A 115,343-nucleotide genomic window follows, 5' to 3' on the forward strand; every position below is an offset into this window, starting at 1 on the left:
AGTTTCCTTTTTGATTACTGTAAAAGTATTGTACACAACTTTTACAGTTAATTAAATGGGGCTGTTGGATGCTCAATTTCCTAGCGCTAACGCGAGGTGACCCGATTCACGGTAAGGCAGCGTGAGACGGTTACCCGGCTTTATTGCTACATTTGTTATAGCTGCTCACGTCGTATTTATTGGCCTGCAGCCGATCTGATGCCTGAAAATGGCACTTTTTCGGCGTTTTGAACGCCTTCTTCAGACCTGACAAGCGCCACAAGTGGCAAATGTTAACTTCCATATTAACAATGTTAAGTTGGGTATTAACATTTGGCGGGCGACCTGCTGCGGGCTCACACAGCCGCTCAGCCGTCAAGGAGCCCGGCCTGCGGCCCAAAACGCGCTTTCTCTATCTCCAGCATCCTGAGCTTGGTCGACACGCCGCCGCCCGCAGAGAACCCGCCAGACCCGTTCGCCGCAGCCAGCACCCGGTGGCAGGGCACGATGGGCGCAAACGGGTTGTGTCCCAGCGCCTGGCCTACCGCGCGTGAGGCGCCGGGCTCACCCAGCCTGGCCGCCACTTCGCCATAGGTCAGCGTGCGGCCTGGCGGAATTGCCCTGGTAACCTCGTACACCTTGCGGTTGAAGGGCGGCAGACCCGTCATGTCCAGCGCCACATCGGCCATGTCATCGTGTTTTCCTTCGAGCAAGGCGACCACGCGGGTCATGATGGACTGCACCGCAGGCGGCGGCTCCTGCTCGGCCACGCCCTGAAACCGGCTCTGCATGCGTGTGCGGGTGGCCTGCTGGCTGTCTTCAGGCAAAAAGACGCCCGCCAGAGCGGCATCGCCCGCATTCCATGCGATGCCGCAAAAACCGATGGCGGTTTCAAACAGCGCAAAACCGGCGGCTGGCATGGCTACTTCAGGCTTAATCGGCTCGCAACGCAGCTCGAAGCTGCTGGCCGATTTCGGGTTTGTCGGCAAACGGGTCCGTCGGATTGCGCGCCAGCAGCACGTCTTCCATGCGGGTCTGCACCGACTTGATGGCCTTGGGGTGGCTGTAGATGTAGAACTGGTTGCTGGCCACCGCGTCAAACACCAGCTGGGCAACGTTGGCAGCGCTGACCTTGCCTGAATCAACCGCCTTGCCCGCCATGGCCTGCTGGATCTTCTGGCTTTTGGTGGCTTTCTCCGCACCAAGTTCGGCCGGCCGGTTGCGATGGCTCATGCCTATGCCTGTGGCGACGAAGAAGGGGCACAGCACCGAAGCGCCGACCTGGTCGGTGACCAGAGACAGGTCCTGGTACAAGGTCTCGCTCAGGGAGACGACTGCGTGTTTGCTGACGTTGTACACACCCATGTTGGGCGGGTTCAGCAGGCCGGCCATGCTGGCGGTGTTGACGATATGGCCTTTCCACGACGGGTCTTTTTTCGCAGCTTCAAGCATCATGGGCGTGAAGATGCGCACGCCGTGCACCACACCCATGACGTTGACGCCCATTACCCATTCCCAGTCCTTCAGCGAGTTCTCCCAGATCAGGCCACCGGAGCCGACGCCCGCGTTGTTGAACACCAGGTGCGGCGCACCAAAGCGCTTGAACACGGCCTGGCCCATGGCTTCCATCTGGTCTGCGCTCGATACGTCGAGTTTGAAGGCCAGCGCCTGTGCGCCAGCAGCTTCCATCTCCTGCCTGGCCGCGTCGAGGGCGTCCTGCTGCACATCGACCAGCACAAGGTTCATGCCCAGTTTGGCGCCTATGCGCGCGCACTCCAGCCCGAAACCTGAACCTGCGCCGGTCAGCACTGCCGTCTTGCCTTTGAAATCCGTGATCATCAAGTCTCCTGTTATCAGTTCTATCTGCTCAAGCTGCGCGCAACTGGTAGCCGATGCGCGGCAGATGCACGTGGACCAATCCCGCTCGGTCATCCTCTCGGCGCAGCGTGAAGTGCATGCGCGTGGCGGCAATCAGCTCGCCGCTTGTCGGCTCGGGGCCGAAGCTTTCGCCGGTCACCGTGACCTGGCTGCCCAGCGGAATGCCGTGGTCGTCCTGGAACACGTCATCATGCAAAGGGAGCGGGGTCGCGGCCGCGGCTGCGGCAATCGCGTCAGCGGCCGTGGTTTTTTCGAAACTGCCGTGGCCAATGGCCGACATGCGGTCCATCCACTCCAGCACCGCAGGCGTACTGTCGAAAATGCCGGCAAGAACCGAGGTGCGATGGCGCGTAAACCACAGCGGGTGGTACATGGCGAAGTCGGCAATTGAAGGCGCTTCACCGAGCAAGAAAGGCCAGTCGTCCAGCATGTCGGAGATGCGGCGCAGGTAGGACTTGTAGGCCGCCGTGGCATCGGCAGGCCTGATCCTCGCGCCGGTGTTCATGGCCTTGCGGTCTTCGCTGAACGCTTTGCCAGCTTCGGGCGGCAGCTTGCCGAACAACTGCTCAAACCCTTTGGGCTGCGTGTTGAACGCCATGGAGGTCCAGAACAGCGTGGTGTCAGCCCAACTGGCAAGCGTGCGGCCCATGCCCTTGCTGGGCTCGGGGTACAGGCTGGGGTCGGGCTGCAGGTGTTCCAGCACATCGGCGATGAGGGCGGTGTCGCAATAAATGTCGGCGCCAATCTGCAGGACAGGTGTCTTGCGGTAACCGCCGGTCAGCGCTACAAGATCGGGCTTGGGGCTGACCGAAGGGATCATGACCGACTTCCATGCCAGCTTTTTATAGCCGAGCATGAGACGCGCCTTTTCTGCAAAGGGTGACAGGGGGTAGTGGTGAAGATAGATGTCGCTCATGGGTGTCTCCTTGTATGTGTCGTCAATTCAATGCGGCATGGCTCTTGTGATGATGGCGTCAAAATCAGTGCCGGCCCCCAGTGTGCCGAAGCTCTGCCCCCAGTTGCCTGCAATGCGGGAGTCGCAGAAGGCTGCGAATACAGCGGAAGGGGCAGTCTGGAACAACAGCGCGGCCTGCACGGCAATAGCCACATCCTGCGCCAGCCGGCGTGCCTCCAGTTCGCTGGCCATCTCTTCCACGCGAACAGGCAAGGCCGCGGCCAGCCTGTCGAGTGCCGGGTGCGCACCTTTTGCAGGCGCCAGTTCATGCGCCAGTGCGGCAACTGCATCTGCCTTGCGCAAGGCGCGCAGCAGGTCCAGCGCCATGATGTTGCCCGCGCCCTCCCAGATGGAGTTGAGCGGCATCTCGCGGTAGATGCGGGCCATGACGCCTTCGCCGCCCTCTTCCACATAGCCGTTGCCGCCAAGGCATTCCATGGCCTCCTGCGCAAAATGGCTGCCGCGCTTGCAGATCCAGAACTTGGCCACAGGGGTCAGCAGTCGCGCCATCGCGGCTTCATGCGGATCACCCGTCTTGTCAAAAGCGCGCGCCAGGCGCAGGGCGAGCGCGGTGGCGGCTTCCGACTCGAGCGCCAGGTCGGCCAGCACATTGCGCATCAGCGGCTGGTCTATCAGCAGCTTGCCGAAAGCCTTGCGCTGCGAGGTGTGGTTAAGTGCCAGGCTCAGGGCCTGCCGCATCAGCCCGCTGGTGCCGAGTGCACAATCCAGCCGCGTCATGGTGCCCATTTCAAGAATTTGCGGAATGCCGCGGCCCTCTTCGCCGACCAGCCAGGCCTGGGCGTTTTCAAACTCGACTTCAGAGCTTGCATTGGCCTTGTTGCCGAGTTTGTCCTTCAGGCGCTGGATACGTATGGCATTAAGTTCCCCGTCGGGCAGTACGCGGGGCAAAAACAGGCAGCTCAGGCCGCTTTTGGTTTTCGCCAGGATGAGGAAGGCATCGCACATGGGCGCAGAGAAAAACCATTTGTGGCCAGTCACGATGTAGCGCTCGCCCCAGTTGTCGCGGCCGGCGGCTTCTGCATGGGTGGTGTTGGCGCGCACGTCAGAGCCACCCTGCTTTTCCGTCATACCCATGCCCATGGTCAGGCCGGCCTTGTCGCGCCAAAGCTTCAGCGCCGGATCGTAGGCGCGGCCCGTCAGCCCGGGTCCCCAGTCGGCATAGATCGCGGTATTGCTGCGCAGTGCGGGTGTGACCGCATAGGTCATGGAGATCGGGCAGAGGATGGATGGCTCAAGCTCGGTGAAAAGCATGAAGCCCGCTGCGCGTTGCACATGCGCGGATTCAGCGCCACCAGCCCATGGACTGCCGTGCAGGCCGGTGGCAACGGCGAGCTTCATCAGGGCGTGATAGCTCGGGTGAAATTCCACCGCATCGGTGCGCCGCCCGAAACGGTCGTGCGTATGCAGCACCGGCGCATTCGTATTTGCCAGCCGTGCATGCGTCTGCATGTCCGCAGTGCCCAATGTGGCGCCCAGCGCCACCAGCGCAGCCGTGTCGAGCGTCGGCGCATTGAATTTCAGCGCATCGCGCAGCGGCCGGTTGGTCTCGAAAAGGTTGTAGCCTGCCAGGGGCGCGGGCTGGTTGAAGACTTCATGGTTGGTGTCCATATCGGCCTCCGCGTTCGGCACTTAAATCAGTTTGACCAGCTGCTTGCCGAAGTTTTTTCCCTTGAGCAGGCCCAGGAAGGCTTCTGGTGCAGCTTCAAGGCCCTGGGCAACCGACTCGCGTGGCCTCAGCTTGCCGGTGCCGACCAGCGTGCCGAGTTCTTTCAGTGCCTCAGGCCAGACCTCCATGTGTTCACTCACGATAAAGCCCTGTATCTTCAGGCGGCAGGTGAGTATGAGCGCCGGGTTGGCCAGCGACAAGGGCTTGCCGTCGTAGCCGGCGATCATGCCGCACACAGCAATGCGGCCAAAGTCGTTCATGCATGGCAACACGGCATCGAGCACCATGCCGCCCACGTTCTCGAAGTACCCGTCAATGCCCTTGGGGCAGGCTTCTTTCAGCGCAGCCGACAGTGAAGCGGCATCCTTGTACAGCTTGTAGTCTATGCAGGCGTCAAAACCGAGTTCTTCGACCGCGTATTTGCATTTGTCAGGGCCGCCGGCAATGCCCACCGCCCTTGCACCGCGCGCCTTGGCGAGTGCACCCACGGCACTGCCCACTGCGCCGGTTGCCGCACTGACCACGACGGTCTGCCCGGCCTGCGGTTCAATAATTTTGATGAGCCCATACCAGGCCGTGACACCGGGCATGCCTACCGCGCCGAGGTAGTGCGACAGCGGCACATGGGTGGTGTCCACCTTGCGCAGCGCGCCGGGCTGTGCGGCATTGAAGATGCCGTATTGCTGCCAGCCACCCATGCCGACGACCTTGTCGCCGACTGCGAATTTTGGCGATTTGCTCTCAATCACTTCACCCACCGTGCCGCCGCCCATCACCTGCCCGAGCGCCTGCGGCACAGCGTAGCTCTTGCTGTCATTCATGCGGCCGCGCATATAGGGGTCCAGGCTCAGGTAATGGTGCTTGACCAGCACCTGGCCGTCCTGCAGTTCTGGCGTGTCGCTGCTGGTCAGCCTGAAGTTGGACGCAGTGGCTTCGCCTTTGGGGCGGTTGTCGAGAAGGATTTGCAGGTTCTTTGGCATTGGGTCGCTGTCCGGTATGTGATTAGTCGGTTGAAATAATGCCCAGGCCGTCGTCGCCCGATCCGTCTTTCGCGGGGTTCATGTCATTGACGGTTTTGGAGCCGACTGGCAGGCGCTTGACGTACTTGAAGGTGCCGGTCGAATGCGCGCAGACATTGCCTGCCGCGTCATAAATCGTCGCTTCAACAAAAGCCATGGTGGCCGTGCGGTGCATGATCCGGCCCTTGCCGGTCAGTGCGGCGCCGCCCGGTGCCGGGCGCATGAAGCTGGTTTTCATCTCTATGGTCACGGCGCCCATGTCCTTCTGCACGCTGCGTGCAGCCAGGGCCATGGTGACATCGAGCAGCGTCATACAGGCGCCGCCATGTGTCACGCCGAATGTATTCAGGTGTTCCGGCTTTGGGGTGAAGGTGATCACCGATTCGCCACCGTCAAACAGCTCAAGCTCAAAGCCGAGGTGCGTGACAAAAGGAATGTCGACGCCAAAGCCGACCGCGCCTTTCTTGTTGAAGCTGCTCACTTGATCACCCGCCTGTTACTACGGAGACTCCACCATCAACCGCCATCCACTGGCCCGTAATGTGTTTGCCGGCATCGGATGCAAACAGCACGCACAGGCCCTTGAGGTCTTCGTCGTCGCCCAGGCGGCCTAGCGGCGCGTGTGAGGCAAGTTTTTCCTCGCCCAGCGCTTTGAGCGTACCCACCGTCATCTTGCTCGGGAAGAAGCCCGGACAGATGGCGTTGACGGTGATGTTGTACTTGCCCCATTCGCAGCCCAGCGCACGGGTGAAGTTGATGACTGCGCCCTTGGAGGTGTTGTAGGCAATGGTGGTCATGCCGCTGGGGTTGCCGCCCAGGCCGGCAATCGATGCCAGGTTGATGATGCGGCCAGACTTGCGCGCAATCATGCTGTGCTTGGCAATGTGCTGCGACAGGATGAAATAGCCGCGAATGTTGAGGTTCATGACCTTGTCCCAGGCTTCGACGGGGTGGTCTTCGGCCAGGGCGCCCCAGGCCGCGCCAGCGTTGTTCACAAGAATGTCGACATGGCCAAGGCGCTTGATGGCTTCATCGGCCAGTGCGCGAATCTCGTCTTCTTTCGAGCAGTCGGCGGCAATCCAGTCGACTTCAATGCCAGCGGCCTTGAGTTCTGCGGCCGCCTCCTTCAGGTCTTCGGCCTTGCGTGAGCTGAGGATGACTTTTGCGCCGGCTTCGCCAAGCGCCTGCGCCATCTGCAGGCCCAGGCCACGCGAGCCGCCGGTGACCAGTGCGGTCCTTCCCTTGAGGTCAAACAGTTGCTGGATGGTACGGTTCATTTATTTCTATCTCCTGTTGTCTGGATGGATTGAGGTATGCCTGTCGGCAATCGGGTCAGTGCCCGGGGTCAAAAGCTAGTAAAACACAACATGACGGTCAATTGCAGCTGCTGTGTCCTGAGGGTGACTCAGGGCTGGTACCGCAACCCGAAAATATCGAAACATGAAAGCGCGTCTTCACGCCCAGGGGGCGTTGCAACCTTTGTGAAGGCGCACAGCCTTCGCTGCAGCTTGCGCCTTGCCCTGAGCGCGAATCCATCACTTTCATTTTGTCTCGCTACTTCCGGGTTGCGGTACTGGGTTTATTTTTGAGCGCACGTAAATCAGCACAAAGCCAACTGCGGCCACAATGCCGCCCGCCACGACCATGGACCAGCCCACCGGGTCGCTGGAACGTTGCACAAAAATGCCCAGAATCAGGGTGAGCAGACCACCATAGATCAGTATCCATATGAGCGACTGAAGGCGTGCAATCGCCTTGTTGGACACCGGCTCTGCTGACGGCTTGAAAAATCCCATTAAAAGGCCTCCTCCGGCAGTTCGGCACAGGTCTGGTCGCGCGTTTCAACAACCTTGAGCCAGGCGCCGATTTTCGGCAATTCATAACGATAGAAGTACTGCGCGGCCCCAAGTCGGCCCACAGTGGCAGGCGTTGATTTTGCGCCATCTGCGGCCAGCACGGCCAGCGAGACATCCAGCCAGATCCAGGCCAGCACCGTGTGGCCGAAAGCCTGCATATAAGGCACGGCATTGGCCAGCGCATCTGATGGCTGGCCGGTAGCCCAGGCCGCCTTGGTCGCGCTGCCCACATGCTGCAGCGCCTTGCCGAGGTCATTGGCGTATTGCGCCAGTTCCGGCATCTGTATCGCCCGCTCGATGGCGGCGTTAATGCGGCCTGCCAGCAGCGCAAGGCCCCTGCCCCCTTCCATCAGCACCTTGCGGCCCAGCAGGTCCATGCCCTGTATGCCGTGCGTGCCCTCGTGGATCATGTTCAGGCGGTTATCGCGCCAGTACTGCTCGACCGGAAAGTCGCGTGTGTAGCCGTAACCACCGTGTACCTGTATGGCCAGCGAGTTGGCCTCCAGGCACCATTCGCTGGGCCAGCTCTTGGCAATCGGCGTCAGCACTTCCAGCAGCATGCGCGCGTCGTCAGCTGCGTCGGGTGTGCCGGTGTGCTGTTCATCAACCAGCCGGGCGCAGTAAAGCTCAAGTGCCAGCGCGCCTTCGCAATAGGCTTTCTGGGCCAGCAACATGCGTTTGACGTCGGCGTGTTCGATGATGCGCACCTGCGGCTTTGCAGCGTCTTTTCCGCCAATGCCCACAGGCCTACCCTGAGGGCGATTTTTGGCGTAATCCAGGCTGGCTTCATAACCCGCCATGCCCAGCATGGTGGCCGCCATGCCGACACCTATGCGCGCCTCGTTCATCATGTGGAACATGCAGCGCAGACCCTCATGCGGCTTGCCCACCAGATAGCCAATGGCGCCGGCCTCGCCGTTCACCGGATATTTGCCCTCGCCAAAATTGAGAAGCGTGTTGGTGGTGCCGCGCCAGCCCAGTTTGTGGTTAAGGCCCGCCAGCGCCACATCGTTGCGCACGCCTGTGAGTTCGGCTTTTTCATTGACCAGCTTTTTTGGCACGATGAACAGCGAAATGCCACGCGTACCGGGGATCAGCTTGCCGTCAGGACCAGGAATCTTGGCCAGCACCAGGTGGATGATGTTGTCGGTCAACTCATGCTCGCCCGACGAGATCCACATCTTGTTGCCTTTGATGCGGTAGCGTGGGCCCAGCGGGTCGGATTCAAAATCTGTGCCGTCAGGCGTGGCTTTGGTCACTACATCGCTCAGCGATGAACCCGCCTGCGGCTCTGACAGGCACATGGTGCCCGAGAAGCGGCCTGAAAACTCGTGCTTCGCAAACACTTCCTGCTGTAGCGCCGTGCCGTGTTTCATCAGCAGGTTGGCGTTGCCGGTGGTCAGCATGCCCGAACCTATGCTGACCGACGCCATCGCAAAAAATGCATTGGCGGCTGCCTCGACCGTGTACGGCAGCTGCATGCCACCGATCTCGTAGTCCTGCGCGGCACTCAGCATGCCTGATGCTGCGTAGGCTTTCTGGGCATCGTGCGTGGCCTGCGGCAGTATGACTTTTTCGCCGTCGAAATGCGGTTCCTGGGTATCCACGGTGCGGTTGAACGGTGCGTATTTCTCGCGTGCAATGCGTTCGCAGGTGTCGAACACCGCATCAAAGGTTTCGCGCGAATGGTCTGCAAAACGCTCGCGCTGGTTTAGCGATTCGGCGTTTAGCCACTGGTAAAGAAGGAAGTCGGTTGTGCTGCGCAGTGTCATGGCATTGAGGGAATGAAATAAGAAAAGGCCGGCTGCGGAGTTGGTCGCAGGCTCGGCCTTTTGTTGGCAGGCTATTTAAGACTCGGACAGTTACAGCACTTCAAACACGCCCGCAGCGCCCATACCACCACCGATACACATGGTGACGCAGACACGTTTGGCGCCGCGGCGCTTGCCTTCGATCAGGGCGTGGCCGGTCAGGCGCTGGCCCGTGACACCATAAGGGTGGCCGACTGCAATCGCGCCGCCGTTGACGTTCAGCTTGTCCATGGGGATGCCCAGCTTGTCGGCGCAGTACAGCACCTGCACGGCAAACGCTTCGTTCAGTTCCCACAGGTCTATGTCGTCAATCTTCAGGCCCAGTTTGGCCAGTACCTTGGGAATGGCGAAGACGGGGCCGATGCCCATCTCGTCGGGCTCACAGCCTGCGACTGCAAAACCGAGGAAGCGGCCCAGCGGCTTCAGCCCCTTTATTCCCGCAACTTTCTCGTCCATGATGACCACGGCGCCGCCGCCGTCAGAGAACTGGCTGGCATTGCCGGCCGCAATCACACCGCCCGGAATGGCCGGCTTGATGCCGCTGATGCCTTCCTTGGTGGTGCCGGCGCGAATGCCCTCGTCCTGGCTCACGGTGACCTGTTTGGTCGTGAGGCCCATCACCTTGTCGACCACACCCGCCGTCACGGTGATGGGCGCAATTTCGGCCTCGTACAGGCCTGCGGCCAGCGCGGCGGTGGCCTTTTGCTGGCTCAGAGCGCCGTACTCGTCCATGCGGTCGCGCGAGATGCTGTAACGCTTGGCCACCTGCTCTGCGGTCTGCAGCATGTTCCAGTAGATTTCGGGCTTGTTTTTGGCCAGCCAGTCGTCACGCATCATGTGGGTGTTCATCTCCTGCTGCACGCAGGAAATGCTTTCAACACCACCGGCAACATAGATGTCGGCCTCACCAGCAATGATGCGCTGGGCGGCGGTGGCAATGGTCTGCAGACCCGACGAGCAGAAACGGTTGATGGTCATGCCCGATACAGTCACCGGGCAACCGGCGCGCAGTGCGATCTGGCGTGCGATGTTGGCACCAGTCGCGCCTTCTGGTGTCGCACATCCCATGATGACGTCATCAACTTCCGCGGCTTCAATGCCTGCGCGCTTGATGGCGTGCTCGACTGCGTGGCCGCCCAGGGTGGCGCCGTGCGTCATGTTGAAGGAACCCTTCCAGCTCTTGGCGAGCGGGGTGCGGGCGGTGGAAACGATTACAGCTGAAGTCATTGATTTCTCCGGAATATGTTCTGAGGGATCAGTTGAAAGTCCTGCTTTCAGCTGCGAGCTTGGCCAGCAGCGGTGCCGGCTTCCAGAATTGGGCGTCGTCCAGCGGGTTTTGCGCAAAGCGGTTCATGGCCTGCACCACGTTGAACAGGCCGACTTCGTCTGCGTAGTTCATGGGGCCACCGCGATAGATAGGGAAGCCGTAGCCCATAAGGTAAACCATGTCGATATCGCTGGCCTTGGAGGCAATGCCCTCTTCCAGGATGTGCGCGGCTTCGTTGACCAATGAATACACCAGGCGCTGCACGATCTCCTCGTCAGACACCTTGCGGGGTGTGATGCCCAGGCTCTTGCGGTGGTCTTCGATCATCTTCACGACTTCGGCGTTGGGGATCGCATCGCGTTTGCCGGCCACATAGTCGTACCAGCCCGCGCCGGTCTTCTGGCCGAAGCGGCCCTTCTCGCACAGCAGGTCAGCGGTCTTGCTGTACTTCATGTCAGGTTTTTCGGTGTAACGGCGCTTGCGGATGGCCCAGCCGATGTCGTTGCCAGCCAGGTCACCCATGCGGAACGGGCCCATGGCAAAACCGAACTTCTCGATGGCCTTGTCGACCTGCTCTGGTGTGCAGCCTTCGTCGAGCAAAAAGCCGCCCTGGCGGCCGTACTGCTCGATCATGCGGTTGCCGATAAAGCCGTCGCAGACGCCCGACACGACTGCTGTCTTTTTGATTTTTTTGCCGATGGCCATGACGGTAGCGAGCACGTCCTTGGCGGTCTTCTCGCCGCGAATGACTTCGAGCAGCTTCATCACGTTGGCAGGGCTGAAGAAATGCATGCCGACTACGTCCTGCGGGCGTTTGGTGAACGCTGCAATCTGGTTGACGTCCAGTGTCGATGTGTTGGAGGCCAGGATGGCGCCGGGTTTCATGACGCGGTCGAGTTCCTTGAATACTTTCTCCTTGACGCCCATCTCTTCAAACACGGCTTCGATCACCATGTCTGCATCTTTCAGGTCGTCGTAGCTCAGAGTGGTGCTCAGCAGCGCCATGCGCTCGTCGTACTTTTCCTGCTTGAGCTTGCCCTTCTTCACCTGGGCTTCGTAGTTCTTGCGGATGGTGGCGGTGCCGCGATCCAGCGCTTCCTGCTTCATCTCCAGCATCTTCACGGGGATGCCCGCATTCAGGAAGTTCATGGCGATGCCGCCACCCATGGTGCCAGCGCCGATAACGGCGATGGCCTTGATGTCGCGCTTTGGCGTATCTGAAGGTACATCAGGGATCTTTGACGCAGCGCGCTCGGCCATGAAGATGTGGCGCAGTGCGCGACCTTCAGGGCTCCAGATCAGGTTGATGAACAGCTCGCGCTCGAAAGCCATGCCCTCTTCGAACTTGCGTTTGGTGGCGGCCTCAACCGCTTCAATGCACTTGAGCGGCGCGGGAAAGCCCTTGGACATGCCCTTGACCATGTTGCGGGTGAACTGGAAGTAGGCGTCGCCATTGCGGTGTTTGCACGGCAGGTTGCGCACCAGCGGCAAAGGCCGTGTGTCGGAAATGGACTGTGCAAAAGCCAGGGCTTCCTGTGCCAATGACTCCGGCGATGCAGCCATCTTGTCGAACAGCTTCTGGCCAGGGATTTGCGCAAGCAATTCGCTCTTGACGGGCTCACCACTGACGATCATGTTCAGTGCTGCTTCTACACCGAGCGCGCGTGGCAGGCGCTGCGTGCCGCCTGCGCCCGGCACGAGGCCCAGCTTGACTTCAGGCAAGGCCACGCTGCAGCCAGGTGCTGCGATGCGGTAGTGGCAGCCCAGGGCCAGTTCAAGACCACCGCCCATGCAAACTGAATGAATCGCAGCCACTACGGGCTTGGCCGAGTTTTCAATGGTACGAATGACGCTCAGCAGGTTGGGTTCGGCCAGCGCCTTTGGGCTGCCGAATTCCTTGATGTCTGCGCCGCCCGAGAAAGCCTTGCCGGCGCCGGTGATGACGATGGCCTTGACAGCCGCATCCGCATTGGCTTTTTGCAGGTTGTCAGTGATGCTCAAGCGCGTTGCCTGGCCCAGACCGTTCACGGGCGGGTTGTTCAGGGTGATGACGGCCACGGGGCCGTGAACTTCGTAGAGAGTTGTCATGTGCGCTTGTTTCCTTGGGTGAAGATTTCAGGGATCGCTGTAGCAGGCCGTGACCCGCACGCCGGTCGTGCAATTGCAGAACTCCTGATGAGTTCTCACGAGAATAGAACGACCGTTCTTTTCCCATTGTAGGGCGGCATCATGACACCGCAAGCGTCAAGTTACCCGATTTGTCCCAGTCGTGACAAGCCGCGGGGGTTTTTACACCTCGAGCCACTCTTTGCGCGTGTAGGCATCTGCGCGCAGGCTGTCAGGCGTGCCCTGGAAGACGATGCTGCCGTGGCCCATGACAAGTGCGCGGTCTGAAATCGCCATGGCAATGGTGAGCTTCTGTTCAATCAGCAGGACCGATATGCCCTTGGCCTTCAGGGTCTGAAGGTACTGGCCGACCAGTTCCACGATTTTGGGCGCCAGACCCTCAGTCGGCTCGTCAATGATGATGAGGTCAGGGTCGCCAATCAGGGTGCGGCAAAGGGTCAGCATCTGTTGCTCACCACCTGAAAGCACACCAGCCTCAGTGTGCTGGCGTTCGCGCAGGCGCGGAAACATCTGGTACATGTCTTCGAAGGACCAGCGTGAGCCTTTGCCAGAGCCTTTTTGCCCCAGCAGCAGGTTCTGGTGCACTGTCAGTTTGGGGAAAATGTCGCGGTTCTCGGGCACATAGCCAATGCCCAGGTGGGCAATCTGGTAGGCCTTTTTGCCGACAATCTCGCCGTTCTTCCAGATGATGGAGCCCTGGCAATCGACGAGGCCCATGATGGCCTTGGCAGTCGTCGAACGGCCGGAGCCGTTGCGGCCCAGCAAGGCCACGATTTCACCGGGCTGCACATCAAAGGAGACGCCGTGAAGGACGTGGCTTTTGCCGTAATAGGCGTGGAGGTTTTTGATGGTCAGCATGCAAGGCTCCGACGGGCCGCCCCCAGGCAGCCTTGGGCCCCCTTGGGGGGCAGCGTATTACACGAAGTGAAAAGCGTGGGGGTCATCTCAGTGGCCTCCTGCTTGCTGGTCGGCTACTGGCGATCCTAAATACGCTTCCTGAACGCGCTGGTCGGCGCGCACCGCCTCGGGCTTGTCATAGGCAATGACCTCGCCATAAACGACGACCGCAATCTTGTCGGCCAGACCAAACACCACACCCATGTCGTGTTCCACCGTCAGCAGGGTTTTGCCGACCGTCACTTCCTTGATCAGGCTGATGAAACGTGTGGTTTCCGAGCGGCTCATGCCGGCTGTCGGCTCGTCAAGCAGGATGACGCTGGCGCCGCCGGCAATCGTGATGCCAATCTCAAGTGCGCGCTGCTCGGCATAGGTGAGATTGGCGGCCAAAACATCTTTCTTTTTATCCAGCTTGATCATCTCCATCAGCTCTTCGGCGCGCTCGTTCGCGTCCTCAAGATCTGCAAGAAAGCGCAAGAAGGTGTACTTGTAGCCCAGGCTCCAGAGCACACCGCAGCGCAGGTTCTCAAACACGCTGAGCTTGGGAAAGATATTGGTGATCTGAAAGCTGCGCGACAAACCCAGCCGGTTGATCTCAAACGGCTTTTTGCCGTTGATGCGCTGGCCATTCAGCAGCACCTCGCCACTGCTGGGTTCAAAACGCCCGCTGATGAGGTTAAACAAGGTCGATTTGCCTGCACCGTTGGGTCCGATGATGGCGACACGTTCACCCGCATTGACCTTCAGGTTGGCTCCCCGAATGATCTCGGTCTTCCCGAAGCTTTTCCTCAGGTCTTTCAGTTCTAGTGAATAGGTCATATCTTTGTCCGCCCGGCCAGAATGCTGTGTTGCGCGTGGTCAGCGCGTTGTCCCGGCAAGCGGGGGCCGCGGAACCGGCTTTGCCGGGCCGCAGGCGCAGCGCCCCAAGACCCATGAAAGGGGCAGCGCGCCGCAGGCTCGAAGTGACGAGCGTGGGGGCTCATAGGGATTCCCTGCGCTTGATTTCCTTCTCGATGTCATTCTGTATCTCACCCCATTGCACCAGGAAGTTGCGTCGCATCAATTCAAACGTGCCCAGGCCAGTGACCAGCACAAAACCTGCGCCAAACCAGCTGTTCAGGCCCAGCGCATTCAGTTTCACGCCCATAAAGGCCAGCTCGGGGCCGAGCGCGGCATTGAGCTGCAGGTGGTACAGCATCTCGACCATCGCAGCAGCACCCACCAGCGCCACCAGCGCAGTGACTGCAAGACCGAGGTAGGACACCCACAACTCCTTCAGGCGACCAAAGCTGGCGACGCGTAGATTCATCATGATCAGGCTGGCAATACCGCCCGGTGCATACATCACCATGAAAAGGAAAATCAGGCCGACATAGAGCAGCCAGGCGATGGTCAATTCTGACAACAGGATGAGCGCCAGCACCAGCAGGCCCGCGCCGATGATGGGGCCGAAGAAGAAAGTCGCGCCGCCCAGGAAGGTGAACAGCAGCAGGCTGCCCGAGCGCACGCCGCTGACGACTTCAGAGGTCACGATTTCGGCATTGATGGCTGCCAGCCCGCCGCCAATACCCGCAAAAAAGCCGGCAATGATGAAGGAGTAATAGCGCACCTTCTGCGTGTTGTAGCCGATGAATTCAACCCGTTCGGGGTTGTCGCGTACCGCGTTCAGGATGCGGCCAAGCGGCGTGCGCGTGAAGGCAAACATGGCGGCGGTGCAAATGAAGCAATACACGGCAATCAGGTAGTAAACCTGTATCTGCGGTCCGAAGGTGATGCCGAACAGGGGCTTGCCGTAAGCACGGTTGGTGGTGATGCCGCCCTCGCCGCCGAAAAACTCGGGGAACATCAGCGACATTGCAAACACCAGTTCACCCACGCCCAGCGTGATCATGGCAAAGGTCGTACCGGCCTTTTTGGTCGTCACATAACCGAACAGCGCGGCAAAAAACAGGCCGGATAGCCCACCAATCAGCGGTATCAGCGGGAGTGGAAGATAGATGGTGCCTTTTGCGGCCATGTTCATCGCATGCACGGCAAGAAAGGAGCCCAGCCCGGCGTAGACGGCATGTCCAAAACTGAGCATGCCGCCCTGCCCCAGAAGAATGTTGTAGCTCAGGCAGATGATCACCAGGTAGCCTGCCTGCGACAGCATGGTGAGCGACAGACTGCTCTTGAACATCAGCGGCGCTGCAATCAGCAGCAAGGCGTAAAGCGTCCAGAGTATCCAGCGCCCGACGTTCAGGGGCTTGAATTCGTAGTACTTGGCGGACATCTGTTTAGCCTTCCCTTGTACCAAGAAGGCCCTTCGGCCGGAATATCAAAATCAGCACAAGAAACACGAACGGCAGGATGGGCGCCGTCTGCGAGATGGTGAGCTTGAGCAAGGGGTAGCCAAAGGTTTCAGGCGTGACGGCCACCTTGAACTGGGCCAGCAGCGTGATCATGGACTGATCCATCGCCACTGCAAAAGTCTGCAACAGGCCGATCAGCAGCGATGCGAGAAAGGCACCCGAGAGCGAGCCCATGCCGCCCACCACCACGACCACGAAGATGATGGCGCCCACAGAGCCGGCCATGGCGGGTTCTGTCACAAAGGTATTGCCTCCGATGACACCGGCGAGACCTGCCAGCGCAGCACCGCCGCCGAACACCAGCATGAAGACGCGCGGCACGTTGTGGCCGAGTGCCTCCACAGTTTCTGGGTGTGTGAGTGCAGCCTGTATGACCAGGCCTATGCGTGTACGCGTCAGCAGCAGCCAGATACTCAGCAGCATGAACAGTGAGAGCAGCATGATGAATGCGCGGGATTTCGGGAAGTTGGTGCCGAAAATAGTGAACAGCGGCCCCTGCAGGCCCACCGGCAACTCGTAATTGACGGCTGCACGGCCCCAGATCAGCTGTACCAGCTCAAGCAAAAGATAGGACAGGCCAAACGTGATCAGCAGTTCGGGCACGTGGCCATACTGGTGCACCCGGCGCAGGCAGTAGCGCTCAAACAGCGCACCGATGACAAATACCATTGCAGGCGCTACCAGCAATGCCCACCAGAAGCCGATGACATGCGACAGGCTGTAGGCAATATAGGCACCAACCATATAAAAAGAGGTGTGCGCAAAGTTAAGCACACCCATCATGCTGAAGATCAGGGTCAGGCCGGAGCTGAGCATGAACAGCAACAGGCCGTAACTCAAGCCGTTGAGCAGCGAGATGGTGAAGAACTCAAGATTCATGAATGAGCGCCTGAAGGGATAAAGAAAAAGGCCCGGGAAGGGCCTTGCTCCATTGAACGTAAGAGCTGTCTACTTCGCCTATGAAGGCCGTTTCATCTGGCAGGACGTAGGCGTGCTGGCGACGTAGGGCTCATAGTACTTGAGTGGAACGAAGGTGTAGCCGGTGTTTTCAGCGTCTACAGGGTACTTGCCGCCGGCCTTGTCCCAGCGCTCGATGAACAGGCCCTGCTGCAGCTGGTGATCGGTCTTGCGCATTTCGACTTCACCATTGAAGCTCTTGAAGCGCATGCCTTCCATCGTTTTGGCAACAGTTGCCGCGTCGGTGCTTTTGGCTTTGGCCATGGCTTCGGTCAGGATGGTGAAGGCGTGATAAATGGCGCCAGTGTAGAAGTCATCATTGAACTTCTTCTTGTAGTCGTTTTGCAGCGCCTGGATGTCACCGCCCATGTTGGGGTGGAAGTACGACACCATGTAAACCCGCCCAGCCGAAGCGGCGCCGCCCATGGCGGTTGGCGTGCCGGTCACGCCACCGTAGTAGGTGTAGAACTTGACATTGCTCAGGCCGGCTTCATTCGCCGCCTTGATCATGAGGGACAGATCAGAACCCCAGTTGCCGGTGATGACAGTGTCTGCCCCGGACTGCTTGATCTTGGCGATGTAGGGTGCGAAGTCACGCACCTGGGCCAGTGGATGCAGGTCTTCACCGACGATTTGGACATCAGGCCGTTTGCTGGCCAGGTTGGCCTTGGCGAACTTGGCGACCTGCTGGCCGTGGGAGTAGTTCTGGTTGAGCAGGTAGACCTTCTTGATCTCTGGCTGGTCTTTCATGAAGGCGGTCAGCGCTTCCATCTTCATGGAGGTGTCTGCATCAAGGCGGAAGTGCCAGTAATCGCACTTGCTGTTGGTCAGGTCAGGGTCAACGGCCGCGTAGTTAAGGAAGACGACTTCCTTGCCAGGATTACGTTCGTTGTACTTGGACAGCGCATCCATGATGGCCAGCGCAGGGCCGGAGCCGTTGCCCTGCACGACGTAACGTGCGCCCTGGTCAATGGCCGACTTCAGCGCGTTGGTGGTTTCCTGCGGGCTCAGCTTGTTGTCGATGCCGATGATCTCGAACTTGACGCCAGCCTTGTTCTTTTTGCTGAACTGCTCGGCCAGGAACTGGAAGCCCTTGAGCTGATTGGCGCCCACGGCAGCCATCAGGCCGGACAACGGGTCAAGCCATGCGATCTTGACGGTCTGGTTGAGGTTGACGGCTCCCGTTGCAGCGGCTGCTGGCGCGGCAGCTTTGGCCGGTGCTGCAGCAGCCGGTTTTGCGGGCGCCTGGGCGAATGCCAGGCTGCCGTACAGCATGGCAGACGCGGCCACCGCGATGCCGAAATGCCGGCGTACAAAATAGGTCTGGGTCGTCATGCTTTGTCTCCTGAATATTTAAAAATCAACTATTGCAAATCAACGTCACACGGGGCAGAGGTTAGGGCAAAAACTCACGCAAAGTGTCAGGGATTGCCCTAGCCGATGTCTCTGTTGCGACTAGGTCTGCGCACAACTCAAGCTGTTGGCAGTTTGTAGTCCTTGAGCATTTCGCGCAAACGGGTTTTGAGGATCTTGCCGGTCGCGCCCAGCGGGATCGCATCGACAAAAACCACATCATCCGGTATCTGCCATTTGGCAGTCTTTCCTTCGTAAAACTTGAGCAGTTCGTCGCGCGACACATCCATGCCCGGCTTCTTCGCCACCGCAATGATGGGGCGTTCGTCCCACTTGGGGTGCGCCACGCCAATGCAGGCCGCCATCGCCACGGCGGGATGCGCCACCGCAATGTTCTCGACATCAATCGAGCTGATCCATTCACCGCCGGACTTGATGACGTCCTTGCTGCGGTCGGTGATCTGCAGGTAACCGTCCGCATCAATGGTGCCGACATCGCCAGTCGGGAACCAGCCGTTCACCAGCGGGTCACCGCCCTCGCCCTTGAAATATTCGCGCACTATCCACGGGCCTTTGACGTGGAGGTCGCCGAAGGTCGTGCCGTCCCATGGCAGTTCCTTGCCCCCGGCGTCGACGATCTTCAGGTCCACACCGTAAATCGCCCGCCCCTGCTTGAGGCGAATCTTCATCTTTTCGGCCTCAGGCAAGGCGTCGTGCTTGTTCTTCAGCGTGCACAACGTGCCCAGCGGGCTCATCTCGGTCATGCCCCAGGCATGCAACACCTCGACCTTGTAGTCGTCCTGGAAGGCCGTGATCATGGCCGGCGGGCAGGCCGAGCCGCCGATCACCGTGCGCTTGAGTTTTGAGAAACGCAGGTTGGCGGGTTTCATGTGTCCCAGCAACATCTGCCAGACAGTCGGCACACCGGCGGCGAAAGTCACGCCTTCGGACTCGATCAGTTCATAAACCGATTTGCCATCAAGCGCGGGGCCGGGGAACACCAGCTTGCAACCTGTCAGCGCGGCAGAGTAAGGAATGCCCCAGGCATTGACGTGGAACATGGGCACCACGGGCAGCACGGAGTCGCGTGCGGACAGGTTCATCACGTCTGGCAACGCTGCGGCATAGGCGTGCAGCGTGCTGGAGCGGTGGCTGTACAGGGCGGCTTTCGGGTTACCCGTTGTGCCGCTGGTGTAGCACATGCTGGACGCGGTGTTCTCGTCAAACGAAGGCCAGCTGTAATCGCTGGACTGCGCGGCGATGAGCTTTTCATAGCTGATGAGGTTGGGCACGCCCGAGTCCTTGGGCAGCTTGTCTTCATCGCACATGGCGATGTAATGCTTGATGCTGGTGCATCTGGCATGCACGGCCTGTACCAGGGGCAAAAAGCTCAGGTCAAAAAACAGCACCTGGTCTTCGGCATGGTTGGCGATCCAGGCGATCTGGTCACGGTGCAGGCGCGGGTTGATGGTGTGCAGTACCCGGCCTGAGCCGCTGACGCCGTAATACAGCTCGAAGTGGCGGTAGCCGTTCCAGGCCAGCGTGGCAACACGGTCGCTGAAGGCGAGCTTGAGGCCGTCCAGTGCATTGGCAACCTGGCGCGAACGTTTGGCCGCATCTCGGTAGGTATATCGGTGTACATCGCCCTCGACACGGCGCGAGACGATTTCAGCATCGCCGTTGTGGCGCTCGGCAAATTCAATCAGCCCCGAAATCAGCAGCGGCTGACTTTGCATTAATCCCAGCATGGGAACTCCTTGGAAAGCATTGGTTTCAGACCCTCGAATCGTAATGGCTCACAAGCTGGTGACAGACAAGAAAAACCCTGTTGATTTGCGTTGGCAAGTGTCATGCGGCATCGGGCAAAACGCAAAACCTGTCGCCATCTCGACAACTGCACCGTGTTTACCCTGAGTGCCGAAACAGGCGGAAAATACGCCCATGTCATTTGATACTCCCAGCACCGCGTCCGGCCAGTTTCTCAAGGCGCAGCCATGGTTCCGCGAATTGCCTGCCGGCCAGCAGGCACTGGTCACTGCAGGTGTTTTCACGAGCCAGGGCAAAAAGGGAGACGTTTTGCTGCGCGCTGGCGGTGAGGTGGAGGGCTGGTACGCCGTCCTGTCTGGCCTGGTCAAGTTGCAAAGCAGTTCCCCAAAGGGCCGGGTTTCTGCATTTATCGGCGTGCCTGACGGCGAGTGGTTTGGTGAAGGCTCGGCGCTGAAACCCGAGCCGCGCCGTTACGACGTGATTGCACTGCGCGACACCGAGCTGTTTTGCCTGTCACGGACCATTTTTGACGAATTGATGGCCACCTGCCTGCCCTTTAATCATTTTCTCGTCGCGCACCTGAACAAACGCCTTGGCCAGGCCATGACCATCATTGAAGCCGGCCGCCTGCGCTCGCCTGAAGAACGGGTCGCGCTTTACCTCAGCCGCATCTTCTGGCAGGGGCGGCGCAGGCTGGTGCTCTCGCAGGAGGAGCTCGGCCACCTGGTGGGCCTGTCCCGCCAAACCGTGAACCGCGCACTCAAATCCATGGAGCAGCAGGGCCTGGTGTCACTCGCGCTGGGGCGCGTGACCATGCTGGATGAGCAGGCCCTGAACGCGCACGCGGTCTCAAGTGACACCCCGGCGCATGCCGTTCCCAAAGACACCACCGGGTCTGGCCACCCCACCCCATCGGGCCTTAATCCAGCTTAACCCGGCTTAACCCCACAGCTGCAGGGCCGCCAGCACCACAAGACAATCCAGCAATGACTACCGCCCTCGCCACCAATCCCGACACATCCACCAGTCTCCAGTGGAACAACCAATTTGCACGTCTGGGCCCGGCGTTTTTCACGACACTGCAACCCTCCCCCCTGCGCGAGCCCTATTGGGTCAGCCGCAACCTGGCGATGGCGCGCGAACTGGGCCTGGATGCAGACTGGTTTGGCTCCGATTCAGCCCTCGAACTCTTCACCGGCAATCGTGTGGACGAGGGCTCGAAGCCGCTGGCAAGCGTCTACAGCGGCCACCAGTTCGGCCAGTGGGCGGGTCAATTGGGCGATGGCAGGGCCATTCTTCTCGGCGGACTTGACACGCCTTCCGGCAATATTGAAGTCCAGCTCAAGGGCGCAGGTATCACGCCCTACTCCCGCATGGGCGACGGTCGGGCCGTTTTGCGCTCATCCATCCGTGAATACCTGTGCTCCGAAGCCATGCACGGCCTGGGCATACCGACCACGCGCGCCTTGTGCGTCACGGGCTCGGACGACAAGGTGCGCCGCGAAGAGATCGAAACCGCCGCCGTCGTCACCCGTACCGCGCCCAGCTTTATCCGTTTCGGGCACTTCGAGCATTTCAGCTATAACGACCAGCATGAAGAGCTGAAACAGCTCGCCGATTACGTCATCGACAACTTCTACCCGGCCTGCCGCGATGCTGCGCAGCCTTATGCGGCGCTGCTGGAAGCTGTCAGCGAACGCACGGCCCACCTGATGGCCGCCTGGCAGGCCGTCGGTTTTTGCCACGGCGTGATGAATACCGACAACATGAGCATCCTGGGCCTGACGATTGACTATGGGCCTTTCCAGTTTCTCGACGCATTTGACCCCGGCCATATCTGCAACCATTCAGACAACCAGGGCCGCTACGCCTACAACAAGCAGCCCAACATCGCCTACTGGAACCTGTTTTGCCTGGGTCAGGCCCTGTTGCCGCTGATGGACAACCAGGAGCAGGCGCTGGCGGCGCTTGAGCCTTACAAGGCCATCTTCCCGGCTGCGCTTGAAGCCAGAATGCGCGCCAAACTGGGCCTTCCCGATGTGCATGAGGACGACAAGGGCCTGATTGACAGCACCTTCAAGCTGCTGGCCGGCAACAAGGTGGACTACACCATCTTCTGGCGCCGCCTGTGCAGCTTCACGCCCCAGAGCGGCCATGAGCCGGTGCGTGACCTGTTTTTTGACCGCGAATCCTTCAACGTGTGGGCCCAGCAATATTCGGAGCGCATCGCCCTGCTGGATGCAGCGGCGCGGTCTGAACTCATGCTCAAAACCAACCCGAAATTCGTGCTGCGCAACCACCTGGGCGAAGAAGCCATACGCGCTGCGAAACTCAAGGACTTTTCCGGGGTCGATACCTTGCAGGCCTTGCTGCAATCCCCATTTGGGGAGCATCCAGCGCACGAAGCCAAAGCCGGGTTCCCCCCTGACTGGGCCTCTTCCATCGAAATCAGCTGCAGTTCCTGAACTGTTTTAAGGACACCACATGAGCGACAAAATCCAGAAAACCGATGCCGAATGGAAAGCCTTACTGGCCGAAAAAGGCGCAGAACCCGTCGCTTTTGAAGTGACCCGCCATGCTGGAACAGAGCGCGCCTTTACAGGCAAATATGAAGCCGTCTGGGCCGACGGCAGCTACCACTGCATCTGCTGCGGCGCCAAACTGTTCGATTCAGACACCAAGTTTGATGCCGGCTGCGGCTGGCCCAGCTTCTCCCTGGCCGTACCCGGCGCCATCGAAGAGCATGTAGACCGCAAATACGGCATGACACGCACCGAAACCGTCTGCGCCAGCTGCGGCGCACACCTGGGCCATGTGTTCCCGGATGGCCCGACGGAAACCGGCCTGCGTTACTGCATGAACTCGGCATCGCTAGACTTCAAGCCGAAATGAGCCCCCACGGTCGCTCACTGCGTGTAGCTCCCTGCCCCCCGAGGGGGCCGCTGCGCCTGCGGTCTGGCAAAGCCAGTCCCGCGGCCCCTGCTTGCGAAGACTTCCTTCTTTCACGGCTGATAATCAGTTTATGAAAATTCTTCTCGATTTCCTGCCCATCGTCCTTTTCTTCGGCATGTTCAAGTACGCCGAAGGCAACAAGGAATGGGCTGCGGCGACCGCTACCGACTGGCTGGGCTTTATGGTGTCTGGTGGCGTTGTTGGGCCTGCGGAGGCACCCGTGCTTCTGGCAACAGTCGTGGTGATCATTGCCACGCTGGTGCAAATCATCTGGCTCAAGGCCATGCGCAAGAAGGTTGACACCATGCTCTGGGTCAGCCTGGCGCTGGTCACGGTGCTGGGCGGCGCGACCATCTATTTCCACAGCGAGAGCTTCATCAAGTGGAAGCCCACAGTGCTTTATTGGGTCATGGGTTCCGCCCTGCTGATTGGGCAACTGGTGTTCAAGAAAAACGGTATCAAGTCCCTCATGGGCACGCAGATGAACCTGCCTGATGCCGTCTGGCGCACCGTGAACCTGAGCTGGGTGGTGTTTTTCGCGGTGATGGGTGTCATCAACATCTGGGTGGCCTACAGCTTCCCCACCAGCACCTGGGTCAATTTCAAGCTGTTTGGCGGCATGGGCCTGATGGTGGTGTTTGTGCTGGCACAGGCGGTGTACCTGAACAAGCACATCAAGCAGGACCCCGCCCCATGAGCGCTGTGCTCCCAATTCATGCCAAAGCGCTTGAAGGGCAACTGATTGCCAGCTTGCAGCCGACGGCGCTGGAAGTTATTGACGAAAGCGCGGCTCATGCCGGTCACATGGGCGCCAATGCAGAGGGCTTCGGCACCCACTTTCGCATCCGCATTGCCAGCCCGCTTTTCGCCGGAAAGTCCCGCGTGGCGCGGCACAGGCTTGTGTATGATGCACTGCAAAATTTCATCGACCAGGGCCTGCACGCACTGGCCATCGAGATCATCGAAACACCCGTTTAAATATTTAACAGAGACCACAGGACATTTATGAAGAAGCAGGTATTACTGGCAACCGTTGCGGCAGGCATGCTCGCTTTTGCCTCGCAGGGCGCGTTGGCGCAGAACGTCGCCATCGTCAACGGCAAGGCCGTGCCCAAGGCGCGCCTTGATGCGCTGGCCCAGCAGATCGCCAAAGGTGGCCGGCCAATCACCCCGGAAATTCAGGCTCAGTTGCGCGAGGAAGTCATCGCACGCGAAGTCTTCATGCAGGAGGCCGAAAAGCAGGGCCTGTCGACCAGCGACGACTACAAGATGCAGATGGAACTGGCCCGCCAGACCATCCTGATCCGCTCGCTGTTTGCCAGCTACCAGGCCAAAAACCCGGTCACCGATGCAGAACTGAAAGCCGAGTACGACAAGTTCGCAGCAGCCAATGGCGGCAAGGAATACAAGGCGCGCCACATCCTGGTCGAGAAGGAAGCCGATGCCAAGGCCATCATCGCCAGCCTGAAAAAAGGCGGCAAGTTTGAAGACATCGCCAAGAAGCAGTCCAAGGACCCCGGATCAGGCGCCAACGGCGGCGACCTCGACTGGGCCAATCCCGGCAGCTATGTGCCCGAGTTTTCTGAAGCCATGCTCAAGCTCAACAAGGGCCAGACGACCGAAAACCCGGTGAAGACCCAGTTCGGTTATCACATCATCCGCGTGGACGACATCCGCAATGCCCAGGTCCCGCCGTTTGAGGAACTCAAGCCACAGATTGCCCAGCAGATGGAGCAACAACGCCTGGCCGGCTTCCAGCAGGGCCTGCGCGACAAGGCCAAAGTCGAGTAAGCGGCGCCTTTCCACCACCACGAACGCGGCCTTGAGCCGCGTTTTTGTTTTCAGGCTTCGGCACTTTCAGAAAACAGGTCCGTCACTGTTTTCCGTAGCCAGCAGGATGCGGCATCCTGCTGAAACCGGCGGTTCCAGTACATCGAGATATCCAGGCGCTCGAATTGCACGGGCGGCTCCTTGACGACCAGGCCAAGGTGCGGGGCAATCAGGTGCGCGAGGTGGCTTGGAAGGATGCCGACCAGGTCGGTGTCCGCAACAATCGGCCCCACACACAGAAAACTCTTGACGCGCAAAACGATGTTGGCCCTGACCTTGGGGTTCATCAACACGGTTTCTATGGCTGCCAGATGCCGCGTGCCGGACGGTCCGGCCACCACATGGCGTAGCGCCTGCATCTGGCTGGCATCCAGCACATCCCCCGCGGCAGGGTGATGCTTGCCCATGATGTAGACAAACCTTTCGCTGAGCAGCGGCTGGCGGCACACCTGCTTGCCCATACCCGGGATAAAACCCAAAGCCAGGTCAATATCGCCGGACGCCAGGCCATCGCCCAGCTCCTCCAGCGTGGGCGACATCGCCTCCACGGAAATGCCGGGCGCATGGCTTCCAAGCCATTGTGAAAGTCGCGGAAGAAAGTAGCGTTCCCCAATGTCCGTCATGCCCACCCGATAAGCGTGCCGGGCAGTTTCAGGTGTGAAAGGGACTTTCTCGACGGTGGACCGTACAAGTTGAAGAGCCTGCGCGATCGGCTCGGCCAATTGTTCTGCCAGGGGCGTTGGGTGCACACCGCGCCGGCCGCGAATGAACAGTACATCTCCATAGGTATCCCGCAATTTGGCAAGCCCGTAACTCACCGCAGGCTGTGACAGGCCCAGCCGCGCCCCAGTCTCGGTGAGGTTGTGGGTCTTGAGGAGCGTGTCTAGCAGTTCGAGCAGGTTCAGGTCGATTTGCCGGGTGATCGGGCGTCCGAGTGGGTTCATTTAGTCATCAGTGAAGTTGATGAGTTGAATTTCATATTTCTATTTTACAAATACTAGGAGGCTCATTAAAGTCTCCGGATTGCAGCCATCCGGACAGATCCCTTCAAACCACATGGAATTTCTTCGAAACACCTGGTATATCGCCGGATGGGCGAGCAGCTTTACCCAAACCATGGTCTCCAGAATCTTTCTGGATGAGCCCATCGTCCTGTTTCGTAACGCCGGCGGGACGATACGGGCGCTGAAAGACCGCTGCCCCCACCGCTTTGTTCCGCTTCATTTGGGCACGCTGGAGGGCGACCAGATCCGCTGCCGTTACCACGGGCTGGTGTTCAACGACCAGGGCATGTGTGTCCACAACCCGCATGGCGATGGCCTGGTCCCGCGTGCGGCATGTGTGCACGCATACCCGGTCGCCGAAAGGCATGGCTTTGCCTGGATATGGATGGGCGACCCGGCACTGGCAGACACTGGCCTGGTGCCCGACTTTTCAGGCTTTGACCCTGCGTCGCACTACGTCGGTCAGGACTACCTGCACGTCAAGGCCAACTACCAGCTGGAAACCGACAACATCCTGGACCTGAGCCATATCGAATTTCTGCACCAAAGCTCGCTCGGCAGTGATGAAGTGGCCAAAGGCCAGATTGAGGTTGTGCAAAACGGCAACGTGGTGCATTCAAAACGCTTCACACAGGGTGAGCGCCTGACAGAGGAGCTTGAGCGCCTGCGCGGTGTGCCGCCAGGCCAGGCGGTCGACCGCTGGCTCGATGTGCGGTGGAACGCGCCTGCCAACATGTTGCTGACCACAGGGTTCACGCCGACCGGCCAAGCGCGTGACGCCGGGCGCGAGGTCCAGGTGGCGCACGTCTTCACCCCGGAAACGCAGGCCACCACGCATTACTGGTTCGGCATCAGTTTCCCGAAAAGCCTGGGCGACAACGGCCGTGCGCTGGCGGCGCAGAACATCGAATGGCTGCGCAAGCCTTTTGAGACCGAAGACCTGCCGGTTCTGCAGGCGCAACAGGTAGCCATGGGCGAGCGCGACTTCTGGTCCATGAAACCTGTGCTGCTGCCCAGCGACGGGGCCGGTGTGCGCGCCCGGCGCCTGCTCCAGAGCATGATCCGCAGCGAGAACGCGGTGCAGGAAGACGCCGCAGCCATAAGCACCGCGTCATGAATGGAAACATGCGCAGGTGTGTCCAACGCATGCGCTTTTAAAACCACAACCAGGAGACATCCATGAAACCCAGCGCCCCCCTCTTCGCATTAACCCTGATGGCCTGCGCCCTGCCTTGCGCGTGGGCGGCCGACAAAATCCGTATCGGCTTTCTGGCCACTGCCAGCCTGGCGCCCACCATTGCAGCCTCAAAGGAAAAGAAAGCGGGATTCGACCTCGCCGTCAAGCAACTGGATGGCAAGCTGGGCGGGTTGCCCGTTGAGATCATCACCGGCGATGATCAGGGAAACCCTGAAGTCGGCAAGCAGGTGTTTGACCGCATGGTCAAGCGCGACAAAATCGACCTGCTGACCGGCATGCTCGCCTCTGGCGTGATCAACGCCGTCACCCCGATTGCGGCGCAACAGCAGATCTTCTACATCAACTCCAACGTCGGTCCGCGGGATTTCGGAGGCGCAAAGTGCTCGCCCTATTACTTCAACACCGGCTGGAACATAGTCGCCACGAACGAGTCAATGGGCAAATACGTCTCTTCGGCCGGCTACAAAAAGGTTTATATCCTGGGTGTCGGCGTGCCGGTGGGCCGCGAACATCTCGAAGCCTTCAAGAAGGGCTATAACGGCACGGTTGTCGGCGAGACCTATTTCAAGCCACAAACGCTTGATTTCAACGCCGAACTGGCCCAGATCCGCGCTGCACAGCCGGATGCCGTCTACGCTTTTGCCTTTGGGCCGCTGGCCACCAACCTGATCAAACAATACGTGCAGGCCGGGTTGAAGTCCATCCCGCTGCTGGGCAGTGCCCCACTGGCAGATGAGGAAACCATCAGCTCGGTCGGCGACCCGATTGCCGGGGTCGTCAGCGGCGGTCACTGGAGCCTGGATTTGCCGAATGCCGCCAACAAGCAGTTCAGCAACGCCTTCCTGAAAGAATATCGGCGCCCTGCAAGCATGTACAACGAACAGGGCTACACCACCGCGCTGATCATTGACGCCGCCGTCAGGGCCGTCAAAGGAAAGATTGAGGACAAGGCAGCCTTTCGAAAGGCGCTTGAAAACGTAAAGCTGGACACGCCCCGCGGCCCCTTCAGGTTCAACACGGACCACAGCCCCATACAGAACAACTACCTGCGCAATGTCGTCAAGTCCAACAGCGGAGAGCTCTACAACCAGACGGTGAAGACGATTGGGACAGCCATCACGGCCAGTGACGCGTCCAGCTGCAAGATGTAACTCCCGCGCGCTGGCAAGTGCTATGTATTTTATAGCTGCCTGCGCATGTGTTTATTGGGCTGCGGGCATTTTTGATGCCTGAAAATGGCCTCATGAGGCTTAAAATGTTAAGTTGCAACTTAACATTTTGGGAAATTCTCCATTAGGCGTCGCGATTTGTTAACTTATATATTAACATTTGGAGCAATTTGATGTGCCAAATCAGGCTCCAGACCAATGAACACGCACGTGAGCAGCTACAAAATCAATAGCAGCTACTCATCGCCCACAGAATTGCCTACCCCACCCAGCGCCGCGCGTTGTGCCACAGCTGCATCCACGGGCTGTGCGCGCTGGCGTCCAGCGGCGTCCAGCTCATCTGGATGTTGCGGAAGACGCGCTCGGGGTGCGGCATCATGGCCGTGAAGCGTCCGTCTGCCGTGGTCACTGCCGTCAGGCCGCCCGGGCTGCCGTTGGGGTTGGCCGGGTAGCTTTGGGCCGGCTGGCCATGGTTGTCGACAAAACGCATCGCCGAAATGGCTTTGCCCGGGTCGCCGCGGCCGCCCTGCTCTTTGCCGAAATTGGCAAAACCCTCGCCATGCGCTACCACAATGGGCAGGCGGCTGCCGGCCATGCCGCTGAGGAACAGGCTTGGTGAATCCAGCACCTCGACCTGGCTCAGGCGGGCTTCAAAACGCTCGCTGCGATTGGTCGTGAAGCGCGGCCAGGCGTCTGCGCCGGGGATGATGAGCGCCAGTTCGGCAAACATCTGGCAGCCGTTGCACACGCCCAGGCCGAAGGTGTCCTGGCGGCCAAAGAAGGTCTTGAACTGTGTTGACAGCACCTCGTTGAACAAAATCGAGCGCGCCCAGCCTATGCCGGCGCCCAGGGTGTCGCCGTAGCTGAAGCCGCCGCAGGCGACCACGCCCTTGAAGTCGGCCAGCTGTGCCCTGCCGGTTTGCAGGTCGGTCATGTGAACGTCAATCGCCTCAAAACCGGCGGCGGTGAACGCGTAAGCCATCTCGACATGGGAATTGACGCCCTGCTCGCGCAGCACGGCCACACGGGGGCGGGAGAGGTTCAAGCCTGGGGCTTGGGGAGCCTGGGTGGGCTCGAATGTCAGGTGAACATTCAGGCCGGGATTGGCAGGGTCGCCTACCGAAGCGTGTTCGGCATCTGCCCCCTGCGGGTTGTCGCGCTGCTGGCATATCTTCCAGCTGACCGAATCCCACACCTGGTGCAGGTCCTGCAGGGATGCCTTGAAGACAGCCTTGGTGTCGCGCCAGACCTGGATCTCGCCTTTGCCGACTTCGAGTGAGGCGTGTTGGGGCCGGGTCTTGCCGACAAAATGGCTGTACTTTGACAAACCATGCTCGCGCAGCACCTGCATGACCTCATTGCGGATGTCGGTGCGCACCTGGATGACGGCGCCCAGCTCTTCGCTGAACAGCGCCTTCAACGTGAGTTCTTCACGCCGTGCACCCACCTGCAAGGCCCAATTCTTGGTGTCGCCGCTGTCCATGCGGCTGTCGCTGATGCCGTCGCCTTCGACCAGCAGCATGTCGATGTTGAGCGAAACGCCCACATTGCCGGCAAATGCCATTTCGCAGGTGGTCGCCAGCAGGCCGCCATCGCTGCGGTCGTGATAGGCCAGGATGTAGCCCTTGGCGCGCAATGCATTGATGGCATTGACCAGGTTGACCAGGTCTTTGGCGTCATCCAGGTCAGGCACGGCGCCGTCTTCATTGCCCAGCGTCTGCGCCAGGATGGAGCCGCCCATGCGGTTCTGGCCCTTGCCCAGGTCTATCAGTACCAGCGTGGTGTCGGCTTCTTCGGCGTTGAGCTGTGGCGTGAGCGTGCCCCGCACATCGGCCAGGGTCGCAAACGCGCTGACGATGAGCGACACCGGTGAGGTCACTTTTTTGCTGGTGTCCTCATCCTTCCAGACCGTGCGCATCGACAGCGAATCCTTGCCGACGGGGATCGACACGCCCAGCGCCGGGCAAAGCTCCATGCCCACGGCTTTAACGGTTTCGTACAGCGCGGCATCCTGCCCAGGCTCGCCACAGGCCGCCATCCAGTTGGCCGACAGTTTCACCCTTGGCAGCTCAATCGGTGCGGCCAGCAGGTTGGTGATGGCCTCGGCCACGGCCATGCGGCCTGATGCGGCAGCGTTGACGACGGCCAGTGGCGTGCGTTCGCCCATGCTCATGGCCTCGCCGGCAAAACCCTTGAAATCGGCCAGCGTGACGGCGCAATCGGCCACCGGCACCTGCCATGGGCCGACCATCTGGTCGCGGTGCGTCAGGCCGCCCACGGCGCGGTCGCCAATGGTGATGAGGAAGCGCTTGGAGGCCACCGTCGGGTGGCTGAGCACGTCGATCACGCTTTTTTGAAGATCGACGCCGGTCAGGTCTATGGGCTTGATCGTTGGCGTGATGGTTTTGACATCGCGATGCATTTTGGGCGGTTTGCCCAAAAGCACGTTCATCGGCATATCTACCGGCGCGGCGGCATCGTTGTCCGACAGCACCAGTTGCTTTTCCTCCGTCGCCGTGCCGATCACCGCAAACGGGCAGCGCTCGCGTTCGCAGAAGGCCTGGAACTGCGCCAGCGACTCCGGCGCAATCGCCATCACGTAGCGCTCCTGGCTTTCATTGCTCCAGATTTCCTTGGGGCTAAGGCCGCTTTCTTCCAGTTGCACGGCGCGCAGGTCGAAACGTGCGCCCCGCCCTGCATCGTTGACCAGTTCGGGAAAGGCGTTCGACAAACCACCCGCGCCCACGTCGTGGATGGCGAGTATGGGGTTGGCCGCGCCCAGTTGCGCGCAACGGTTGATGACCTCCTGCGCACGGCGTTCGATTTCCGGGTTGCCACGCTGTACCGAGTCGAAGTCCAGGCTGGCCGCGTTGGTACCCGACGCCATCGAGCTTGCCGCACTACCGCCCATGCCGATGCGCATGCCCGGGCCGCCGAGCTGGATCAGCAAGGTGCCGGCCGGGAAAAGAATCTTCTTCGTCAGGCCGGCATCGATGGTGCCGACCCCGCCGGCGATCATGATGGGCTTGTGATAACCCCAGCGCTGGCCGCCCACCGTCTGTTCATATTCGCGGAAATAACCGGCAAGGTTGGGCCGGCCGAATTCGTTGTTGAAGGCTGCGCCACCCAGCGGGCCTTCGGTCATGATCTGCAGCGGGCTGGCGATGTGTTCGGGCTTGCCGTAGTCGCCATCGAACAGTTTTGACACCGTGAACCCGGTCAGGCCAGCCTTGGGCTTGGAGCCGCGACCCGTGGCGCCTTCGTCACGAATCTCGCCGCCTGCGCCGGTTGAAGCACCGGGGAAAGGCGAAATCGCCGTGGGGTGGTTGTGCGTCTCCACCTTCATGAGCACGTGCATGAGCGTGCCATCGGTCGCGCTGTAGGTTTGCAGGCCGTCTTTCTCGGCTGCGTGGAAGTACTCGACCTTGCTGCCTTCCATGATGGAGGCGTTGTCCGAATAGGCCACCACCGTGTGCTGGGGGTTGAGCTTTTCGGTGTTGCGGATCATGCCGAACAGGCTTTTGTCCTGCGGCACGCCGTCAATCGTGAAGTCGGCGTTGAAAATCTTGTGGCGACAGTGTTCACTGTTGGCCTGGGCGAACATCATCAGTTCGACGTCGGTCGGGTTGCGTTTGAGCTGGGTGAAGGCATTGACGAGGTAGTCGATTTCATCAACGGCCAGAGCCAGGCCGAACTCGCTGTTGGCGGCTTCCAGCGCAGCCTTGCCGCCAGTCAGCACATCAATGGTTTGCAGCGGCGCGGCCTGCAGTTCGGTGAACAGCCCGGCAGCTTCTGCGCGGTCTGACATCACGCTTTCGGTCATGCGGTCATGCAGTAAGGCGGCGATCTGCTGGCGCTGTTCGTCGCTCAGGCTCGCCTTGCCCAGCAATTGCGACTTGAACGAGAGGTGGTACTCGGTGATGCGCTCGATGCGGCGGACCGCCAGGCCGCAATTGCGGGCAATGTCGGTCGCCTTGGAGGCCCAGGGCGACACCGTGCCGAAACGCGGCGTCACCACAAAAATCGATCCCACCACGGCGCTGGTGGGGGGGACGGGCGCCGGTTCGCCATAGGTCAACAAAGCCGCGAGCCGGGTCTTTTCGACCTCGTCGGGAAGCGCGTCGGTCGCCACCAGATGGACAAAACGGGCCTGGATGCCGCTGATTTTGTCGTGTATGGCTTGCAGGCGGGGGAGAAGTTGCTGGACGCGGAAATCGCTCAGGGCATTGATGCCCGCAGGCACGCCCTCAAAAGTCGTCAGGTGCAGGGTCACGGTAGCGGTGGCCTTGAATGTTGTGGCGGGCAGCGGAACTGCCCTGCGGGTTAGGCACCATCGGATGCAGGTGCGCGTTAACCCTGAATTTTACCAGCGCACCATGGCACCATTTCGGGGCTCTTTTCGACAAATCCTCAGTCGCCAAATGGGCAGGACACAGTGGGATAATCAGGGTATGAGCATTACGTACAAAAACGCGGAAGAAATCGAAGGCATGCGGGTGGCCTGCAGGCTGGCTTCGGAAGTACTTGATTACCTGACCCCCTTTGTCAAAGCCGGTGTGACGACCCGCGAAATCGACAAGCTGGCCAACGACTACATGGTCAACGTGCAGGGCACGGTTTCGGCCACACTGGGCTATCAGCCACCGGGTTACCCGCCCTACCCCGCCTCCCTCTGCACATCCCTGAACCACGTGGTCTGCCACGGCATTCCGAACGACAAGCCGCTTAAAAAAGGCGACATCATGAACATTGATGTCACCGTCATCACCAAGGATGGCTGGTTTGGCGACAACAGCCGCATGTACATGATTGGTGATGTTTCCATCGCTGCCAAACGCCTGTGCCGCGTCACCTTCGAAGCCATGTGGCACGGCATCATGCGCGTCAAGCCTGGCGTGCGCCTGGGCGATATCGGTTTTGCCATCCAGACCTTTGCCGAGAGCCAGGGTTTTACCATCGTGCGCGAATTCTGCGGTCACGGCATAGGCAAAAAATTCCATGAAGATCCGCAGGTGCTGCATTACGGCCGCCCCGGCACGCTGGAAGAACTCAAGCCCGGCATGACTTTCACGATTGAGCCCATGATCAATGCCGGCAAGCGCGACATCAAGGACGGCCCCGAGAAAGACGGCTGGACCATCGTCACGCGTGACCATTCGCTGTCCGCCCAATGGGAGCACACCATACTCGTGACCGAGACGGGCTACGAAGTGCTGACCATGTCCGCAGGCAGCCCTGAAACGCCTGCTTTTGTGCCGCGCCAGCAGGTCGCCCAGGCCGTTGGCGCCTGATGCCGCTGCAGGCATCAAACATCAGGCCATGACCGACCTGGCAAAGGTGCGCGAGGACTATCGCGCCGGCAAGACCGCACTGTTTGAGTCCCTGGCCGCCAGCGGCTCGTCAACGCGCGGCATTCACGGCCTGTTGCAAAAGCTTGCGAAACACACCGATGCCACGCTGCAACTGCTCTGGCAGATTGCAGATTTTCCGCCATCGGCCTGCCTCGTGGCTGCCGGCGGTTTTGGCCGCGGTGAGTTGTTCCCCCACTCGGACGTGGACGTTTTGCTGCTGTTGCCGGACGACGCCAGGGTGGAGCAGGACCCTGCGCTCAAGGCCAAAATTGAAAGTTTTATCAGCAGTTGCTGGGACAGCGGCCTTGAAATCGGCTCCAGTGTCCGTACCGTTGCCGACTGCGCCGAAGAAGCGGCCAAGGACGTCACGGTACAGACCTCCCTGCTGGAAGCGCGCCTGATCGCCGGGCAGAAGAAGAATTTCACCCGCCTGTGTAAAAAGCTTGATGCGCTGCTGGACCCCAAGGCCTTTTTTGTCGCCAAGACGCTGGAGATGCGCCAGCGGCACAACAAGTTTGAAAATACGCCCTACTCACTGGAGCCCAATTGCAAGGAGTCCCCGGGTGGCCTGCGCGATTTGCAGGTGGTGCTCTGGGTGGCAAGGGCGGCCGGCCTGGGCAAGTCGTGGGATGAACTGGCGCGCAGCGGGCTGGCCACGGCTTTTGAAGTCCGCCAGATCAAGACCAACGAGGCCCTGCTCAGCCTGATCCGGGCACGTTTGCACGTCATTTCAGGCCGCCGCGAAGACCGGCTGGTGTTTGACCTGCAGACGGCCGTAGCGGAATCGTTCGGGTATTCGGCCGAGGCCGACGATGGCAGCAAGGTGCCGCGCAGGGCCAGCGAGGCGCTGATGAAGCGTTATTACTGGGCGGCCAAGGCAGTGACCCAGCTCAACCAGATCCTGCTGCTCAACATCGAAGAGCGCCTCAACCCAAGCAATTACCCGCCACGCGTCATCAACGAGCGTTTTCTGGACAAGGCCGGCATGCTGGAAGTCGCGAATGACGACCTCTATGTGCGCGAGCCGCACGCGATTCTTGAAACCTTCCTGCTTTTTGAGACCGATGTCGGCATCAAGGGCCTGTCGGCACGCACCCTGCGTGCGCTTTACAACGCGCGCGGCGTGATGACGGCGAAGTTCCGCAATGACCCGGTCAACCGCAACACCTTCAGGCAGATATTGCAGTAGCCCGAAGGCATCACACACGCCATGCGGCTCATGAACCAGACCTCTGTACTGGGCCGCTATTTGTGGATATTCCGCAAGATCGTGGGGCAGATGCAGCACGACCTCTTCCATGTCTACACGGTGGACCAGCACATCCTGATGGTGCTGCGCAATGTGCGGCGCTTCTTCATGGCCGAGCACTCGCATGAATACCCCATGTGTTCGCAGCTTGCCGCCGGCTGGGACAAGCCCTGGATTCTCTACATCGCCGCGCTCTTTCATGACATTGCCAAGGGCCGCGGCGGCGATCATTCCGAGCTCGGCTGCAAGGACGTGCGCACCTTCTGCCGCCAGCACGGCATTGCCACTGAAGACGCCAAACTGGCAGAGTTCCTGGTCGGCGAACACCTGACCATGAGCCGCATCGCGCAGAAGGAAGACCTCAGCGATCCGGAAGTCATCGCCACCTTTGCCAGACGCGTGGGCAACGAGCGTTACCTGACAGCTCTTTACCTGCTGACGGTGGCAGACATTCGCGGCACCAGCCCCAAGGTCTGGAACGCCTGGAAAGGCAAGCTGCTGGAAGACCTGTACCGCTACACCCTGCGCGTGCTGGGTGGCCGCGCACCCGATGCAGATGCAGAAGTCGAGTCACGCAAACGCGAGGCACTGACCACGCTCGCTTTGCATGCAGAGCCGTTTGAGGCGCACAAGGCGCTCTGGGACACGCTGGACGTCAGCTATTTCATGCGCCACGACGCATCCGACATCGCCTGGCACGCACGCCAGCTGTCACGCCATGTGGGCAAGGCCAAAGCCATCGTGCGTGCGCGGCGGTCGTCGGCGGGTGAAGGCATGCAGGTGCTCGTCTACACGCCGGACGCATCGGATCTTTTTGCCCGCATCTGCGGTTACTTTGACCAGGCCGGGTTCAGCATTCTTGATGCCAAGGTGCATACCGCCAAGAACGGTTACGCGCTGGATACCTTCCAGGTGGTCAACCCTGACCTGAGCGACCATTACCGGGAGCTTGCGGCCATGGTTGAGGCTGACCTTGACCGGACCATCGAAACCCCCGGACCACTGCCTCCACCGGGCAAAGGCAGGATTTCACGCCGGGTCAAAAGCTTTCCGATTGCACCGCGCGTGGACCTCAGGCCCGATGAAAAGGCGCAGCGCTGGCTGCTCAGCGTTTCTGCCAGCGACCGTGCGGGCCTGCTCTACCTCATCGCCCGCGTGCTGGCCAAGCACCACATCAACCTGCAACTTGCCAAGGTCACGACGCTGGGCGAGCGGGTGGAAGATACCTTCCTGATTGATGGACCGGAACTGCAGCACAACAAGGCGCAGATCGCCATCGAAACAGAGCTGCTGCAGGCCCTGAACGCCTGACTCCCCGATGCGTCAGGCCACGACGGGCTCCATGCCCGCCTGCTCGGTCTTGACGTAGCGCAGCACCCTGCCCTTATAGGCCCCGCCCTCGGGAAGCACCGTGATGCGCATCTCGGTGTGGACATAACCCAGCACATTCATCTTGCGGGTAAAGCTGGCCCGGTTGCCACGGTCGGGGTCAACGATCAGCACTTCTGCACCGGGGTTGGTGTGCAGGTTGATGAACTGCGACAGGGCCTGCGGCTGGTCCCGGTCATAGAGTACATCGCTGCCGATGATGAGGTCAAATCGTGTGAGCAGGGGGTTATCGCGCGACCAGTTGCCGGTCTGGTACTTCATGGCCGGCAAATGGTTGAGCCTGAGGTTTTCAAGCAGGAAGGCTGCCGTCAACGGGTGGCAGTCGCTGGCGGTGATGTTGCCCCCGCGCCGGTGTATCACAAGGCTGGCCAGCGCCAGGCCGCAACCCAGCTCAAGAATGCGCTTGCCTTCAAGCTCATAGGTTTGCATGACATTCGCCAGCACGTGGCCTGATGGCCAGAGCATGCCAAACAGCGGCCAGGCGGCAGAAGAAATGCCCTGCGCCTCAGCCAGTCCGTCAGGATCATGAAACTGCTGGCGGTCCAGCAGGGAGCGTATCTGCAGGTCAGCGCCGCTGCCACTCACGGTTTCAAACTTCAGTTTGTAAGGCAAGGCCTCCGGGTTGGCCGGAGGAGCCTGCGCTGCGGGCTTTGGCGTGGGTGACATCCGGAAATCCTCCAGCGCATCACACGCCAAGCCAGGCAAAAGAACCTGCTGCAGTGTACGCCCCGGGGTATGACCCGGGGACTTGTACTGCGATAGCTGCCGTCAGCTGCCGAGAGAGGCGGCAATCCTGTCTATGCCCACCTGCGCACAGGCAGCATCCTTTTCGCCGCCCGGTGCACCTGAAATGCCCACCGCGCCGACAAGCTCCTTGTTGCCCGCAAAAATCGGCAGGCCGCCTTCGATGGTGGTGATTTTTTCAAGCTGCATGAAACCGGCCAGATTGGGCTGGACACGCTTGGCCATATCTGCACTCGGGCTGCGTGTCGTGAACGCCGTGTAGGCCTTGCGCAGGCTGTTTTCAACCGTGTGCGGGTTGACGCCGTCATCGCTGAGCACGACGGCCGTGCGTGCATGGCGGTTGAGCACGGTGATGCTGACCTTGTAGCCGTCTGCGCGGCAGCGTTCAAGTGCGGCGGTTGCAAGGGTCATGGCCGAGCTCAGTGAAATGCTGCGCTCGCTGACCAGGCCGGGTGCGGTCTGTGCCATGGCCGTACCTGCAACAAGGCATGCAGCCATCATCAAAATATTCTTTGTCCTGCGCATCCTGTCTCCGATGTTTGAATGGTTATGGAGAGCGCAGTTTAGGGCCGGGCGAGCCCGGCGTCCATGGGACAGGACAATCAGGCCGACAGGAAATGCCCCGGCGTTGAAGCGCCGCGGGCACCTTCCGCAGCAGGCAATGCCTCATCCCACAGGCGGGCGATATAGCGGCTGCCGGTTTTGCCATTTGATGCATCCGAACACAGCCAGCCTATCCCGCGCCGCATGATGGCGGCCGGCAGCAGGTTGCCGTCTGCGCCGCGCTTGTTCTCGCTGGGCGGCAGCAGGTCGGTATCGGCTGCGCCCCCTGGCAGGTAGACGTTGACGTCAACACCCTTGCCCTCAAGGTCCTGCGACCAGACTTTTGACATGGCTTCCATCGCCGCCTTGGAGGGGCCGTAGGGCGAATAGCCCTTGCGCACCATGGTCGGGTCGCTGGTCGAGATATTGATGACCTTGCCGAAACCTTTGGAGATCATGTGCGGCACACAGGCCCGGCTCATGTTGAACACACCGTTAACGTTGGTGCCCATGATGCTGCTCCAGTGCTGCGGCTCTATTTCCCAGAACGGCACGGGTTTGGTGTTGAAGGTTTCACTGATCAGGCGCATGCCCTGCCCTGCGTTGTTGACCAGCACATGCAGCGCACCGAATTTCTCCAGCGTGAATTTCAAAACGCTTTCGCAGGCCGCGAAGTTGCTGACATCGGCGGCAATGCCCAGCACACGCCCTTCGCCGGCAACGGCCTTCGCCATGGCAACGGTTTCGCACATGGCCTCAGACTCTGACGCGCCGGTGACAACCACCCTGGCGCCCAGCGCAGCCAGTTCAAGGGCCATTTCGCGACCCAGGCCGCGTACGCCGCCCGTGATGATGACCACGCGGTCCTGCAGGGACGCATCTTTGGCTTGTGACATGAATGACTTTCAGAAATTGGAAAAATCAAAACGCACGGGCACGGCGAGCAGGATGCCCGGCCATGCGCGTGGTGAACTCAGTATTTGCAGACGACGTTGAGCAGGGCCTGGCGCTTCTCGTGGATGACAGCATGCATGGCCCTTTCCATCGCAGCCTTGAGTTGCGATGGGTCTTCGACACGTTCACCGTAGGCCCCGCTGGCTTCGGCGATTTTTTCGAAAGCCGGTGACGGGCTCAGGTCGGCCAGCAACCTGCAGTCGTTGTTGGCCGATACGCCGTCCCTGTACATCGCAGATGTCGAATTCCGGACCGCGCCATAAAGCTGGTTGTTGTAGATCACGACCAGCACCGGCAAATTCTGGGCGGCAGAAACCCAGTGGCATGCCGTCGGGTTGTCAAAAACATAAGCGCCATCGCCAAGCGTGGCCACCACCAGCTTGTCGGGGCTGGCCAGCTTCACGCCCAGCGCGGCGCCAAGACCCCAGCCGAGCCCGCCTGCAGGGCTTTGCCCGAGGAAACTGCCGCTTTGCTCGCGATCCACGTGCTCCAGCCGCAGGGGATATTCGTTCACCAGGATCGCATCAGGCCCGGCCACGTCAGAGATACACCGGCTTATCTGTTCGGGGGTGATGTGGGCAGCCTGGCTGGCCTTTTCAGCCTGCACCCGCCATCCGTCACGCAAGGCAGTGCGACGTGATGCAATCAGGCTGCGGCGTTCCGCCACAGACGCAGCTTCTGGTGACGTTTCCGGCAGCAATCTGGCCAGTTCCGTTCCCAGCGCCTGAAGCGCCACAGTGGCGTCGGCACGAATGGATATGTCGACAGGAAAGGCCCTGGCCGGGTAGCGCGAAAACGCCGGGTCTTCACCAATGTGCACCACCTTGCAATCGGCCGGCGGATTTTCAAGCGAAGGTATCCAGGGCACATCGCACTCCAGCACGATGACCAGGTCGGCGTCCTGCAAAAACGGCCTGGTCTGAAAGCCCAGGTGCATGTCGTGGCTGGTGGGCAGGCAGACATAGCGGCCATAGAGCGTAATCACGCCAATGGCGTACTGCTGTGTCAGTGCCGACAGGGCGTCAAACCCGGCAGGCGTACGTCCCGATGTCGACGTGATGATGAGCGGACGTTTCGCCTTCGCCACCAGTGCGGCAAGCTCCTGTATCGCTGCCGGTTCGGGCCAGGCCGCACCCGCGACCGCGCGAATACGCCTTGGCTCCGTTACCGCAATCGAAGTACTGACAATTTCACGCGGCAATGACAGGTAGGCCGGGCCGCGCGGCGACGACATCATCAGCTCCATCGCCCGGTCCACCGCGTTGACCGTCTCTGTGGCGATCTTCAGTTCATAGTCCCACTTGACGAACTCGCGCAGCATGCCGGCCTGGTCGAACATCTCCTGTGCCCAGTGGATATTGCGGCTTCGTGAGCCATGCAGGCCGGTCTCGGTGATGGGGGTGCGCCCCGCCATGAGCAGGATGGGGGCGTTGTCGCGGTTGGCATTTGCCGCACCGTTGACAGTGTTGGCCGTGCCCACGTTCACATGGACCATCACGGCCTGTGGGCGACCAGTCACCAGATACACGCCGTGGGCTATGGCGACAGCGGCGTTTTCGTGCGTGACGACAATCGGCTTTGGAATTGATTTTGCGATCTCCGGGTCGGCTTCTGCCATCGAAAACGCTTCGACAATCGCCGGAAAATCAGTCCCGGGGTTGCAGAAAAAATAATCCACGCCGTGAGCCTTGAGCCGTCGCAGCATCACAAGCGCTGCAAGTTCCTGCTTCATGGCACCCGCAGGGGCAAAGGATTTTTGATCGATGGTCAAGGCAGACATGTCACCCATAAATATTCAGTCCAGAAAAAGTTGCCGGCAGCTTTATGCGCTGCCGCAGAGGTTTATTTGATGGAGGCACCAGACAGCCGGATGACTTCGGTCAGGCGCTCGGTGTCCTTCCTGATGCGTGATTCAAACTGGGCAGTGCTGCCGCCCACCACCTCGCCGCCAGCGACACGTATGGTTTCAATGACTGCGGGGTCCTTGAGGGCCCGGCTGGTTTCCTCCTGAAGGCGAACCACGATGTCTTTGGGGGTGCGCGCAGGCACCAGCAAGCCAAACCAGCCCGTCAGTTCGTAGTCGGGAATGCCCAGTGCCTCTGCAACCGTCGGCACGTCAGGCAGCAATGCGGAACGCTTCGCTGATGTCACCGCAAGGGCCTTGAGTTTTCCGGCTTTCACGAATTGCAGCGCGACCGGCAAATTCACAAACCCGACCTGAAGGGTTCCACCGATGTGGTCGGTTGTGGCCTGCGCATTGCCCTGATAAGCAACATGGGTGAATTTGGCGCCGGCTTTCACTGCCAGCAGTTCTGCCGCCAGATGGTTGGAACTGCCTGCGCCAGGACTGCCGTAGTTGAGTTTTCCGGGCTCCTTTTTGGCAAGGTCAACCAGTTCCCTTATCGATTTCACTGGAATGGAGGGATGCACGGTGACAACGTTGACGAGCTCGGCAACTTCAATAACGGGCGTCAGGTCCTTTGACGGACTGAATGGCATGCTGGCATACAGGGCAGGATTCGCGGCAAGCGGCAGGCCATTGATGAGGATGGTGTAGCCGTCCGGCGCGGCCTTGGCCACAAAGTCACTGCCTATGTTGGTGCCAGCGCCCGGTTTGTACTCAACAATCACCGGCTGCCCGAGCGACTCCTGGAGCTTGATGGCGATGGCACGCGCAAAAATATCGCCAGTGCCGCCCGGCGTCGCCGCCACGATGATCTTGATGGGCCTGGCGGGATAAGACTGCGCCACTGCCAGGCCTGGCAGCGTTGTCGCCAGCAACGAAGCTGCGGCGGAAAGCAGAAAATGACGACGCATCTGGGTTCCTGTGAGGATGGGAGGCAAAAAAAATTGATCGGCAGTGTTACTTGGCCGAACCCACACCGCCGGTGAATTTGATGACCTCGGTCAGGCGATCACTGTCCTTCTTGATGCGTGCATCGAATTGCGCAGCGGTACCGCCAACCACGTCACCGCCGGCCACCTTGATGATCTCTATCAACGCGGGATCCTTCAATGCCTTGGCAGTTTCTTCCTGCAGGCGGGCGATGATGTCGGGTGGCGTTTTGGCGGGTGCAAGCAGGCCGAACCAGCCATTGAGCTCATAATCGGGAATGCCAAGTGCTTCAGCAACTGTCGGCACATCAGGCAGCAGCGGCGATCGCTTGGCCGATGTCACTGCCAGCGCCTTCAGCTTGCCAGCCTTCACGAACTGCAGGGCCACCGGCAGATTGACAAACCCGACCTGCAAGGTGCCGCCGATGTGATCCGTCGTGGCCTGTGCATTGCCCTGGTAAGCCACATGCGTCACCTTGGCGCCGGTCTTCATGGCCAGCAGTTCTGCAGACAGGTAGCCGGAACTGCCCACGCCAGGCGTGCCGTAATTCATCTTGCCCGGATCTTTCTTCATCAGGGCGACCAGTTCCTTGAGGTTGTTCACCGGAATGCTGGGGTGTACCGTCACGACGTTCATCAGTGATGCCACTTCGGTAATGGCGGCCAGGTCCTTTGTGGGGCTGAATGGCAGGCTGGAATACAGCACCGGGTTGACCGACAGGGTGATGCCGTTGATCAGCAGGGTGTAGCCATCAGGCGCTGACTTGGCAACATAGTCGGTGCCGATATTGGTGGATGCGCCTGGCTTGTATTCAACCAGTACAGGTTTACCGAGCGACTCCTGCAGTTTGAGCGCGATGGCGCGGGCAAATATGTCTGAGGTTCCGCCGGGTGTTGCAGGAACGATGATACGGATCGGCTTGGTGGGGTAAGCCTGGGCAAGCGCCAGCTGGGGAACAAGCGACACACCGCAGACGGCAGCAAGGGCGATCAAGAAATTACGACGCATAACGACTCCTGTAGAACAAAAAAATGTCTTCAGCAAATAGCACTTAACGTGCCTGAGCACCCGGGCTGTACTGCAGGGAGCAGCTTTTGAGGCATCCCTACAGAGGAGAAATGCCGCGTGCAATCTGCATCGCAACTGCGCCCCGACTGAAGCCGATTGTGCGTGGCATCGGTATTTCTTTAAAATGATATTATTTTCTTATTCCATACTATTGAGGATATATCAAAATGGAGTGGACACAACGCCTGCGCATGCGCCAGCTTTACCTGCTGGTCGCCCTGTACGAAACCCGCAATGTCAGCCACACGGCGACGCAGATGGGTGTGACGCAGCCGGGCCTCTCCAAGTGGCTCAGTGAGCTTGAAGAAGACCTCAACGTCAAGCTCTTCAAGCGCAACTCGCGCGGCCTCACGCCCACCGAGTTCTGCACAGCCCTGGTGTCGCACGCAAAGGCCATCATTGGCGAGCTGGACCGTACGCAAGCCACGATACGTTTGATGTCCATAGGCGCCTCCGGCAACCTTGTTGTGGGTACGACGCCTACTGTGGCCACCGGGCTGGTGCCCAAGGCGGCAGGCTATTTCCGCAAGCGCTTTCCCGACGCCTACCTCAACATCATTGAAAACCGCCTTGATGCGCTGCTGCCGCAACTTGAAGAAGGCCGGGTAGACCTGGTTATTACGCGCACTGACCAGGCCAGGCTGGACGCCGGCGTTCGCTGCGACATCCTTCACCCTGAGCAGATTCGGGTGGTCGTGGGCGCAAACCATCCACTGGCCAAAAAACGCAAGGTCGACTGGCCCGATGTGCTGCGTTACCCCTGGATCATCCCGCCCAAGGTCAGCCCATTGCGGCGTGAGCTTGAGCATGAACTGGCGCTGGCAGGCCAGCCGTCGCCGCGCTACCGTGTAGAGACGGGTTCGACCCTGGTCATCGTCACCAAGCTGCAGGACGGCGATCTTGTGGCGCCCATGTCGGCCAGACTCATGCATTATTTCCAGGGCCTGAAGCAGGTCGTGCCCCTGCCATTGCCCTACCTGCGCGAGGGCAGCGTTGGCGTCATTCGCCGCCGCGAGGCCACTGAATCACCCATGCTCAAGGCCTTTATGGACGGCTTGCGCATGCATGCCGCGGGCTGAAACTCCTCAAGTGCACTGCGCGCAGCGCCGTAAAAATCGGGGTTTCGCGGGTTTTCAGGCCGCGCACCACAGACGCGCCGCTTCCGCCAAATCTGCACCCCGCCTGTGCTTTTTTAGGCGATCAGGGCCTGTAACGGCTTGGTGAGACTGTCGATTTCGCACCAATCTGCAGAATCGGTGCGTCCCGCATGGTTTCCTGAGCCCATGCAAGCCGGTCAGCTATCACACAAATCGTATGTCCGAATAGTTTTCAGATATGACGCCGGTTTTTACACCTTGTGCAAACACCTGTTTCTGGCGAATCATTCGTCTCTTATTTACTTCGAAAAATCGACAACATGTCATCCCACGTACTGATTGCCGGCGCTGGCCCGGTGGGGCTGGTGAGTGCACTGACACTGGCGACTGCCGGTATCGCCGTGACGGTTTTCGAGCGCAACACCACCGCGCCTGAAGACCTGCGCGCCTCGACCTTCCACCCGCCCACACTGGACATGCTGGCGCGCTTTGGCCTCACAGAGGAACTGGTGTCGCAAGGACTGGTAGCACGCTATACCCAGCAGCGTGACCGCAAGGAAGGCCTGGTCGCCGAATTTGACATGGCCCTGCTGGAGGGCGAAACAAAGCACCCCTTCCGCCTGCAATGCGAGCAATGGAAACTCAACAAACTGCTGATCGACCGCATCGCCAAATTTCCGCACGCCAAAATCATGCTGGGCGCAGAGTTGCAGACCGTGTCGCAGGACGACAGCCATGTCGAAGTCACCGTCAAAACGCCGGACGGTATCGAAACCTTCAGTGGCGACTACCTCATAGGCGCTGACGGCGCGTGGAGCGCCGTGCGGCAATCCCTGGGCATAGAGTTCGAAGGCTTCACCTATCCCGAGCGCTTCCTCGTCGTATCGACCGACTTCGAGTTCGCGGAGCACTTTCCCAAGCTGTCATATGTGAACTATGTGTCCGATCCGCAGGAATGGTGTGTTCTGCTGCGCGTCCCCACGCTCTGGCGCGTGCTCTTCCCGACGCGTCCGGAAGAGTCCGATGAAGAAGTCATGACGGACGAATCCATTCAGGCGCGCCTGCAAAACCTTCTGCCCAAGGGCTCGCCCTACCCCACCGTGCATCGCACCCTCTACAAGGTGCACCAGCGCGTGGCAAAGGAATTCCGTCGCGGCCGGGTGATCCTCGCCGGCGACGCCGCCCACATCAACAACCCGCTGGGCGGCATGGGCATGAACGGCGGTGTGCAGGACGCGTTCAATCTGTCAGACAAACTCGTCGAGATACTGGTGTCAGGTGCTTCGCCTGCGCTGCTGGACCGTTATGAGCGCCAGCGCCGTGCGGTGGCGATTGAATACATCAATGCCAACACGGCACGCAACAAAAAAACGATTGAGGAGCGCGACCCCGAGGCGCGCCGCAAAACCCAGGACGAGTTGCGCGCCATCGCAGCAGATCCGGCAGCCGCGAAGGACTACCTTCGTAAAACTTCCATGATTGATGCGCTGGAGCGCGCGGAGTCCATTACATGAAACAGGGTCTCAGTACCAAAACCGGCACGCAAAAACGTGCAGATCTCAAGGCACGCTTTACCAAAGGCAATCTTGTCGTCGCCCCCGGCGTATTTGAGATGGTTTCGGCCAAGATTGCCGACCAGATGGGTTTTGAGGCCCTGTACATGACGGGCTACGGCACCGTCGCCTCCTACATGGGCCTGCCTGACGCAGGTCTGGCCAGCTACACCGACATGGTCAACCGCGTCACCCAGTACGTCAGCATCACCGACACCCCCATGATCTGCGACGGCGACACGGGTTACGGCGGTCTGCTCAATGTCATGCACACGGTTCGCGGTTACGAAACCGCAGGCGCCTGCGCCATCCAGCTTGAAGACCAGGAGTTCCCCAAAAAATGCGGCCACATGCTGGGCCGCCGCGTGGTGCCCACTGAAGACATGGTCGCCAAGATCAGGGTAGCGGCAGAAACCCGGACTGACAAGAACTTCCAGATCATCGCGCGCACCGACGCCCGCACCGTGCACGGCCTGGATGAAGCCCTGCGCCGCATGGAGAAATATGCCCGCGCCGGCGCCGACATCCTCTTTATCGAAAGCCCCGAATCCATTGAAGAAATGGAAACCATAGGCAAGGCCTTTGACCTGCCGCTGGTGGCCAACATGGTTGAAACCGGCCGCACCCCGGTGCTGACCAAAGAAGAGCTGCAGCGTATCGGTTTTGGCCTGGTGATCTTCCCGTCGGCAGCCTTCCTCTCGGCAGGTGCCGCCTTCAAGAATGTCTACAGCCACATCAAGGCCACCGGCTCCAGCGCCAACATCAAGCAGGAACTCCATGACTTCCAGGACTTCTCCAAACTGATGGGCTTTGACTGGGTGGCCGACTTCGACAAGCAGCATGCCGTCGGCGAAGAGGCCATATCTTGAGCAAGGAAGACATCTACCGCAAGCAGAACATGGGCAATGCCTCAGGCATTGGTGCACGTTGCGGGCTCATTCTGGTCGACTTCGTCAATGGTTTTGTTGATGAAGCCCAGTTTGGCGGCCCGCATATCGCTGCCGCTGTTGAGGCCACAGTGCCCCTGCTGGCAGCCTTCCGCAAGGCAGGCCTGCCCGTTGTCCACACCCGCGTGGTCTTTGCCGATGACGGCGCCAACAAGAACGTCTTCTGCATGAAGGTGCCGCCCCTGCTGACGCTGACCGAAGACGCGCCAGGCTCGCAAATCGTGCCCCAGCTCACGCCGATTGTCGGCGAATGGGTGCTGCGCAAGGTCTCGGCTTCGGCCTTTTTCTCGACCGGCCTGTCTGAATGGCTGCACCTGCGCGGCGTTGATACCGCTGTCGTGGTGGGCTGCACCACAAGCGGCTGCGTGCGTGCCACGGTGGTTGACGCCATGCAGTTCAACTTCCGCACCGTGGTGATCGAAGATTGCGTGGGTGACCGCGCCCTTGAGCCACACGAGGCCAACCTGTTTGACATGCGGCAGAAATACGCAGACGTGATGCCGCGCGACACCTTCCTTCAACTACTTTCGAAAGCCTGAGCATGGACCACCTTGGTTACCGCATGAAGTTCGGGGCCCTCGGCCCCTCAACCAACACCATCGTCCAGCCGGACTTTGACGACATGCGGCCGGTTGGCGTGACCAACCACTACAGCCGAATCATCATTCCCAACGATCCGGTCAACACCGATGAAGAGTTCCTGCAACTGGTGCACAACATTCAGGAAAACACGCTGCAGGCGCTCGACGTGCTCAAAAGCTGCGAGATGCAGTACCTGGTGATGGGCATGTCGGCAGCCACCTTCTGGGACGGCCGCAAGGGTGCCGAGAAATATCTCGACATGATGCGTGACCGGGCTGGTGTGGGCGTCTCGTGCGGATCGTTCGCGACCGAAGCCGCGCTGAACACCTACAAGGCCAAACGCATTGCTTTTGTGTCACCCTACTTCCCTGTCGCTAACGACCAGGTCAGGCGCTTCTACCAGGACTGCGGTTTTACGGTCGTTCGTGACATCTGCCTGCGCCGTCCAAGCCCGGTGCAAATCGCCCACACGACGGATGAGATGTGCCGCGATGCGCTCAAGCAACTCGACGGCGACGATGTTGACGCCATCGTGCAGGTCGGCACCAACCTGTCCATGGTGCGTTTTGCAGCCGCTGCGGAATGGGTCCTCGGCAAACCGGTGATCGCCATCAACACGGCGACCTACTGGCACGCGCTGCGCGCCTGCGGCATCAACGACAAGCTCCAGGGCTTCGGCAAACTGCTGTCCCACTACTGATTGGTATTGCCCAGATGCTTGCAGGTCAAATCATCAACGGCCTGATGGTGGGTGGGCTGTACGCCCTGGTGGCCGTTGGCTTCACCCTCATCGTCGGGGTTCTTCACCGCATCAACTTCGCGCATACCGAGGTGTTCATGGTTGGCGGCTTCGCCGGTCTGGTGATTGCGCAGGCCGTGCCATCCATTCCCCTGGCGATGGCCGGGGCGTTTGTGATCGGCGGCATTTTCGGCATCATCGTGGAGCGCATCAGCTTTCGCAACCTCGACTCCGAAGAGGCCTCCATCACCGCAGCCCTGTCGTCCATGGCTGTCGGCCTTCTGATGCTTGACCTGGTTCACCACATCTGGGGTTCAGAGCCCCTGTCCTTTCCCCTGGTCAATGCACTGGGCTCGGGCAGCTTTGAGGTATTTGGCGTGCGCTTTGTGCCGGTTCAGGGGCTGGTTCTGGCGCTGACTCTGGTGCTTGTGCTGGTGCTGTACTTTGTGATCGAAAAAACCCATACAGGCCGCAATATCCGCGCGGTATCCGACAACGCCACGGCTGCAGCCCTGCTCGGCATCCCGGTCAAGTTTGTGGGCCAGCAGGTTTTCTTCATCACCTCTGCACTCGCGGCCCTGACGGGCCTGCTGTTCGCGCTGCGCGTCGGCACTGTCAACTCCGACATCGGAATGACGTTTGCACTCAAGGCACTGGCCGTCACCGCCATTGGCGGCATGGGTAATTTGTGGGGCGCCGTGGTCGGCGGTCTGCTGGTAGGGCTGCTGGAGGCCATGGCCGTGCAGTTTGGTTTCGGCCCGCTGGCTGATCTCATCGTCTGGGGTTTCATGATCATTGTCCTGCTTGTACGCCCGCAAGGGCTGTTTGGCAGCGTCTTCCATGGTGCGGGGGCGCGGGCATGAGTTCGGATCTATTGTTCTTCACTGCCGTCAATATTTTGATGGCATGGAGCGTCTACATCGCCCTGTCTGCCGGCGCGCTCACCTTTGGCGCCAGCGCCTTTATGGCTGTTGGCTGTTATGTTGCCGGCGTTCTGACCGTCAAGGCTGGCTTGCCCCTCATACCTGCCTGCCTGTTGGGCGCCGCAGTATCTGGCGTCCTGGGTTTCGCGTTTGGCTTCCCCGCGCTGCGCGTGCGCGGCATCTACCTGATCCTGACCACCATAGGCATTGCCATGTCCATGGTGGTGATTCTTGAAAACATCGATTTTGTGGGCGGCACGGTCGGTCTGGGCGGCATGTCCGGCGCAACCGTCTGGCATGGTGCAGGCGCCGTGCTGGTCGTCGGCGCGGCCTTGTGGTGGGTATCAAGGTCGCCGTTGCAGCGTGTGCTCGATGCCGTGCGCGAAGACGACGAAGTGGCGGCTTCGCTGGGAATGAACGTGGTTTTCGTCAAGCTGACGGCCTTTGCGATTGGTTCGGCGGTCGCCGGTTTTGCAGGTGGTCTTTACGGCCACTACCTTACCTTTGTGCGGCCAGACACCTTCAATGTGCTGATCTCCATTTATGCGGTGATGTTTGTGATTCTGGGCGGCACCAACAACTTCTGGGGTGCAGCACTTGGCGCAGCCATCATGACCATATTGCCCGAACAGGTGACCTTCATGCGCGAATGGCGCCCCAGCGTGTTTGCACTGACCATCATCGTCCTGCTGCTGTTCCGCCCGCAGGGCCTGATCACCAGACGCTTCCTGACCATCAGGCTTGCAAGGAAAGCGTCATGAGCGAACCACTGCTGATTGCGAAAGGACTGTCGAAGTCTTTTGGCGGCCTCAAGGCTCTCTCGGATGTATCGCTGACGGTTGAGCGCGGCGAAATTCTGGGCATCGTCGGGCCCAATGGCGCCGGCAAGTCGGTGCTGATCAACCTCATCACCAAGTTTTACGCGCCCACCTCGGGAACACTGCAGTTTGCAGGCGAAGACGCCACCTCCCTCTCGCGGCTGCAGATGGCACGTACAGGGGTGGCCAGAACCTTCCAGAACATACGCCTGTTCAAGCGCATGACCGTGCTTGAGAACGTGCTGGTTGCCGACCCGGAAACAAGCGCGTCGCCCTTTCGCAGCGCCGTCTTTCGCAAAAGCAGGCTGGACCGGGCCATCGCCCTGCTGGACCTGATGCGCCTGACCGATCTGGCCGACCAGGTGGCGGGCAGCCTGCCCTACGGCGCCGCACGCCGCCTCGAAATTGCCCGCGCACTCGCCACAGGCCCCAGGCTGCTGCTGCTCGACGAACCGGCCGCCGGCATGAATGAAGAAGAAACCGCAGCGCTGGTGGAAGACATTGGCAAGGCACGGCAGCGTGTCGAAGGCATCCTGCTGGTTGAGCATGACATGTCGCTGATACGCGCGCTCTCCAGCCGCCTTGTGGCGCTGATTGCAGGCATGAAGGTTGCCGAAGGCAGCGTTGATACAGTGCTGTCTGACCCGCAGGTGATTGAGGCCTATCTGGGGCCGGACGATGATGCAGCTGCACCAGAAAGGATGGCCGCATGAGCGCCCTGCTTTCCGTCCAGAACCTGGAAGTCAACTACGGCGCCATACGCGCACTGCGCGGTGTCACGCTCAACGTCCAGCCCGGTGAAACCGTCGCCGTCATCGGCGCCAACGGTGCAGGCAAGTCAACCCTGATGCGTACGCTTTCAGGTCTGCTGCGACCGACCGCAGGCAGCGCCGTATTTGGCGACATGGACCTGTCCAAAGCGGCGCCCCACGTCATTGCCAAAGGCGGCCTGCTGCACATCCCCGAAGGCCGCGGCACCCTGGGCCGCCTGACGGTGGCAGAGAACCTGCGCATCGCCTTTGACCGCGACCCGGCAGCCACAGCCGGCGAGTCGTTTGAAGATGCCTGCGAACGTGTCTTTGCACGCTTTCCCCGATTGAAAGAGCGCCTCAAGCAGGCTGCAGGCAGCATGTCTGGTGGCGAGCAACAGCAGCTCGCCATGGCGCGCCCCTTGCTGGCAAAGCCAAAGCTGCTGATGCTTGATGAACCCTCGCTGGGCCTGTCGCCCGTCATGGTGTCTACCGTGTTTTCAGTGCTGCGAGAACTGCGTGACGCCGGCATGACCATCCTCATCGTTGAACAGAACGCACGTGCTGCGCTCAAGCTTTCACACCGTGCCTATGTGCTCAAGCAGGGCCGCATGGTGCATGAAGGTGAATCAGCCAGCCTGCTGGCCGACAACTCGGTTCTCTCCCACTATCTCGGCGCCTGATTTTTCCCTTCTTTCACCCAACTCAAGGAGCTTTGCATGTCACTCAAGTTTTCACGCCGTCTGGCTGTATCAGTCATCAGCCTGGCCATCGCGGGCGCTGCTTTTGCACAGGCAAAGCCACCCATCAAGATCGTGCACACCGCGCCGCTCTCGGGCCAGCTGGGCTCGGTCGGCAAGCTGCAGGCCATCGCGGTGGATATCGCGGTGGAAGACATCAACAAGTCCGGCGGCATCAACGGCAGCATGATCGAAATCGTGCGTTACGACGACCAGCTCCGCCCGGACCAGGGAGTGCTGCGCGTGCGTGAAGCCCATGGTGCAGGCGCACTCGCCGTGCTCGGCCCCATGTCGTCCACCCAGTGGGAAACAGCCCGCGCCACGATCAACCAGCTGAAGATTCCTGCGGTCAACATGAACGCCAACAAGCCCGGCATTGGTGGCCGCCCTTACGGCACGCGCCTCAATACGCCTGACGATGTGGCACTGCCACAGGGTTTTGCAGAGTTCGCCAAGCTCTTCCCCAAGGCCAAGCGCGTGGTCATCATGGCCGACGTTCGCGAGGCTGCCGGCAAATCTGCTGCTGAAGAATGGACCAAGCTCGCCAAATCCAAAGGCCTTGAAGTCGTGGGCACACTGGAGTTCACGTCCGGCCAGACCGACTTCTCGCCCGTTGCCATCAAGCTGAAAGACCTGAAGCCTGACATGGTCCTCGCATCCATACTGTCGGGCGATGCCGGCAAGCTGGCCCGTGAACTGCAGATCCAGGACGTGCAGGCCCCCATCCTTTGCAGCCCGCTGATTTACCCCGGCGTGTTTCCGCAAACCGTTGTGAAGACCGTCGGCGCGCAGGCCAAACAGTGGTTTACCGTGGGCCAGGCATCGAATGATTACGCCTCGGGCGATCTGGTGGCCTACAAGAAGTTTGTAGACCGCTATGTGGCCGCCATCGCCAAGGATGCAGCCCTGAACCAGTTCCAGCCGCCCAACGTGTCCAACACCAGCCTGGGTTATGACGCCGTGTACCTGGTCGCCCTGTCTGCCCGCAAGGCCGGCATTGATGGCAGCACGCCCATCGACTCGGCGCGCGACAAGCTGCGTGACGCCATCAACGCCCAGAAAACATTCCGCGGCGTGAATGAAATCGTGTTCGATGCCAATGGCGACGGCGCGGAAAAGGTAGGCGCACTGCAGGTTGACCCGGCCACGTCCACCTGGAAGTTCCTGACCGCCAAATAAGGCCAGGGCAAAGCCATCCGATGCCGGACACTACTAAACCCATGACCTTCGTGCTGCTGCACGGTTCATGGCATGGCGCGTGGTGCTGGCAACGGGTGGCAGACCGTCTGCGTTCACAAGGTCACAGGGTCACCACGCCCAACCAGACCGGCGTGGGCGAGCGCAGCCACCTGATCTCTGCCGACATCACGCTGGACACCTTTGTGGAAGACATCGTCAACCACATCGCCCATGAAGAGCTCGACGACATCATTTTCGTGGGCCACAGCTTTGGTGGCATTCCCATGACGGGGGTGGCTGACCGCATACCTGAACGCATACGCCACCTGGTGTACCTCGACAGCCTGATTCTCCAGCCGGGCAAAACGCTTTTTTCGACCTACCCGCCGCATGTGGTGGAAGAGCGCAAAAAGCAGGCGCTCGCAACGCCGGGTGGCCTGGGTTTGCCGGCGCCCCCCGCCACTTTTTTCGGCATGAAGGCCGGCACAGACGATGAAGCCTGGGTGCAACGCCGCCTGACGCCGCAACCTCTCAGCCTTTACAGCAGCCCTTTGAGCCTCAACAACCCCATAGGCAACGGCCTGCCGCGCACCTATATTTATTGCACAGACCCCGCCATCGCGCTGGCAGAGCCCATGCGCCAATGGGTGCGTGACCAGGGCGACTGGGGCTGGCGCGAGATCGCCACCGGCCACAACGCCATGATCACCGCCCCGGCGCAACTGACGGCCATGCTGCTGAGCATCGCGCGACAAGCTGCCCCCAGAACCATCACCACACACTGACTTCAACGCATTCACCACGAGCAAGCACCATGATTGACGACAACATGCAGCGCACCGGCGCCATCGCAGACTTCCTGAGCCGCCCCCAGGCGAGCTTTATCAACGGCAGGTTCGTAGCTACGGGCAGCCAGCACCATGTGCCGGTGTTTGACCCGGCCAGCGGCGAGCAGCTCGGCGACTTGCTGGAGGCCGATGCGGCCGAGGTTGACCTGGCTGCACGCACGGCACGCGAAGCCTTTGACGATGGCCGCTGGTCAGGCCTGACGGTTGAAAGCCGTCAGAACGCGCTGATGAAGATTCACGACGCCATCATTGCCGGGCAATCGGAGCTGTCTGAAATTGAAAGTGCCACAACCGGCATACCGCTGGCGCAGATCAAGGGTTTTTACATTCCCCGCTCGGCTTACAACTTCAAGTTTTTTGCCGAGTTCATCGGCCAGGTGGGTGGCGACCTGTACACGCAGGAGCCGGGTTATGTGACCAGCGTTTTCCGCGAGCCGGTCGGTGTGGCCGGCCTGCTCGGCCCGTGGAATGCGCCCGTCACGCTGTGCTCGATGAAGATTGCCGCCGCCATCGCCTTCGGCAACACCTGCGTGGTGAAACCATCAGAAATTGCCGCAGCGGGCATGCAGCGTTTTATGGAGATCGTGAACAGCACCGGCCTGCCACCCGGTGTGGTCAACCTCGTCAATGGCCGCGGCCCCGTCACTGGCACGGCGCTGGTCGAGCACCCGGACATCAACGTCGTCTCGTTCACGGGCGGCACGACCACGGGCCGCGCCATCCTCTCGTCTGCGGCCAAGGGCCTGAAAGCCTGCACCATGGAACTGGGCGGCAAGTCGGCCAGCATCATCTGTGCCGACGCCGACCTTGAGCGCGCACTCGACGCCGCCCTGCTTGGCATTTACGGCGGCAATGGCCAGCAATGCCTGGCCGGTTCGCGCATCCTGATTGAGCGTTCGATTGCCGACAAATTCATTGCGGCATTTGTAGCGCGCGTCAAAAACATCAGGATCGGCCACCCCTCGCAGATGTCCAGCGAGATGGGGCCACTGGCTTCCAAAGCGCATATGGAGCGTGTGCTTTCGTACGCCGAAGTAGCCAAAGCCGATGGCGCAGAGATTCTCACCGGCGGCAAGCGTGTCGAATCCATGGGCAAGGGTTACTACATTGAGCCAACCGTCGTACGCGCGCCCAACAATGCCGCCCGCATTTGCCAGGAAGAAATCTTTGGCCCGTTCGCCACCTTTGTGACCTTCGACACCTTTGAAGAAGCCATAGGTATCGCCAATGACAGCACCTTTGGCCTGGTCGCCTATGTGTGGACCAGCAATCTCGACAAGGCCAACCTGGCCATGCGCAAGCTGCGCACGGGCACAGTCTGGGTCAACACCCCTGTGGTGCGCGACCTGCGTTCGGCTTTTGGTGGCTACCGCGAGTCGGGCATTGGCCGCGAAGGCGGCAAGGGCTGCATGTCGCTGTACACCGAAGAAAAGACCACCATGGTCGCCATCGAGAAGATGCCCATACGCCGCCTTGGAGCTTCTGCATGAGCATGGGTATGGATCTCTCACGCCTGCCACCACCTGCCGGCATGCGCCTGGCCATCGTCGGCGGTTGCGGCGGCATAGGCACGCGGCTGGTCGAAGCCTCACTGGCTGCCGGCATGCAGGTCGCCAACCTGGACCTGGCTGTCTCCATGCTCAAGCGCCCCGCCCTGCCCGGCGAATGGCAGATTGCCTGCGATGCGTCAAAGTCTGTTGATATTGAAAACGGCTTTGCGGAGATCGCAGCGAAATGGGGTGCCCTCGATGGCCTCGTGCACCTGGCAGGCTTCACACCGCCCCCATCGGCCATGCGCGACACCAGCGAACAAAGCTGGGACGAAGTCATGAACGTCAACACGCGCGGCGCCTTTCTCAGCGTGCGCGCCGCTCTGCCCCTGCTCGACAAGGGCAAGGACGCGGCCATCGTTCTCACATCTTCAGGCCTCTCGGTGTCTGCCGACAAGGGCGTAGGCCCCTACGCCGCAGCCAAGGCCGCCATCAACGCCATGACACGTAACCTGGCCAAAGAAAACGCGCCCGGTATTCGCGTGAACGCTGTCGCACCCGGCCCGATTGAGACCGCCTTCCTCTCAGGTGGCACCGGCCGCGGCGGAGACGTGGACAACAAGGACGGCTGGTTTGCCGCAGGCCGCAAGGCCATTGAAGCGACCATTCCGCAAGGCCGTGTCGGCCAGCCCGATGATGTGGTCGGGCCCATATTGTTTCTGCTGGGCCAGGCCTCGCGCTACATGACCGGGCAGATTCTTTACATCAACGGCGGCAGGTTGATGTTCTAGGCCTGAAGCAACGCGATGCAGACACAGAAAATCGGCCAGTTCAAGGTAGACATGGTGCTGGAGAGCGAAGGCTCTTTCTCGCCGCTTGATTTTGTGGTGCCGGGCATCACGGCCGAACAGATAGCGGCGCATTCCGACTGGCTGAAACCGGTTTTTGTGACCGATGACAACCGCGTCAACATGAGCTTTCACAGCTATGTGCTGCAAACGCCCAAGCACAACATACTGATAGACGCCTGCGCCGGCAACGACAAGGAACGCCCCCTCAGGCCGCCCTGGCACCGCCAGCAGTTCACCTACCTGCAGAACATGGCCAAACTGGGCCTGCAGCCAAACGATATCGACTTCGTCTGCTGTACCCACATGCACGCTGACCACGTCGGCTGGAACACCCGCCTGCACAACGGCCAATGGGTGCCCACCTTTCCCAGGGCGCGGTATGTGTTTGCCAATGCCGAATACAGCCACTGGGAAAAAGTACACCGTCATGCAGTCGCGCATGGGCTTGATGCACCCAACCACGGCTCATTTGCCGACAGCGTGTTGCCCGTGGTCGATGCGGGTCTGGCCATGATGGTCGACTCGGGCTTTGAATTCGAGGCCGGCATACAGCTGCAGCTGGCGCCCGGTCATACCCCCGGCAACTGCCTGCTTGACGCGCGCAGCAACGGCGAGCACGGCGTGTTTGCGGGCGACATTCTCCATACCCCCGCGCAATTGATAGACCTGTCGCTGTCATCGCGCTTCTGCCATGACCCGGTGCTTGCGGCCCAGACCCGGTCTGAGCTTGTGCACCAGCTGGCTGATACATCCACCCTGCTGTTCACCGGGCATTTCCCATCCCCTACAGCTGGGCGCATCATCAGCAAAAACGACCATTTCAGGTTTGAAAACAATTAAACGCCGCCGCCCACTGCGCGGCCACCCCACCAGAAAGAGACATCCGTGAGCACCCTTTTCGACAAGATCTGGCAGACCCACAAGCTCGCCAGCAATGACGCCGGCGAAGACCTGGTTTATGTTGACCGCCACCTCGTGCATGAGGTGTCCAGCCCGCAGGCCTTTGCCAGCATGGCCGCCAACGGCCGCGTGGTGCGTTCACCCGAGCGCCACATGGCCATACAGGACCATAACGTCCCGACCACGGCAGACCGCAATACCAATATCCCCAACCCTGAAAGCGCCGCGCAGATCGCCACCTTGCGCAGCAACGCCAAGGCCACCGGCATGCGCCTGCTCGACCTGGACGACCCGCGCCAGGGCATCGTGCATGTGGTCGCGCCCGAGCAAGGCTATGTGCTGCCCGGCAGCACCGTGCTGTGCAGCGACTCACACACCGCCACATTGGGCGCACTGGGCGCGCTGACCTGGGGCATAGGCACATCAGAGGCCGAGCACGTCATGAGCACCCAGACGCTGTGGATGCGCAAGGTGCGCACCCTGGGCCTGCAGGTGGAGGGCGAACTGTGTCGCGGCACTTACGCCAAAGACCTCGCCCTGGCCATCATTTCGCAAATCGGCACCAGTGGTGGCGTCGGCTCGGCGATTGAATACTTCGGCCCGGCCATCAGTGCGCTGTCGATTGAGGCACGCCTCACGCTGTGCAACATGACGATTGAAGCCGGTTCGCGCTTCGGCCTTGTGGCGCCAGACAGCAAGACCATCGACTACCTGCGCACCCGTGTGAGCGGCCAGGCAAAAGACCTGTTTGATCAGGCCGTGGCCCACTGGGCTGGCCTCAAGACGGATGACATTGGCGACTTCGACCGGGTTGAGAAAGTCGATGCCGGCAAGGTCAGGCCCATGGTCACCTGGGGCACCACACCTGCCGACAGCGCAGGCTTTGGCGACCAGATACCGTCTTCCTTCGGTGCAGGCCATGAAGACGAGCAGGCCCGCTTTGAAGCCGCCCTGCACTACATGGGCCTGCGCGTCGGTCAGACTATCGCCAGCGTGCCGATTGATGTCGCCTTCATAGGCTCATGCACCAACTCACGCATTGAAGACCTGCGCGCGGCAGCCGAAGTGGTGAAAGGCCGGCGCATCGCCTCCAGCGTGCGCGGGCTGGTGGTGCCGGGTTCAACCGTCGTCAAACGTGCAGCCGAAGCCGAGGGCCTTGCCAAAGTGTTCCTCGACGCAGGTTTTGAATGGCGCGAATCAGGCTGCTCGATGTGCGTCGGCATGAACGGCGACACCCTCATGCCTGGCCAGCGCAGCGCATCCACGTCCAACCGCAACTTCGAAAACCGCCAGGGCCAGGGCGGCCGCACCCACCTGATGAGCCCGGCAGCAGTAGCAGCATCAGCCGTGCGCGGTGCACTCACCGACCCAAGGGAGTTCCTGTCATGAGAAAGCCCATCACCACCGTCAAGGGCCCAGTCGCCGTGCTCAAGCGCGACGACATCGACACCGACGCCCTCTTCCCGGCCCAGTTCCTGAAAAAGACCGTGCGCGAAGGCATGGGCCTGCATTTGTTCGCCGACTGGATAGCCAGCGGCCAGCCCGAAGCGGCGTTTGTCACAGCACCCACGCCGACCCGCATCCTGCTGGCAGGCCGCAACTTCGGCTGCGGTTCATCGCGTGAGCACGCCGTCTGGGCGCTGGCCGACTACGGCATTGAAGCCATCGTGGCGCTGTCGTTTGGCGATATCTTTCGCAGCAACTGCGTGAAGAACGGCGTTGTGGCGGCGGTGGTGACACCTGAAGATCACGACGCGTTGATGGCTTTAACCCGTGACGGCGATCAGCTTGAGTTGCGGCTGGCGGATCTCACGCTGGTTGCGCCTGACGGTAAAGAGATTGGCTTCACGCTCTCAAATGGGCATCAGGCGCAGTTGATGTCTGGTGAGGATGACATTACGCGGACCTTGCGGTATTCGGAGGTGATTGCGGCGCATGAGGCCAAGGTTGCTGCTGAGACGCCTTGGTTGCAGCGAATGGGGTGACGTTTAAATTGACCAGCGCGCATCTCGTCGCATTCTGGTTAAGCGAAAAGTAAAACTCATTGCTGCGACTTGAAGACCACATCGGCTTCGCCGCATGCCTTGAACATTTCCATCAGCGTCTCCTTCCACCATCCCGCAGCGAGCACAAAGTGGTTAGCGTCCTCATCACTGATTTCGAGTCCCATCGCTGACTTCGGGTGTGTGATTCGATCGCGGATTGCGACGGCCTGCTTCATTGACCACCAGCCGCTCTTGCTTGTATCCGGCACGTACGTTGCGCCATGATTTTTGACATAGCAACGCACTGAGAACAGCAAATTCGGGAGCATAGATTGATAGTTGTCCTTTGCCTCTGGTTCACCTCTTGCGTTGAGTTGAAAGCGCTCCTCGCGAAGAAGCGCCATTTCACCTTGAGTAAGCTTGTCTGTGCCTTCAAGGGACGCCCGGGTAACCTGACGCAATTGATACGCAATGCCTTCGACAAATGCGAAATAGGTCCGAATCAGCGTGCGATGGGCAAACTGATTAGGCTCTTCTCTTCCAGCCATAAGGGCGGCGTCCAGATCCTCGTTCAACACGGTGAACACTCGCTTAAGTTCATAGACAGCTTCCATACGAATCATGTCAGCCATAACAAAAATCTCTTAGTGCAGAGTAACTACGATTGGCTCACCCTTGGTAATGATCATCGTGTGCTCATACTGCGCCGACAGGTTCCCCCTCACGCCAGCCAGCGTCCAGCCATCAGACGTCTCATTCACAACCCGGCTTTTTGTTGAAAGAAAGGGCTCGATGGTGATCACCATGCCCTCTTTCAAAACGCGCCTGTCCGACGGATCAAAGTAGCCATGAATGTGCTCGGGCTCCTCGTGCAACGCCCGGCCGACGCCGTGGCTGCCGAGGTTTTCTATGACCTTGAAGCCGTAGGCCTTGGCAGTTCGCTCGATGGCAGCGCCTATGCCGCTGATGGGCTGGCCAGCGCGGGCCTGCTTCATGGCTTGCTGCAGGGCCGTGCGGGTGGCATGGCAGAGGCGCGTCTTCTGCGGGTTGGTAGGGGGCACGACTTTTGTGCCGCCGGTGTCGGCAAAGTAGCCACCCAGCTCGGCAGACACATCGACGTTCAAGACATCGCCGGGCTTGATCACCCGGTCACCCGGGATACCGTGCGCGGCCTCTTCGTTGATGCTGATGCAGGTGGCGCCCGGAAAGTCGTAGGTCAGCTTGGGCGCTGAGCGTGCACCGTGCTTTTCAAGCAGTTGCGCACCCAGTGCGTCCAGCTCGCGCGTGGTCATGCCGGGTTCGGCGGCGTCAAGCATCTGCTGAAGTGTGTATGAAACGATTTTGCCTATGCGTTTGAGGGCGACAACGTCGTCCTGGGTTTCTATGGTCATGTGGTTTCCTGTGTGAATAAGTAATGTGTTTTGAATGGGCGGCTTCAGTTCAGTGATGCGTTCTCAATCGTCATCCGAGGCATCAAGCCCGGGAAACAGCACCTCGGTAAAGCCGAATTTTGTGAAGTCACGCACCCGCATGGGGTAGAGCTTGCCGATCAGGTGGTCGCACTCGTGCTGCACCACGCGGGCGTGAAAGCCGTCTACCGTGCGGTCAATCGGGTCACCGTACTGGTCGAAGCCTGTGTAGCGGATGTGCGAGAAGCGCGGCACCACGCCGCGCAGGCCGGGCACCGAGAGGCAGCCTTCCCAGCCGTCTTCCTCGTCATCGGTCACGGGCCTGATGACGGGGTTGAGCAGCACGGTGCGGGGCACGACGGGCGCATCGGGGTAGCGCGGGTTGACCTCGTTGGTGCCGAAGATCACCAGTTGCAGGTCAACGCCGATCTGCGGCGCGGCCAGCCCGGCACCGTTGACGGCGCGCATGGTGTCGAACATGTCGGAGATCAGCAGGTGCAGCTCGTCGGTGTCGAATTCCGTCACCGGCTGGGCGATGCGCAGCAGGCGCGGGTCGCCCATTTTGAGAATTTCGCGAATGGTCATGCCGCAATTATCGCGACGCGGCAGTCCGGGCGGGTTTTGGCGTCTCCCTGACCTCCTCAACAACCGGATACGCCGGCTTGAATCTGCCTGAGAAGAGGCAGGAATCGTTATCTTGCTATAAATTCAATAGCGCCTCACGTGCGTATTTATTGGACTGCAGCCCGATTTAATGCCTGAAAATGGCATTTTTTGACTGTTTTTTGATGTTTTGATGCCTTCAGAGCGACCCAAAAGCCCAAAAGTTAAGTTCCATATTAACTTTTGGCCATTTTTTAACGTATACGTTAAAAACAGGCTGGAATGCCTGTTTGAGTGATGTCAGTAGCGCCAGCGGCCGTGACCCCGATACCGGTAATAGCCCGGCGCCGGCACGATGACCACGGGCGCTGGCTCCACATACACAGGCTGTGAGGGGTAAACCGCCACGGGACGGCCTATGGGTGCGACCACGCAGCCCGAAAGAAGAGCGGCGAGCCCGGCGGCAGCGACTGCGCCAAAAAGACGAATGGTTTTCATGGAAAGCTCCTGTTGGAGCCTGTCTAACGTGCCGCGCCGACCGGCAGGCGACTTCGGGCAGGTAAAGATGCAGGCTTTACAAACCCGCCGACGCGTTAGGCGGCGGCAAGCAGCGCAAGCAGCGCGGCCTCATCAATCACCGTGATGCCCAGCTCCTGCGCCTTGGTGAGCTTGCTGCCTGCTTCGGCGCCCGCCACCACGTAGTCGGTCTTCTTGCTGACAGAACCGGCGACCTTGCCGCCAGCCGCCTCGACCATGTCCTTGGCTTCATCGCGGCTTAGCGTGGGCAAGGTGCCGGTGATGACAAAAGTCTTGCCTGTGAAAGGCTGCGGGGCACGTTCGGCCGGTTCGCCCTCTTCCCAGGTCACGCCGCAGGCGCGCAGCTGTTCGACCACCTCACGGTTGTGCGGCTGCTGGAAGAAGGTGTGGATGCTTTCCGCGACGATGGGGCCGACGTCATCGACCTCGGCCAGGCGCTCGGTAGAGGGTGCGTCCTCTGCAGTGACGCCCATGATGCCGTCGAGCTTGCCGAAGTGTTTGGCCAGCGCCTTGGCCGTGGCCTCGCCGACGTGGCGTATGCCCAGGCCGAAGATGAAGCGCGGCAAGGTGGTCTGCTTGGATTTTTCAAGCGCATCAAGCAGGTTCTGCGCAGATTTCTCGGCCATGCGATCAAGGCTGGCCAGTGAGGTCAGTCCCAGTTTGTACAAATCGGGCAAGGTGCGGATGACATTGGCATCTACAAGCTGTTCAACCAGCTTGTCGCCCAGGCCTTCAATCTCGACCGCACGCCTGTGGGCGTAGTGCAGGATGGCTTCCTTGCGCTGCGCGCCGCAGAACAGGCCTCCGGTGCAGCGGTAGTCGGCCTCGCCTTCTTCGCGCACGGCTTCAGAGCCGCACACCGGGCATTTGCGCGGCATGGTGAACTGCGGCGCATCCTTCGCGCGCTTCTCGACCAGCACGCTGACGACTTCAGGGATCACATCACCCGCGCGCCGCACGATGACGGTGTCGCCGACGCGCACATCCTTGCGGCGGGCTTCGTCCTCGTTGTGCAGCGTGGCGTTGGTGACGGTCACGCCGCCGACAAACACGGGGGCCAGCTTGGCCACAGGCGTGAGCTTGCCGGTGCGGCCCACCTGCACGTCGATCGCCAGCACGGTGGTGAGCTGCTCCTGCGCGGGGTATTTGTGCGCTACGGCCCAGCGCGGCTCGCGGGTCACAAAGCCCAGTTGCCGCTGCAAAGCCAGGCTGTTGACCTTGTAGACGACGCCGTCGATGTCATAGGGCAAGGCATCTCGCTGCTGGCCTATGTTTTTATGAAAGGCGACCAGCTCTTCGGCACCCAGCGCGGTCGTGGTCTGCACTGCTACCGGGAAACCCCAGGACTTGAGCGTGAGCAGCACCTGCAAATGTGTTTCAAACACCGGCCCGCCCTGCTCCGGCGGCGTGATCTCGCCCAGCCCGTAGGCAAAAAAGCTGAGCTTGCGGTCGGCCGCGATGGCCGGGTCCAGCTGGCGCACGCCACCTGCGGCCGCATTGCGCGGGTTCACGAAAGTCTTTTCGCCCTTTGCGCCTTTGGCGATCTTCTCGCGCTGGCGCTCGTTCAAGGCTTCAAAATCGGCGCGGCGCATGTAGACCTCGCCTCGCACCTCGATAACCTGTGGTGCATCTGCCGGAAGCTTCAGGGGAATCTGGTTAACGGTGCGCATGTTCTGCGTCACGTCTTCACCAACCTCACCATCACCGCGCGTGGCGGCCTGCACCAGCACGCCATTTTCATAACGCAGGTTCATGGCCAGGCCGTCGAACTTGAGCTCGGCCACATATTCGACGGGAGGGTCGCCTTCTTTCAGGCCAAGCTCCTTGCGGACGCGGGTGTCGAAGTTCTGCGCACCCGTGGGTTCGGTGTCGGTCTCGGTGCGAATGCTGAGCATGGGCACCTTGTGGCGCACGCTGGCAAACTGGTCCAAGGGCTTGCCGCCCACGCGCTGGGTGGGCGAATCAGGCGTCAGGAGCTCCGGATGGGCCGCTTCGAGCGCCTGCAGTTCGCGGAAGAGCTTGTCGTATTCAGCGTCGGGAATGCTGGGCTCGTCCAGCACGTAATACCTGTGGGCGTGCTCATGCAGCTGTTTGTGCAAGGCGGCTACACGTTTGACGGCCTTGTCATTGCCGGGCGCTTCAGGCTGCGCAAAAAGATCTGGAGTTGCCATCGGCAAAAAAAGTTTCAGCTGAAGAGGCGTCGTGCCAGCACGGAGCCAGCCGACAGATCCCGCTCATCCAGCGTGTCATACAGCTGCTCAAGCTCCGAGCCGATGACGTCCATGGCTTCGGCATGGATCACGTTGCCGTTGTCGTCAATGATGGCGCCGTCCATCGCCGTAGCCAGTGCCACAGCGGCTTCACGCATGCGAACAAAGGGCTGCTCGCCGCGCATGACCTGTGGCACGTCGAGTGAAAGCGTGACTTCGCGCAAGGCGGTCTGTTCGGGGTCTTCCGCCATGGCGGCCTGCGTGTCAAAAGCCAGGCCAAGCATGGGCGCGTTGCCCTGCTGCGGCGCAGGCAGCACCATGCGGCCAGGGATCACACCGGCGACAAAACCCAGGCGCGCTGCGTTTTGCTGCACGTAGCCCGGGCTCCAGGCGGTATGGACGGCACGCAGGGTGAAGCTCAGCTGCGCATCGTGTGCGCTGGCGAACTGGTCAAGCTCACGCGCACGTGCGACCTCGTCAAGCATTTCAGGAAACTCCGGCTCGCCGCCAATCGCATCGGCAAAAGCCTGGGCCTTCATCACAAACTCTGAGTATTCAATCTGGTTGAGCGCACCCATGCGGTTGGCGAGTTGCACGCCGCACTGGAAGGCGCTGTAGCGGTGGCTGGCAGCGGGGAATTCCCACTCGCCCGTGGTCACGCTCAGACCTTCAACGCCAAAGGGTTTGCTGCCGGCCCGGCGTGTGCTGGGCATGGCGGCGAGTGCCGCTTCGCCAGATACGACGGACTCAATCACCACAGGCGCGATCACGTCGATGAGGGCATCCAGGCCGGGCTTTTTCTCGGGCGTCATCGCGTGGGCCAGTGCGCCCAGGCCTGAATCGCCGTCAAAGCTCGGCTCCTGCCGGTGCGCCAGCGGGTCTGTGGAGGCGCCCTCGTCCTGCAGGCCGGGCTCAATCTGCTCACGCGGCTCGGGGTTGACTTCGGGCGTGGCACGTTTGGGCTGGTTTTTGCGGGCCGTCCAGGTGCTGTGGGCCACCACGCCGGCCAGCACAAGGCCACCTACAACCGCAAGACTGATTTGAAGCGTACTCATTCCGCTCCCTCAACATGCCAGGGACACCAAATCGCAGCGGTGTCTGTGCAAGCCGGGGCCGCGGAACCGGCTTTGCCGGGCCGCAGGCGCAGCGCCCCCCCGGGGGGCAGAGAGCTACACGCAGTGAGCGAACGTGGGGGCTCCATCTCTATGCGGTTTCAGCAAAACCAAGCGCGGCTTCCATGTCCACCGCCACGATACGTGAGACGCCCTGCTCCTGCATGGTCACGCCTATCAGCTGCTCGGCCATTTCCATGGCGATCTTGTTGTGGCTGATGAAGAGAAACTGCGTGTCCTTGCTCATGCTGGCCACCAGCTTTGCATAACGCTCGGTGTTGGCATCGTCCAGCGGCGCATCGACCTCATCCAGCAAGCAGAACGGCGCGGGGTTCAGATGGAAGATCGCAAACACCAGTGCAATCGCGGTCAGGGCTTTTTCACCGCCGGACAGCAAATGGATGGTCTGGTTTTTCTTGCCGGGCGGCTGCGCCATCACCTGCACGCCCGCGTCGAGGATTTCTTCGCCCGTCATGACCAGCCTGGCGTTGCCGCCACCGAAGAGCTCGGGGAACATCTTGCCGAAATGCTCGTTGACAGTGGCGAAGGTGCTGGCCAGCAGGTCGCGCGTTTCAGCGTCAATTTTCTTGATGGCGTCTTCCAGCGTCACCATGGCCTCGTTCAGGTCGGCAGATTGCGCATCGAGAAACTGCTTGCGCTCGCGCGCGCTGGCCAGTTCATCAAGCGCGGCCAGGTTGACAGCGCCCAGCGCCTGGATCTCGCGGTGTATGCGATCGATCTCGCCCTGCATGCCCGGAATGCGCACGTTGCCGGTTTTGATGGATTCCTCGATTGCCGCAAGATCTGCCTGCGCGTCGGCCAGCAACTGTTCGTACTGTTCAAAGCCCAGGCGCGCGGCTTGTTCCTTGAGCTGGAACTCGGTGATGCGCTGGCGCATGGGGTCGAGTTCACGCTCAAGCTGCAGGCGGCGCTCATCGCTGGCGCGCAGCTTGTTGGTCAGGTCGTCGTACTGGCTGCGCTTGGCGCCCAAGTCGGCCTCACGCTCAAGCTTGACGCTCAGCGCTGACTGCAGGCCTGCCTGTGCGGCGGCATCGGACAGGCGCGACAGCTCTTCTTTGGCGCGTGCTTCTTCTTCGGCAATCGATTCGGCCTGCTGTGCGGCGATCTGTATGGAACGCGCCAGCTCTTCACGGCGGGACGCGAGGCTGCGCAATGCGAACTGCGCCTCCTGCGCCTGGCGCTCAAGGGCGCGTTGCTGCTCGCGCGATTCATTGAGCTTGCGCTCGGCTTCGATCACGCGGTCATCCAGCTGGGCGTGGCGCTCCTGGCTGTCGGCCAGTTGCATGTCGAGCTCTTCAAAGCGGCCTTCGGCGGTGACCTTGCGTTCCTGCAGCTCGCCCAATTGCCCCTCGATCTCGCCCATGTCGGCCTGGATCTGTTCGCTGCGTGCACGGGTCTGTTCAGCCAGCTGCGTCAGGCGCAGCACTTCGACCTGCAGCTCATGCGTGCGGCTCTGGCCTTCTGCGCTTTCGCGGCGGGCCGTGCCCAGACGCTGGGCGGCGTCGGCATAGACAGCCTCAGCCCTGACCAGCGCGCTGCGCGCTTCCTCGCTGATCAGCGCCTGGGCCTTGAGCTGTTTGTCGAGGTTTTCGATTTCCTGCGCGCGGGCCAGCAGGCCTGCCTGCTCCGAATCCTGCGCGTAAAAGCTCACGCTGAACTGCGTGACGGCATGGCCGCTCTTGACGTAGATGACCTCACCGGCCTGCAGCTTCTCACGTGCAGCCATGGCGTCGTCCAGCTTTTCAGCGGTATAGCAGCCGTGCAGCCAGTCACCGAGAAGTGCCGATTGGCCGGCATCGTTCAGGCGCAACAGTTCGGACAGCGGTTTCAGGCTGATGGCGGCATTCGACTTGCCGGGCGCAGTGCCATTCGGTGGCGAATAAAAAGACAGCTTGGCGGGCGGCGTGTCACGGCCATCGGTACCGGCAAAACCGCGCACCATGTCCAGACGCGACACCTCAAGCGCGCCCAGGCGTTCACGCAAAGCGGCTTCGAGGGCGTTTTCCCATCCCTGCTCGATGTGTACGCGGCTCCACAGCCCTTGAAGGCCGTCCAGCCCGTGTTTGGCCAGCCAGGGTTTGAGCTTGCCGTCTGTCTTGACCTTTTCCTGCAGCGCCTTGAGGGCTTCCATGCGGGCAGAAAGGTCAGCGCGTTTGGCGGATTCGGTGTTGACAGCCTGCTGCTGCGTACGGCGCTCTTCATCGAGCTGCGGCACGCTCTCGGTCAGTTCGTGCAGGCGGGCTTCGGCTTCAAGCTGGGCTTCCTGTGCGCTGTTGAACTGGGCGGTCAGATTGACGAGTCGGGCTTCGTCAGGCGCATTGAGCGCATTGCGGTCAGCCGTCAGGCGTTCCAGGCGCATGTTCAGCGCGCGAGACTGCTCTTCAATATTGCGCTGGTCAGCGGCGAGCACCTGGATCTGCTGCTGCACCTGGGCGACGCCGGTACGCTGCTCATTGGCCTTGGCCTGGGCGGAACGCAGTGACTCTTCAAGCGCGGGCAACTGGCCCTGCTGCTCTTCGCTCTGGGCGGCCAGCAGTTCGGCCTTTTCTTCGGCTTCAACGGCCTGCGTCGACAGGCTTTCGGTCTCAACCGCAGCGTCTTCCTTGCGGGTGGCCCACTGCGCAGTTTGTTCTTTCAGTTGCGCCAGTCGTTGCTCGACACGGATGCGGCCATCGACCACAAAGCGGATTTCGGCTTCAAGCCGGCCGACTTCGGCACTGGCTTCGTAGAGCTTGCCCTGGGCCTGGTTGACGTGGTCGCCAGCGGCGTAATGGGCCTGGCGAATGGTCTCGAGGTCGGCCTCGATGTGGCGCAGGTCGGCGACGCGGCTTTCGAGCTCGTTGACGGCTTTTTCGGCATCGGCCTTGACCTTGGCCTGGTCGGCTTCGCTCTCTGCGCGCTTCAAAAACCAGAGCTGATGCTGCTTGAGCGTGCCGTCGGCCTGCAGGGCGTTGTAGCGCAAGGCGACTTCGGCCTGCTTCTCAAGCCGGTCAAGATTGGCATTGAGCTCACGCAGGATGTCTTCGACACGGGTCAGGTTTTCGCGCGTGTCAGACAGGCGGTTGGCCGTCTCGCGGCGGCGCTCCTTGTACTTCGACACACCGGCTGCTTCTTCAAGAAACAGGCGCAGTTCTTCAGGCTTTGATTCGATGATGCGGCTGATGGTGCCCTGGCCGATGATGGCGTAGGCGCGCGGGCCGAGGCCGGTGCCGAGGAACACATCCTGCACGTCGCGGCGGCGCACCGGCTGGTTGTTGAGGTAGTAGCTGGATGTGCCGTCGCGCGTCAGCACACGCTTGACGGCGATCTCTGCAAACTGGCCCCACTGGCCGCCGGCGCGGTGGTCGGCGTTGTCAAACACCAGCTCGACGCTGGAGCGGCTGGCGGGCTTGCGGGTGGTCGTGCCGTTGAAGATGACGTCCTGCATGGACTCACCACGCAGCTCGGACGCCTTGCTTTCGCCCAGCACCCAGCGCACCGCATCCATGATGTTGGACTTGCCGCAACCGTTGGGCCCCACAACGCCTATGAGCTGGCCAGGCAACACAAAATTGGTCGGCTCCGCAAAAGACTTGAAACCGGATAACTTGATTGAATTGAGGCGCACGTTGTTCTCACCTGTAGCTAAATCAACGCCGGGTCAGAGCCAAGCTGTTGATTTATATGAATTTTTCTGGGGCTGGCCGTGCAGCCCGGAGCAACATGATAACTTGGCCGCCCCCCACCAGGCAGCCCTGCCCGAGTCAAACTTTGGGGCATTGGCGACTTGAGCTCACCAGGGTTGCTGGCGCAACGCTTGCAGGCGCAAAAGGCATGCGCCACAGCAGGTCCATCGCACCGGGTTTTGCGAGCTCGAAAACATAGCCGGCCGTACACCTGCTGTCGGTGAAATCATCGGCAATATGAAAGATGCGTATGTCTTTTTTGGGTGCCCACCGCAAAAAGCCGGCCTTGTTTTCTTCAAGCAGCGCCAATGCAATCCCGTGTGAAGGTCCCGTAGGCGCAAACACAGTGTCGGCAATCCACGCAGCCCGGCCGTACGCCTCGTAGAGCATGAAATTTGTTTCGAGCGTGCCTGTCCAGTCTTTCTGCAGCTGCGGCTGGCGGCGTTCAATCAATATGCTGGCGCCGTCAGGTGGCGGCGGCAGTTTTTTCAGTGCATTGACGACCGACTGGTCAAGCGCGCCCTGCACCAGCTTTTCATGGTGCGCCCACAGTGCCCAGCCCGACTGGTGCACCCAGGTCACGCCCAGCATCAGGCTCAAGGCAGCGGCGGGTGCGATGCGCGCAGACGGAAAACGCCGGGCCACATAGATGCAGGCGGCCACCATGCTGATGGACAGCATGGGACCCAGAAGAATGGTGTGCCTGATCTGCGGCGACGCCAGACCGGAGAAAAAATTGCCCGGGCGGAATTCCATCGCAAAGGTTGCGTAGACCGAACCGCCGGTACCGAACACGGTAGGCACAAAAAACGGCGCTGCCTTGCCGGCGGCGATATAGGCCAGAACGGCGGCACCACACAGCAGCAGGCCTGCCAGCAGTTGCTGCCTGGCAGTTGCTGCTGCCTCCGCGGGGCCGCGCGGAAAGCCGGCGCGGCAGGCCAGCCAGACCACAGGCCCCAGCAAAAGCAGCGGAAGCCAGCTGGCCCAGAGCACAGAGGTGACGAGCAGCTTTTTAATACTGGCCATATCAACAGGCCAGACGATGTGGTTGTAACCCGCTTCTGAATAGACACCGCCGGTGCCTACTACGAGCTTCCAGAAAAAATAGCCAGCCACCGCCACGGCCAATAGGCCCAGAAATCGCTTTCGGTCAGCCCGATCTGTGCGTCCGGCAAGCACCCAGCGCGCAAGCTCCAGCGCCGGTACCAGAACGAGGTTGGAATTCATCTGGAACGACAGTCCGATCAGCACCAGCCCTGCGGCCATGCGCCAGGGGCCGGCGCCCAGTGTCATCCGGTAGCCCAGCAAGGCAAACACCAGAAAAAGGCCCACGCCTACATGGCAACTGGCATGAAAGAGCACATAGCCCGGAAACACAAGCGTGAGCGCAGCCGCCCAGCAGGCCTGCACTTCATCCATGCGGAAAACGTCTTTGGCCAGCCTGAAGGTTTCCCAGGCTATCCAGCCCATGATGGCCGCGATGACGATCTTGAGGGTGATCCAGTAGTCAACCCCGGCATGGTGAACAAGCCAGGCCAGGCCACGCATCAGGCCCCAGAGCAGCCACCAGCCCGAATCCTGCAGCCAGTCACTCAGGCCGACCAGCTTGTTCGACTGGATGAGATAGTCGCCAATCACGCCATCCCAGCGGTCACGGCCGGACAGCAGGACTGACCCGGGCCCGATCAGCGCGCCAAGGACCAGGAAGACGAGATGCCATGGCACCTTCTGGCGATTTGTGCTCATGCGTCAGGTCAGCTGTCGGGGTGGGGCCATGCTGCGGTGGATGATAGCCGTTGGTCTGCAGTGACCATGCCATTTCAGGCCAGTCAAACGGCCCAGCGTTGGTCGGTGGTCGCAAGGAATCGCACGCAGAACTGGGGACCGAAGCTTTTTTGCTATCAAATAAATAGCTGCTCACGTGCGTATTTAAAGGGCTGGAGGCTGATTTGAGGGGTAAAAATGGGCCCTGAAGGCTGTTTTTTGGCCTTTTTTTCAATTCACAAGCATCCGGCAAAGCAAAATTTAACGTGTACGTTAAATTTTTGCCGTAAACATTAAAATCAGTCGTTTTCAGCTTTTCCAGGCCTGTCTGCAGGCTGGATAATTCAAGCCATGAATCCCCTGCTTTCCCGGCTCCAGCCCTATCCTTTTGAGCGGCTGCGCCTCCTGCACGCCGACATCACGCCCAATCCGGCCTGCAAGCCCATCAGCCTGGGCATTGGCGAACCCCGCCACGCCACGCCACAGCTTGTCAAAGACGCCCTGACCGGCAGCCTGGCGGGCCTGGCAGGTTACCCGCCGACGGCCGGAGAACCCAGGCTTCGCCAGACCATGGCGGACTGGCTCAAGCGCCGTTATGGGCTTGCCGTCGATCCCACAACCCAAATCCTGCCGGTCAATGGTTCGCGTGAGGCCCTGTTCTCGCTCGCCCAGACAGTGATTGACCCGACAAAGCCCGGGGCGACCGTCGTGTGCCCGAATCCGTTCTATCAAATCTACGAGGGTTCGGCTCTGCTGGCCGGCGCTGAAACCTGGTTTGCGCCCAGCGATCCGGCGCGCAACTTCGGCATTGACTGGGCCGCCGTACCCGAAGACGTCTGGGCCAAAACCCAGCTGATCTTTGTCTGCTCACCCGGCAACCCGGCCGGCGCCGTGATGCCGCTGGATGAATGGAAGCAGCTGTTCGAGCTCAGCGACCGTTACGGCTTTGTGATTGCATCTGACGAGTGCTACAGCGAGATTTATTTCCGCGACGAAGCACCTCTGGGCGGCCTTGAAGCCGCGGCCAAACTCGGCAGGCACGACTTCAAAAACCTGATCTCGCTGACCAGTCTTTCCAAACGCAGCAATGTGCCCGGTCTGCGCAGCGGTTTTGTCGCCGGTGACGCCAAACTCATCAAGCCGTTTTTGCTTTACCGCACCTACCACGGCAGCGCCATGAGCCCCATCGTGCAGGCGGCCAGCATTGCAGCCTGGGCCGACGAGCAGCATGTGGTCGAGAACCGCGCGATGTACCGTGAAAAATTCGCCGCAGTCACGCCCATGCTTTCAAATGTGATGGACGTCGCCCTGCCTGACGCGGGCTTTTATCTCTGGGCCGGTATCCCCGATGTTTTTAAAGGTTCAGACACGGAGTTCTCGCGCCAGCTTCTCGCTCTTTACAATGTGGTGGTTTTGCCGGGCAGTTACCTGGCCCGCGAAGCGCGGGGACACAACCCCGGCGCAGGCCGCGTTCGCATGGCGCTGGTGGCTGAAACCGCGGAATGCGTTGAAGCCGCAGAGCGTATCGTCCAGTTTATTCAATCAAAATCTCACTGAAACTTTCCAAGCACATGACTCAAGACAACACGGCCCTCCAGAAAATCATTGACGCTGCCTGGGAGGACCGCGCCAGCCTGTCGCCCAAAGCTGCGCCGAAAGAGATCACAGACGCTGTCGGGCACACCCTTGACCAGCTCAACAACGGCTCGCTGCGCGTTGCCACGCGCCAGGGCGTCGGCCAGTGGACGGTGCACCAGTGGATCAAGAAGGCCGTGCTGCTGAGCTTTCGCCTGAAAGACAACGAACTCATGCGCGCCGGCGACCTGGCGTTTTTTGACAAGGTCAAAACCAAGTTCGCCCATCTGAGCGAAGACGAAATGCGCGCCACCGGCGTCCGTGTCGTGCCACCGGCCGTTGCACGCCACGGCAGCTTTATTGCCAAGGGTGCCATCCTGATGCCCAGCTACGTGAACATCGGCGCCTGGGTAGGCGAAGGCACCATGGTTGACACCTGGGCCACCGTCGGCAGCTGCGCACAGGTCGGCAACAACGTGCACCTGTCTGGCGGCGTAGGCCTGGGCGGCGTGCTGGAGCCTCTGCAGGCCAACCCGACCATCATTGAAGACAACTGCTTTATCGGCGCGCGTTCCGAAGTCGTTGAAGGCGTGATCGTTGAAGAAAACTCCGTCATCTCCATGGGTGTGTACATCGGCCAGAGCACCCCGATTTATGACCGCGAGCTTGACACCGTGACCTATGGCCGCATTCCTGCAGGCTCTGTCGTGGTCTCGGGCAACCTGCCCAAGGCCGGCGGCAAGTACAGCCTGTACTGCGCCGTGATCGTCAAGAAGGTCGACGCCAAAACCCGCGCGACCACCAGCCTCAACGACCTGCTCCGCGACTAATCCACTTCTGATCTTGAGTACAGGAAACCGCCAATGAATACACCGATGGGCACGATGGAGCGCATCCTGCGCCTGATGGCCGACAAGAAGGCCTCTGACGTCTACCTGTCGGCGCACTCGCCGGCCCTGATCAAGATCAACGGCCAGGCCCTGCCCATCAACAGCCAGATCCTGCCGCCGGAAGCTCCGTTCAACCTGCTGGCGGAAATCCTGAGTCCGGAAAAAATCGCCGAGCTGCAGGAAAAGGGCGAACTCAACATGGCGCTGCCGCTGGCAGGCGCAGGCAACTTCCGTATCAGCGCCTTCAGGCAGCGCGGCACCTATGCGGCTGTCATCCGTTTTGTACCCAGCACCATTCCACCGCTGGCGAGTCTTAAAGTGCCGCCCATTCTGGGCGACCTGATCATGGAAAAGCGGGGCCTGCTTCTGATGGTGGGTGCCACGGGCGCGGGCAAGAGCACGACGCTGGCCGCCATGATGGACCACCGCAACGAGACCACGCTGGGCCACATCCTCACGATTGAAGACCCTGTCGAGTTCATCTTCACCAACAAAAAATCCGTGGTGAACCAGCGCGAAGTGGGTACCGATACGGAGTCCTTGCAGGTCGCACTGAAAAACGCCTTGCGGCAGGCGCCCGACGTGATCCTGATTGGTGAAATCCGCGACCGCGAAACCATGTCTGCGGCGATCGCCTATGCGCAATCGGGCCATCTCTGCCTGGCGACCATGCATGCCAACAACAGCTACCAGGCACTGAACCGCATTCTGAGCTTCTACCCGGTGGAAGTGCGCAGCACCATGCTGGGCGACCTTGCCGCAGCGATGAAAGCCATTGTTTCGCAGCGACTGATCCGCACGGTTGAAGGCGGCCGCGCCCCAGCCGTTGAAGTGATGCTGAACACCAAGCTGATTTCCGAACTGATCGAAAAAGGCGATTTCTCGGGCGTGAAAGAGGCGATGGAAAAATCAATGGCTGAAGGCTCGCAAACCTTCGAGCAGGACATCGCCAAACTGATTGCTGATGGCATCATCACCCGCAAGGAAGGCGTAGCCAATGCGGATTCACCGACCAACCTGATGTGGCGGCTGGAAAACGACTTCAATGTGGCGAAAGCTGCTGCCGAGCCTGAAGAAGACCTAGATGACGAACCGTCATTTACGGAAATCACGCTGGACGTCAAACACTAGGGATGTGGCCCCCACGGTCGCTCACTGCGTGCAGCTTCCTGCCCCCCGAGGGGGCCGCTGCGCCTTGCGGCCGGCAAAGCCGGACCGCGGCCCCTGCTTGCAATAACCCCCAGAGTTTTGGCCTTCGTTTTTTATGAGCAGAACACTTCAACTGACCGAACAGCTAATCTCCCGCAACTCGGTCACGCCTGAAGACGCGGATTGCCAGCGCATCATTTCGGAACGCCTGAAGCCGCTCGGTTTTGACTGCGAAACCATCGTCAGTGGCCCTGAGAACTTCCGAGTCACCAACCTGTGGGCCAAATTCACAGGCAGCGGAGCGCCCAAAACGCTGGTGTTCGCCGGCCACACCGATGTGGTGCCGACCGGTCCGCTGGACCAGTGGGACACTCCGCCCTTCATACCCAGCCACAGAAATGGCCACCTGTATGGGCGCGGCGCGGCCGACATGAAGACCTCGATCGCGGCCATGGTCGTCGCTGTTGAGGAGTTTCTTGCCGCCAACCCAAAGCCAGAGCTGTCCATCGCGTTCCTGCTCACCAGTGACGAGGAAGGCCCGTCCGTGGACGGTACCGTGGTCGTCTGCAGGCAATTGCAGGCTCGCGGCGAGGCGCTCGATTACTGCATCGTGGGCGAACCCACCTCGGTAGACCGCCTCGGCGACATGATCAAGAACGGCCGCCGCGGCACCATGAGCGGCAAGCTCACCGTCAAGGGCATACAGGGTCATATCGCCTACCCTCACCTGGCCAAAAACCCGATTCACCTGTTCGCGCCTGCGCTGGCTGAACTGGTCGCCGTCGAATGGGACAAGGGCAACGATTTTTTTCCGGCCACCAGCTGGCAGGTATCCAACCTGCATGGGGGCACGGGGGCATCGAACATCATCCCGGGCGAACTGGTGGTGGACTTCAACTTCCGTTTCTGCACTGAATCAACACCTGAAAGCCTGCAGCTGCGCCTGCAGGCCGTGCTGGACAAACACCAGCTCGACTACGAGCTGAAGTGGGTCATAGGCGGCCTGCCCTTTCTGACGACGCCGGGTGAGTTGGTGCAGGCAGTACGCGAATCGATTGAGGCGGAAACCGGTGTGGTGACCGAGCTCTCGACCACAGGCGGCACCAGCGACGGCCGTTTTATCGCCAAGGTCTGCAAGCAGGTCATAGAGTTCGGCCCCATCAATGCGACCATCCACAAGATCAATGAGAACGTCAGGGTGGCAGACATTGACCCGCTGAAGAACATCTACAGGGGCGTGCTTGAGCGCCTTGCGGGAATCGCAGGCAAATGACGGTTATTGAAGCCATCGAGGCGGCGGCGGCGCGACTTGAAGCTGCGGGCCTGAGCCTTTCCGATGGATTTGGCCAGGGTACTTTGAGTGCTTTCGATGAAGCCGCCTGGCTGGTGCTCTGGGGCCTCAAGCTCCCCATTGACGACCTTGATTCAGTGGCGCAAAGGGCGGTAACGCCCGAAGAAAAAGCGCAGATTGACGCCCTTCTCGATAAACGCATCAACACCCGCAAACCGCTGGCCTACCTGACCAACGAGGCCTGGCTGCAGGGCGTGCCGTTTTATGTCGATGAACGTGTCATCATTCCGCGATCCTTCATTGCCGAACTGCTGGTCGATGAAAGCATAGACCCCTGGCTGAGCGACCAGACGCACCGCGTGCTCGACCTGTGCACCGGCAACGGCAGCCTGGCCGTGCTGGCTGCCATGGCCTGGCCCGATGTGGTGGTCGATGCGGCCGACATCAGCCTGGACGCCCTCGACGTCGCGCGCATCAATATCGACAAACACGGGCTGGACAGCCGCATCACGCTGGTCGAATCTGACGGCCTGGCGGCCTGCACAGGCCCCTATGACCTGATTCTGTGCAACCCGCCCTATGTCAATGCGGCCACCATGGCCGCCCTGCCCGCGGAATTTCGGGCCGAACCGGCACTGGCGTTGGCTGGCGGCGATGACGGCATGGACTTTATTCGAAGCCTTTTTCTAACGGCCGGCCGCCACATGAGCGAAAATGCGGTATTGGTGCTGGAAATAGGCAACGAACGCGCCCATTTCGAGCGCGCCTTTCCCGAGCTTGAACCCCTGTGGTTCGAGACCAGCGCCGGGCCTGACCAGGTTTTGCTTCTTACACGCCAGCAATTGCGTTGAAGCCTGGCCAATTGGCCTGAAACCTGCGTCGTGGCCTTACCGGCTGTGCCTGCCGAACAATTTGTCTGTTTTAAATGATTACCCTTAAAAACGTGGTGCTGCGTCGCGGCGCCAAAGTGATTCTCGACATCGCGTCTGTCACCCTCAACCCCGGCGAAAACGTCGGCCTGGTGGGGCGAAACGGCGCGGGCAAGTCCTCGCTGTTTGCCATGCTCAATGGCACGCTGCATGAAGACGGGGGCGAGTTTTACATTCCCGCCCAGTGGCGCATGGCCCAGGTTGCACAGGACATGCCCGAAACCGAGCAGAGCGCCACCGACTACGTGATCGAAGGTGACGTGGTGCTGATGGCCGCCCAGGCAGAGGTGGCAGCCGCCGAAGCCAGCGGCGATGGTGATCGCATGGCGCACGCCTATATGGAGCTGTACGACTCGGGCGCCCATGATTCGCAGGCACGCGCGCAAGCGCTGATCCTCGGTCTGGGCTTCAAGGTCAGCGAACTCGACAACCCCGTGAACAGCTTTTCAGGCGGCTGGCGCATGCGTTTGCAGCTGGCGCGTGCGCTGATGTGCCCTTCGGATCTGCTGCTGCTCGACGACCCCACCAATCACCTGGACCTGGACGCGCTGGTCTGGCTGGAAGCCTGGCTCAAGCGCTACCAGGGCACCATGCTGGTTATCAGCCATGACCGCGAGTTTCTGGATGCCGTGACCGACGTCACCGTGCACATCGAGATGGCCAAGTTGACCCGCTACGGCGGCAACTACAGCAAGTTTGAAGACTTGCGCTCCGAGCAGATGGCGCTGCAACAGACTGCTTTCTCCAAACAGCAGGACAAGATCGCCCACCTGCAAAAGTTTATTGCGCGTTTCAAGGCCAAGGCCAGCAAGGCCAAACAGGCGCAAAGCCGGGTCAAGGCACTTGACCGCATGGAAAAGATTGCGCCCTTGCTGGCTGAAGCCGACTTCACATTCGAATTCAAGGAACCGGCCAACCTGCCCAACCCCATGCTGTCGATGCAGAACGCCTACTTCGGCTACCCGCCGCCAGAAGATGCGCCTGAAGGCACGCCGCCCACGGTCATTGTGCAAAACGTCAGCAAGTCGGTGCTTGCCGGCCAGCGCATCGGCATTCTTGGCGCCAACGGCCAGGGCAAATCCACGCTGGTGAAAACCGTGGCCCGCGCGCTGGCGCCGATTGAAGGCGAGATGATTGAAGGCAAGGGCCTGAACATCGGTTACTTTGCCCAGCAGGAGCTGGATGTGCTGCGACCGGCAGACAACCCGCTCGAGCACATGATCCGCCTGGTCAAGGAAGTCACCGCTGCGGGCAAGATGGGCAGCCAGGCGACCCGCGAGCAGGACCTGCGTGCCTTTCTGGGCATGTTCAATTTCGGCGGCGACATGGTCAAGCAGGCCGTGGGCAGCATGAGCGGCGGAGAGAAAGCCCGGCTGGTGCTGTGCATGATCGTCTGGCAGCGCCCCAACCTGCTGCTGCTGGACGAGCCGACCAATCACCTGGACCTGGCCACACGCGAAGCGCTGTCGATGGCACTCAATGAGTTTGAAGGCACTGTGATGCTGGTCAGCCATGACCGTGCATTGCTGCGCGCTGTCTGCGATGAATTCTGGATGGTGTCCCAGGGCGGCGTCGCGCCTTTTGACGGCGACCTGGACGACTACCAGAAGTATTTGCTCGACCACGCCAAACGCCAGCGGGAAGAAGCCAAAAAATCCGGTGGATCAGGCCAGGTGGCGAAAGCCGTACCGGCGGCAGACGCCGTGGTGCCAGCTGTGTCCGCGTCCAAAGCGCTACCCCAGGACACGCCTGAACAGCGAAAACTTGAGGCGAAGGCCCGCCAGCAAAAGTCGGAAGCCACCAAACCCCTGCGCAAGGAACTGGAAAAAATCGACAATCGCATGCAGTCGCTGAACACTGAAAAGGACAGCTTGCAGGCCTTGCTGACGACAAGCACCGCCCCTGCAGAAATCGCGCAGACCGGCAAGCGCCTGAAAGCGATTGACACTGAAATAGGCACCCTCGAAGAGCGGTGGCTTGAACTGACCGAACAGATAGAAACCGCGACGGTGTAGAGTCGGACAGACAAGTTGGGTTATCTGCCCGGCAAGGTTTGGGGAAGGAGTTTCGAACATGCCCAGCGCACGCAGCACGGCGTCCAGCGACGCCGCACTTGAAGCCGCAGTCAAGCGCAGCCGGAAGTTGCTCAACAAGCGCGCCCTGGTCGCCGCCGCAGCCAGCGCGGTACCTGTGCCAGGACTGGACTGGGCCGTTGACGCCGCACTGCTGTCAAAACTCATCCCCGAAATCAACCGGGAGTTTGGCCTGACGCCCGCGCAGCTGGACAAACTGGACCCCAAAAAACGCGACCAGGTTCAAAAGGCCGTGGCCATGGTGGGCTCCGTGCTGATCGGCAAATTCATCAGCCGCGACCTGCTCATCAAGGCGGCCACCAAAATCGGCGTCCGCCTGACCACCAAGCAGGTCGCAAAATTTGTACCGCTGGCGGGCCAGATCGTCTCTGCGCTAGTGGGCTACGCGGCCATTCGCTACTTTGGCGAGGAGCACATGAAAGACTGCATCCGTGTAGCCCGGCAAGCTGAGCTTGATGTGCCGCGCCTGGCCCACTCGCGCTGAACAAAAGCCGCATGGCGCGCGGTGACGGCTGCTTTGCCCGAATACTGTTTCGTCCTACAGCGCAAGGACAAAGCCCGGTCTAGCATGATCACTGTGGACTCCGGGGCCTGAAATTGCACTGCTCACCCGCCTTCTTCATCAAAGTCTGCTTGCCGCTTGCCCTTGGCATGTGGGTCCTGGGCGAGCCTGCGATGGCACAGGACAAGTCACCCGGTGCCTTGCCTTCGGTCACGGTTGCGGCCAAGGCCAATCGCGACCCTGTGGAAAAGTCCTATCGAAAGATGATCCGGGGCATGGACCTTTTTGAGAAGGAACGCGTCATGGCGCCAGGTGCGCCCCTGCGCTTCAGGCTGCTGCCAAGAAAGCGTGAAACGGACATGAACAACGTCACCCTGGAAGTGCTGGGGTCCAACAAGGCGGCGTTCGATGTAGCGGTTGCGCCCGACAGAACATTTGTCCTGCCGCGCGACCAGGCGGCCTTTGATGAGGACGCGCAGGTCATACCCAACCGCCGGGCGCAAAGCATGACCTGGCGTACCGACATCCGCACACCCGGCCTTGCACCCAACACACGCCGCCTGGGTGACCTGCGGCTCGAGTGCCGGGTCGGCATGGAGGCCGGCCTGATTTCCAACAGCAGCAACATCATCGGAAGACTCGTGAAAGCAGTGCTGGACACACCTGCCTACTGCGACAGGCCGGCGCCGCTTTATCTGTTTTTCGCCGACAGGCCCCTGTTCAGCGTGGCCATGGTGTCCGGCCAGCGCCGGGAAATACTTTCCATCGACAAGCTGTATGCATCGGCCAGCGATGACCCGGCGCTGGACAACGACCTGCCCTATTGCGATTGCGAAGTACTGGTTGACCGCACTTACGTATTGCCTCTGGGCGACCGCAGCTGGCCCGACGACACACTGGTTGAGTTTGAATACATGGACGACCAATGAGGCAGTCCAAAGTACGAAAATCCGTGGCCCATTCAGCGGCAAGCGTTGTGCTGGTCACCAGCCTGCTGGCTGGGTGCGCGGGCGGCTCCGGTCTTTTTGGTTCGACAGAAGTTACGCCGCCTTTTCGCGATCCGGGCATGTCGATGCAGGCCGCGAAAAATCTCATCGTTATCGGGCAAACGACAAGGGCCGATGTGACCGCAGCCCTTGGCAACGCGACCATCGTCAAATTTGACAGTGGCTACGAAGTCTGGGTTTACCGGGCAGGCTCACGCGAGCAGTCCGCAGGCAAGACCGAGTTTGTGATCCTGTTTGCACCGTCGGGCGTGGTTAAAAAAACCCGGATCAGGCCCGCTTATGCAACGCGCGCGACATAGACCGGAGGACTGCAAACAGTCTTTGCGGCCCCTGTTTTGGGCCGACAAAAAAAGCCCGCTATCTGGAAAGATAGCGGGCTTTTATACCTGTGCGTTTCTATGGTGGGTTCTGACAGATTCGAACTGTCGACCTACGGATTAAGAGGGGCTAAATAGCCTTATTTATCAATGAGTTAGGCTCGCCTTTGCTCGCTAACGATCGCCTAGACATTGCAAATGTATGTCACTTCAAAAATATTCCGAAGCCGACTACAGAGCAAGCACCTCGGGAATCTTCAGATACTCAGAAAGTATCTTGACGCGCTCTTTAATATTTGATGCGTCGTTTGTACCTTGCTGGGTCAATCTGTCGTATTCCAGCAATTCAAAGCTCGCCTTGCTGTAGTCAAACTCCGCGGCTATTCTGTTGTCCCTCACACTGTCCCTGAAATCTAGAAGCTTCTTCCTACTCATATTTTTGTTCTTGTTGGAAGCAAGCGCATTTCTAGTGACGATGTAGTACACAGTCATGTTTCCCTGCCCACGCAAGAGTTCGTCTCGCTCTAGGAAAACCACGTTCATTTGATCTAGAACCGTAATCACCTCGTTGGCGAGGGCCATGACCTGTTTTTTAGGGCCCTCATGGTAGTTGCGTGCCATTGCATCTAGATACTCTTTCTTGGTATCGATGATTTTTCCCATGGTGGCAATGTTTTCTTCAACTAGTAGCATGCGCGCTGCAGACTCTCTATGTTGATATCTCTTATTTCCGAACGCTACGCATCTCGTAAATAGTTCGTGATTTGCGACATCACGAATCGCTGCAACCATTTGCCCCCCTATCGAATTCCTTTTCTCTGCAGCGTTAAGAGGAACTGCCTCGTTTAGCCGGGAAAACATATCCTCAATAAGCTCCTGGTCATCAGTTTGTACGCCAATAACTGGCAGCACAAAAGAGTCGAACTTAATTTTTATTTTGGGGTATTCAGAGGCAATGTCTGCATACCCCAAGTCTTTAAGATCAACACTTTCATCATCCTGATAGACAAAATCAGACGACAGGGAAAATTTGCCCTCAATGAAATTCCAAATTGTTTCTAGTCTCTGGCGGCCATCAATCACGGCATACAGATGCTTAGATTTTTTCTTTTCTTCTCGTGTAAATGAATGCAAATAAATCTTGGGCAGGTCATAGTCGTTCAAGATCGAGTCTATGAGCAATTGCTTTTTTTCGACTGTCCATACGCCGCCCATGCGCTGGTAGTCGGGGTCCATTTGAATTTCGTCTTTTTCTGAGTAAAGCCGCATGATGGTGCTGTGCTGCACCGGAAAGGTCTCTATGTAACTCATGCCAAACCCTTATGAATGAACGCGCCGATGCTTCCTAGCTCCGGAAACATCGAAAATTTTGAGACGCCTAGTAGGCGAAGTTGTTCTAACAAATTTGTCCTGGAAGCCGCGGGTATCGTGTATTTGATAACGTGATTTTGATTTCCAATGGCCTCAATTGGGCGATCATCTAGATGATGAATGGTGAACACCCCGAGTTGAGCTTGAATCCTTGCATTATTTCTTGTCGCTATGGTTGCCACAGGTAGCTGTTTTACTCGTCTTTCCTGCCCGAGCCGCTCTATTGAGTAGCTCTTAAGTTCTTCGTCCTCAAAGGAAGGGATAAAGAATTCTTCATCCGCAAAGATGTTGGCATTCTTATTGAGTTCACTAGGGCGTAAACACCACACCGCTGCGTCGTGATCTGCGTGCTTTACGGAATCATCAATCGCAAAATACAGTGCCACTAAGGGGCTCTCACTCCAGTCCAAAAGACGAGTTGGCAGACCATAGTGCTGCATCAAGAAGAGCCAATCAAATGAATCTTTCGGGTCTCGATCAAGCAGCATAGAAGCACTTTGTTTAAAGCGCTTCATCAGCGTGGACTCAGATATTCGACCGTCTAGGCGCAAATATCCAGGCAGAAGTGGCCAATCATGGTGGGCTTGGCCTCTGTACCAAACAGACCCTCCATAGTCTGCTTGGTCTTCCTGCAAAGCTTCGATCAAGCTCTGCACGTTTTCGACTGACTTTTGCTTCATTTTTTTCTTCTTAAGCCCGTTAACATCCTGAAACATTATGCACAAAGAATACAAAAAGCTAACTGCTGCACAGTTTCGGGAGCTTATTTCTCACATTCCGAGCATCACGCAAATGTTCCTCGACCTAGACAGGCAGCTTGCAAACGCATCCAAAGAACAACTAGCGAATCTATTTCCAGGTGAACACGGGTTGTATTGCTATTTGTATGAACTTCCTCTCGTTAGTCAGCTGAGTCTCTTGGTTGTTGGCCTAAATGCAACGGAAGAACTCAAAGAGATGGCAACTTCGCCCGACCCACAGGCAGCACTATTGGCTTCACTAGAAAAGGAAGATATCGGCGTCGATCTATCGCTCCATCCAGACTTTGAGAAAGCTGACGTGGCGGGTTTGAGTTATGTGCTCATTAGAAATATGCGTTCGATGATGACTTACGGCCGTAGCATTTCCAGCCTTGTCCAGGACGTACGTGATAACAACAACTACGACTCACTTTTTAAGGCAATTCGTATGGACCGCTCATCCATCGGGTGCCCGACAATCATGAACGCTTTAGCTAAAGCTCAAATAACCAGCAACAAAGCTTTTTTTACGCGTCTAAGAAGCGCTCTTTCAGGTCCTTCAAAAAAGGAATGGGCTGGATTGGATCAGATGCGGTATGCCCTTCTGATATTGAGAGAGCTTGGAATTGATGATCTCTCAGAAGCTGCACTAGAAGAATTGATGGTGGAAGAGCTCAAGGTATATCGTGCGCCGAAAGGTGATGCACGTAAGAACCTGCGAGCTCATTACCGCCAATCTCGAAATATAAAAACCATCTGAAATCGCTAACTGAGATGGTCGCCCAAAGTGGCCTACATGTATGAAATCCATATCCGTCCAGAGCATTTCGCAAGCTGGCACGGAAAGGATTTCAGATGCAAACGCCCTCCAATGCTGGCACCTCTGCTGGCATATGTCACGACCGCAAACAGGCCGACCCGGATTCGACTGCGGGGCGCGCAGCGACCCCTGGCGAATCCGGGTCGGAAGGTATTCAGGGTGCGTCGCCTAGTAACACAGCACCCCATAACAGCAATAACACCTTACCGGATGGGTTTCGACTCCTTCGCCTGGGTGTTGATAGCCTTTACCTCTCCTACCCTGGGGACCTCCATCCTGGAGTTCTAACCCGGTTAACAGAGCTCAAAGGCAAGGCCCAATCTCCTGACCTTGTAGAGCAGGCAAAAGCCCAATTCGTGGCCGGGGATCACATCTTCGAGGTCAAGGACAAGGGCGCGGGGCTGTTCCCCTTCGTCCTGGACGACAACGCCTTCCGAATCCAGTTCTCCAGGCCCAACAAAAAGCTACCCATGGCCTACGTCAAGATCTCGGCGGAATACCTGGCGCACAAAGGACCACGACCTATCCAGGACGAGCTCGAAAAGCTCCTGGCAGAGTTCGGAGAGCTCACAGGCCGAAACATGGTTAGCCGAATTGACCTGGCTGCCGATTTCAGCTCACCCTGTGTGATGGACTCCTGGCATCGTTCCGCCTGGGTCACTCGGGCGGTGGAGATCCACAGCTATGCCAAAGATCAACAGTTCACGGGCTGGACCATTGGCATGGGCGGCGTGATTGCTGCCCGGCTTTATGACAAAACAAAAGAAATAAGTCATAGCGGGAAGTCCTGGGCTGAGAGTCTCTGGATTCCTGCGGGCTGGCTCCCTGGTCAACAGGTCTGGAGGCTCGAATTCGAGTGCAAGCGGGACTACCTCAAAGAACGCGGTCTATCGTCCCTGGAGAGCGTCCTGGTCAACCTGAATGGCCTCTGGAGCTACGCCACAACCGAATGGCTGCGGCTGACTGAGCCAAATCCCAACGATTCGACGCGTGCCCGGTGGCCGACCCATCCCCTTTGGACCGCCCTCGCCTCTGTGGATTGGGAAACATCCGGCGGCGTTCTTCTCAAGCGGTTTAGCAATGCCAGGCTGCCTGACGAAAAGCGCCTGTACGGGACTGTTTTCAGCTCCCTCGCCTCCTACATGGCCATTCATCAGCTCGATGACAAGAACGTGGCGATAGATGGCCTGCTCGGAGACATGCATCAGCACTTCCAGGGGCTGGCTTATAACCAGGGACTTGAGGTGGATGAACTCCTGGCGCAAAGGATCGCGGCGCGCTCCAGGCTGTTTAACTCCGGGGTGAATTACCAGGAGGCACAAGAGCCCGAGGAGTCAGAAGGCGTCAAGGCTTACCGTAAGGCGTCACGCGGTGATTAAGGGGCTGAAATGGATCAAAACAAGGATGAAACAAGCCTTCCGCTGCCTGCTGCGCGCTGTCTCAGCAAGGAACAAGCGGCGGCCTATCTCGGCATCGGCCTCACCCTCCTGGCTGAGCTTTCTGTGCCTCATGTGCGCTTTGGTCGTCGCTGCGTCTACGACAAACTTGACATGGATGCCTGGCTCGATGACTATAAGGACGAGCGAAGGCGGGCCGGAAAGGACAATTTATGGCCCGTAATGAAGGAATCTACAGGAGGCCGGATTCCAGCCTCTGGTGGATTAATGCAACGCTCCCCAACGGCAAAAGAGTACGCCAAAGCGCTGGGACTGACATCAAAGAGGACGCCGAAGCCTATCTAGCCAAACTCAAGCTGGATGCGTATCGCGAAAGTCACTTTGGTATCAAGCCCCAACGTAGCTGGCAAGAAGCCGTTGTCCGGTATCTCGAACTGAAGCGGACCTTGAGAAGTTTTTCGGATGTGCAGCGGATTTGCCGCTTTCTTGATCCTTACCTGGGGTCGATGATGCTTAACCAGATCAATGGTGATGTGGTTTGGTCAGTGATCCAGGGTGAACTCAAGAAGGGCAATAAACCTGCAACCGTCAACCGTTACCTGTCCACCATGCGAAGCCTCTTGAGGATGGCGCGTGATGAATGGCAATGGATTGACACCTTCCCGAAAATCCGGCTCCTGGGCGGTGAGGTCGAGCGGGACCGCTGGTTGACGCATGAGGAAGCTGATCGTTTGATCCGCTGCTGTGCGCCACACCTGGCGGCCCTGGTACGGTTTGCCCTGGCAACAGGCTGCCGTGCTGCCGAGATAACGGGTCTGGAGTGGAATCGGGTGGACTTGAACAGGCATACCGCCTGGCTCAATAAAACCAAAAATGGCACGCCTCGGGGAGTACCGTTAAATGAAGATGCGAAAGAAGTCTTGAGGGAGCAGATAGGCAAGAGTCTGACGCACTGTTTCACCTTTCGGGGCGAACCAATGCGCTTTCAAATTACCAACTCTGCCTGGCATACCGCGCTGGAAGCTGCTGGTATCTCGGATTTTCGGTTTCATGACCTGCGCCATACGTGGGCCTCATGGCATCGCCAGGCGGGAACGTCTTGCGATGAGCTCAAGGAATTGGGCGGCTGGAAGTCCAGGGAGATGGTGGACCGCTATGCAAAGTATGGAACAGAGCACCTGGCGACGGCTGCAATGCGGATCAACCGCCTCAAGCCCGAAACACAGGGAAATCTGGTCACGTTTTTGTCACGTTCAGAACGACAAAAGGACTTAGCCTCGCGGCTAAGTCCTTGATAGTGTTGGTGGGTTCTGACAGATTCGAACTGTCGACCTACGGATTAAGAGTCCGCTGCTCTACCAACTGAGCTAAGAACCCGGAATTTCTGGTGGGGCCTGCGGGGGTCGAACCCACGACAAACGGATTAAAAGTCCGCTGCTCTACCAACTGAGCTAAGGCCCCAAGGTTCTCCCGCCAAATGGCCGGATACTTCCCGGTTTGCACTGCACGTGATGCAGCACAGCCTTCAATTATAGCGTTATTTGGATGCCGCTGGCAAAGCCCGGGTGGCGATTTTGTCGAGAAGCCAGCCCGCCGCACATATGCCAAATGTCGCGGTGACACTCACCACAGAGCCGTAGCCGTGGCAATTGAGGCTGCTGTCGCTCTGACTCTCGATGGCCCCGGCTACAGACAATGGCTGCATGACCGCTTCACGACTGAAAACACAGGGCAACCCAATGCGGCCCTCACGTGCGGCGCCATGCTCCTTGCGCAGGCGGTACCGCAGTTGCGCGAGCAGGGGGTCGTGGGTTGTCAGCGACAGATCGTCAATGTCGACTTTATGGGCATGGCGTTTTCCGCCTGCGGCTCCCACGCTGATGAAATGAACCTGCTGCCGCCCTTTGTGCTTCACGTTGTGCTGTAGCGCCCAGGCGGCCATGGCGGTTTTGGCTTTGACCTGATCGCAGGCATCAATCACGCCGGGGTATTCGCCGCCCTCCGCATCAAGGCCGGCGACCGCGGGCCAGTTGTCTGCATCAACAAACTCTTCGACGCACCGTACCTCGCAAGCTGGATTGATATCGGCGATGCGGTCGCGCATGGCCAGCACCTTCGCTTGTCCCAGGGTCTCGCCCAGTGCGTGAATCTGGCGATTGATATTTGATTCAGCAATGTGATCGAGGTCGATAAGGGTCAGCCGCGCAACGCCGCTGCGCGCAAGCGCCTCGGCTGCCCACGAACCGACGCCCCCCAAACCAACCACGACCACGTGCGCCGCCCGTATGCCCGCGGCGCCGCTGGCACCGTAAAGCCGGGCCAGGCCGCCAAAACGACGGTCAAGGTCTGCCTGGGCAGTATCGTCAGACACTAAAGGGTGCGCTCCAGACGCCAGACCTGGTATTTGAGTGCAGCCACGCAGCCCGCAAGAATCGCGGCTACAGCCACTATGCTGGTGGCGCTCAGCGTCGAGATGCCCGAGAGCCCCTGCCCCACCGTGCACCCCATGGCGCAAACGCCGCCCACGCCCATCAATACCGCGCCAACCAGATGATTGGCAGTGTCTTCAGCGTCGCGGAAACCTTCCCATCGAAAACTGCGGGTGGCCAGTGAGTAGATGGCGGAGCCAGCCACCACACCAAACACGGACACGATGCCTATGGTGAGCAGTTTGCTTTTGTCGCTGAAGAACATGACCCAGTCAACCGTGTAGGCGACTGGTGAAACAAAACTCAGTGCTTCGGCACGGCCTGAATTGGTAGCCAGAAAGGCTTCCTGCAAAGTCTCAGGGTGCTCGGTGACATAGCCCATGTGGCCGCTGACCCACCACATCGCGACGATGACGCCACCAATACCGAAGCCCGCCAGCAGATTGTCAAGATTCAGGAAATCACGGCCGAAAAAAGTCCAGGTGATGAGCGCCAAACCGATAACAAGGGCCAAGACCAGCCCTGCGGCGGCGGGGACAAGACCCAGCGCCGGGGCAAGCCAGTTGGGCAATGCGGCATTGCCTGCGAAGTCCATCGCCACGCGATCTACGGTGGCGACCCGGGCAACAGCCGTGATGCCTTTGAGGGTTGCAAAGGCAGCCACCCCCATCACGAGAAAAACGACCACAGACTTGAGATTGCCACCACCGATACGCACCAGTGTCTTGCTGCCACAACCGGAAGCCAGCACCATCCCAAAACCAAACATCAAACCACCAACCAGGGCCGACAACCAGATAAAGCGACTGGAGGCATACAAGGTCTTGGCAGGATCAATCTGCCCCGCAGCCGCCAGCGTATAAAAACCAATCATCGCAACGCCTGCGGCCAGTACCCACATGCGCATGCGCGTCCAGTCGCCCATGTTCACGATGTCGCTGACGGCGCCCATGGTGCAGAAGTGGGTCCGCTGCGCAATCGCACCAAAAATCGTCGCAAGGAGGAAGGCTGCCCAGAGAACCTTGACGGTGAGGGCATTGAGTGCAGAGATGTCCATGCACCAATTTTAAGTGGGAATAAAAAACCGCTCCGCAGCAGGCTGCGCGGAGCGGCTTCGCTGACAGGCCATCCAGGCTATTTAAGCTTGCTCAACCTGTCTTTGGCGACCGATGCGGCCTCAGACTGTGGGTATACCTTGATCAGGTCCTCAAGCGTCTTGCGCGCCGATCGCGTGTCTTTCAACTCGACCTGGCAATTGGCTATGGACAGGGCCGCCTCGGGAGCACGCAAGTTATCAGGAGCGGCGGAAAGCAGGGCCTTGAAATTGGCCACGGCCTCACGGTAGCTGCGCAGCGCGTATTGCGCATTACCGAGCCAGAAGAGCGCAGATGCTTTATAGCCGCTGTCTGGATAGCGTTTGATGAAATCCAGGAAAGCACCCTGAGCCGGTGCAAACTCACCCTTGCGCAAGATGGCCAGCGCGGCATCAAAATCACGGGTTTCTTCAGGCTTGGCGACGAATTCCCTGCCGTCGACAGTGACCTTCGAAGGCTCAAACCTTCTAAACCGATCATCAATGCCCTGCGTCATGTCCTTCTGCTTGCGCTGCACCTCTGCGACATCGCGCGCGAACTGCTCATCCTGGCCTCTAAGTTTGGCTACGTCGCTGCGCAAGACCTCAAGCTGGCTGGACAGTTCGAGTACGCTTCGCCGCAACTGGGCGTTGTCCTCGGTAGCTTTGCGCAACTCTACCTGGGAGGCATCAAATTTCTGGCGCAACTCAAGAATGGCACGACGGGCCTCATCATCATCAAAGAGCGCCGCATGCACATTCGCAGAGAATAAAACTGCGGCAAGGCAACAGGCGAGGAACCGTGAGACGCGGGAAAATGTCATAGGCATTGATACACCACCGTGCAGGCAAAGCTTCATTTTCGACCAGTTTCAGCGGTAGTTCAGTTCTGCCCGACGATTTTTGGCATAAGCCTCTTCGGTCGTGCCGGCCTCTGCGGGTTTTTCCTTGCCAAAGCTCACGGCTTCGACCTGCGCATCTGTCACACCGAGCAGCCCAAGGGAGCGTCGGACAGCCTCTGCGCGCTTCTGACCCAGCGCCAGGTTGTACTCACGCCCGCCACGATCATCGGTATGGCCTTCCACGGCCAGCCTGCGCGCCTTGTTGGCGGCCAAAAACCTGGCATGAGCCTCAATGGCACCCTGAAATTCAGGCTTGATGACATAGCTGTCGTAGTCGAAGTAGATTATTTTTGCAACACCAACGGGACCACCGGCAGCGTTGTTGGAGCCGGCAATTTCCACGGGGGTCACGGCACTCGCAGAGGCGCCAGACCCTGCCGATCCCACACTGGTTGCGGTACGGCTTTCAACCGGCACTTCATCCAGTTTGACGTTTGATCCGCAGGCGACGAGGGCGGCAGACAACGTGATGGTCGAGATGATGGAAAAAAAGAAACGTTTCATGTGATTTATCCCTGCAAAACAAAATGATAAAAGCGGATATTGACTGTGTTTAACCCGACTGGATGTAGGCCAACAGGCATTTCACCGGGAGAATGGTCCCCAATCCGGCTCGCGAATGTCTCCACTGGCGCCAGACAGCCGCGCCTTGATTTTTCCGTCCAGTGTTGTTGTCATCAACGCCTCGCGCCCCTGCTGCCGGGTCGCATAGACGATGAGTCGGCTGTTGGGTGCAAAACTGGGGCTTTCATCTGCAGTGGTGTCTGTGATCTGGGTCACAGTGCCATTGGCCAGCTCCATTACTTGGAGCTTGAAAGCTCCTCCCACCCTCGAAACATACGCCAGCCATCGTCCATCGGGACTGATCGCGGGCGAGATGTTGTAGCTGCCATTGAACGTAACACGCTCAACACCACCGCCAGAAGCAGTCATTCGATAGACCTGCGGGGCCCCCCCACGGTCACTGACAAAATAAATAAACCGGCCGTCCGGGGAGAAAGCCGGCTCTGTATCGATGCTTGAAGACTGCGTGAGCCGACGTGGTTCGCCGCCATTGGCATCCAGTGCGTAAAGCTGTGAACCGCCGTCGCGACTCAGCGTTGCCACAATCTGTCGACCATCCGGCGACCAGGCTGGCGCACTGTTTGAACCACGGAAATTCGCAAGCAGGCGGCGTTTCCCGCTGGCCACATCATGGGCGTAGATAACGGGCTTGCGTGACTCAAACGACACATAAGCAAGCTGGCTTCCATTTGGAGACCACGCTGGCGAAATGATGGGTTCAGGGCTCGCTAGGGCAGATTGCGCACTTTCGCCATCAGAGTCTGCGACCCACAATGTGAAGCGGGTACCAGCCTTGGTGACGTAGGCAATTCGGGTGGAAAAGATGCCCTTTTCGCCAGTGAGCTTTTCATAAACAAAGTCCGAAATCCGGTGGGCAGAAAGTCGCAGGTCGGCCTGCGTCACCGCATAACTCTGCCCCCCCAAATCGAGTCCGCGAACGATGTCCCAAAGCCTGAGGCGCACATCAAACCGGCCATCCGCCAGGGGAGTAACACTGCCGGTCACAAGAGAGTCCGCGCCCTTTTGCCGCCACTGAACAAGATCCGGCCGGGTACTTTCGTCGGCCACCAGGCCAGCTGTATCAACCGAACGGAACAGCCCGCTGCGTTCGAGATCCGCTTTGACAATGGCCCCAATTTTCTGGGGGGCCTGGACCTCGCCCCTGAACGTTGCCACGGCAATCGGGAGCTGCGTGAGGCCAACGCCCGACACCTCGACCCGGAACTGCGCCAGCGCCGGCAGGGAAAAAGGCAAGGCAGTGGCGGCAAGAAGGCTGATGGCGGTTCGACGTGGAAGCAAGGGTGTGGTGCTCATAGTTTGGAAGTCTGAATGCCTTGAAAGGTTAATGTAATGGGGTCACACGTACAGAAGGGTCCAGGCTGATCTGGGACAGTCCCTTTTCAGCTATGACCACGCCCGTCTTCATGCGTTCAAAAACTTTTTGCCTGTTGACGGACTCATGATCACGCCTGCTCTCGGGGTGCCACAGATGAAATACCTCGGTTGCGAGAAACCCATTTTTTCGCCTGACCGGCAGGTGACTGAGGCGGAGCACAAGATCTGCATCCTCATGGCCCCACCCTTCAAACGTCTCGTCAAAGCCGTTGACGGCAACAAAGTCTTCACGCCATACCGCCATATTGCAGCTTCGTATGCCGCGCCATTCGAAACCCTGTTTTAACCGGAATAAGGACCATGGCCAGCGCAGCACATGCAACAGTTTGTTGCTGTCTCCTCGCAACCAGGCACAGAGCCAAAAGAAAGCTGACTGGGCAGGAAGGTCAACTTTGGCGTCGACGACTTGTGAGGTCAGCCGCTCACTGAGCAGAACCCGGCTTCCGTTGACAAAATACCCGGGCTCAGCGAGCAAGGCATGGGCCGCTACAAATGACTTGCCCGGAATGCAGTCGCCATCCAGAAAAACGAGATAGTCGCCCTCCGAGAAATGAGCCCCCAGATTTCTTGCTGCAGCAGCGGTAAAACCTGTATCCGGATGCCATATGTGTCTCACGCTGCAATTAAAAGTGGGGCAACCAGACATCAGCAGCGCCACATTCTCGGGATTTGACCCATCATCTGCGACCAATACCTCGTGCCGGGCATCGCACTGTGCTGCCAACGACCGTAGTACTGGCAGAAGGGTTTCCGTCCGGTTGTAGGTCAGAACAATGAAGCTGATCTTCATGGATGCCGGCTTGTGTCTGGAACAGATTCTGCCTGCAGCGCTCTATCCGGCATGTCGGCATGCGCCTGACGGGACAACAGCCAAAGCTTGAGATAGCGGTAGTAGGTGCCTTCGGCATTTGAGATGGCCAGCACAAGCCCCATTTTCCCGTCCAGAAACCCGCGTCGCAGGACATAAGTCCGGAAGAAAGCCCAGAGGCCGTGCGCGATCGCCTTCGAGACTGAGGCAGATTTTCCTCTCGCCTGCAGTACCTGGGCTCCGGCAGTCGAATATCTGTTGGCCTTATCCAGTACAGCCTCAAAATTCGCAAAGCTTTCATGCAACAACGACGAATGAAGCAGCCCGACGGAATGATCTGTCAGAATTTTTTCATGGACAAGGTCGGTCGAAAACACCGCCGCACCCCGCCGGAACAAGCGAACGACGCGATCCGGGTTCCAGCCTGAATACATCATGTATTGCCCGCAATAACTGGACAGCCGCGGGATCGAATAGACATCGTGGCGCGACTCACCGATGACCTTCAATATTTCGGCCCTGAGTGGAGGCGTGACGCGTTCATCCGCATCAATGGACAACACCCAGTCGCAACGGGCAAGACCGAGGGCGCGATTTTTTTGTACACCGAATCCCTGCCAGTCACCGTCCTCCGTCACTTCAGCGCCCAGATGACGAGCCAGTTGCCGGGTATCGTCCTCACTGCCGGAATCCAGCACGACAATCTGGTCTGCGAACGACACCGACTGCAAACAGGCCTCAATATTGCGCGCCTCGTTTTTGGTGATGACAATGACAGACAAATTGGCCAACTCTCCCCCTTAAAACACGGGGCTGCAAACAGCCCACCCATCAACTTGCAAAGCATTCTTAGCATAGCAGAGCGTCCTTGCCGCTTCACCTTCAGGATCACCTGACTCTGCCGGCCAATCATTGATAATGAACGGCGTCATACAAGTCCCGCCCAACCAACTTGCAAACAAAACTCCTCAATTTTCGCCTGGTGCTTGTATGCATTGCTGCAGCTGCGATTGGGTTGCCAATCGCGATTATCAGCATCGCCAAATTGCTGCTATTGCTGGGCGCGGCAGGATTTTTTCTGTTCTCGCGCAGATTAACCCGCCCCCTGACATTACATGGCAGGCTGCGCTACACGCGACTTGCGATCCTGATCGCCATGCTGGCCTTCGGACTGAGCATTTTCTGGACTGCTGCCCCACTGCTCGAAGCCTTGGGGTCATTCGCAAAGTATGCGAAGCTGCTGTTCATCCCCCTCGTCGCAGCCTTCATACAAAGTCGCCGGGAAGCCGTGTTGGCCCTTGGCACATTTGCAGCGCTCCAGCTGCTCATGGTGATAAGTTCATGGCTGCTGTTCTTTCATGTCCCGGTACCCTGGGCCACATCCCCAACGGCTGTACTCTATAACTCGGTTTTTTCAAGTTACCTGGACGAGGGAATCATGACCGCTGTATTTGCGGCCATATGCTGGCATCTTCGCAAACTTGTACCGGGAAGGTTTGGTTCTTTAATCGCAACCGGGATTGCGCTCCTGGCATTGCTGAACGTTTTTTTCGTGCTGCAGGGGCGTACCGGGCATGTCGTCGCCCTCGCCTTGATATCACTCGTCATCGCCTGGGAACTGCCACGTCGCTATCGCAAGTTCGTAGCGCTGGTGCCGGTCATAGTGCTGGCAGTAATGGTGGCGCTTTCGCCAAAGGTACAACACCGGATCATCGACGTGAAAATTGAAGTGATGGGATTTTTCGCAGGGCAAGGTTCCAGCGTAGTCACCGGCACATCCTCCGGCATACGGCTGCATTTTTGGCACAGGGCCTTACAGTCCATGGCAGACCACCCCCTGATTGGTACAGGCGTGGGCAGCTGGAGCATTGAATTCAATCGCCTTGAAAGGCTGAAGAGCCGCTCTCCCGAGTCCATCAGGATCATGGGCAATCCCCATCAGGAATATCTCCTTTGGGGCGTACAGCTCGGCATCGGGGGAATCATCCTTCTGTTGGCAATACTGGTTTCAATTTTCCGGGAGACTTTGGCGATGGACGAACTTGCCGCGCGTAGCGCGCAATCGACTCTGCTTGCCCTGGCTGTCTCATGCCTGTTTAACTCGACAATTTACGACGCACTTATCGGTGATTTTTTCTGCATCACGCTTGGCTTGCTATTGGCATTGGGCGTTTATGGCTCGCAACCAGTTGCCGGGACACCTGTCGGACATGAAAGGACTGAGTGACCATGGTTGCAAAGCCTGCATCTTCAGCGACGAGAAAACTCTCCACCTGGCAGAGAACGCTCCGGGTCTGGCCCTACTTCAACACGGCGCGAAGCCGCAGCGCGTGGGCTGTCGCCATAGGTGCCACGATCGTCGCGTCCGCCACCGAACCATTCGTTCCGGCGCTGTTAAAGCCCCTTCTTGACCGGGGCTTCCAGAAAGGGGCTCTGGACCTCTGGATGGTTCCGGTGTCGCTCTTGCTGCTGTTTGCCATCAGGGGACTTTCCGGCTTTGTCGCCCAGTATGCGCTGGCCCAGGTCACCAACGAAGGCCTTCAGCAACTGCGGCGGGCCATGTTCGATAAATTGCTCAGTGCAAGGCTTTCCCTATTCGCCGACCAGACCTCCAGCGCCATCTCCAACACCGTGGTTTATGAGGTTTACAACGGCTCTGTGATACTCAACAACGCCATCATCAAGCTCGCACGGGACGTGCTAACCCTGCTTGCACTGGTTGGATACCTCATCTTCCTGAACTGGAAGTTGATGCTGGTGGTTTCGCTGCTTTTCCCTGCGGTAGCCCTGGTGATTCAACTGCTGACACGCCGCCTGTACAGACTGACCAAACAGAGCCAGACGGCCACCGACAACCTGGCCTACGTGGTCGAAGAAAACGTTCTTGCACACCGCGATGTGAGGCTGCACGGCGCCCAGGCCAGCCAGGCTGAGCGCTTCGATGTCCTGAGCCATTCCCTGCGCCGCCTGTCGATGAAATCGACCGTGGCATATGCAAGCATGAGCGCCATCACACAGGTGCTGGCGGCCATCGCCCTGTCGGCTGTCATTTCAATTGCACTGGTGCAGGGCTCTGCCAATACGACCACCGTTGGGGGTTTTGTGGCTTTTGTGACGGCAATGCTGTTGCTCATTGCGCCCATCAAAAGCCTGTCGGATGGTGCAACGCCTATCACACGGGGGTTGGCGGCGCTGGAACGCGGCCTTGACCTGATGGAACTGACAGACGACGAGTCTGGTGGCGCCTTCAAAAAAACGCGGGCATCCGGAGATATCCAGTTCAAAGAGGTGAGCGTTCTTTACAAGACGGGCAATGCGCTTGCCCTGGACCGCCTCACCCTTCACGTAAAAGCAGGAGAAACAGTGGCACTGGTCGGTGCTTCAGGCTCGGGCAAGACCACGCTCGTGAACATGTTGCCAAGGTTTGTGGAACCCAGCAGCGGCCACATATACCTGGACGGCCAGGAACTCGGCGATTGGAGCCTTGCATCGCTTCGCTCACAGTTCGCATTGGTCAGCCAGCATGTCGTTATGCTCAACAGCTCAATCGCCGCGAACGTTGCACTCGGGTTGCCTGTCGATCGCGCAAGGATTGCGCAGTGCCTGGAAGCCGCCAATCTCGGCACAATGGTCGCGGAGCTCCCCCAGGGCATGGACACCCTGCTTGGGCACAATGCGATGCAACTGTCGGGTGGCCAGCGGCAAAGGCTGGCAATTGCACGCGCACTTTACAAGGACGCTCCCGTACTGATTCTGGACGAGGCCACCTCAGCACTCGACACAGAATCCGAGCAGGCAGTGCAGGAAGCGATCAGGCGCCTTGCGATGAACCGGACATCCATCATCATCGCCCATCGCTTGTCCACCATTCAGCACGCGGACCGCATCATCATGATGAATGCGGGCAGTATTGTGGAGTCCGGGACGCACACGGAACTCATGCTGCGCAATGGTGCCTACGCACATCTCTATCGGCTGGGTTTCCAGGGCGCTTGATGCCAGGCAACCTAGCGCCGGACTGGCACCTGAGCTGCTACAGCGTGGTAAATTTTTTCCTGCCTTGCGGCGATATCGTCCCAGGAATATTCACCGGCAAAAGCACGAGCCGCACGGCCCATCGTGGCGCGGAGTACCTTGTCGTTCAGTAACCCAAGCACCGAAGCAGCCAGTGAAGCAGCATCTCGCGGATCTTCCAGAATCAGTACATTGACGCCGGAACTCAAAAATCCGGCAATGCCGCAATACTTCGCGCTGCTCACGATGACGGGGAGTCCATGAGCCATGGCTTCGAGCACAACCATGGCAAAAGTGTCTTCCAGTGTTGGATGTACAAGCATGTCTGCGGCTCGATATGCAGGAGAGACATCTTTCAACGCCCCGAGGAAGAAAACCCGGGATGCCAGCCCCATCTGTGCGGCCAGTTGCACAAACTGTGGCCGCTGCGACGAGTCACCAATGACAGCAAGAACGACGTCTGCCGGCATACGCTGAATGGCCGCCAGCAGGGTATCAAGTCCTTTCTTGCGAAAATCGTTCCCGACGAACAGGAGGCAGGTTTTGTCTTGCGGCAAACCCAGCTCATTGCGCGCAGAAATTTGATCGGAGCCGCCGGCGGGACAGGCTGGCAAATCGATCCCCGGAGTAATGACAGATGTCATCCCAACCGCATCCGGGTAACTCGCCGAAAAAATTGCACGCAGGGTTTCCGAGATAACCACTACCGCCCGATCATGATGTCTTGCGTAACGCGCACGTTCGAGCAAAAGGTACGCCACCAACCGTGGACTCGTCAGCACTTTCAGTAGACGCGCAAAGCGCGCCAGGCCCTCCAGCCCATTAAACAGGTTGTGCTTTATCGGCAGAACATGTACGGTCTGCACCTGTCCATGCCATGTGTTTTCGTGCGAGTGCACAACATCGAACCCCCTGCGGGTTGCCCACCACGTGAGCGTGGCAAACCAGAGCTGGTTTACCCATCTTGGCCTGCGCAACGGCATGCTGACACGGTGATAACTGACGCCCGGCCACTGATGGTCAATCGACTGGGCAAAAACATGAATCTCATGCTTGGCGGCAAGCTTTTCCACCAGTGCAATGGAATAGCGCTCAGCACCACCCGCAACAGGTGAAAAGGTGCGATTGAGTACCGCAATGCGCAAGCGCCTGCCGACAGAAGTCATCTCCTGCGCCTGTCCTCATAGCCGGTGGAAATCTTGATCCAGAACATGGGCAGGCTGGTTGAACGCAATATCGGTACACGGGGAATCTCAAGCACGTTATCCCCGGCGACACACCGGCTTCGCTGGGTCGTCGTTGCGGTGGCAAAACCCAGGTGCCTCGCCATACCCACATGTTTCGGCTCATACCGCCCGTAGGGATAACAAAAATGCCGCACCGGACCATTAAGCATCATTTCGAGATCGCTTTTTCCCGCTGCAATTTCTGTTTCGCTCGTCATATCGGCCGACGCCACCAGATTGACATGGCTTCTTGTGTGGGAGCCAATTTCCTGTCCGCCCGCTACCCATAGCCGCATCTGTTTTTCGTCCATCAGTGGCGTCTGGGCTATGCCCAGCCCTTCATCCCACTTGTTGGTCTTGCCTGCCAGCCCGCTTACCGCGTAACAGGTCGATGAAAATCCATGGCGCTGAAGCACCGGCAAGGCATTGACGAGATTGTTGACATAACCATCGTCAAAAGTGATGCCCACAACTTTGCCGCTGCGCTCACCGGCGAGGTAAGGCTGCAGATCGCTCATGGACAAGCCCCTGTAACCGAGTACCTTCAATAGGGACATTTGCCTCGCAAATGCAGAGGGAGAAACATACAGGCTGCGAAACGGTTTCCCTTTGCGCGGCGCTTCCTCTATCTGGTGATACACCAGCACCGGAATGGGGTGAGGGTTTCGGGTAAGGCTGGACATGACCGCTATACAACCGGTGACTCAAAGCAGAACAATATCGTATTGTTCCTGCGGCATGGCAGCTTCAGCCTGAAGGGAAACCGGCTTGCCGATGAATTCGCTCAAGCCGGCAAGGTGCTGGCTTTCCTCATCCAGGAAGAGCTCTATCACTTTCGGCGAAGCCACGATGCGAAATTCACGCGGATTGAACTGCCTGGCTTCCCTCAATATCTCCCTGAGGATGTCATAGCTCACGCTCCGTGCGGTCTTGACCACGCCCTTTCCCATGCATGCAGCGCAAGGCTCGCACAGCTGGTGCGCAAGGGATTCGCGGGTCCGTTTGCGGGTCATTTCCAGCAAACCCAGGGCGGAGAAGCCGTTGACTGTCGTCTTGATGCGATCCCTGGCGAGCTGCTTCTGGAATTCAGCCAGCACCGCATCGCGATGATTCTCCTTGGTCATGTCAATGAAGTCGACAATCACAATGCCACCAAGATTGCGCAGACGCAGCTGGCGCGCAATCGCCTGGGAGGCCTCCAGATTGGTTTTGAAGATCGTTTCGTCAAAATTCCGTGCGCCCACAAAGCCGCCGGTGTTCACATCAACAGTCGTCAGCGCTTCGGTCTGGTCAATGATGAGATAACCGCCAGATTTCAGGTCCACCCTGCGGCCTAACGCCCTGGCAATGTCTTCATCAATGTTGAAGAGGTCAAAGATGGGACGTTCGCCACCATAAAGCTGAAGCTTCTGAACTGTTGCAGGCATGAATTCCGCCGCAAACGCCTTGAGTTTCTCGAATTGTTCACGTGAATCAATACGTATGGTCAGCGTTTCTTCGCCCGCGACATCCCGCAAGACGCGTTGAAGCAAATTGAGGTCCTGGTGCAGCACGGATGCGGGTTTGACACGCACGGACGCGTCCTTGATACGGGCCCAGGTTTTACGGAGATACGCGATGTCCTCGGACAGTTCTGCATCGGTAGCGTCTTCCGCATTGGTTCTGAGGATGAAGCCTCCACCGGATTCACCGCTCAGAAGCTGAAGGCGCTGGCGCAGGTCTTCACGCTGCCTGGCAGGTATTTTTTGCGAAACACCGATGTGGTTGTCCTGAGGCAGGAACACCAGCAGCCGCCCCGCAATGCTGACCTGGGCAGTCAGTCTCGCGCCTTTTGTCCCTATCGGGTCCTTAAGCACCTGCACCATGACAGCCTGGCCTTCAAACAGCTGCTTTTCTATAGGCAAGGCTGTTGCGGCCGCCCCACCAACTGCGGACGCGGCATCCCCATCTGCATGACGACTGTTGATGCTGCTCATCAGGTCCGCAACATGCAGAAAGGCGGCCTTGTCCAGGCCAATATCGATGAAGGCCGACTGCATGCCCGGCAACACGCGCGCTACTTTGCCAAGATAGACGTTTCCCACCAGTCCGCGTTCCAGCGTGCGCTCGACCTGAAGCTCCTGGAGAGATCCGTGTTCAACCACCGCCACGCGGGTTTCCTGGGGAGACCAGTTGATGAGGATGTCTTGTTGCATGTTATGTTGGTCAGATTCTGTCAGACCTTGACGCCGACACTGCGCAGCAAACAGGCCGTTTCCCACAAGGGAAGACCCATGATGCCGCTGTAGCTGCCTTTTATGTCGGTGATATGCATTGCCGCCCTGCCCTGTACTGCATATGCGCCGGCTTTACCCATGGGCTCCCCGGTGGCGACATAGTCGCGGATCTGCGATCTGGACATCAACTCAAAACTGACACGCGAGGTACTGAGTGCTTCAACGCGGCGTTTTCCTGCCTGAACCGCAACCGCCGTCAATACCCGGTGCGTAGTCCCGCCCAGTTCGGTCAGCATCCGGACGGCATCCCCTGCATTTTCTGGTTTTCCATAGATGACGCGCCCCAGCGCTACTGTGGTGTCGGAACAAAGCACCGGTGCTGGCTTGAGCTTGCGCCGTTTCATCCTTGCTAATGCCGCTTCAAGCTTCAGGCCGGTGACCCTTTTAACGTAGGCCGCAGGCGATTCATTCTTCAACAGGGTTTCCAGCGCTTCAGCATCCTCAACCTCATCTGCCAGAAGCAACTCATACGTCACCCCCAGTTGCTCAAGCAACTGGCGGCGCCGCGGACTTTGCGATGCAAGATAGATGAAATCACTCATGGCGAGGACCAGCGCCTTTGAGGCAATGCATTACGTGAAAGGACGGGCGTGGCGGCACGACTATTCGCGATGATACGGATGATTGATGGTGATGCTCCAGGCGCGGTAGAGTTGCTCAATCAGCAGAACGCGGACCATCGCATGAGGCAACGTGAGATCGGACAGGCGCAGGCGCTCATGCGCGGCCTTTTTGAACGACGGATCCAGACCATCAGGCCCGCCAATCACGATAGCCACATCATCACCGGACAGTTGCCAGGCTTTCAGGCGATCAGCCAGTGCGACCGTGGTGACGGCAGTACCGCGTTCGTCCAGCGCCACCACGTGCGTCCCCCGTGCTATGGCGCCTTCTATCCTCAGTTTCTCCGCGGCCAGCAGGGTTTCAACAGTTTTAGAAGCACGGGGCTCAGTCTTGACAGCCTTGAGTTCAACCTTGATTTCAGGTGGAAAGCGCTTGGCGTAGTCATCGTAAGCCGTCTGAGCCCAATCGGGCACTTTCTGGCCTACGGCAACGATGCTCAGCCTCATCGGCTGCGAGGCGCCGCTTTTTTGGCTGCAGGCTTTTTGGCTGCAGGTTTGCTTGCAGTTTTTTTCGCTGCAGCCTTTTTGGCTGGAGGCACCTTGACCAGAGGGGTTTTGGCTGCCGGTTTCGCTGCAGTTTTGCGCGCGGGACGGGCTGTGGGCTCTGCTACAGGCTCCGCAAAATTGCGCTTGGCAGTCCAGTCGCTGGTCTTGCCCACCCTGCCTACATAACCTGGTTCATGGTCTTTCACGGCCTTGACTGCCGGTCTGGCGCTGGTTTTGGCTGAGGTTTTTGCCCCTGCTTTTGGCTTCACCGCAGTTTTTACTGCCGGCTTCACCTCGGCCTTCGGCTCAGGTTTTGCAGCCTTGGGCAATGGTGCCGGTGCGCCCAGTTTTTGTTTGATGGGTTTGTCGCCCCACAGCTCTTCGAGGTGGTAGTACTGCCGAATGGTCGGCTGCATGATATGGGCGACGACTGCTCCGCAGTCCACGATGATCCATTCACCGTTGTCTTCGCCCTCAATACGAGGCTTCTGAAAACCTGCGTCACGAACGGCATCACGCACACTCGCGGCCAGAGCCTTGGTCTGACGGTTGGAAGTGCCCGACGCAATGATGACGCGCTCAAAAAGGGATGTGATGTGCTCGGTATCAAATACCTGGATGTCTTGCGCCTTGACATCTTCCAGCCCGTCAACAATGGCCCGCTGCAGTTTCTGGACATCTTTTTTCTCGGCTGCGACGGTGGATTTGACAGGTGTGGAGGTCATTCAGTGCTTTGTTTGGTAAGGTGCTTCAGGGGGTGCCATAAACGCGGTTTGCTGAAATATAACGCGCAACCGCCTCGGGAACCAGTTCGTTGATGTCGTTGCTCTGACCCGCGCCGGACGCCAGCAATTGCCGTATGTGGGTTGCGCTGACTATCATGGGGGGCAACGAGAGTTGCAAAAAGCGGCTTTTCAGCATGCCATAAGCCTCAATTTGGGCTTGCGTAACCGTGGATGTTGCACGGCCAGCTATGCAAATTATAGCAAGACCCACAATTGCCTGCCATCTGTGCCATTGCCGGAAAGCCGCGAACTGGTCGGCACCCATGATCAGGTAAAGCTGCGCGCCTGGATTTTCCGACTGAAGGGCTTCCAGGGTATCTATCGTGAAGGTTGGGCCTGCCCGCTGCATCTCGCGCTCGTCGACCACCACACGGGGCATCCCCTCGAAGGTCAGTCTTGTCATGGCCAGCCTGTGGCCGGCGCTGCTCAGTTCCCTGGCTTTGTGCCAGGCGTGGCCGGTAGGCACCACGCGCAATTCGTCCAGCTCCAGCTGCGTTATGGCCACCTTCGCCAGTTCCAGGTGCGCTTTGTGCGGGGGATCAAACGCGCCCCCGAAAACGCCGATGCGTTTTTGTCTGGGCGCAATTTGTGAGACGCTCAAGCCCAATCCCTGCGAACGAGAAACTCCCTGTACAACCGATCTTCCGGTGTGCCCGGCTCCACCCTCGCCTGGTAAGCCCAGCTTGCCAGCGGCGGCATGGACATCAGGATGGACTCGGTACGACCGCCTGACTGCAGGCCGAAGTGGGTACCACGGTCCCAGACCAGGTTGAACTCCACGTATCGCCCTCGCCTGTAAAGCTGGAACGCTCTTTCGCGCTCGCCATACGTCGTTTCCCGGCGCATGTCGACAATGGGAAGGTAGGCCTTCAAAAACGCATCTCCCACCGCCTGCATCATGTCAAAACTGCGTTGCGGACCCAGCTCGTGAAAATCATCAAAAAAGATGCCACCCACGCCGCGCGGCTCGTCCCGATGTTTCAAATAAAAGTATTCATCACACCATTTTTTGAAACGCGGGTACTTGTCTTCACCAAAGGGCTGCAACGCGTCGCGGCAGGTTTTGTGAAAGTGGACAACGTCGTCCTCAAAGCCGTAATACGGCGTCAGGTCCATGCCACCGCCAAACCAGCACACCGGCGCACCACCTCCTGCAGGTGTAGCGGCAATCATGCGGACGTTCATGTGTACCGTTGGTACATAAGGGTTACGCGGATGAAATACCAGCGAAACGCCCATCGCCTCAAACGGGGCGCCTGCGAGTTCCGGGCGGTGCTGGGTGGCCGAGGGCGGCAGTTTGGGTCCGCTCACATGGGAGAACCCGCAGCCAGCCCGCTCAAATACAGCGCCGCCTTCAAGTATTTTGGTGATTCCGTTGCCCTGCAGCGGCTCGCCCGGTTCTTTTTGCCAGTGATCGGCGATAAACGACTGACCGTCAATCGCGGCAATAGCATCGGTGATGCGCATCTGCAGGCCGAGCAGAAAAGCCCGGACGCCAGAAATATCAGGTGCGGCCATCAGGACTTGATGGCCCTGTACCCAATGTCCCAGCGGTACTGTGCACCATCGAATTTGATACCCTCGGCCACTTCGTAGGCCCGTTGCTGGGCTGCCTTGACCGTACTCCCCAGAGCCGTCACACACAACACCCGCCCACCGGCTGTCATCGTCTCCTTCCCCTTGCGGCTGGTGCCGGCATGAAAGACCATGGCGTCTTCAGTCCCGGCCGGCAAGCCGCTGATGACATCGCCCTTACGGGGCTGCAGCGGGTAACCATGCGCAGCCATCACCACACCCAGTGCCGGGCGACGGTCCCACTCCAGATCAACCTGATCCAGCGTGCCGGAGGTCGCGGCCATCATCACCTCGTACAGGTCGGTCTTGAGCCGCATCATGATGGGCTGGGTTTCGGGGTCGCCCATGCGGCAGTTGAATTCGAGCGTCTTTGGCTTGCCCGCAGAATCAATCATCAGGCCCGCATACAGAAAGCCGGTAAAAGGAATGCCGTCTTTTTCCATGCCCTTGATGGTTGGCAAGATGATCTCCCGCATGGCCCGGGCATGGACATCGGGTGTGACAACCGGAGCTGGCGAATAGGCCCCCATGCCCCCGGTATTCGGACCCTGGTCTGCATCCAGCAGGCGCTTGTGATCCTGGCTGGTAGCCATGGTGGCGACATTTTTGCCATCACACATGACGATAAAACTGGCTTCTTCACCCTCCAGAAACTCCTCAATTACCACCCGTGCGCCGCCCTCGTTATGGGTCACGCCCAACGGGTTGAAGTCCGGATCAGGTGCCAGCATGAATTCGATGGCCTCATGCGCTTCGTGCTTCGTCATGGCCACGACAACGCCCTTGCCTGCAGCCAGTCCATCAGCCTTCACCACAATCGGCGCGCCCTTCTCATCAACATAGGCGTGCGCTGCGACCGCATCGCTGAAGGTCTCATATTCAGCCGTGGGAATGCTGTGGCGCTTCATGAACGCCTTGGAAAACGCCTTGGAGCTTTCAAGCTGGGCTGCCGCTTTGGTCGGCCCAAATATTCGAAGGCCATGTGCGCGGAAATCATCCACAATGCCAGCCGCCAGCGGCTGTTCCGGGCCAACCACGGTCAGTGCAATTTTTTGCTCCAGCGCCCATTCGCGCAGGGCTTTCACGTCCGTGATGGCGACATTTTCAAGTCGTGCATCGAGCGCCGTCCCGCCATTGCCAGGGGCCACGTACACGGCCTGCACCTTGGGCGACTGCGCCAGCTTCCAGGCCAGGGCATGCTCACGGCCACCGCCACCCACTACCAATACTTTCATGCTGTGCTCTCGGTTTAAGTGTTATTCAGACAGGTCTGCGTTATGGAACACGTTCTGCGTATCGTCAAGGTCTTCCAGCACGTCCAGCAGGCGCTGCATCTTTACGGAATCCTGCCCCGACATTTCAATCGTGTTGTCTGCCCGCATGGTGACTTCGGCCAACTCAGGCTTCAGGCCAGCCGCGTCAAAAGCATTTTTGACAACTTCAAAGCCGGTATAGGGCGTGAGCACCTCGATGGCACCATCCTCATGTGTAATCACGTCATCGGCGCCGGATTCCAGCGCCACCTCCATGACCTTGTCTTCGCTTGTGCCTGGCGCAAAGATGAACTGGCCAACATGCTTGAACTGGAAAGCCACCGACCCTTCGGTGCCCATGTTTCCACCATGTTTTGAAAATGCGTGGCGTACCTCTGCAACCGTACGCACTTTGTTGTCGGTCATGCAATCCACGATGATGGCCGCCCCGCCTATGCCATAACCCTCGTAGCGCACTTCCTCGTACTGCACCCCTTCGAGGTTGCCTGTGGCCTTGGCAATACCGTATTTGACGTTTTCATTGGGCATATTGGCCGCCTTGGCCTTGTCCACAGCCAGTCGCAGACGCGGGTTAGTACCCAGGTCGCCGCCGCCCATGCGGGCCGCCACCATGATTTCACGCATGACACGGGTCCAGATGCGCTGGCGTTTTTCATCCTGCCTCCCTTTGCGGTGCTGAATATTCGCCCATTTGCTGTGACCGGCCACGGAAATCCTTCTGAATTGATTTAATCTACTTCCACCATTTTACTTTTGCGCGCCAGACGCCAGCCGTCAAGCCATAAAACAGGCATGGCCCATACTGATAGAAGTCCAAAACTGCACTTGCTTAACGAAAAGGTTTTCCGTATGACTGATCCACTCCTGATTGCCAAAAACGCATCCACCACCTGCGAACTGCTACCCGGCCTGGCCAACCGCCACGGCCTGATTACCGGCGCCACAGGCACGGGCAAAACCGTCACACTTCAGACGCTCGCCGAAAACTTTTCGAAAATCGGGGTTCCGGTTTTTATGGCAGACGTCAAGGGCGACCTGACCGGTATCAGCCAGGCGGGTGCCATTGGCGACAAGATGGCGGCCATCCTGAAGGAGCGCGGCATCGGCACCCCCGAGTCGCTGGCCTGCCCGGCCATGCTGTGGGACGTGTTCGGCGAGCAAGGCCACCCTGTGCGCGCCACCATTTCCGACATGGGGCCCCTGCTGCTGGGTCGCATGCTGGACCTCAACGACACCCAGGCTGGCGTCCTCAACCTGGTGTTCAAGATTGCCGATGACAACGGAATGTTGCTGCTTGACCTGAAAGACCTGCGCGCCATGCTGCAGTATGTCGGGGATAACGCCAGTGAATTCACCACCAGATACGGGAACGTAAGCGCCGCCAGTGTGGGCGCCATACAGCGCGGCCTGATGCAGGTGGAAAGCCAGGGCGCCGACAGGTTCTTCGGCGAGCCCATGCTCAACATCAGTGACTTCATGCAGACCGTGGGCGGCAAGGGTGTGATCAACATCCTGACGGCAGACAAGCTGATGAATTCTCCACGCATGTACGCCACCTTCCTGTTGTGGATGCTGTCCGAGCTGTTTGAGCAACTGCCTGAAATCGGTGACCCTGAAAAGCCCAAACTTGTTTTCTTTTTCGACGAGGCGCATCTGCTTTTCAATGAAGCGCCTAAAGTGCTCCTGGAACGCATCGAACTTGTGGTCCGCCTTGTGCGTTCCAAAGGCGTCGGCGTGTATTTCGTCACCCAGAACCCGCTGGATATTCCGGACTCGGTGCTGGCCCAGCTAGGCAATCGTGTGCAGCATGCCCTGCGCGCATTCACGCCGCGCGACCAGAAAGCGGTTAAAGCAACGGCACAGACCATGCGGCAAAAACCGGGACTGGACATCGAAACAGCCATCACGGAACTCGCAGTGGGTGAAGCCCTGATCAGCCTGCTTGATGCAAAGGGGCGCCCCAGCGTGACCGAACGCGCCTATGTACTGCCCCCCGGCAGCCAGATTGGCCCCATCACCCCACAGCAACGCCAGGCCCTGCTCCAGAATTCGCTGGTCGCAGGCGTCTACGAAAAAACCGTTGACCGCGAATCCGCTTACGAAAAACTCCAAGGCCGCGCAGTAGCAAGCGCCACGGCTGCGGGCTCCGCCCCCAACGGCGGCGCGGCGGGCCAAAGTGAATCAGGCGGTATTCTGGGTGGCCTGAACGACGTTCTGTTCGGCCACACCGGCCCGCGTGGTGCCAAATACGACGGACTGGCGCAAAGCATGGCCAAGTCGGCTGTCCGCACCATGGGGTCTACCGTGGGTCGCGAAATCATTCGCGGCGTACTGGGCGGAATTTTTGGCAGTAAAAAACGCTGAGAATTTTGGCGCACGGCAAACGGGTCCTTCGTCCCCCTGTCGCAAATTAACGACCTTGAGAATCTAACGGGCTTGTCAATCACAAGCCTCGTCGCTACATTGGATTTTTTGAAGGATCCGCAATGCCTGCCGAAGTTGCCGCCCCGTCCAGTGAGCCCGCAAAAAGCGCCTCCCATACCAACTCGCCAGCGCCCAGCCACATCAGGCTAACCTCACACGCCAGCGGTCACGGCGCCATACCCATCCACTGGGCGGCAGCCACCGCGGCAGCGCGTGGGCCTGTCGTCGGCACCACCACTACCCGCAGCCACCGCAATGTCATCGGCACGCATAGCGGCTCGTACAGCATTTACCGCGCCCTGGCGGTTGCCGCCGGCGCTTTGTCGCCACAGCACAAGGCCGATCTCACCAACACATCTCCCACCGACCTAATCGGCCCCTACCCTCAATGGAGCGAGCCCGGCCGCATCGTCGCCATGGACCCCTGGGGTGCTTCCGTCGCTGATGTTTTTGCCAATGAACTCGCCGCCGGCTACGACATTCGGCCCACTATCGCCGTGACCCAGGCCCACGTGATCCTGCCTGAGGTGATTGAAGCCCTGCAGTCCGGCCGCCTCAAGGCTGACGGCAAATATCTGACCGCAGGCGGCGCTGCCATGGTCACCAAGGTGGCCGTCGAACCCGTCTGGTACCTGCCCGAAGTCGCCAGGCGGTTCAACTGCACCGAGGCAGAATTGCGCCGCGTGCTGTTTGAAGAAACCGGCGGCATGTACCCCGAACTGGTCACCCGCAGCGACCTTGAAGTGTTCTTGCCGCCTATCGGCGGGCTGACGGCCTACATCTTCGGCAAGCCGCGCGATCTGGCCAATCCGGAGATTGAACTCACAGCCCGCGTGCACGATGAGTGCAACGGCTCTGATGTATTCGGCTCAGACATCTGCACCTGCCGCCCTTACCTCACCCATGCCATTGAAGAATGCATTCAGGGCGCGCAACGCGGCGGCGTAGGTCTGGTGTCCTACTTTCGCAAGGAAGGCCGCGCCCTTGGGGAAGTCACGAAGTTCCTGGTCTACAACGCCCGCAAGCGCCAGCCTGGCGGCGACACGGCCGACCAGTATTTCAACCGCACGGAATGTGTGGCCGGCGTTCAGGACATGCGCTTCCAGGAACTGATGCCTGATGTCCTCAACTGGCTTGGCATACGCAAGATTCACCGCCTTGTCTCCATGAGCAACATGAAATACGACGCCATCACCCGCGCCGGTATTGAGGTGGTTCAACGCGTGAACATTCCCGAACACATGATCCCTGCAGATGCGCAGGTCGAAATGGACGCCAAAATGGCTGCGGGCTATTTCACGCCCGGCGCAGTCCCCACGGCCGAGGAGCTCAAAAAAGCCAAAGGCCGGGAACTGGATGTCTGACCTTGCCAGCGCTGTAGCCGAGCTTCGCTCGACCCAGACCATACGTCAGCGCGCCCAGGCCCTGCTTGCGCGCGCACGGCGCAATGAATCGGCCTATTTTTCGGTCAATGACGGGGCGTTGGTCACCGCCGCCACACTCGTTGCAGGGCTCACACAAGCACGCTACCCCGACCTGAAAATTCCGTATCACAGCCGCTGGAGGCACTTTGAAGCCGGCGGTGTGAACCGCAGCGGACAGCTCGACGCAGCGCTGGCAGGTGCCTCTTCCGCCGAAAAAGCCCGGGCCCGTATAGACCTCGCCCTGGTCAGCGTTTTGCTCGACGCAGGTGCCGGAACGGACTGGCGCTACAAGGAATACAGGGAGCAGAAGCCCCGCGCCGAATACACACGCTCCGAAGGCCTGGGCGTTGCCAGCTTTCACGCATTCATGTCAGGCGTGTTCTCCAGCGATGCCGGACATCCGCTTCAGGCCGATGCAAAAGGCCTGCAGGGCATCACAGCCGACGCACTGGCTCGCGCTTTCCAGGTCACGCCCGCCAATCCGCTGATAGGTCTTGAAGGTCGCGCCGCGCTGCTCGGGCGGCTGGGCCAGGCCCTGGAAAACCAGCCAGAACTGTTCGGAAAGCCAGGCCGCCCGGGTCATTTTTTCGACCTGCTCCCGAAAGGTGGCAAGACCATCCAGGCACACGATGTGTTGTCCGTACTGCTCATGGGACTGTCACCCATCTGGCCTGCGCAAAACGCCATTGAAGGCGTTGCCCTCGGCGACTGTTGGCCGCTGGCTGCCGCCCGCAGCGACGCCGGGGGGCTCAGCGATGGCTGGATGCCCTTTCACAAGCTGTCTCAGTGGCTGACCTACTCCCTGATAGAACCATTCGAATGGGCCGGCATCAAAGTGCAGGGCCTGGACGCCCTCACCGGGCTGCCCGAATACCGCAACGGCGGGCTTTTTCTGGATGCCGGGGTTCTGCGCCTGAAAGACCCTGCTCACGCCACGCGCCTGCATGCGGCTGGCGATGAACTGATTGTCGAATGGCGCGCCCTGACGGTCGCACTTCTCGACGAACTCGCCCCGCTGGTGCGCCAACAGCTGGGGCTGACCGCCGGGCAAATGCCGCTGGCCTGCGTTCTGGAAGGTGGCACCTGGGCTGCAGGCCGGGTTTTGGCGCAGCAGTTGCGTGGTGGCAAACCACCGTTAAACATCATCAGCGACGGTACCGTTTTTTAAGAAATACACATGACGACCTACAACGACAAAGTCCACCTCGTAGACCACCCGCTGGTCCAGCACAAACTCACGCTGATGCGCCGCAAGGACGCCTCAACCAACACCTTCCGCACACTGCTCAATGAAGTCAGCATGCTGATGGCCTATGAGGTCACGCGCGACATGCCCATGCAGGACATTGAGATCGAAACCCCGCTTGAGACCATGACCTCCAGGGTCATAGACGGCAAAAAACTTGTGTTTGTGTCCATCCTGCGCGCAGGCAATGGCATTCTCGAAGGGATGCTCAGCGTCGTTCCGGGTGCACGCGTCGGTCATGTCGGCCTGTACCGCGACCCCAAGACTCTGACGGCGGTCGAGTATTACTTCAAAATGCCGCAGGACATGGAAGCCCGCGATGTGGTCATTGTTGACCCCATGCTGGCCACCGGCAATTCGGCTATTGCAGCCGTTGAGCGCCTCAAGGAACTGAACCCAAAGTCCATCAAGTTCGTCTGCCTGCTGACCTGCCCCGAAGGCATTGCCGCCATGCAGAACGCCCACCCCGATGTGCACATCTATACCGCAGCCATAGACCGCCAGCTCAACAGTCACGGCTATATCTTGCCCGGGCTGGGTGATGCCGGCGACCGTATTTTCGGTACCAAATAATCGGTATGGGCAAGCCCATCATCCATTCGGTTTTGCAAGTGACCAGCCTACTTCGTCGTGCATGCTTTTGTGTGATGGCACTGGTCCTGAGTGCCTGTGCGAGCACCTCCCCGGGTGCACGGCTTGACAACACATCTCGCCTTGCAGTCGTGTCGGCCTTCGAACCCGAACTGACATTGCTGCTGGACAAGGTGCAAAACCCGGTCACCCACCAGATCAATGGCGTCAGCTTCACCACCGGCGTGCTTGAAGGCCAGCCCGTCGTGCTGTTCCTTTCGGGCATCAGCATGACCAACGCCACCATGAACACGCAATTGGTACTTGACCGCTTCAATATCAACGGCATCGTTTTGAGTGGCATTGCAGGCGGCGTCAACCCCGGCCTGCATATCGGCGATGTGTCTGTGCCCGTCCAATGGGGCCAGTACCTCGAAATTGCCATGTCACGCGAAACCGCGCCCGGCAAATTCACCCCGCCACCGCACATGGAAGCACCCATCTTCCCAGCCTTCGGGATGATTCAGCCGCGTACCGTCGAAACCCGTACCGCCGCCAACCCGAAGCTGGCGCGCAAGTTCTGGTTTGAAGCAGATCCAAAAATGCTGCAGGCAGCCCGCAGCCTGCGCAGTGTTGAACTCCTCAGCTGCAAGGCCAGCCAGTGCCTCACGCGCCAGCCTGAGCTGAGGGTGGGCGGCAACGGCGTGTCCGGTCAGGCCTTTGTCGACAACGCTGCCTTCCGGGAATACGCCTTCAAGACCTTCCAGGCCAATGTCCTCGACATGGAAACCGCAGCGGTCGGCATGGTCGCTTACAGCAATGGTGTGCCTTACATCGCCTTTCGTTCGCTGAGCGACCTTGCAGGCGGCGGTGAGGGGGCGAATGAGATGGGCACTTTCTTCAGCATTGCCGCAGACAACTCGGCCCGGGTGTTGCTCGCCTTCCTGGCAGCCTGGAAACCCTGAAACCGTATATGCCTATGAGGCGACACCAACATGCTTGATCTCCTCGTCACCAATGCCACCCTGCCCGACGGCCGTACAGGCATGTCAGTCGCTGTGCAGGCAGGCCGGATCACCGAAATCACCGCAGGGCTCGCTGCACCGGCACAAGAAACTGTCGATGCAGCAGGCTACCTGCTCAGCCCTCATTTTGTTGACCCGCATTTCCACATGGACGCCACGCTCAGCTACGGCCTGCCGCGCGTCAACGAGAGCGGCACCCTGCTTGAAGGCATTGCCGTCTGGGGCGAACTCAAGCCCATGCTCAAGGCCGAAGCCATCATCGACCGCGCCCTGACCTACTGCGACTGGGCGGTTGCCAAGGGCCTGCTGGCGATTCGTACGCACGTGGATACCAGCGACCCCAGCCTGCTGGCCGTCGATGCGCTGCTGGAAGTTAAAGAGCGCGTTGCGCCCTATATCGACCTGCAGCTGGTCGCGTTTCCGCAAGACGGCGTACTGCGCATCAAGGGCGGCATGGACAACCTCAAGCGCGCACTCGACAGGGGCGTAGATATCGTCGGCGGCATTCCGCACTTCGAGCGCACCATGGCAGACGGCACCGCCAGCGTCGGGTTGCTGTGTGAACTGGCTGCCGGGCGTGGCCTGCCTGTAGACATGCACTGCGATGAATCCGACGACCCGCTCTCGCGCCACATCGAAACCCTGGCGTTTGAAGCCAAGCGCCTCGGCCTGCAGGGCCGGGTCACCGGTTCGCACTGCACGTCCATGCACTCGATGGACAACTACTACGTGTCCAAGCTGCTGCCTCTGGTTGCAGAAAGCGGCGTCAGCGTGATTGCCAACCCGCTCATCAACATCATCCTGCAGGGCCGACACGACACCTACCCCAGGCGCCGCGGCATGACCCGCGTGCCCGAACTGATGGCGGCAGGCGTCAATGTCGCGTTTGGCCACGACTGCGTCATGGACCCTTGGTACGGCATGGGGTCGGGCGACATGCTTGAGGTTGCCCACATGGGCCTGCATGTGGCGCAAATGACCAGCCAGAAAGGCATTCGAGCCTGTTTTGACGCGGTGACGGTGAATGCCGCAAAAGTCATGCGCCTGACGGGATACGGACTGGAGCCGGGTTGTGACGCCAGCTTTGTATTGCTGCAGGCGCGTGATGCAGTTGAGGCGATTCGCCTGCGGGCCAATCGGCTCAGGGTCTACAAGCGTGGGCAGTTGCTGGCGCAAAGCGCTGCAGCAAGCTCTGCACTCTCACTGCCCGGCCGTCCGGGCAGCACCTCGTTCAGTACATCCCTTTAGCCCGCCAGGCTTGATGCAGGGAGGCTGGAGGCGGCGGCAGGTCATCCTGGAGCATATGAAAAACGGCGAAAGGACGGCCTACAAAGTGTTTCCGGGTGACTGGCCGTCGATAGAATCAAAAAAAAAGTATTCCGAAACTCCCCGTAGCCTGGTTACTTCAAGGCACCCAGCAACGCAGAAATAGCACCATGACAAGCTACTGGCTGATGAAATCCGAACCCTCCGAATGCTCGGTCGATGACGCGCTCGCGGCCAAAAATTCAACTGTGCCCTGGATCGGCGTACGCAACTACCAGGCGCGCAATTTCATGCGCGACCACATGAAGCCAGGTGACGGCGTTCTGTTTTATCACTCGAGTTGTGAGGAGCCGGGCATCGTTGGCATCGCAGAGGTCGCGTCAACGTCCTACCCCGACCCGACCCAGTTTGATGCAAAGTCGCATTACCACGACCCCAAATCAAGACCCGAAGAACCGCGCTGGCACCTGGTGGATGTGAGGGTGGTAAGGAAGACACGCAACCTTACCCTGTCTGAGCTGCGTACCACTCCCGCGCTTGAAGGCCTGACCATTCTCAAAAAGGGCAACCGGCTGTCAATTACCCCGGTCGAGCCACAGCACTGGCGGCAGATTTCCAAACTGCTGGACAAGCCCTGAGGAATTGATATCGTAAAAAATGCCGCGCAGAATTCATCACACCACCATACTCCCGATATGAGCACAGCCTCCACCCTCCCACCCGACGCGGCTTCCAGCGATCGCTTCCGCATTCTGGTGGACACGGTGCAGGATTACGGCATTTTCATGCTCGACCCTTCCGGTATCGTGATGTCCTGGAATGCTGGCGCCCAGCGCATCAAGCAATACCGTGCAGATGAAGTGATAGGCCGCCACTTCTCCCTGTTTTACCTGCCTGAAGCAGTGGCGTCTGACTGGCCTGCCGAGGAACTGAGGCGGGCGGCGCGTGATGGGCGTTTCGAGGAAGAAGGCTGGCGCCTGCGCAAGGATGGCACGCAGTTCTGGGCCAACGTCGTGATCACCGCATTGAAGGACGACAACGGCAAGCTCACGGGTTACGGCAAGGTCACCCGCGACCTGACGGAGCGCCGCATCCACGAAGAGGCCCTTCGCGAGAGCGAGCAGCGCTTCAGATTGCTGGTCGAGGGCGTGCGCGACTATGCGATTTTCATGCTCAACCCGCAAGGCATCATCGAAAGCTGGAACAGCGGCGCACAACTCATCAAGGGCTACAGCGCACAGGAGGTCATAGGCCGACATTTCAGCATGTTCTACACCCCCGAAGATCTGGCGAAAAACCTCCCCGCTGTCGAGCTTTCGAATGCGCTGTCGGAGGGCCGCGCTGAAGAGGAAGGCTGGCGCATCCGCAAGGACGGCTCCGTCTTCTGGGCCAATGTGGTTATTTCACCGATCTTTGACGCGGACAAACAGTTGCGCGGCTTTACCAAGGTCACGCGCGACATGACCGAGCGGCGGCGACTGTACGAGCTTGAAAACTCCAGCAAGCGCATGAGCGAATTTCTGGCCATGCTTGCGCACGAACTGCGCAACCCCCTCGCCCCCATACGCAACGCCGTCACAATCCTTCAGCTCGAACCCTCGGCCAGCCCGATGGTGCGCAACAGCCGCGACATGATTGACAGGCAGCTCTCCCACATGACCCGACTGGTGGATGACCTGCTCGACGTCGGCCGCCTGACCACGGGCAAGATAAGGTTCCAGGCCGAACAGGTGTCCTATCCACAGGTGGTGGCTCGCTCGATCGAGGCAGTGCGTCCCCTCATAGATGCACGGCGTCACCGCCTGAAACTGGACATGCCTGAAAACGCGCTGCAGGTTCAGGGCGACTCAACCCGGCTGACCCAGATCCTGCAGAACCTGCTTACCAATGCCGCCAAATACACCCCGGAGGGTGGTCTGATCGAGCTGAAAGTCTGGCTCGAAGGCTCGCAGTTGCACACCACCGTGCGTGACAACGGCACCGGACTGTCGGCCGATGCCATCAACCAGATTTTTGAGCTGTTCTCCCAGGGCGATGCACACACCGCGGCACGTGAAAGCGGTTTGGGCATTGGCCTGACGCTGGCGCGTTCGCTTGTCGAGATGCATGGGGGGACGCTTACCGCCTCCAGCCCCGGCCTAGGATTGGGCAGCACGTTCAGTTTCTTTCTGCCCAATGCGGGTACGGACCTGGGCAATGGTGAAACGCAGCCTGCGGCACCTGGCCCCGCGGTCATGATCGTCGACGACAACCGGGACGCGGCCAACAGCCTGGCTGAAATCATGCGGCTCATGGATTGCCAGGTCAAAGTGGCATATGACGGGCAGTCTGCGCTGGCGCTCGCCCGCATACAGCTGCCCAGGGTCATGGTGCTTGATATTGGCATGCCGGAAATGAACGGGTATGAAGTGCTGGCAGCCCTGCGCGCCATGCCGGGCGGCGGCGAGGTGACCGTCGCTGCCCTGACGGGATATGGCACGGACGAAGATAAAAACCGGGCGCTTTCCGCAGGCTTTAATGCCCACATCACCAAACCGCTTGATTTCGCAGACCTGCAGGAATTTCTGCAGTCCGCCGGCGTCCTCGCCTGAGGCCCTCACCGCCGTCCGCGACTGGCGGCAACTTGACCGTCTCCTGCCGAACACGCGCCCTCCAGCCACGGATTGCGCAGAAACCTACTGTCGTGAGGCACAACTGCTTACATACAGACAGTGCAGCCCCTATCAGACTGGTCGGACAACTCCGAAAGACCGATTCATGCTGCACACCATGCCCTCATCACCAGGCCACCTCTCGCGCCGATTGCTGGTCTCCACTCTGTTTCTTGCCGGACTTGGCATTGGCGGTGGGGCCCTCTCGGCGCAGCCTGGCAAGGCCCGGGCCGCAGGGGTCCAGCCGCCGGACATGGAGGCCTTCAACAACAGCAACGACAGCCCCTTGCTGCGCAGCGGCAGCCAGGGCGCAGCCGTTGCACGTGCACAGATTCTGCTGGACCGGGCCTGGTTCTCCTGCGGAGAGATTGACGGACGGTTCGCCGCGAACATGCAGCGCATGGTCAAGGCCTACCAGGCGTCGCACGACCTGAAAGTCACTGGCACCGTGACCGCAGAGACCTGGAAGTCGCTGCGAACCGATGGCGCACCGCTGTTGACGACATACGCCGTCACCGAGAAGGACGTGGCTGGCCCGTTCGAAAAAACGCCGGTCGCGATGGACGAACGCGCCAGGCTGAAGGCGCTGGTCTATGAGTCGGTCGAGGAAGCCCTGGCAGAGAAGTTCCACACCAGCATGGGCTACCTGAAACAGCTCAACGGCGGCGGCAGGATTGAGGCAGGCAAAAACCTTGTCGTCCCGAATGTGGTGGCAAGCGCCACGCCTGTCAGGGCGGCTTCGATACAGATCGACAAGTCGGAACGCGTACTTTATGTGCTGGATATCGATCAGCGCCCGGTGGCCGGTTTCCCTATCAGCATAGGTAACGAAAAAAATGATCCGTTGCCGCTCGGCATGATGGCGATCAAGAACGAAGTGAAGAACCCCGGTTTTACCTACAACCCGACGCTGCTGAAAAACGCCCCCAAAGATGCGCAGAAGGCAGACATTGCCCCCGGCCCCAATAACCCGGTCGGCAGCATCTGGCTTGGGCTGACCAAGCCCCACTGGGGCATTCACGGCACGCCCAACCCGTCTAACGTGGGGCATTCCGAAACCAATGGCTGCATCCATATGACCAACTGGGATACCGAGCGCCTCGCGACCCTGGCAAAAGCCGGGTTCAAGGTCAACGTCAAGGCCTGATGGCAGCCGTGTCCATGTTACTAAGGCGCGCGGCACTGGGGGGCTGCGCGCTGCTGATCATCGCCGCCGCCGTGAAGTTTGGCAGCGGCATGCAGACTTCGACTGAAGTTTTGCCGCCCGCCCCGCCCTGGCAAGGGCAGCCGGCAGCGCAGCCATCCCGGCCCGCGCCAGGGGTGGCAGTTGTACAAAACGATGCGCCTTCGCCTGTGCCTCCAGCAGGCGATGACATCTCCTGGCTGCGCTCGCGCGCCCTCACCCTCCCCGTTCAGGGCATTGGAGCCAGCCAGCTCAGCGACACCTATTCGCAGGCCCGTGCAGCCGGCGCGCCGCATGAAGCCATTGACATCATGGCCGCACGCGGCACGCCTGTGGTGGCTGCAGAAGACGGACTGGTGGCAAAGCTGTTCCTGAGCAAACCCGGCGGCATCACCCTTTACCAGTTTGACCCCAGCAACCAGTACGCCTACTACTACGCCCACCTTGATCGTTACGCAGACGGCATCGTCGAGGGCGCCAGGTTGCACAAGGGCCAGCTGATTGGCTACGTGGGCAGCACGGGCAATGCGTCGCCGGATGCACCGCACCTGCATTTCGCCATTTTCCGGCTGGGCCCTGAGCGCCAATGGTGGCGCGGCACGCCACTCAACCCCTACCTGGTTTGGCGAGACCCTGGCCCTGACCGCCCCTGAATTCCGCCATGCCGCACTTAAAATCCGGTGCATGAAACGTGCGGTTTTTTCAGCCTTGTTTGCCCTGGCTTCACTCGTCACCCTTCCCTTGCGCGCCGCCACCATTTGCACCGTCATTGCAGACGCTACGGATGGGACAGTGCTGCTCGAGCAAGGCGACTGCCGCTCGCGGGTGACACCCGCATCAACCTTCAAGATTCCGCTGGCGCTGATGGGGTTTGATTCAGGCTTGCTGCACGATGAACACACGCCGGTCCTGCCATTCATTCAGGGCTATCCCGAGTGGGGCGGTGATGCCTGGCGTCAGGCCACAGACCCCGAACGCTGGTTGAAGTACTCGGTTGTCTGGTACTCCCAGCAGATCACGCACAAACTGGGCACGCAAAAATTGACGCAATATGCGAAGGACTTTGGATACGGGAATGCCGATTTCTCGGGCGACCCCGGCAAAAACAATGGACTGGAGCGTGCGTGGATC

General features: G+C 59.5%; 102 protein-coding genes, 2 tRNA genes and 1 pseudogene (1 of these 105 only partly in view). 51 read left to right on the forward strand and 54 right to left on the reverse strand.

The window, feature by feature from the left end:
• Window positions 1-347 precede the first annotated feature (347 nt).
• From HYX42_RS02935 to HYX42_RS03015, 17 genes are all read right to left on the reverse strand, one after another.
• The gene (locus HYX42_RS02935; RefSeq protein ID WP_293399344.1) at window positions 348-899 is read right to left on the reverse strand and encodes a methylated-DNA--[protein]-cysteine S-methyltransferase; all 552 of its coding nucleotides are present in this window, start codon (window positions 897-899) and stop codon (window positions 348-350) included.
• A gap of 13 nt (window positions 900-912) precedes the next feature.
• Window positions 913-1,818, reverse strand: coding sequence for an SDR family oxidoreductase (locus HYX42_RS02940; RefSeq protein ID WP_293399346.1), 906 nt, complete (start codon window positions 1,816-1,818; stop codon window positions 913-915).
• Between the two features lie 28 nt (window positions 1,819-1,846).
• The gene (locus HYX42_RS02945) at window positions 1,847-2,773 is read right to left on the reverse strand and encodes a glutathione S-transferase family protein (protein WP_293399348.1); all 927 of its coding nucleotides are present in this window, start codon (window positions 2,771-2,773) and stop codon (window positions 1,847-1,849) included.
• Between the two features lie 27 nt (window positions 2,774-2,800).
• Complete coding sequence (locus HYX42_RS02950; protein WP_293399350.1) at window positions 2,801-4,441, reverse strand: isovaleryl-CoA dehydrogenase; 1,641 nt, start codon at window positions 4,439-4,441, stop codon at window positions 2,801-2,803.
• Window positions 4,442-4,462: 21 nt separating this feature from the next.
• Window positions 4,463-5,479, reverse strand: a complete 1,017-nt coding sequence (locus tag HYX42_RS02955; protein ID WP_293399352.1) for an NADP-dependent oxidoreductase — start codon at window positions 5,477-5,479, stop codon at window positions 4,463-4,465.
• Window positions 5,480-5,501: 22 nt separating this feature from the next.
• Window positions 5,502-5,999, reverse strand: coding sequence for a PaaI family thioesterase (locus HYX42_RS02960; RefSeq protein WP_293399355.1), 498 nt, complete (start codon window positions 5,997-5,999; stop codon window positions 5,502-5,504).
• Window positions 6,000-6,003: 4 nt separating this feature from the next.
• Window positions 6,004-6,795 (reverse strand): SDR family oxidoreductase, encoded by a 792-nt coding sequence (locus HYX42_RS02965; protein WP_293399358.1) that lies wholly within the window; start codon window positions 6,793-6,795, stop codon window positions 6,004-6,006.
• Between the two features lie 264 nt (window positions 6,796-7,059).
• Window positions 7,060-7,314, reverse strand: coding sequence for a hypothetical protein (locus HYX42_RS02970; RefSeq protein WP_293399360.1), 255 nt, complete (start codon window positions 7,312-7,314; stop codon window positions 7,060-7,062).
• Entirely contained in the window at window positions 7,314-9,146 is a 1,833-nt protein-coding gene (locus HYX42_RS02975; protein WP_293399363.1) for an acyl-CoA dehydrogenase, read from the reverse strand. Before HYX42_RS02975 ends, HYX42_RS02970 begins: the two co-directional genes overlap by 1 nt.
• Window positions 9,147-9,236: 90 nt before the next feature.
• Window positions 9,237-10,412: an acetyl-CoA C-acyltransferase gene (locus HYX42_RS02980; RefSeq protein ID WP_293399365.1), complete on the reverse strand. Its 1,176-nt coding sequence runs from the start codon at window positions 10,410-10,412 to the stop codon at window positions 9,237-9,239.
• 28 nt (window positions 10,413-10,440) lie between these two features.
• A complete protein-coding gene (locus tag HYX42_RS02985) occupies window positions 10,441-12,540 on the reverse strand; it encodes a 3-hydroxyacyl-CoA dehydrogenase NAD-binding domain-containing protein (protein ID WP_293399368.1) in 2,100 nt (699 codons plus the stop codon).
• A gap of 201 nt (window positions 12,541-12,741) precedes the next feature.
• Entirely contained in the window at window positions 12,742-13,437 is a 696-nt protein-coding gene (locus HYX42_RS02990; protein ID WP_293399370.1) for an ABC transporter ATP-binding protein, read from the reverse strand.
• A gap of 87 nt (window positions 13,438-13,524) precedes the next feature.
• Window positions 13,525-14,295: an ABC transporter ATP-binding protein gene (locus tag HYX42_RS02995; protein WP_293399373.1), complete on the reverse strand. Its 771-nt coding sequence runs from the start codon at window positions 14,293-14,295 to the stop codon at window positions 13,525-13,527.
• 160 nt (window positions 14,296-14,455) lie between these two features.
• Window positions 14,456-15,748 (reverse strand): branched-chain amino acid ABC transporter permease, encoded by a 1,293-nt coding sequence (locus HYX42_RS03000; RefSeq protein WP_293399376.1) that lies wholly within the window; start codon window positions 15,746-15,748, stop codon window positions 14,456-14,458.
• Window positions 15,749-15,752: 4 nt separating this feature from the next.
• The gene (locus HYX42_RS03005) at window positions 15,753-16,706 is read right to left on the reverse strand and encodes a branched-chain amino acid ABC transporter permease (RefSeq protein ID WP_293399378.1); all 954 of its coding nucleotides are present in this window, start codon (window positions 16,704-16,706) and stop codon (window positions 15,753-15,755) included.
• A gap of 78 nt (window positions 16,707-16,784) precedes the next feature.
• On the reverse strand, window positions 16,785-18,119 hold the full coding sequence (locus HYX42_RS03010) for a branched-chain amino acid ABC transporter substrate-binding protein (protein ID WP_293399380.1): 1,335 nt from the start codon (window positions 18,117-18,119) through the stop codon (window positions 16,785-16,787).
• 137 nt (window positions 18,120-18,256) lie between these two features.
• Window positions 18,257-19,885 (reverse strand): 3-(methylthio)propionyl-CoA ligase, encoded by a 1,629-nt coding sequence (locus HYX42_RS03015; RefSeq protein ID WP_293399382.1) that lies wholly within the window; start codon window positions 19,883-19,885, stop codon window positions 18,257-18,259.
• Window positions 19,886-20,078: 193 nt separating this feature from the next.
• Between HYX42_RS03015 and HYX42_RS03020 the strand changes: the two genes are divergently transcribed.
• The 6 genes from HYX42_RS03020 to HYX42_RS03045 all read left to right on the forward strand — a co-directional run bounded on the left by HYX42_RS03020 (window position 20,079) and on the right by HYX42_RS03045 (window position 24,647).
• The gene (locus HYX42_RS03020) at window positions 20,079-20,837 is read left to right on the forward strand and encodes a Crp/Fnr family transcriptional regulator (RefSeq protein WP_293399384.1); all 759 of its coding nucleotides are present in this window, start codon (window positions 20,079-20,081) and stop codon (window positions 20,835-20,837) included.
• Window positions 20,838-20,890: 53 nt separating this feature from the next.
• The gene (locus tag HYX42_RS03025) at window positions 20,891-22,369 is read left to right on the forward strand and encodes a YdiU family protein (RefSeq protein ID WP_293399387.1); all 1,479 of its coding nucleotides are present in this window, start codon (window positions 20,891-20,893) and stop codon (window positions 22,367-22,369) included.
• Between the two features lie 19 nt (window positions 22,370-22,388).
• Window positions 22,389-22,796, forward strand: coding sequence for a peptide-methionine (R)-S-oxide reductase MsrB (gene msrB / locus HYX42_RS03030; RefSeq protein ID WP_293399390.1), 408 nt, complete (start codon window positions 22,389-22,391; stop codon window positions 22,794-22,796).
• Between the two features lie 130 nt (window positions 22,797-22,926).
• Window positions 22,927-23,553, forward strand: a complete 627-nt coding sequence (locus HYX42_RS03035) for a septation protein A (protein ID WP_293399394.1) — start codon at window positions 22,927-22,929, stop codon at window positions 23,551-23,553.
• Window positions 23,550-23,834 carry a BolA family transcriptional regulator gene (locus HYX42_RS03040; protein ID WP_293399397.1) on the forward strand — a complete coding sequence of 95 codons (285 nt, stop codon included), beginning with the start codon at window positions 23,550-23,552 and terminating at the stop codon, window positions 23,832-23,834. Before HYX42_RS03035 ends, HYX42_RS03040 begins: the two co-directional genes overlap by 4 nt.
• 27 nt (window positions 23,835-23,861) lie before the next feature.
• Complete coding sequence (locus tag HYX42_RS03045) at window positions 23,862-24,647, forward strand: peptidylprolyl isomerase (RefSeq protein WP_293399400.1); 786 nt, start codon at window positions 23,862-23,864, stop codon at window positions 24,645-24,647.
• 50 nt (window positions 24,648-24,697) lie between these two features.
• On the opposite strand, the gene HYX42_RS03050 is transcribed toward HYX42_RS03045, so the two are convergent.
• Entirely contained in the window at window positions 24,698-25,630 is a 933-nt protein-coding gene (locus HYX42_RS03050) for a LysR family transcriptional regulator (RefSeq protein WP_293399402.1), read from the reverse strand.
• Window positions 25,631-25,742: 112 nt separating this feature from the next.
• On the opposite strand from HYX42_RS03050, the gene HYX42_RS03055 reads away from it, so the two are divergent.
• On the forward strand, window positions 25,743-26,807 hold the full coding sequence (locus HYX42_RS03055; protein WP_293399405.1) for an aromatic ring-hydroxylating dioxygenase subunit alpha: 1,065 nt from the start codon (window positions 25,743-25,745) through the stop codon (window positions 26,805-26,807).
• Between the two features lie 62 nt (window positions 26,808-26,869).
• Window positions 26,870-28,039, forward strand: a complete 1,170-nt coding sequence (locus tag HYX42_RS03060) for an ABC transporter substrate-binding protein (RefSeq protein WP_293399407.1) — start codon at window positions 26,870-26,872, stop codon at window positions 28,037-28,039.
• A gap of 277 nt (window positions 28,040-28,316) precedes the next feature.
• On the opposite strand, the gene purL is transcribed toward HYX42_RS03060, so the two are convergent.
• Window positions 28,317-32,330 (reverse strand): phosphoribosylformylglycinamidine synthase, encoded by a 4,014-nt coding sequence (gene purL / locus HYX42_RS03065; protein WP_293399409.1) that lies wholly within the window; start codon window positions 32,328-32,330, stop codon window positions 28,317-28,319.
• Between the two features lie 178 nt (window positions 32,331-32,508).
• Between purL and map (HYX42_RS03070) the strand changes: the two genes are divergently transcribed.
• Entirely contained in the window at window positions 32,509-33,348 is an 840-nt protein-coding gene (gene map / locus HYX42_RS03070; RefSeq protein ID WP_293399412.1) for a type I methionyl aminopeptidase, read from the forward strand.
• 28 nt (window positions 33,349-33,376) lie between these two features.
• A pseudogene (locus tag HYX42_RS03075) lies at window positions 33,377-35,968 on the forward strand ([protein-PII] uridylyltransferase).
• Window positions 35,969-35,980: 12 nt separating this feature from the next.
• On the opposite strand, the gene HYX42_RS03080 reads toward HYX42_RS03075, so the two are convergent.
• The 6 genes from HYX42_RS03080 to HYX42_RS03105 all read right to left on the reverse strand — a co-directional run bounded on the left by HYX42_RS03080 (window position 35,981) and on the right by HYX42_RS03105 (window position 42,131).
• Entirely contained in the window at window positions 35,981-36,712 is a 732-nt protein-coding gene (locus HYX42_RS03080; RefSeq protein WP_293399415.1) for a methyltransferase domain-containing protein, read from the reverse strand.
• A gap of 102 nt (window positions 36,713-36,814) precedes the next feature.
• Window positions 36,815-37,315 (reverse strand): heme-binding protein, encoded by a 501-nt coding sequence (locus HYX42_RS03085; protein WP_293399418.1) that lies wholly within the window; start codon window positions 37,313-37,315, stop codon window positions 36,815-36,817.
• A 77-nt stretch (window positions 37,316-37,392) separates the two neighbouring features.
• Window positions 37,393-38,229 (reverse strand): SDR family oxidoreductase, encoded by an 837-nt coding sequence (locus HYX42_RS03090; RefSeq protein WP_293399421.1) that lies wholly within the window; start codon window positions 38,227-38,229, stop codon window positions 37,393-37,395.
• A gap of 77 nt (window positions 38,230-38,306) precedes the next feature.
• Window positions 38,307-40,076, reverse strand: coding sequence for a thiamine pyrophosphate-requiring protein (locus tag HYX42_RS03095; RefSeq protein ID WP_293399424.1), 1,770 nt, complete (start codon window positions 40,074-40,076; stop codon window positions 38,307-38,309).
• Window positions 40,077-40,129: 53 nt separating this feature from the next.
• A complete protein-coding gene (locus tag HYX42_RS03100; protein ID WP_293399427.1) occupies window positions 40,130-41,104 on the reverse strand; it encodes a tripartite tricarboxylate transporter substrate binding protein in 975 nt (324 codons plus the stop codon).
• Window positions 41,105-41,150: 46 nt separating this feature from the next.
• On the reverse strand, window positions 41,151-42,131 hold the full coding sequence (locus HYX42_RS03105; RefSeq protein WP_293399430.1) for a tripartite tricarboxylate transporter substrate binding protein: 981 nt from the start codon (window positions 42,129-42,131) through the stop codon (window positions 41,151-41,153).
• Window positions 42,132-42,358: 227 nt separating this feature from the next.
• Here HYX42_RS03105 and HYX42_RS03110 point away from each other — a divergent pair, with 227 nt between their 5' ends.
• The 16 genes from HYX42_RS03110 to leuD all read left to right on the forward strand — a co-directional run bounded on the left by HYX42_RS03110 (window position 42,359) and on the right by leuD (window position 57,592).
• The gene (locus tag HYX42_RS03110; protein WP_293399433.1) at window positions 42,359-43,270 is read left to right on the forward strand and encodes a LysR family transcriptional regulator; all 912 of its coding nucleotides are present in this window, start codon (window positions 42,359-42,361) and stop codon (window positions 43,268-43,270) included.
• A 338-nt stretch (window positions 43,271-43,608) separates the two neighbouring features.
• Complete coding sequence (locus HYX42_RS03115; protein ID WP_293399436.1) at window positions 43,609-44,802, forward strand: NAD(P)/FAD-dependent oxidoreductase; 1,194 nt, start codon at window positions 43,609-43,611, stop codon at window positions 44,800-44,802.
• A complete protein-coding gene (locus tag HYX42_RS03120; protein WP_293399438.1) occupies window positions 44,799-45,710 on the forward strand; it encodes an isocitrate lyase/PEP mutase family protein in 912 nt (303 codons plus the stop codon). The genes HYX42_RS03115 and HYX42_RS03120 overlap by 4 nt, the downstream gene beginning before the upstream one ends.
• Complete coding sequence (locus HYX42_RS03125; protein ID WP_293400012.1) at window positions 45,704-46,327, forward strand: isochorismatase family protein; 624 nt, start codon at window positions 45,704-45,706, stop codon at window positions 46,325-46,327. Before HYX42_RS03120 ends, HYX42_RS03125 begins: the two co-directional genes overlap by 7 nt.
• Window positions 46,328-46,329: 2 nt before the next feature.
• Window positions 46,330-47,070, forward strand: coding sequence for a hypothetical protein (locus HYX42_RS03130; protein WP_293399441.1), 741 nt, complete (start codon window positions 46,330-46,332; stop codon window positions 47,068-47,070).
• Between the two features lie 14 nt (window positions 47,071-47,084).
• Complete coding sequence (locus tag HYX42_RS03135; RefSeq protein ID WP_293399444.1) at window positions 47,085-47,972, forward strand: branched-chain amino acid ABC transporter permease; 888 nt, start codon at window positions 47,085-47,087, stop codon at window positions 47,970-47,972.
• Window positions 47,969-48,793 (forward strand): branched-chain amino acid ABC transporter permease, encoded by an 825-nt coding sequence (locus tag HYX42_RS03140; RefSeq protein WP_293399445.1) that lies wholly within the window; start codon window positions 47,969-47,971, stop codon window positions 48,791-48,793. The genes HYX42_RS03135 and HYX42_RS03140 overlap by 4 nt, the downstream gene beginning before the upstream one ends.
• Window positions 48,790-49,563, forward strand: coding sequence for an ABC transporter ATP-binding protein (locus HYX42_RS03145; RefSeq protein ID WP_293399447.1), 774 nt, complete (start codon window positions 48,790-48,792; stop codon window positions 49,561-49,563). Before HYX42_RS03140 ends, HYX42_RS03145 begins: the two co-directional genes overlap by 4 nt.
• Window positions 49,560-50,282: an ABC transporter ATP-binding protein gene (locus HYX42_RS03150; RefSeq protein ID WP_293399448.1), complete on the forward strand. Its 723-nt coding sequence runs from the start codon at window positions 49,560-49,562 to the stop codon at window positions 50,280-50,282. The genes HYX42_RS03145 and HYX42_RS03150 overlap by 4 nt, the downstream gene beginning before the upstream one ends.
• Before the next feature lie 36 nt (window positions 50,283-50,318).
• Window positions 50,319-51,518, forward strand: a complete 1,200-nt coding sequence (locus tag HYX42_RS03155) for a branched-chain amino acid ABC transporter substrate-binding protein (RefSeq protein WP_293399450.1) — start codon at window positions 50,319-50,321, stop codon at window positions 51,516-51,518.
• Window positions 51,519-51,559: 41 nt separating this feature from the next.
• Window positions 51,560-52,303, forward strand: coding sequence for an alpha/beta fold hydrolase (locus tag HYX42_RS03160; RefSeq protein ID WP_293399453.1), 744 nt, complete (start codon window positions 51,560-51,562; stop codon window positions 52,301-52,303).
• Between the two features lie 29 nt (window positions 52,304-52,332).
• On the forward strand, window positions 52,333-53,856 hold the full coding sequence (locus HYX42_RS03165) for an aldehyde dehydrogenase (protein ID WP_293399456.1): 1,524 nt from the start codon (window positions 52,333-52,335) through the stop codon (window positions 53,854-53,856).
• Window positions 53,853-54,647, forward strand: coding sequence for an SDR family NAD(P)-dependent oxidoreductase (locus HYX42_RS03170; protein ID WP_293399459.1), 795 nt, complete (start codon window positions 53,853-53,855; stop codon window positions 54,645-54,647). Before HYX42_RS03165 ends, HYX42_RS03170 begins: the two co-directional genes overlap by 4 nt.
• Window positions 54,648-54,662: 15 nt before the next feature.
• The gene (locus tag HYX42_RS03175; protein WP_293399461.1) at window positions 54,663-55,547 is read left to right on the forward strand and encodes an MBL fold metallo-hydrolase; all 885 of its coding nucleotides are present in this window, start codon (window positions 54,663-54,665) and stop codon (window positions 55,545-55,547) included.
• Window positions 55,548-55,592: 45 nt separating this feature from the next.
• A complete protein-coding gene (gene leuC / locus HYX42_RS03180) occupies window positions 55,593-56,996 on the forward strand; it encodes a 3-isopropylmalate dehydratase large subunit (protein WP_293399463.1) in 1,404 nt (467 codons plus the stop codon).
• Window positions 56,993-57,592: a 3-isopropylmalate dehydratase small subunit gene (leuD, locus tag HYX42_RS03185; protein WP_293399465.1), complete on the forward strand. Its 600-nt coding sequence runs from the start codon at window positions 56,993-56,995 to the stop codon at window positions 57,590-57,592. The genes leuC and leuD overlap by 4 nt, the downstream gene beginning before the upstream one ends.
• A gap of 56 nt (window positions 57,593-57,648) precedes the next feature.
• On the opposite strand, the gene HYX42_RS03190 is transcribed toward leuD, so the two are convergent.
• From HYX42_RS03190 to HYX42_RS03225, 8 genes are all read right to left on the reverse strand, one after another.
• On the reverse strand, window positions 57,649-58,224 hold the full coding sequence (locus HYX42_RS03190) for a hypothetical protein (RefSeq protein ID WP_293399468.1): 576 nt from the start codon (window positions 58,222-58,224) through the stop codon (window positions 57,649-57,651).
• Between the two features lie 12 nt (window positions 58,225-58,236).
• Entirely contained in the window at window positions 58,237-58,983 is a 747-nt protein-coding gene (map, locus tag HYX42_RS03195; protein ID WP_293399471.1) for a type I methionyl aminopeptidase, read from the reverse strand.
• Between the two features lie 63 nt (window positions 58,984-59,046).
• Window positions 59,047-59,586 carry a peptide deformylase gene (def, locus tag HYX42_RS03200; protein ID WP_293399473.1) on the reverse strand — a complete coding sequence of 180 codons (540 nt, stop codon included), beginning with the start codon at window positions 59,584-59,586 and terminating at the stop codon, window positions 59,047-59,049.
• A 318-nt stretch (window positions 59,587-59,904) separates the two neighbouring features.
• Complete coding sequence (locus HYX42_RS03205) at window positions 59,905-60,102, reverse strand: hypothetical protein (protein WP_293399476.1); 198 nt, start codon at window positions 60,100-60,102, stop codon at window positions 59,905-59,907.
• 95 nt (window positions 60,103-60,197) lie between these two features.
• Window positions 60,198-62,312, reverse strand: coding sequence for an NAD-dependent DNA ligase LigA (gene ligA, locus HYX42_RS03210; RefSeq protein WP_293399479.1), 2,115 nt, complete (start codon window positions 62,310-62,312; stop codon window positions 60,198-60,200).
• 14 nt (window positions 62,313-62,326) lie between these two features.
• Window positions 62,327-63,406 (reverse strand): cell division protein ZipA C-terminal FtsZ-binding domain-containing protein, encoded by a 1,080-nt coding sequence (locus HYX42_RS03215; RefSeq protein ID WP_293399482.1) that lies wholly within the window; start codon window positions 63,404-63,406, stop codon window positions 62,327-62,329.
• Between the two features lie 148 nt (window positions 63,407-63,554).
• On the reverse strand, window positions 63,555-67,091 hold the full coding sequence (gene smc, locus HYX42_RS03220; RefSeq protein ID WP_293399485.1) for a chromosome segregation protein SMC: 3,537 nt from the start codon (window positions 67,089-67,091) through the stop codon (window positions 63,555-63,557).
• Between the two features lie 136 nt (window positions 67,092-67,227).
• Entirely contained in the window at window positions 67,228-68,895 is a 1,668-nt protein-coding gene (locus HYX42_RS03225) for a hypothetical protein (protein WP_293399488.1), read from the reverse strand.
• 369 nt (window positions 68,896-69,264) lie between these two features.
• Between HYX42_RS03225 and dapC the strand changes: the two genes are divergently transcribed.
• From dapC to HYX42_RS03270, 9 genes are all read left to right on the forward strand, one after another.
• Entirely contained in the window at window positions 69,265-70,470 is a 1,206-nt protein-coding gene (dapC, locus tag HYX42_RS03230; RefSeq protein WP_293399491.1) for a succinyldiaminopimelate transaminase, read from the forward strand.
• Window positions 70,471-70,484: 14 nt separating this feature from the next.
• Entirely contained in the window at window positions 70,485-71,318 is an 834-nt protein-coding gene (gene dapD / locus HYX42_RS03235; RefSeq protein WP_293399493.1) for a 2,3,4,5-tetrahydropyridine-2,6-dicarboxylate N-succinyltransferase, read from the forward strand.
• A 45-nt stretch (window positions 71,319-71,363) separates the two neighbouring features.
• The gene (locus HYX42_RS03240) at window positions 71,364-72,509 is read left to right on the forward strand and encodes a PilT/PilU family type 4a pilus ATPase (protein ID WP_293400015.1); all 1,146 of its coding nucleotides are present in this window, start codon (window positions 71,364-71,366) and stop codon (window positions 72,507-72,509) included.
• A 133-nt stretch (window positions 72,510-72,642) separates the two neighbouring features.
• Window positions 72,643-73,800 (forward strand): succinyl-diaminopimelate desuccinylase, encoded by a 1,158-nt coding sequence (gene dapE / locus HYX42_RS03245; RefSeq protein WP_293399495.1) that lies wholly within the window; start codon window positions 72,643-72,645, stop codon window positions 73,798-73,800.
• A complete protein-coding gene (prmB, locus tag HYX42_RS03250; protein WP_293399497.1) occupies window positions 73,797-74,669 on the forward strand; it encodes a 50S ribosomal protein L3 N(5)-glutamine methyltransferase in 873 nt (290 codons plus the stop codon). The genes dapE and prmB overlap by 4 nt, the downstream gene beginning before the upstream one ends.
• A gap of 74 nt (window positions 74,670-74,743) precedes the next feature.
• Window positions 74,744-76,762 carry an ATP-binding cassette domain-containing protein gene (locus HYX42_RS03255; RefSeq protein ID WP_293399500.1) on the forward strand — a complete coding sequence of 673 codons (2,019 nt, stop codon included), beginning with the start codon at window positions 74,744-74,746 and terminating at the stop codon, window positions 76,760-76,762.
• 58 nt (window positions 76,763-76,820) lie between these two features.
• Window positions 76,821-77,324 (forward strand): hypothetical protein, encoded by a 504-nt coding sequence (locus HYX42_RS03260; RefSeq protein ID WP_293399502.1) that lies wholly within the window; start codon window positions 76,821-76,823, stop codon window positions 77,322-77,324.
• A gap of 149 nt (window positions 77,325-77,473) precedes the next feature.
• Window positions 77,474-78,271: a hypothetical protein gene (locus HYX42_RS03265; protein ID WP_293399505.1), complete on the forward strand. Its 798-nt coding sequence runs from the start codon at window positions 77,474-77,476 to the stop codon at window positions 78,269-78,271.
• Window positions 78,268-78,648, forward strand: a complete 381-nt coding sequence (locus HYX42_RS03270) for a hypothetical protein (protein WP_293399508.1) — start codon at window positions 78,268-78,270, stop codon at window positions 78,646-78,648. The genes HYX42_RS03265 and HYX42_RS03270 overlap by 4 nt, the downstream gene beginning before the upstream one ends.
• A gap of 249 nt (window positions 78,649-78,897) precedes the next feature.
• On the opposite strand, the gene HYX42_RS03275 is transcribed toward HYX42_RS03270, so the two are convergent.
• Window positions 78,898-79,977, reverse strand: coding sequence for a DUF262 domain-containing protein (locus HYX42_RS03275; RefSeq protein ID WP_293399510.1), 1,080 nt, complete (start codon window positions 79,975-79,977; stop codon window positions 78,898-78,900).
• Window positions 79,974-80,717, reverse strand: coding sequence for an FRG domain-containing protein (locus tag HYX42_RS03280; RefSeq protein ID WP_293399513.1), 744 nt, complete (start codon window positions 80,715-80,717; stop codon window positions 79,974-79,976). The genes HYX42_RS03275 and HYX42_RS03280 overlap by 4 nt, the downstream gene beginning before the upstream one ends.
• 37 nt (window positions 80,718-80,754) lie before the next feature.
• Between HYX42_RS03280 and HYX42_RS03285 the strand changes: the two genes are divergently transcribed.
• The 3 genes from HYX42_RS03285 (at window position 80,755) to HYX42_RS03295 (ending at window position 84,289) form a co-directional block, all read left to right on the forward strand.
• Entirely contained in the window at window positions 80,755-81,537 is a 783-nt protein-coding gene (locus HYX42_RS03285) for a hypothetical protein (RefSeq protein ID WP_293399516.1), read from the forward strand.
• A 95-nt stretch (window positions 81,538-81,632) separates the two neighbouring features.
• Window positions 81,633-82,976: a hypothetical protein gene (locus HYX42_RS03290; RefSeq protein WP_293399518.1), complete on the forward strand. Its 1,344-nt coding sequence runs from the start codon at window positions 81,633-81,635 to the stop codon at window positions 82,974-82,976.
• Window positions 82,977-83,206: 230 nt separating this feature from the next.
• The gene (locus HYX42_RS03295; protein ID WP_293399520.1) at window positions 83,207-84,289 is read left to right on the forward strand and encodes a site-specific integrase; all 1,083 of its coding nucleotides are present in this window, start codon (window positions 83,207-83,209) and stop codon (window positions 84,287-84,289) included.
• A 6-nt stretch (window positions 84,290-84,295) separates the two neighbouring features.
• Here HYX42_RS03295 and HYX42_RS03300 read toward each other — a convergent pair.
• The 9 genes from HYX42_RS03300 to HYX42_RS03340 form a co-directional block, all read right to left on the reverse strand.
• A tRNA-Lys gene (locus tag HYX42_RS03300) sits at window positions 84,296-84,371 on the reverse strand.
• Window positions 84,372-84,379: 8 nt separating this feature from the next.
• A tRNA-Lys gene (locus HYX42_RS03305) sits at window positions 84,380-84,455 on the reverse strand.
• A gap of 76 nt (window positions 84,456-84,531) precedes the next feature.
• Window positions 84,532-85,365, reverse strand: a complete 834-nt coding sequence (locus tag HYX42_RS03310; RefSeq protein ID WP_293399522.1) for a tRNA threonylcarbamoyladenosine dehydratase — start codon at window positions 85,363-85,365, stop codon at window positions 84,532-84,534.
• A complete protein-coding gene (locus HYX42_RS03315) occupies window positions 85,365-86,480 on the reverse strand; it encodes a YeeE/YedE family protein (protein ID WP_293399525.1) in 1,116 nt (371 codons plus the stop codon). The genes HYX42_RS03310 and HYX42_RS03315 overlap by 1 nt, the downstream gene beginning before the upstream one ends.
• A 77-nt stretch (window positions 86,481-86,557) precedes the next feature.
• A complete protein-coding gene (gene ybgF / locus HYX42_RS03320) occupies window positions 86,558-87,325 on the reverse strand; it encodes a tol-pal system protein YbgF (RefSeq protein ID WP_293399527.1) in 768 nt (255 codons plus the stop codon).
• A 42-nt stretch (window positions 87,326-87,367) separates the two neighbouring features.
• Window positions 87,368-87,901 (reverse strand): peptidoglycan-associated lipoprotein Pal, encoded by a 534-nt coding sequence (pal, locus tag HYX42_RS03325; RefSeq protein ID WP_293399530.1) that lies wholly within the window; start codon window positions 87,899-87,901, stop codon window positions 87,368-87,370.
• Window positions 87,902-87,982: 81 nt separating this feature from the next.
• Window positions 87,983-89,275: a Tol-Pal system beta propeller repeat protein TolB gene (tolB, locus tag HYX42_RS03330; RefSeq protein ID WP_293399533.1), complete on the reverse strand. Its 1,293-nt coding sequence runs from the start codon at window positions 89,273-89,275 to the stop codon at window positions 87,983-87,985.
• A 28-nt stretch (window positions 89,276-89,303) separates the two neighbouring features.
• Window positions 89,304-90,146, reverse strand: a complete 843-nt coding sequence (locus HYX42_RS03335; protein ID WP_293399536.1) for a glycosyltransferase family 2 protein — start codon at window positions 90,144-90,146, stop codon at window positions 89,304-89,306.
• Window positions 90,143-90,955 carry a glycosyltransferase family 2 protein gene (locus HYX42_RS03340; RefSeq protein WP_293399538.1) on the reverse strand — a complete coding sequence of 271 codons (813 nt, stop codon included), beginning with the start codon at window positions 90,953-90,955 and terminating at the stop codon, window positions 90,143-90,145. Before HYX42_RS03340 ends, HYX42_RS03335 begins: the two co-directional genes overlap by 4 nt.
• Before the next feature lie 161 nt (window positions 90,956-91,116).
• On the opposite strand from HYX42_RS03340, the gene HYX42_RS03345 reads away from it, so the two are divergent.
• Window positions 91,117-92,391: an O-antigen ligase gene (locus HYX42_RS03345; RefSeq protein ID WP_293399540.1), complete on the forward strand. Its 1,275-nt coding sequence runs from the start codon at window positions 91,117-91,119 to the stop codon at window positions 92,389-92,391.
• Window positions 92,392-92,393: 2 nt separating this feature from the next.
• Window positions 92,394-94,160 (forward strand): lipid A export permease/ATP-binding protein MsbA, encoded by a 1,767-nt coding sequence (gene msbA / locus HYX42_RS03350; RefSeq protein WP_293399542.1) that lies wholly within the window; start codon window positions 92,394-92,396, stop codon window positions 94,158-94,160.
• Between the two features lie 11 nt (window positions 94,161-94,171).
• Here msbA and HYX42_RS03355 read toward each other — a convergent pair whose 3' ends face one another.
• The 10 genes from HYX42_RS03355 to HYX42_RS03400 form a co-directional block, all read right to left on the reverse strand.
• Window positions 94,172-95,344 carry a glycosyltransferase family 4 protein gene (locus HYX42_RS03355; protein WP_293399545.1) on the reverse strand — a complete coding sequence of 391 codons (1,173 nt, stop codon included), beginning with the start codon at window positions 95,342-95,344 and terminating at the stop codon, window positions 94,172-94,174.
• Window positions 95,341-95,922, reverse strand: coding sequence for a polysaccharide deacetylase family protein (locus HYX42_RS03360; RefSeq protein ID WP_293399548.1), 582 nt, complete (start codon window positions 95,920-95,922; stop codon window positions 95,341-95,343). Before HYX42_RS03360 ends, HYX42_RS03355 begins: the two co-directional genes overlap by 4 nt.
• A 186-nt stretch (window positions 95,923-96,108) precedes the next feature.
• Window positions 96,109-97,599 carry a ribonuclease G gene (gene rng, locus HYX42_RS03365; RefSeq protein WP_293399551.1) on the reverse strand — a complete coding sequence of 497 codons (1,491 nt, stop codon included), beginning with the start codon at window positions 97,597-97,599 and terminating at the stop codon, window positions 96,109-96,111.
• A gap of 20 nt (window positions 97,600-97,619) precedes the next feature.
• Window positions 97,620-98,222, reverse strand: a complete 603-nt coding sequence (locus tag HYX42_RS03370) for a nucleoside triphosphate pyrophosphatase (RefSeq protein WP_293399553.1) — start codon at window positions 98,220-98,222, stop codon at window positions 97,620-97,622.
• 60 nt (window positions 98,223-98,282) lie between these two features.
• A complete protein-coding gene (gene rlmH / locus HYX42_RS03375) occupies window positions 98,283-98,750 on the reverse strand; it encodes a 23S rRNA (pseudouridine(1915)-N(3))-methyltransferase RlmH (RefSeq protein WP_293399555.1) in 468 nt (155 codons plus the stop codon).
• Window positions 98,747-99,514 (reverse strand): ribosome silencing factor, encoded by a 768-nt coding sequence (gene rsfS, locus HYX42_RS03380; RefSeq protein WP_293399558.1) that lies wholly within the window; start codon window positions 99,512-99,514, stop codon window positions 98,747-98,749. Before rsfS ends, rlmH begins: the two co-directional genes overlap by 4 nt.
• 25 nt (window positions 99,515-99,539) lie before the next feature.
• Entirely contained in the window at window positions 99,540-100,175 is a 636-nt protein-coding gene (gene nadD / locus HYX42_RS03385) for a nicotinate (nicotinamide) nucleotide adenylyltransferase (protein WP_293399561.1), read from the reverse strand.
• Entirely contained in the window at window positions 100,172-101,092 is a 921-nt protein-coding gene (gene hemF, locus HYX42_RS03390) for an oxygen-dependent coproporphyrinogen oxidase (protein WP_293399564.1), read from the reverse strand. The genes nadD and hemF overlap by 4 nt, the downstream gene beginning before the upstream one ends.
• Complete coding sequence (gene purD, locus HYX42_RS03395; RefSeq protein WP_293399566.1) at window positions 101,092-102,384, reverse strand: phosphoribosylamine--glycine ligase; 1,293 nt, start codon at window positions 102,382-102,384, stop codon at window positions 101,092-101,094. Before purD ends, hemF begins: the two co-directional genes overlap by 1 nt.
• 21 nt (window positions 102,385-102,405) lie before the next feature.
• On the reverse strand, window positions 102,406-103,131 hold the full coding sequence (locus HYX42_RS03400) for a YebC/PmpR family DNA-binding transcriptional regulator (RefSeq protein WP_293399568.1): 726 nt from the start codon (window positions 103,129-103,131) through the stop codon (window positions 102,406-102,408).
• A 141-nt stretch (window positions 103,132-103,272) separates the two neighbouring features.
• On the opposite strand from HYX42_RS03400, the gene HYX42_RS03405 reads away from it, so the two are divergent.
• The 11 genes from HYX42_RS03405 to blaOXA all read left to right on the forward strand — a co-directional run.
• Window positions 103,273-104,787, forward strand: a complete 1,515-nt coding sequence (locus HYX42_RS03405; RefSeq protein ID WP_293399571.1) for a helicase HerA-like C-terminal domain-containing protein — start codon at window positions 103,273-103,275, stop codon at window positions 104,785-104,787.
• Between the two features lie 122 nt (window positions 104,788-104,909).
• Window positions 104,910-106,211, forward strand: a complete 1,302-nt coding sequence (locus HYX42_RS03410) for a GTP cyclohydrolase II (protein ID WP_293399574.1) — start codon at window positions 104,910-104,912, stop codon at window positions 106,209-106,211.
• A complete protein-coding gene (locus tag HYX42_RS03415) occupies window positions 106,204-107,439 on the forward strand; it encodes a URC4/urg3 family protein (protein WP_293399577.1) in 1,236 nt (411 codons plus the stop codon). Before HYX42_RS03410 ends, HYX42_RS03415 begins: the two co-directional genes overlap by 8 nt.
• Window positions 107,440-107,448: 9 nt before the next feature.
• Window positions 107,449-108,090 carry a uracil phosphoribosyltransferase gene (gene upp, locus HYX42_RS03420; RefSeq protein ID WP_293399580.1) on the forward strand — a complete coding sequence of 214 codons (642 nt, stop codon included), beginning with the start codon at window positions 107,449-107,451 and terminating at the stop codon, window positions 108,088-108,090.
• Window positions 108,091-108,164: 74 nt separating this feature from the next.
• Window positions 108,165-109,052, forward strand: coding sequence for a 5'-methylthioadenosine/S-adenosylhomocysteine nucleosidase (locus tag HYX42_RS03425; protein WP_293399582.1), 888 nt, complete (start codon window positions 108,165-108,167; stop codon window positions 109,050-109,052).
• A gap of 30 nt (window positions 109,053-109,082) precedes the next feature.
• On the forward strand, window positions 109,083-110,360 hold the full coding sequence (locus tag HYX42_RS03430; RefSeq protein WP_293399584.1) for an amidohydrolase family protein: 1,278 nt from the start codon (window positions 109,083-109,085) through the stop codon (window positions 110,358-110,360).
• A 188-nt stretch (window positions 110,361-110,548) separates the two neighbouring features.
• Window positions 110,549-111,016, forward strand: a complete 468-nt coding sequence (locus tag HYX42_RS03435) for an EVE domain-containing protein (RefSeq protein ID WP_293399586.1) — start codon at window positions 110,549-110,551, stop codon at window positions 111,014-111,016.
• Between the two features lie 57 nt (window positions 111,017-111,073).
• Window positions 111,074-112,969: a PAS domain S-box protein gene (locus HYX42_RS03440; protein WP_293399588.1), complete on the forward strand. Its 1,896-nt coding sequence runs from the start codon at window positions 111,074-111,076 to the stop codon at window positions 112,967-112,969.
• 178 nt (window positions 112,970-113,147) lie between these two features.
• Window positions 113,148-114,176, forward strand: a complete 1,029-nt coding sequence (locus tag HYX42_RS03445) for a L,D-transpeptidase (protein WP_293399590.1) — start codon at window positions 113,148-113,150, stop codon at window positions 114,174-114,176.
• 14 nt (window positions 114,177-114,190) lie between these two features.
• Window positions 114,191-114,865, forward strand: coding sequence for a M23 family metallopeptidase (locus HYX42_RS03450; RefSeq protein ID WP_293400017.1), 675 nt, complete (start codon window positions 114,191-114,193; stop codon window positions 114,863-114,865).
• A 31-nt stretch (window positions 114,866-114,896) separates the two neighbouring features.
• Window positions 114,897-115,343: the 5' portion of a class D beta-lactamase gene (gene blaOXA / locus HYX42_RS03455; RefSeq protein ID WP_293399593.1), read on the forward strand. It continues 366 nt past the right edge of the window; 447 of the gene's 813 nt are visible here — the first part of the coding sequence; its start codon is at window positions 114,897-114,899; the stop codon falls past the right edge of the window.

It is taken from the genome of Polaromonas sp. (assembly GCF_016185115.1).
In the GTDB taxonomy this organism is placed as follows: domain Bacteria; phylum Pseudomonadota; class Gammaproteobacteria; order Burkholderiales; family Burkholderiaceae_C; genus Polaromonas.

Excerpts from the sequence above, each read along its gene's own strand:
- HYX42_RS02935 (WP_293399344.1), bottom strand. The coding sequence starts at position 899 with ATGCCAGCCGCCGGTTTTGCGCTGTTTGAAACCGCCATCGGTTTTTGC.
- HYX42_RS02940 (WP_293399346.1), bottom strand. The coding sequence starts at position 1,818 with ATGATCACGGATTTCAAAGGCAAGACGGCAGTGCTGACCGGCGCAGGT.
- HYX42_RS02945 (WP_293399348.1), bottom strand. The coding sequence starts at position 2,773 with ATGAGCGACATCTATCTTCACCACTACCCCCTGTCACCCTTTGCAGAA.
- HYX42_RS02950 (WP_293399350.1), bottom strand. The coding sequence starts at position 4,441 with ATGGACACCAACCATGAAGTCTTCAACCAGCCCGCGCCCCTGGCAGGC.
- HYX42_RS02955 (WP_293399352.1), bottom strand. The coding sequence starts at position 5,479 with ATGCCAAAGAACCTGCAAATCCTTCTCGACAACCGCCCCAAAGGCGAA.
- HYX42_RS02965 (WP_293399358.1), bottom strand. The coding sequence starts at position 6,795 with ATGAACCGTACCATCCAGCAACTGTTTGACCTCAAGGGAAGGACCGCA.
- HYX42_RS02970 (WP_293399360.1), bottom strand. The coding sequence starts at position 7,314 with ATGGGATTTTTCAAGCCGTCAGCAGAGCCGGTGTCCAACAAGGCGATT.
- HYX42_RS02975 (WP_293399363.1), bottom strand. The coding sequence starts at position 9,146 with ATGACACTGCGCAGCACAACCGACTTCCTTCTTTACCAGTGGCTAAAC.
- HYX42_RS02980 (WP_293399365.1), bottom strand. The coding sequence starts at position 10,412 with ATGACTTCAGCTGTAATCGTTTCCACCGCCCGCACCCCGCTCGCCAAG.
- HYX42_RS02985 (WP_293399368.1), bottom strand. The coding sequence starts at position 12,540 with ATGACAACTCTCTACGAAGTTCACGGCCCCGTGGCCGTCATCACCCTG.
- HYX42_RS02990 (WP_293399370.1), bottom strand. The coding sequence starts at position 13,437 with ATGCTGACCATCAAAAACCTCCACGCCTATTACGGCAAAAGCCACGTC.
- HYX42_RS02995 (WP_293399373.1), bottom strand. The coding sequence starts at position 14,295 with ATGACCTATTCACTAGAACTGAAAGACCTGAGGAAAAGCTTCGGGAAG.
- HYX42_RS03000 (WP_293399376.1), bottom strand. The coding sequence starts at position 15,748 with ATGTCCGCCAAGTACTACGAATTCAAGCCCCTGAACGTCGGGCGCTGG.
- HYX42_RS03005 (WP_293399378.1), bottom strand. The coding sequence starts at position 16,706 with ATGAATCTTGAGTTCTTCACCATCTCGCTGCTCAACGGCTTGAGTTAC.
- HYX42_RS03010 (WP_293399380.1), bottom strand. The coding sequence starts at position 18,119 with ATGACGACCCAGACCTATTTTGTACGCCGGCATTTCGGCATCGCGGTG.
- HYX42_RS03015 (WP_293399382.1), bottom strand. The coding sequence starts at position 19,885 with ATGCTGGGATTAATGCAAAGTCAGCCGCTGCTGATTTCGGGGCTGATT.
- HYX42_RS03020 (WP_293399384.1), top strand. The coding sequence starts at position 20,079 with ATGTCATTTGATACTCCCAGCACCGCGTCCGGCCAGTTTCTCAAGGCG.
- HYX42_RS03025 (WP_293399387.1), top strand. The coding sequence starts at position 20,891 with ATGACTACCGCCCTCGCCACCAATCCCGACACATCCACCAGTCTCCAG.
- msrB (WP_293399390.1), top strand. The coding sequence starts at position 22,389 with ATGAGCGACAAAATCCAGAAAACCGATGCCGAATGGAAAGCCTTACTG.
- HYX42_RS03035 (WP_293399394.1), top strand. The coding sequence starts at position 22,927 with ATGAAAATTCTTCTCGATTTCCTGCCCATCGTCCTTTTCTTCGGCATG.
- HYX42_RS03040 (WP_293399397.1), top strand. The coding sequence starts at position 23,550 with ATGAGCGCTGTGCTCCCAATTCATGCCAAAGCGCTTGAAGGGCAACTG.
- HYX42_RS03045 (WP_293399400.1), top strand. The coding sequence starts at position 23,862 with ATGAAGAAGCAGGTATTACTGGCAACCGTTGCGGCAGGCATGCTCGCT.
- HYX42_RS03050 (WP_293399402.1), bottom strand. The coding sequence starts at position 25,630 with ATGAACCCACTCGGACGCCCGATCACCCGGCAAATCGACCTGAACCTG.
- HYX42_RS03055 (WP_293399405.1), top strand. The coding sequence starts at position 25,743 with ATGGAATTTCTTCGAAACACCTGGTATATCGCCGGATGGGCGAGCAGC.
- HYX42_RS03060 (WP_293399407.1), top strand. The coding sequence starts at position 26,870 with ATGAAACCCAGCGCCCCCCTCTTCGCATTAACCCTGATGGCCTGCGCC.
- map (WP_293399412.1), top strand. The coding sequence starts at position 32,509 with ATGAGCATTACGTACAAAAACGCGGAAGAAATCGAAGGCATGCGGGTG.
- HYX42_RS03080 (WP_293399415.1), bottom strand. The coding sequence starts at position 36,712 with ATGTCACCCACGCCAAAGCCCGCAGCGCAGGCTCCTCCGGCCAACCCG.
- HYX42_RS03085 (WP_293399418.1), bottom strand. The coding sequence starts at position 37,315 with ATGCGCAGGACAAAGAATATTTTGATGATGGCTGCATGCCTTGTTGCA.
- HYX42_RS03090 (WP_293399421.1), bottom strand. The coding sequence starts at position 38,229 with ATGTCACAAGCCAAAGATGCGTCCCTGCAGGACCGCGTGGTCATCATC.
- HYX42_RS03095 (WP_293399424.1), bottom strand. The coding sequence starts at position 40,076 with ATGGGTGACATGTCTGCCTTGACCATCGATCAAAAATCCTTTGCCCCT.
- HYX42_RS03100 (WP_293399427.1), bottom strand. The coding sequence starts at position 41,104 with ATGCGTCGTCATTTTCTGCTTTCCGCCGCAGCTTCGTTGCTGGCGACA.
- HYX42_RS03105 (WP_293399430.1), bottom strand. The coding sequence starts at position 42,131 with ATGCGTCGTAATTTCTTGATCGCCCTTGCTGCCGTCTGCGGTGTGTCG.
- HYX42_RS03110 (WP_293399433.1), top strand. The coding sequence starts at position 42,359 with ATGGAGTGGACACAACGCCTGCGCATGCGCCAGCTTTACCTGCTGGTC.
- HYX42_RS03115 (WP_293399436.1), top strand. The coding sequence starts at position 43,609 with ATGTCATCCCACGTACTGATTGCCGGCGCTGGCCCGGTGGGGCTGGTG.
- HYX42_RS03120 (WP_293399438.1), top strand. The coding sequence starts at position 44,799 with ATGAAACAGGGTCTCAGTACCAAAACCGGCACGCAAAAACGTGCAGAT.
- HYX42_RS03130 (WP_293399441.1), top strand. The coding sequence starts at position 46,330 with ATGGACCACCTTGGTTACCGCATGAAGTTCGGGGCCCTCGGCCCCTCA.
- HYX42_RS03135 (WP_293399444.1), top strand. The coding sequence starts at position 47,085 with ATGCTTGCAGGTCAAATCATCAACGGCCTGATGGTGGGTGGGCTGTAC.
- HYX42_RS03140 (WP_293399445.1), top strand. The coding sequence starts at position 47,969 with ATGAGTTCGGATCTATTGTTCTTCACTGCCGTCAATATTTTGATGGCA.
- HYX42_RS03145 (WP_293399447.1), top strand. The coding sequence starts at position 48,790 with ATGAGCGAACCACTGCTGATTGCGAAAGGACTGTCGAAGTCTTTTGGC.
- HYX42_RS03150 (WP_293399448.1), top strand. The coding sequence starts at position 49,560 with ATGAGCGCCCTGCTTTCCGTCCAGAACCTGGAAGTCAACTACGGCGCC.
- HYX42_RS03155 (WP_293399450.1), top strand. The coding sequence starts at position 50,319 with ATGTCACTCAAGTTTTCACGCCGTCTGGCTGTATCAGTCATCAGCCTG.
- HYX42_RS03160 (WP_293399453.1), top strand. The coding sequence starts at position 51,560 with ATGACCTTCGTGCTGCTGCACGGTTCATGGCATGGCGCGTGGTGCTGG.
- HYX42_RS03165 (WP_293399456.1), top strand. The coding sequence starts at position 52,333 with ATGATTGACGACAACATGCAGCGCACCGGCGCCATCGCAGACTTCCTG.
- HYX42_RS03170 (WP_293399459.1), top strand. The coding sequence starts at position 53,853 with ATGAGCATGGGTATGGATCTCTCACGCCTGCCACCACCTGCCGGCATG.
- HYX42_RS03175 (WP_293399461.1), top strand. The coding sequence starts at position 54,663 with ATGCAGACACAGAAAATCGGCCAGTTCAAGGTAGACATGGTGCTGGAG.
- leuD (WP_293399465.1), top strand. The coding sequence starts at position 56,993 with ATGAGAAAGCCCATCACCACCGTCAAGGGCCCAGTCGCCGTGCTCAAG.
- HYX42_RS03190 (WP_293399468.1), bottom strand. The coding sequence starts at position 58,224 with ATGGCTGACATGATTCGTATGGAAGCTGTCTATGAACTTAAGCGAGTG.
- map (WP_293399471.1), bottom strand. The coding sequence starts at position 58,983 with ATGACCATAGAAACCCAGGACGACGTTGTCGCCCTCAAACGCATAGGC.
- def (WP_293399473.1), bottom strand. The coding sequence starts at position 59,586 with ATGACCATTCGCGAAATTCTCAAAATGGGCGACCCGCGCCTGCTGCGC.
- HYX42_RS03205 (WP_293399476.1), bottom strand. The coding sequence starts at position 60,102 with ATGAAAACCATTCGTCTTTTTGGCGCAGTCGCTGCCGCCGGGCTCGCC.
- ligA (WP_293399479.1), bottom strand. The coding sequence starts at position 62,312 with ATGGCAACTCCAGATCTTTTTGCGCAGCCTGAAGCGCCCGGCAATGAC.
- HYX42_RS03215 (WP_293399482.1), bottom strand. The coding sequence starts at position 63,406 with ATGAGTACGCTTCAAATCAGTCTTGCGGTTGTAGGTGGCCTTGTGCTG.
- HYX42_RS03225 (WP_293399488.1), bottom strand. The coding sequence starts at position 68,895 with ATGAGCACAAATCGCCAGAAGGTGCCATGGCATCTCGTCTTCCTGGTC.
- dapC (WP_293399491.1), top strand. The coding sequence starts at position 69,265 with ATGAATCCCCTGCTTTCCCGGCTCCAGCCCTATCCTTTTGAGCGGCTG.
- dapD (WP_293399493.1), top strand. The coding sequence starts at position 70,485 with ATGACTCAAGACAACACGGCCCTCCAGAAAATCATTGACGCTGCCTGG.
- HYX42_RS03240 (WP_293400015.1), top strand. The coding sequence starts at position 71,364 with ATGGGCACGATGGAGCGCATCCTGCGCCTGATGGCCGACAAGAAGGCC.
- dapE (WP_293399495.1), top strand. The coding sequence starts at position 72,643 with ATGAGCAGAACACTTCAACTGACCGAACAGCTAATCTCCCGCAACTCG.
- prmB (WP_293399497.1), top strand. The coding sequence starts at position 73,797 with ATGACGGTTATTGAAGCCATCGAGGCGGCGGCGGCGCGACTTGAAGCT.
- HYX42_RS03255 (WP_293399500.1), top strand. The coding sequence starts at position 74,744 with ATGATTACCCTTAAAAACGTGGTGCTGCGTCGCGGCGCCAAAGTGATT.
- HYX42_RS03260 (WP_293399502.1), top strand. The coding sequence starts at position 76,821 with ATGCCCAGCGCACGCAGCACGGCGTCCAGCGACGCCGCACTTGAAGCC.
- HYX42_RS03270 (WP_293399508.1), top strand. The coding sequence starts at position 78,268 with ATGAGGCAGTCCAAAGTACGAAAATCCGTGGCCCATTCAGCGGCAAGC.
- HYX42_RS03275 (WP_293399510.1), bottom strand. The coding sequence starts at position 79,977 with ATGAGTTACATAGAGACCTTTCCGGTGCAGCACAGCACCATCATGCGG.
- HYX42_RS03280 (WP_293399513.1), bottom strand. The coding sequence starts at position 80,717 with ATGAAGCAAAAGTCAGTCGAAAACGTGCAGAGCTTGATCGAAGCTTTG.
- HYX42_RS03285 (WP_293399516.1), top strand. The coding sequence starts at position 80,755 with ATGCACAAAGAATACAAAAAGCTAACTGCTGCACAGTTTCGGGAGCTT.
- HYX42_RS03290 (WP_293399518.1), top strand. The coding sequence starts at position 81,633 with ATGCAAACGCCCTCCAATGCTGGCACCTCTGCTGGCATATGTCACGAC.
- HYX42_RS03295 (WP_293399520.1), top strand. The coding sequence starts at position 83,207 with ATGGCCCGTAATGAAGGAATCTACAGGAGGCCGGATTCCAGCCTCTGG.
- HYX42_RS03315 (WP_293399525.1), bottom strand. The coding sequence starts at position 86,480 with ATGGACATCTCTGCACTCAATGCCCTCACCGTCAAGGTTCTCTGGGCA.
- ybgF (WP_293399527.1), bottom strand. The coding sequence starts at position 87,325 with ATGCCTATGACATTTTCCCGCGTCTCACGGTTCCTCGCCTGTTGCCTT.
- pal (WP_293399530.1), bottom strand. The coding sequence starts at position 87,901 with ATGAAACGTTTCTTTTTTTCCATCATCTCGACCATCACGTTGTCTGCC.
- tolB (WP_293399533.1), bottom strand. The coding sequence starts at position 89,275 with ATGAGCACCACACCCTTGCTTCCACGTCGAACCGCCATCAGCCTTCTT.
- HYX42_RS03335 (WP_293399536.1), bottom strand. The coding sequence starts at position 90,146 with ATGAAGATCAGCTTCATTGTTCTGACCTACAACCGGACGGAAACCCTT.
- msbA (WP_293399542.1), top strand. The coding sequence starts at position 92,394 with ATGGTTGCAAAGCCTGCATCTTCAGCGACGAGAAAACTCTCCACCTGG.
- HYX42_RS03355 (WP_293399545.1), bottom strand. The coding sequence starts at position 95,344 with ATGACTTCTGTCGGCAGGCGCTTGCGCATTGCGGTACTCAATCGCACC.
- HYX42_RS03360 (WP_293399548.1), bottom strand. The coding sequence starts at position 95,922 with ATGAGCGATCTGCAGCCTTACCTCGCCGGTGAGCGCAGCGGCAAAGTT.
- rng (WP_293399551.1), bottom strand. The coding sequence starts at position 97,599 with ATGCAACAAGACATCCTCATCAACTGGTCTCCCCAGGAAACCCGCGTG.
- HYX42_RS03370 (WP_293399553.1), bottom strand. The coding sequence starts at position 98,222 with ATGAGTGATTTCATCTATCTTGCATCGCAAAGTCCGCGGCGCCGCCAG.
- rlmH (WP_293399555.1), bottom strand. The coding sequence starts at position 98,750 with ATGAGGCTGAGCATCGTTGCCGTAGGCCAGAAAGTGCCCGATTGGGCT.
- rsfS (WP_293399558.1), bottom strand. The coding sequence starts at position 99,514 with ATGACCTCCACACCTGTCAAATCCACCGTCGCAGCCGAGAAAAAAGAT.
- hemF (WP_293399564.1), bottom strand. The coding sequence starts at position 101,092 with ATGGCCGCACCTGATATTTCTGGCGTCCGGGCTTTTCTGCTCGGCCTG.
- purD (WP_293399566.1), bottom strand. The coding sequence starts at position 102,384 with ATGAAAGTATTGGTAGTGGGTGGCGGTGGCCGTGAGCATGCCCTGGCC.
- HYX42_RS03405 (WP_293399571.1), top strand. The coding sequence starts at position 103,273 with ATGACTGATCCACTCCTGATTGCCAAAAACGCATCCACCACCTGCGAA.
- HYX42_RS03410 (WP_293399574.1), top strand. The coding sequence starts at position 104,910 with ATGCCTGCCGAAGTTGCCGCCCCGTCCAGTGAGCCCGCAAAAAGCGCC.
- HYX42_RS03415 (WP_293399577.1), top strand. The coding sequence starts at position 106,204 with ATGTCTGACCTTGCCAGCGCTGTAGCCGAGCTTCGCTCGACCCAGACC.
- upp (WP_293399580.1), top strand. The coding sequence starts at position 107,449 with ATGACGACCTACAACGACAAAGTCCACCTCGTAGACCACCCGCTGGTC.
- HYX42_RS03425 (WP_293399582.1), top strand. The coding sequence starts at position 108,165 with ATGGCACTGGTCCTGAGTGCCTGTGCGAGCACCTCCCCGGGTGCACGG.
- HYX42_RS03430 (WP_293399584.1), top strand. The coding sequence starts at position 109,083 with ATGCTTGATCTCCTCGTCACCAATGCCACCCTGCCCGACGGCCGTACA.
- HYX42_RS03435 (WP_293399586.1), top strand. The coding sequence starts at position 110,549 with ATGACAAGCTACTGGCTGATGAAATCCGAACCCTCCGAATGCTCGGTC.
- HYX42_RS03440 (WP_293399588.1), top strand. The coding sequence starts at position 111,074 with ATGAGCACAGCCTCCACCCTCCCACCCGACGCGGCTTCCAGCGATCGC.
- HYX42_RS03445 (WP_293399590.1), top strand. The coding sequence starts at position 113,148 with ATGCCCTCATCACCAGGCCACCTCTCGCGCCGATTGCTGGTCTCCACT.
- HYX42_RS03450 (WP_293400017.1), top strand. The coding sequence starts at position 114,191 with ATGTTACTAAGGCGCGCGGCACTGGGGGGCTGCGCGCTGCTGATCATC.